Source organism: Pelagibacterium halotolerans, from assembly GCF_044811015.1.
Classification (GTDB): domain Bacteria; phylum Pseudomonadota; class Alphaproteobacteria; order Rhizobiales; family Devosiaceae; genus Pelagibacterium; species Pelagibacterium halotolerans_A.
In genome coordinates, this window is record NZ_CP085243.1 from 1,881,560 (window position 1) to 1,995,458 (window position 113,899).

Here is a 113,899-nt window from a genome sequence, read left to right on the forward strand (position 1 = left end):
ATCGATCACCTGCCCCTCGGCCCGCCCCGTCTCGCGCGCCAGCAGCGCCGTCGCGGTCGCCGAGGCGCCGTAAATTCCGGCGATCATATCGGCCAATGCCAGCGGCGGCAGGATCGGCTCGCGGTCGGGAAAGCCTGTGCGATAGGCATATCCGCTCATCGCCTCGACAATCGTCCCGAACCCCGGCAGATGCGCGTACGGCCCCGTCTGCCCGAACCCCGAAACCCGCACAAGAATAAGCCCGGGATTGCGCGCGTGGAGCTTTTCAGGCGCCAGCCCCATCTTTTCGAGCGTACCGGGCCGGTAGTTCTCAATCAGCACGTCAGCGGTTTCAATGAGCGCCCAAAGTGCGTCCATCGCAGGTGGGTGCCGCAGGTCGAGGACAACCGAGCGCTTGTTGCGCCCATAGACCTTCCAGTAAAATGCCGCCCCGCCATCCTTCCACGCCCGCAAGGGATCGCCGGCGGGCGGCTCGACCTTGATGATGTCGGCGCCGAAATCCCCCAACTGCAGCGAAAGCATGTTGCCTGCCACGAGCCGCGACAGGTCGATGACCTTCACCCCCGAAAGCGGTCCCTTGGCCTCCGGATCGAACGCGCGCGGTGTCGTGGCCCCCGCCATCAGTGCAACCGCGCGCCGGTTCCGGCGTCGAAAACCAGCGCCTTATCGGCCTCGGGCCGCACGGCGATCGTGTCGCCCGGCGCGAACGGCGCATGGTTATGAACAACCATCGAGACCTCCTGCGCGCCGAGCCGGATCATGAGTTCCTGATCCTCACCAGTCGGCTCGACCAGCACGATTTCGGCGGGCATGCCCGTCTCATCGAGCGCGATGTGTTGCGGCCTGATGCCATAGGTCACCCGCGTGCCCTCGACCAGATCGACGGGCGCGGCAAGCGGCACCTGCGTGCCGTCCTGGAGCTTCACTTCGGCGGCCCCATTCCCGAGCACGGTTGCAGGCAAAAGGTTGATTTCGGGCGATCCGATGAATCCGGCTACAAACGTGTTGGCCGGATTTCCATAGACCTCCATGGGCGTCCCCAATTGTGCGATCTGCCCGTCATTGAGCACCACGATCCGATCCGCCAGCGTCATCGCCTCGGTCTGGTCGTGGGTGACGTAGATCATCGTCTTGCCCAGCCGCTGGTGGAGCTTCTTGATCTCCCCGCGCATTTTCACGCGCAGTTTCGCATCGAGGTTCGAAAGCGGCTCGTCGAAGAGAAACGCGGTCGGATTGCGCACGATGGCGCGCCCCATGGCAACACGCTGGCGCTGACCGCCCGAAAGCTCGCGCGGCAACCGGTCGAGGAGGTTTTCGAGCCCAAGGATCGTCGCGGCCTCGGTGACCCGCTTTTCGATCTCGGCCCTGGGCTGCCCGGCGAGCTTTAAGGCAAAGCTCATATTGTCGGCCACCTTCATATGCGGATAGAGCGCATAAGATTGAAACACCATGGCAAGATCGCGCTGCTTGGCGGGCATGGCGTTGACCACCTTGCCGCCGATGGCGACAGCCCCGGCGGTGATGTCCTCAAGCCCCGCGATCATCCGCAAAAGCGTCGATTTCCCGCAGCCCGAAGGCCCCACGAGCACGATGAATTCGCCCTCGCCGATATCGAGCGAGATATCGTTGAGAACCGGCACCTGGCCGTAGCGCTTAAAAACGCCATTGAGCGTGATCTGAGACATGGCGCTTTCTCCCTTAGAGCCCGTCAATACTCATGGATTGGATTTTGACTGGTTCCCCCTCTCCATCGTCATCCGCAGGCTTGACCCGCGGACCTGGCTGCATCCCCACGCGTGCTGTGCCGAGGACAGGCCGCAAGGTCGCCGGGTCAAGCCCGGCGATGACGAGGGGAGGGACAGGCAATCTGTGACCATCTCCGTTCGGCGTCATGAACGCTCCTCGATTTCGATAACCCCGACCGAAATCCGCCCGGGCGCGCCCATGCGAATGCCGCACTGGCCATAGGCAAAGCTGTCGTCGCGGGCTTCGAGCAGCGGCTTACCGTCGACCGCAAAGCGGATCGCATCGCCCTCGACAGTCGCTTCGAGCGCATAGCTGCGTCCATGCTCCACGGCAAAATCGGTCTCTGCCAGCACTGTCGTGCCGAAATCCTCCTTGAGGATCACCGCCTTGCCGTTCTCGAAACCAACCGCATAAAACCGCCCAGTACCCTGCGCGCGCAGGGTCAGAAGATGCGACGCCCCCGCTTCAGGGTGGATATCGGCATGCATGGTGAGGTCGCGGGCATAAAGATGCCCGGTCCAGATATCGGCGTCAGAAGCCGTCAGTCCGGTGATCCGTCCGTCTTCGAGCCTCCAGTACCCCCGGTTCCACGTGAACCGCGAGACGGCCTCCCACTCCTCGACTTCGTTGGCAGGATCGATCCGCGTACGCCCCGGCCCGGAAACCTCGAAATTGGCAAGGTGCAGCTTGCCGAGGAATTTCAGACGCCCGAAATATTCGATCCGCAAGCCGATCTCATCGACAGCCTCGCCATCCGCGTCGGGCACCACGAACGAAACCGACGTCCACGCCCCGGCCTCAGGCTGTGTCCAGGCGCCGACCTCCTCAATGGTCTTGCTCATCGTGCGCCGCACGTACGGCACGACCCGCAAATGCCCGTCGCCCTCCCAGGGCTCGAGACGGACATCGAAGGCGACCGTCTGCCCCGCAGCTACCAGCGGTGAGAACATCGGACGATAGCGCTCATCGTCGAAATCGGCCCGGCGGTAAAACGGCTTCCAGAAAACGTTGCCACTGTGCCCGCGTTCGAACCTGTCGATCAGGATTTCGAGCGCGCCTTTGGTCCCGCCCACCGTTTCGATATCCGACCACCCCAGCTCAAGCTGATTGGTCCCCGCCGTCCGGAACCCGTGCGTCGATCCGGGCAGCGCAAAGTCGAACCGCACGCCGCGTCGGGTCATATCGAGCACCCATTCGGCGGGCGCCTCACGGCCATCGAGCTGCAGCGCCAACGTCGTCAGTTCGCGCGCGAAACTTGGGATATCGACGATGTTAAGCGCTCCGGTCACACCCGAGGTCACCAACATGTCGTTGATCGGCTTGCGGTACTTGTCCCAGCCATCAGTGACGCCCTGGAACGTCCCGATGACCGCCCCGGCATTGCCCGCATTGCAGTCGGTATCCCAGCCACACATGGTCGCGATCTCGACCGTCCGGCAGAGATCGCCTTCGCCATAAGCAATCGCGAGCGCCAGCACACCCGCATTGGGGATGATATGACAGACACCGGGATAACGGTCATACCCCCAGTCGCGGGCGAGCATATCCCGGCACGCGCGCCAATCCCCCGGCGCCGCCTTGCGCTGGGCCAGCACGGCATTGACGACGGCGGCATAAGTCGAATTCGCCGGAATGACCGCCAGCCCGGATTCGAACAGCGCATCGACCGATTTGGCCTCGAACGCCGCCGCGATCATCGCGGCAACGAACCGCGCTCCGTTGAGCCCCTCCCCATCATGCGCCACGCTCGCGGCCGTTGCCGACATTTCGGCGGCCCGCTGCGGATTGCCCGGATTCACCCAGCCCCAGCTATCGATGAAAATCTGCCCGCCAATCTGCTCGGCAATCGCCGCGCCGTTCTGCGCGATCGAACCAGAGCGCGGCGCCTCGATCCCCGCGCGCAGATTGAGATAGGCCGTGTGCTCTGTCGAACGCCCATACCCGCCCCACCAATACATGCCGTGGTCCTCCGCGGCGTAGTTGAGCCACGTCTTGGCGACTTCGCGAGGGGTGGGACGCAACTGATAATCCCGCATCGCGCGGATGAAATAGACCGGACCATTGGTGTCGTCGTCGGCGGCAAAATTGGTGAAATCGCGCAGGTAGCCCGTGATCTCACCATAGGTGTCGCGGATGCGCTCATAGGTCCAGATCGTCGGTTCGACGGGTGCGCCCAGGCGCACGCCAATGGCCTTGCCGAGAAAGCCGGAATAGATGCGGAACAGAATGTCGGAAGGTGAGAGCATGAAGGGTCCGATATGTCTTAAAGCTATTGCGCGGGCACGCTCGCGCCCGCAATCGTGGCGCGGTGCCCGTCGATGGCGGCACGGCGGCGGCGGTCGGCGTCGAAGATCGCCTCAACCGTCCGCGCAAACCGCTGCGCCTCATTGGCAAGATTGAATTTATTGACGCGGTCGAGCTGGTCGGCCTCGGCGGTGTCGATCACCGCGTCCCCGTGCATCGCCCCGAGGATCGCCCCGGCCATGACCCCGATCGAATCCGTATCGCGCCCCGAATTGACCCCGTCCTCGACCGCCTTGCGGAAATCGCCCTCGGCGGTGATGCAGAAGCCGAGCGCCAGCGGCAGCTCTTCGATCGATAAAAACCGCGACGGCTGATAGTTCGGCGTCGCCTTACCCGCCTTGGCCGCGGTATGGTCGAGATCGTCCCCGAGCGGCGAGAATTTCGCAATCCGCGCGTGGAAGGTTCCGACGATTTCGGGGTAATCCGCGCCCTTGTCGCGCAGCTTTTCCGCAGCCCCCGCAATCTCTTCAATCGCCTTGCGCGTGCCGTCCTTGGCGACCCCATGCGCAGCCGCCACGACCTGCGCCACGCTCGCACCAGGCACGAACGCCGCCGCGACCGCCGCTGCCAGCACGCCCGCCGCTTCGAGCCCGTAGCTCTGCTGGTGCCCGCTCGCAAAGGCAATCGCCTCGTCATAAGCGCCCTGCGGATCGCAGGCGTTCACCACGCCGACCGGCGCGATATACATCGCCGCCCCGCAATTGACCATATTGCCGATCCCACCCTGACGCGGATCGCAAGAGGCAAGCTGATGGCGCTGGAAAATCCACTTCTCGGGATAGAACAGCCGCTCAAGCAGGGGGCATTCGCGCTGGAGTTCGGGCACGTAACGCGGCACCCACGCGATCTGCCGGACCATCCCGTCCGCCATGTCCCATGCATCGAGGTGCCGCCCGGCCTCATTGTAGACCGCCATCAGGCACAGCGTCATGAGCGTGTCGTCGGTGACGATGCCATTGCCCCGCACTCGGCCCTTGCCCGCCGCGGGATCGCGACTGGTACGGTGCCACTTGTTGTCGAGCGAGGTCACGCGCCCATAGAGCGCTTCGATCTCGGTAGGCGAGAGCTTTTCGACGGGCGCCCCGATGGCGTCGCCGAAAGCGACGCCATGGAGAAGGCCCCGGACCCGCCCGGAAAAGGACGGGTCCGATTTTGCCGTTGCGGTCATGGAAGCACGGTCCTTGCGTAGTCGGTCATCCGCTGGCCGCCCGCGTCGTACCAGCCCTGGACGTACTGGTCCCACTGGTCCATCGACCATTCGCCGGAGACGAAACGGTAGACGCTGGTGCGATAGTAGTTCTCCGCAGCGTCGACGTCGGCGGCGTATTCGGCATGCCACACGAAGGCATTGTCGGGCGTGAAATAATGCGCGCCCTGTTCGAGCGATGCCTGTGCGACCGGCGAGAGCAGATCGACCGGCGGCGTCCAGGCACTCGGTTGCGCGATCATGAAGCGCGAATACCAGGTGCCCATCGCCTCGGTGATCTCGTAGCTGCCGCCGTCATTGGTATAGTGCTCGCCCTCGAAGCCCATGCGCTCGAAGGTCTGACCTTCGGGGCTCGCGAGGAAGTCCATCAGCGCGACAACCTCTTCCTTATTCTCGGACAGCGCCGAAAGTGCGAAGCCGCGCGACTCCTTGGAGACATCGACCGCCTCGAGCCCCTGGCCCACACCGGCGGGCGGATCGAGCAGCACGAGTTCCGCCCCGTCGTTTATCTGCCGCATCTTGGTGCGGTAGATGTCGACAACCGGTCCCGCCGTGCCCATCACGATGCCGACCTTACCGGTATAGAACTTGTCTTCCTTCACCTCCCAGTTCGAGGTGATGAATTCGGGGTCGAGCAGCCCTTCGGCAAAGAGCATCTGGTAGTATTCGAGCTTGTCGCGCTCCGCGTCCGAAACCCGCGCATTGATCCACTCGCCGTTTTCATCCTGCATCCAGGTCGTGGCGACGCCGAAGGCCTGGTTGAAGACCGCGTCGAGCTCTGCGGTATTGTCCGGCGCGATGATGCCGTAAGTGTCCTCCTCGCCATTGCCGTCATAGTCCGACGCCGCGAGCACGCGCATCATCTCGGTCCATTCTTCGAGCGTCTGCGGCCGTTCGAGCCCGGTTTGCTCGAGCCAGTCCTCACGCATCACCGGAGATTTCGTGCGCGCGGGGAAGACGTAGAGGAGGTAGGGGTAGTTATCGAGCCGGTCGCCATTATGCGGCCACAGCGCCTCCTGGAGATGCTCCGTCTCCTCGATCCACGGCCGCCAGTCTTCGAACAGCCCCTGATTGGCGAACTGCTCGTCCCCGCCCTGGAAGTATATGAGGTCCGGGATATCCCCCGACAGCAACATCAGCGCGAGCTTGTCCTGATATCCGGCGCTCGGCAAATCGACGATCTCGATGTCGATCTCCGTGCCCTGCGCCGCCATCGCCTCCTCGATGCGCTCAATATGGGCGACGTCCTGGGGGTTGGTGGTTAAAAGATCTTTGGCAACCACGCGAATGGTCACCGGCTGGGCCAGTGCGGCACCGGCCAGCCCCGCGCCGAGCGCGAGCGCAGCGACCGACGCCATGAGTGTTTTCGCAAGCATTTTGGTTAAACTCCTCCGTTTTCGTGCTTGGATTATCCTTTGAGAGCACCGCTCATGGTGCCCTTGGTGAAGAATTTGAGAATGAGCGGATAGACCGCCAGGATCGGCGCGATGGTGAGCATGATCATCCCGGCCTCGAGCGCCCGGACGTTGATCCGGCTGGCGCCTTCATAGGTGTTCATCGCCTGCACCCCGACCATCCCGGCCTTGTCGCCCTCGACGACGAACTGGCGCAGCACCACCTGCAGCGGCTGCATGGCCTGATCGTTGAGATAGATCATGGGCCGCAGGAAGTCGTTCCAGTGATAGACGAGGTAAAAGAGCGTGATCGTCGCGAGCGCCGGCCGCGTTAACGGCAGCACCACCCGCCAGAGCGTCTGGAAGGCGTTGGCGCCGTCGAGCTCGGCAGCCTCCAGAAGCTCGCCGGGCACTTCCTCGAAGAAGCGGATGAGGATGATCAGGTACCAGGCGTTGACCATCTTGAAGAGGATCACCGACCAGTAGGAATTCAACAGTCCCAGTTCGCGGATGACGAAATAATCGGGAATGAGCCCAGGCTCGAAAACGATCGTCACCAGCACGAAGACGATCAGCACCCGCCGCCCCGGCAGCCGTGGCCGCGACAGCGCCCAGGCCATCAGCGCGGTGAAGACGACGTTGAGAATCGTCCCCGAAACCGTGATAAAGATCGAGTTCACAAGTCCGCGCAGGACGTTGGGATGTGTAATCAGCAGGCGCCAGACGTCGAGCGAGAACCCGTCGGGCAGCACCGCAAGCCCGCTCATTCCCGGCACCTCGGCGGGGTCCGAGAGCGAAATCGCCAAAAGGTGCAGCACCGGCTGCACGGTCACCACCACCATCAGCAGCAGCGCCGAGACGATGATCGTCTGCTCGATCCGCTCGAACCGTGTCGTGTTGGCTCGCATCACCACACCCCCTTGCCGATCAGGCGCTTGGAGATGGTGTGGGCCGCGACGATCAGCGCCATGCCGATGACGCCCTTGAAGAGCCCCGCCGCGGTCGCGAGCGAGAACTGCCCGGACTGCAGCCCGATCCGGTAGACATAGGTGTCGATGATATCGATCTGATCGCGGATCGCATCGTTGGAGAGGTTGATGATCTGGTCGAACCCGGCGTTCATGAAGAGCCCGACATTGAGAATAAAGAGCGTCGCAATCGTCGGCGCGATCCCGGGTAGCGTCACGTGCCAGATCTTGTGCCAGCGATTGGCGCCGTCCATCTCCGCCGCGTCATAGAGCTGCGGGTCGATGGCCATGATGGCGGCGAAATACAAAAGCGAATCCCAGCCCGCCGACCGCCACATTTCCGAAAAGACGACGACCCAGCGGATCGCCCCGGAATCGGTCATGAAGCCGCGTGGCGCCAGCCCGAACCAACCTGTGATCTCATTGATCACCCCGCTCGAAGGCGAGAGCGCCGCGATGAAGATGCCCGCGATCACCACCCAGGAGAGGAAGTGCGGCAGGTAGATCGCCGACTGGATGAAGCGCCGCAGGTTCGAATTGCGCACCTCGTTGATCAGAAGCGCAACGAGAATCGGCACCGGGAAGACGAAGAGAATCTTCATCCCCGAGATGATCAGCGTATTGGCCAGAACCTGGTAGAAAACCGGCGATCCAAACAGCACACCGAAATGCTTGAACCCGACCCAGAGATTGTCCCCGAAGATGCGGAAGTCCTCGAAGGCCAACTTGGCGAGATAGATCGGGTAATAGTGAAAGACCAGGAAGTACACGACGCCCGGCGCCAGCATGATGTAGTAGGGCAGCCAGGTGCGGAATTTCACCCCGCGTTGCATCCGCCGCATCACGCGTTCGTCGAACTTACCCTCTCGCGCCGTTTTGGGAACGTTCCCAAAATCGGATGCAACAGCCGCCACGGATTTTTCGTCGAGGCTCATCGCTTACCCTCTCCCCACCGAAGCCAACCGCGCCGGCCCTGTGCCGACACGGTCCGCAAGCGATCCGCGCACTTCGAGCGTGCACGGCAACAGCACGCGTCGGTGCTCGACATCGCCCTCGATCGCTTCGACCAGCAGCTTCATCCCTTCCGCACCGATCCCGCGCGCGGGCTTGGCGACGGTCGTCAGCCCGGGATCCGAAAACGCCCCTGCAGGGATCCCGTCGAACCCGAGGATCGAAATGTCGTCAGGGCATTTGAGCCCTGCCTCGCGCACAGCGAGCAGCGCGCCAAGCGCCATCAGATCGTTGGCCGCAAAGACACAGCGCACCGCATCCTTGCCGCGCTCGAGCAGCCGCAACATCGCAGCGCGCCCGGACTCCACAGTATATTCGCCCTCCTCCATCAGAAGCGTTGAAGGGTCGACATCGTGCGCAATGCAGTGATCGTGCACCACACGCAAGAATCGTACCCGAGCCAATCGCGGTGACCCCACAAGCAGCGCCGGCCGGTGGTGGCCTAGCGCCGCCAAGTGATCGAGCCCCAGCGCAACGCCCTGCGCGATATCGCTCCCCACGCTCGAAAGCTCGGGAAACCGCTCGGCGCTCGACCCGATCAGGACGACCGGCAGCCCGAACCGGCCCAGCCCGTCCACATTGTCCGCCACCGGATTGACGATGGCACCGTCCACCCGCGCCTGACGCAACGCGCGCAGATGCGATGCTTCGCGCGCGGGGTCCCAGTCGGAACTGAACACCAGAAGCGACGCCCCGCTCCGCGCCGCCTCGTCCTGCGCGCCACGCGCCACCTCGGCCCAGAAGGGGTTCGCGATATCGGGAATAACGAGCCCAAGCATACCGGTGCGCCCCGAACGCAGCGAATGGGCCAGATGATTGCGCTCATAGCCCAGCGCCCGCACGGCACCCATCACGCGCTCGCGCGTTTTCTCTCCGATATGCGGCGACCCCGACAGCGCCCGCGCGACGGTGCTCTTGGAGACCCCCGCGGCTTCGGCAATATCGATAATCGTCGGCTGCCTGTTGCGACTCTTGGACATTCACCGGCGGACAACAAATGCCCGCACCCTCCCTTTTGAAATCTTGGGAACGTTACCATCACAATTTTGAGCCGTCAATGGAACACAAAATGAAGGAAGGCGCTTCAAGCATCAGCGAGTCGCGACACCACTCCGAGTGAGGCACCCCCACCTGCCGCGGGCACGCCCGCGCGGAGTGCTCACCAATCATGCGGATGCCGCCCTTCTCGCCACAATAGGCCCCTCTGCCCGTTTCCCAATCGAATTCCAGCCCGCACTACAGCAAACCGCCGCTCCCCCGCGCGCCTTAGCTCTTTTCAAAGCCATTATAAATCGCGCTCCGCATGGGGCGCTCACGGGATCGGACAGCCTCACCGACAAGAACATCCCGACCTTCGCGCGGAGAGCTGCCGTATTCCGCGGGGATCAATACCTGCTTAACGGTACGCTATATCGACCCAGACCAGCCGGTGATCCGATGTCCGCGCATCCTCGGGACCAAGCAGTTCGGCGAGCGGATCGTCGGATCTCGGCCAGAACACACCGGAGGCGGTCACGACAAGGTCGTCGGAGGGCAGTACATAGTCCACGCGCAGATTACCGGCATTGTCCTCACCATCGGCGAAATCCGCCGTATCGAGCCGGGGATCGCCCGTGTGCTCAGCGTTTATCCCACCATCCACTTGGGCGGCTTCGGCCCCGCCTTCGCTCGTCGGCATGGGGTCCTGCACCCGTTCAGCGCCCAACAACCGGGCGCCGACCGCCCGTATTCCGTCGCCATCGTTGGGATCGAGATTAAGGTCGCCAAGGATCACGAAAGACGCGCCGTCGGCCAGGCCACCGGCTTGTCCGGCATCGTCGTAGATATAGCCGGCCCCTGCGACATAATCGATCCAGAACCGCACCTCATCGGCGTTACGTGTGCCGTTGCGGTCTTCCGGGCCGTCGAAGACGGGCGGCGTGGGGTGGCTGGCGAGCAGGTGAACAGTCGTGCCACCGGCTTCGACCGGCACGTCCCAATGGCTCTTGGACGAGAGCCGGAACTTTTCGAGCGTCTCGCTATCGTAATAATCCGCAGGCGCGGGCGTATTGGGGTCGTCGGGCAACCGGGCGCCCGGCATGTCACGCCAGAGGAATGTCTGGAATGTCCGCACCTCATCCTGGGCAATCGGCAGCTTGGACACAATCAGCATCCCGTATTGCCCGGGAAAATGGCCGAAGCCGAAGGCGTCGCCAGGGCCTACGGGTACAGAATCGCGATCGAGATCGACACCGGTGGGAATGCCGGTATTCGAAGGGGCGCTGAAAATCGCTACCGGCTCCCAGGGCTCGGCGCCGTTCTGGCTTCGGCCGAGGAAATTCTCGATGAATAACCCCGCCGCCTCGCCGGTCTCGTCATAGTCGAACTCGTTGATCAGGATCACATCCGGGTCGACTCGCTGGATGATTTCAGCCACCCGCGAGGGCTGGACGACATTCGGATTGGCAAGTTCCGCCGCCAATTGCCCCCCTTCGGCGCGATTGAGCGAGGCGTTGAAGGTCGCGATGCGTATCGAGCCATCCGCAGGAGGCTCCTGCGCGATGAGGGGCGCTGCTAAGGCAAGAAGCGTACTGGCAATCAAGACCGGCAAACGTGCCATTTCCAATGCCTCCGTGGCTGGTCGTCCGAAGAGCAGCAGGTCGCACTCATGGCGGGAGAGTGGCTTGCCATGCCGCCACGCCGCCCGTACGCTCCGCGCCACCATCACCGCCTTCCGGACGCATTCCCCATGATTCCCGTATTCGACGGTCACAACGATGTCGCCTTGCGCCTTTTTCTTCAGGATAAGGGCGATCCGGTCGAGGAGTTCCTCAACGGCACCGAGCAGGGGCACATCGATCTGCCCAGGGCAAGGGCCGGTGGACTCGTCGGCGGCCTGTTCGCACTCTATGTGCCCTCGCCCGAAAGGCTCGATCTCGCCGCACTCTCAGGCGAAACCTACGACATCCCACTGCCCGCGCCCATGGACTGTGAAGCTGCGCAAACCGTTGTCGAGACTGAGCTTGCGCTGATCAAATCCGTTGCCCAGCGCTCGGACGGCGCCGTATCGATCTGTACCAGCACGACCGATATCCGCGCCGCCCGAGACCGGGGATCGCTAGCAGTCGTCGTACATCTCGAAGGCGCCGACGCTATCGATGCCGATCTTGCCTATCTCGAAACGCTCTACGACGCCGGCCTACGGTCGCTCGGCCCGGTCTGGAGCCGCCCCACGATCTTTGGGCACGGCGTGCCCTTACGGTTTCCTGGATCGCCCGACACTGGCCCGGGGCTCACCGATGCCGGAAAGCGCCTCATCAAGGCGTGCAACCGGCTTGGCATCATGATCGACCTTTCGCACCTTAACGAACAAGGCTTCTGGGACGTCGCCTCGCTTTCTGACGCACCGCTGGTCGCAACACACTCGAACGCCCACGCGATTTCGCCCGTGCCGCGTAACCTCACCGACCGTCAACTCGATGCGATCCGCGAGAGCGACGGAATTGTCGGGCTCAATTTCGCTACCGCTTTCCTGCGTCCGGACGGCCAGATGCGCGCGGACACCGACATCGGCCTGCTGATCCGTCATCTCGACTATCTCATCGAGCGTCTGGGAGATACCCGCGTTGCCATCGGGTCGGATTTCGATGGCGCGCTCATTCCCGAGGCGATTGGATCGGCACAGAAGCTGCCGGTGCTCTTCGATCTTCTTGCGCAGCATGGCTACGACGCCGCGCTTTTTGAAAAAATCGCTTTCGAAAACTGGATGAGAATCCTCTTGAGAGCCATCGATTGAAAAGGACTTACAGGGAATATCCAGGCGAGCCCTACCACGTCGGCTATATGCTGGCCTGCACCTTATGCAGCGCCGCATAGAGCCCGTCAGCGGCCATCAGTGCGTCATGCGTGCCTTCTTCCCCGATACCGTCTTGCGTCAAGACGAGGATCCTGTCGGCATTGCGCACCGTGGATAGCCGGTGCGCAATCACAATCGTCGTCCGCCCACGTGCTAACCCGAGCAATGCCTGCTGCACGGCCCGCTCACTTTCATTGTCGAGCGCGCTGGTGGCCTCGTCGAAGATCAGGACCGCGGGGTCCTTCAAGAACGCCCGGGCGATGGTCAGGCGCTGCTTCTGCCCGCCCGAGAGCTTGACGCCACGCTGACCGATATCGGTATCGTACCCCTTCGGCAGAGCCACGATGAAATCGTGCGCATTGGCCGATTTGGCCGCCGCTACGACCTCCTCATCGGTCGCGTCGGGACGACCATAGCGCAGGTTTTCCACCACCGTACCGCTGAACAGATAGACGTCCTGCTGTACGACCCCGATACCCCGGCGCAGCGAAGCGAGCATCATGTCCCGCACGTCACAGCTATCAATCGTGAGGGTGCCCGAGCGGATATCGTAAAAGCGCGGAATGAGCGCGCACAGCGTACTCTTGCCCACGCCGGAAGGCCCCACCAGTGCCACGAATTCGCCCGGCGCGATGTCGAGCGAGAGGTTGCGCAGCACATCGGGACCTTCGTCCTCATAGCGGAAGCTGACATCCTTGAAGCTGATGGCCCCATTCATATGAGATACATCGACGGCGCCGGGCCGATCCGCAATATCGGGCGCAACCTCCAGCAACTCCATCGCCCGCACAAAGCCGGTATAACCCTCCTGCCAGAGCCGTACGAAATTTGCGAGGCGCTGGACCGGATCGACCAACACAGCGACGCACAAAAGGAACGTCAGCATGTCGGCTACCGATAGACCTGCGGTGAGGATGCGCACGGCACCGACAACGATCACCAGAACCATGACGAGCTGCGCGAAGATTTCCGCGCCGACCGAGAAGTACGCCTCGCTCTTATATCCGTCGCGCCGGCTCGCGACGAAACGGGCATTCTCCTTTTCGAATCGCCTGGTCTCGAGCGACTCGTTGGCAAACGACTGGACCACACGGATGCCCGCGAGAGCATCCTCCACCCGCTCGTTGACGCTCGCGATTTGCTCCTTGCTTTTTTGCAAGGCGCGATTCATCCGCCCATTGAAATAGAGCGCATAGGCGACCGCGAACGGCGTGAGCACAGCGATCAACGCCGTCAGCACCGGATCGATGAACGCAAGCACCAGCATTGCGCCGATGAATTTGAGTGCCGCGATCGAGAGGTCCTCCGGCCCGTGGTGGAACAGCTCGCCCAGCCACAGGGAATCGTTGGTGATCCGGCTCATGAGCTGCCCAACCCTCTGGCGGTCGTAATAGCTGAAAGAGAGCTTCTGGCAGTGCTCGAAGAGCTCTTTGCGCACCGAGCCCTCGATCTTGGCGCCCATGACATGGCCCTGATAGTCGACGAAGAAGATCGCCAGCACCTGTACGGCCAGAATGGCAAGCATGATGCCGCCCATAATGAGAATCTGCCCGATGGCGTCCGGCGTCTCCTGCAGATCGAGCAATCGCGTGGTGACGTAGTTCGCACACACCGGTAGCGCTACCGCGGTTGCGGCGACCAGAAACGCGCAGGCCAGGTCCGCCGCCAGAAGCGGCAGGTGGGGTCGATAATAGGAGAGAAATTTCCGCGCACGCGCAACGCGCCGGTTCTGCGAAGCGCAGGAAGGGCCCTTGGCCCGTCGTTTGAAAAATCTGGCTAGGAAATGTTTACCTTGCGCACCATCGCGCGTCCTCGCCAATGAAAATGGAATGTACATGAAGCTTCATGTCCTTGTTGTCGATATCTCCTTTCTGATTGGACATGGCCGCTTTCATTTCGCTCTCCCTTGGCGGGTACACAATGTTGAGCTGGTATTATGACCGGCAATCGCGCCATGGACAACCGGGGGAGAACAGACGTTCAGCAGCATGGTGTCTTCGACACACTCCGGACCGGCGTTTTTTGGCAGATCATGGGACTGACAATGCCAAAGCGCGGGAAATTGAACAGATATTGTCCGCACTCAATGTTAAACTGCGTTTTCACAACTTGTTGACGGCTACTAGCAATTAACTCAAAATTAACGTTCCAAGAAAGCTCAAAAGTGGTGATAACCAAAGTGCTTTCGCGTCATCTTGGGCATTTGACCCTGCTTGCCATCGCTCTGGTTCTGATCGTCTCCGGGGGGGGTCTGGCACGACTTGAAGCGGCGCCGTATTTCTGGGGTGCCGGGTCTGGCAATGACCGGTTCGAACGGTTGAGAACCGATGAGGTTGCACTCCCGGTATCGATCCATGGTATGCGCGTGGCAACCGATGTGTGCCTGGGTGCCCTGAGTGGATTGCGTGTGACATTGCGGAAGCCCGAGCCACTCGCACAGGCCCGGGAAAGGTGCCTTTCCCTCATGACAGATATCGTCGCGGCAATGCCGACAGACAGCTATGCTTGGTATGCCGGCGCGTTCTTATATTTCCAGGCCGGCGATATCGACGCCGCCAACCGCTGGCTCGCCATGTCCCAACGCACGGGGCCGACCGAACAATGGATCGCCGAAGTGCGTGTCGCGCTCGCGGAGGAAAATTTCGAGCGGCTCGATGACGTCACGCGTGCGCTGCACCTGTCGGACCTTGGCCTGCTCGCAGCGTCGCAGCGTGGCGTCGCCTCGATCGCCTTGCGCTATGTCAACGACGAAGCGTTCAGAGAGCGCATAACCGCTGTTGTCGAAACACTCGACCCCGCGATCCAGCAGCGTTTCGTGCAGAACGTGCGGACCGTGGCGGCGGCGCTCTAGCGGAGGATCGGAGACATGTCGGCTTCCTCCTTCAATACCATCTCGATCCGCACCATGCCCCCGGCGGCGCGCAGCAGTTCAGGCACGGCTGGACGCGGTCAGACCAGGGCCAATATAGCGCTGTCGGTCGCGCTGGCTATTTTCCTGTTCCTCGTCCCCATCCCCCTTGGCGCCAACCGGCCATTCTTCTGGGCGACGAATGCCGTCATCGTCGGCGTTATCGCCCTCGTCTATGCCGTGGCAATGATCCGCTCAGGCGAGGGTTGGCGGATTTCCGTGCGCCAGCACGCGGGCATTGTCGTTCTTTGGACCGCGTTTTTGGGAGCTCTCATCGTCCAGATCCTGCCACTCGGAGATATCTGGAACAGCACACGCTTTATCACGCAGGACGGAGCGGAGATTTCGACAGCGACGATAAGCGTCGCACCGGGGCCGACGGTGCTCATGGCGTTGCGCATGCTGACATATGGGGTCTTCTTCTTCCTCGTCCTGCAAATTGCCGCAAATCGGGCGCGTGCGACCTCGATGGTCCGCGCGGTATTCATCATCGTTTGCGCTCATGCAGCCTACGGACTTCTTGCGGTCACCCAACTCGATGATCCGTTGTTGTTTTTCGAAAAATGGGCTTATGAGGGCTCCGCGACCGGCACGTTTGTGAACCGCAATTCCTATGCGACCTTTCTTGCGTTCGGGCTGGTCATCGGGCTCGTCTCGGCATTCCGCGCGCTCTTTGCCGGCAACGGACGGCGTGGCACCAATGAAAACCTCGTCGCCGTCGCACTCTATCTGACCGGTACGGCGATCATCGCGGCCGCGCTCGTGGCGACCCGCTCGCGCATGGGTCTTGCGGCCGGAGCGATCGGCTGCGCGCTCTGCGCGTTGGTGGTCGGGCTCAAGCTTTGGTCGCACCGGAAGGATGCCTTTTTCCTTGGCATCGGAATGACCCTGGGGCTCAGCGTTGCGGCCCTTTTTCTTTTCGGGTCCGGAACTCTTGAGCGGCTCGGAAGCGCCGAGCGGGATCTCGACGTCCGCGTTGCCCTTTACGATCAGGTTATCCGGATGATCGGCGAACGGCCCTGGCTCGGCTTCGGCGGAGGCACGTTCGAAGTCGCCTACCCGCTTTTCCATGCCTTGCCGGTAAGTCCGGACCGTGTCTGGGACCGCGCCCATTCCACCTATTTGAGCCTCTGGAGCGAAATGGGCGTGGTGTTCGGTTCCCTTCCGATGATCATCCTTCTCGTCATCGGATGGCGGTGCGCGCAATTCGTGCGGCGGCGCGAACACGACTGGTGGCTGCCGTTGATGGCTCTTGGCGCGCTTGTCGTCGGCGCGGTGCATTCGACCGTCGATTTCAGCCTGGAAATGCAGGCCAACACCTTCTTCCTCCTCGCAATCCTGGGGCTTGGCGTATCGCACTACAGGCGTCAGGGGGAGGACAGGTGATGCTGCACGCGCCGGACACCTATTCCGAGCGGCACGCCATGAACGGAGCGCCAATGGACGAACCCGGTATCGACCTCCGTGGCGTTCTCGCCTTGCTGCGCCGCCAGAAGCGTCTGATCATCGGAACGTTCGTCGTCGTCCTCGGGTTGGCCATCGTTGTCGTCCTTTCGCTCACGCCACGCTACTCTTCCTCGGCGCTGCTTTTCATCGACCCGTCGAACAAGAACCTGCTCGATCCCACCGCTACGACTGCGAACGGGTCCTCGGAGAGTTCGCGCGTCGACAGCGAAGTCGAGATCATCCGCTCCCAAGGCAATCTGCTTGCCGTCATCCAGGAGCATGGTCTCGTTTCCGATCCGGAGTTCGGGGTAAAGCTGGGGTTGCGCGACCGCATACTCTCCTTCCTGCGCATTGATAATCCTGACTTGCCGGCCGGCGATATCGCGCTGCGCGACGTCGTTGAGAATTTCGAGGACGCGTTGAGCGTACGGCGGCGCGGGATCACCTATCTCGTCGACGTCACCGTCGAGTCCGAGGATCCGGATCGCGCGGCCGAATTGGCCAACGCGCTGGCGGAGGCCTACATCACCCAGCAAGTGCGCACCAAGATCGAGTCTGTCTCGGCATCCCAGGCGGTGCTCGAAGCCCGTCTGGCCGAAGCGAGCAATGCCATCGTCCGGGCGGAAGAAGCGTTCGACGCCTTCGTTTCGCAAAATCTGGAGCGGCTCGCGGCGGAGGCCGGCAGTAGCGTCGAAAGCCTGCGCGCCGAACTCCTTTCGGTTTCGGCTGAACGCGAAGCAACCACGGTCCTGCTGCGCAACGTCAACCGCCATATGGACGCGGGCAACCTGCAAGCGACCGTTACCGCTCTTGAGAACGAGGCCCTTGCGGCGCTCGATGCGCAACGCCAGCAATTGTCTGCACTGCTCGCGGACGCAGACGCCGCTTCGCCGGCTGCAATCGATCTTCGTAATGAACTCGCCGCAATCGAGGCCGAGCTTGAACAAGGAGTAAGAACACAAATCGATACGCTTTCGAGTACCGCCGCAGAACTCGAAAGCTCCGAAAGCCGGTTGCGGGAAGAAATCCGCTCGGACCTGCTCGCAAGCGATTTGCCGATCGATATGCTCACGCGCCTCTACGAGCTTCAGCAGGCTGCCCAGCTTGCGCGGTCGCAATATCAAACGCTTTTGTCGCGGAGTTTCGAACTCGGCGTGCAGACGGATCTGCAGATCGCAGACAGCCGGATCATCTCCCGTGCACTGCCCGCGCGTACGCCGAGTTTTCCCAATACGAACCTGATGCTCGCGCTGGCGGCTCTTGGCGGACTGGGGCTCGGGGTCGGGCTGGGCTTCCTCTATGAGAACTACATCGGCGGGCTGACGTCAAAGGTCCAGGCCGAGGCGATCCTTCGGCTTCCGGTTCTTGCGGAAATACCGCGCCAAAAACAGCTCCCCGGGACCGATATGAAATCCGTTTCCGATGTCGTCGTTGCCGCGCCCCTGTCGCATTATTCCGAGGCGATCCGGAGGCTCCGCGCGGGCATCGACCGGCATTTGAGCGCCCGGAGCCGCGCCGCCAATCCGTCTCTCCAAGGCGCCCGGCAAGGTGCGGTCGTCATGGTCAGCTCCCCTCTTCCCGCCGAAGGAAAGACGACTGTCGCGTTGTCGCTCGCAAGGACATACGCGCTGTCGGGCAAAAAGACGATCATCATCGACTGTGATCTGAGAAAACCCGCCATACACCGGCAACTTGATATGGCGCCCGCGCACGGCCTGCGGGAATATCTCTCGGGAACCGTCGACCAGAATACGCTCGCCGGTGCCGTTTTCGAGGATGCGAAAACCGGCCTTAGCGTACTCACAGGCGCGCGATATCTCGAAGCGCCTGCGGACCAGCTCTTTCAGGGCAGAGCCTTTGAAGAGCTGATCAAGGCAGCGGCAGCAAGCTTCGATGTCATCGTCCTCGATGCCCCTCCCATCCTGCCGGTGGTCGATAGCGCTCACTTAGCGCAATATGCCGACCATCTCGTTCTCGTCGTCAAATGGGCCAGCACCGGTCAGACCGATGTACGGAACGCGGTCGACGTGCTTCGTGAATCCTGTAGACGCGACGCGGAAATGGCGGTCGTTCTGAACCAACAAGAACGCGGCCAATCGAGCTATGGCAGCCGCTATGCGAGTTACTACCAGGAACTCTGAAGGCCCGAGAGCCCAACCGAAAACTCGAACGGGCTCCGAGACGGGCTCGTAATTATCGCAGCTTCGTGAACGAAACAGCATACATTACGTACGTATAAACATTGACTAATTCATCATTTTTTCTTAGTTTAATTTATGCTTACCTTTTGGGGACGTGGACAAATGGGTATTCAGTCAAAATTCCTGGCCCTGTCCGTTGCAGCTTTAATCGGCTCTACTACAGCAGCGCAGGCGCAAGTTACTGCCATGCCTGATCTTTCCGGAATTGATGCGGGATGCTTGTCCGAGGCCGCGACGGTCGGGCTGTGCGAGGGAGCAACCGAGACCTACGCTTCTGCCGTCGTTGGTGCGCTACCGACTGACGAAGCGGATGGTGAGTTGGTGGATGCTGCGGTTTTCATCGCCCTGAGAGTGCTTGAAAGCGTGTGCAATCCGCCTAACCCTATCGAGGTTGCGGCACTCACCATTCTCGCGGACTCTATCAGCGATCCGGTATTGGCTCAGCAGGTTCTCGACCTTATCGATGCGGTCGCCACCTGTAACGAAATTCCGGTCGCGGCAATCGGCGTGCCGACCTTCGCGAGCGCGAACTAGGATCTCAGCGCCAAGTCGGCTTTGGCAAAGTAGCATCAACGCGCGGCCGCCCAAGAGGGTGGCCGCACCACTATCGGCCCTCCGAAATTAATCACATATTCGACATACGCTTCTTGGCGCTCAACTGCGTGTCTAGAATGTCATCGGTGGACCTAAAAAATTAGGCGCTCCTGGCATGCTAGAGAAAGTCCTCATGCGACCGTCCGTAATTACGATGGCCCGGTCGCGTGGGTCCATTTCCGTTCTCGATCAGGCTGTCATTAGTGGAACGAATTTCGTAACTACGGTCTTCATTGGCCGTTTGATGGGTGCAAGCGACCTCGGCATCTATATCCTCATCTTCACTGTTCTGACGTTTCTGATCGGCACCGCGGAATCTCTGATCGCCGCCCCGATGACGTCGCTGATCCACAAATATTCCGAGGCGCGCAAGCCGGAATATCTGGGCAATGTCTTCATACATCACGGCATCCTCGTCACGATTGTCACCATTTCGATTGTCGCCGCGAGCGCATACGCATATTTCAACGCCCCTGCACTCGCATTGCCGCTGGCTGCCGCTGCGCTCTGGATACCGGCGGTTCTGACCCGTGAGCTTGCACGGCGCTATTGGATGGCGACATTCAGGCCCGCATTCGCCTTGGGGCTTGATCTGGCGATCGCAGTGCTGCATGTGGCGTGGCTCGGGCTGCTTGCCGTGACCAGGTTCACATCCCTCGCCGCGATCCTTATCGGCGCGTTCGTCGCTCAGATTGTCGGGATCTGGGTTTGGTGGCGACGTGCGGGACCGGCATTGCGCCCGGCATTACCAGCATGGCGGGAGCACCTGAAAGTCCACCTTCGGCTTGGCTCGAGCAATTTGCTGGCGTTGGGCACGTTCATCGCGCAGCTCTATGCCGCGCCCTGGCTGCTCGCGCTATTGGCCACGCCGTCGCATATCGGCCAGTTTGCAGCGTGCCATACGCTTGTCATGCTCACAAACCCGCTTACACAGGGTCTGGCTAATGCCGTCATGCCGCAGGCTGCACTCCTTTCGAGCGAAGGGAACACAAGCGCACTTCGGCACTATACAGCGACGACGGCGCTCCGTTTGTCCCTCGTCGTTCTCCCGCTCGCCGTGCCATTGGCGCTTTTCGGCGGGCCTTTGCTAGCTCTGCTTTATGGAGAAGCGTTTGGCGGCCTCCAGGCCATCATCACGATCCTGGCTCTTGCCGCTGTGATCCGGTCGGCTGCGATGGCAGCTTACGTCTCGGTTTGGGCGGTCCATCGATCCGCATGGAACGCCCTGGCCAACGTGGCCGGATTGCTCATGACCGCCGTTGTGACCTTCATGCTCTTCGACGGGCTCGGACTGCTCGGCGCCGCAATCGCATTACTGGCCGGCGACCTCCTCGCAGCCCTCATCAGAACGGTTGCCTTCTGGCACGTCACAAGGGGTTGAGGCGGCATGCAGAGAGCCAAGCCAACCTGGACAGAAAGACCGCCCCGCTCCGCCGCGACGGGCGTCTTCGGCTGGTTCTTGTTCCTTTGGATGATCGCGACCTTCGGATCGTTCCGCACGCGCGATGTGGACGCTCTTGTCGGCCATAACGCAATCGACGCACAAGTCGCGTTCCAGATCGGATCATGGCTGATCTTCGGAGCCATTGCCGCGCTGCTCGCCATTCGCAGAAGGACGGCCTGGTGGCTTTTCGATGGCGGGCCCGCCTTTTGGTACGCTGGCTTCATGGTTTTCGCCGGTGTGAGCGTCGTCTATTCGATTTCCCCGGCCTTCAGCGCCTTTTATGTGTTCCAGATCGCCGTCTTCATCGTGCTGCTTGCCTCCGTCGGATTGTCGGCAAAACGGCTGCTTTACTGGATATCCGCCTACGCCGCGCTCAACTGGCTCCTTGTCGCTTTTGGCGAGGCCGGACTGACGTTCGGCATGGATTGGATCGTGGGCGCCGAGGAGATGTACATCCGGTACGGCGGCTCTCCGGGTGAAATCTGGCGACTCTCGACGGCCATCGGACACCCCAGCCAGCTTTCCGTGGTCGCTGCCATGGGCGCGGTTGCGGCATTCGCCAACGACCGGAACGACCGGACGCCAGGCCATTGGCTGCTGTTCGTGTTTCTGCTCGTGACCGTCCTCGCCACGGTCAGCCGGACGGCGATTGCGGGTATGGGCCTCGGGCTCGTGATCGTCATGATCCTCAAGGGGCGAACCCACCTCATGCTCCTGGCAGGCGGTGCCCTGGCGCTATCGGTGATCCTCATGCCCGCCGCCGTCGATGAAGCTGTGGACTATTTTCTGCGCGGCCAGTCGGTCGATACCTTCACGTCGCTCACCGGACGCGCCTCGATCTATGAACTCGCTCTGGAACGTGCGCAGGCGAGCTGGTGGGGGGAAGGGTTCCGTTCGCTGCGCGCCGATCCGCTTATGGGGCGTTACTGGGGAGAGGGCGTCGTCCATGCCCACAACCTTGTTCTGCAAGCGATGATCGAGACGGGCATTCCGGGCGCGATCATGGCGACGCTGTGCCTTCTCTCGCTCCTTTACTGGTCGCTGCGGCTCGCACTCCCAAGCAAGGCCCTGCGTATGCACGCCCGTGTCGCGCCGATCGGGATATGCGGCCCGATCCTCGCGTTCTCCGCGCTGGACTCGGGTTTTGTCGTTAATCTCGGCCCGTTCGTTGCGGCCTTCATCGCCCAGTTGTTGGTGGTCCGCAAGCAGGTCCGCGAAGCGCGGCTGCTCGGACAGTCACACGTTCAGGATGGTCAGGATGTCCAGGGTTACCGTTCTTCTGCCGGTCTATAACGGCCTGCCCTATCTCAGGGACGCCGTTACGTGTCTTCTGGACCAAACACTCGAGGATATCGAAATCCTCGCGCTCGACGACGGATCCACGGACGGTTCGCTCGCCTATCTCAACGCGATACAGGATCCACGCTTAAGGGTTGCGCCCTCGGGCAAGAACCTGGGATTGGGCGCCACCCTGCAGCGCGGCCTGGACCTGTGCAAAACACCTTTATTCGCCCGCATGGACGCTGACGATCTATGCCATCGGGATCGGTTGCGGCTTCAATACGAATTCCTGGCCGGTAGTCCCGGCATTGCCATGGTGGGATGCCAGTTCCACTATTTCGGGCAGTCGGGCCGAAAAGCGATTTCGCCCCGGCTCCCGCTGGCGCATCCCGATATCCGGACAGGACTGCAAAACGGCCAGTTGTCGATCATCCACGGCGCGATCATGGCGCGAACCGAAACGATGCGGGCCGCTGGCGGTTATCGGGTACGCGGCATGGGCGAGGACTGGGACATGTTCCTAAGGTTCAGCGAGATCGGCCGCATGGCGAATCTCGATCAGGACCTCTACGGCTACCGCTATCATGCGGGCAACGTTTCGCTAAAGCACCTCGAACAACAAGAGATCGGCATCGCCTACGCGCGGGACTGCGCACACCGCCGGCAGGTGGGCGAAAGCGAAGTCAGCTACGCGGCGTTTCTCGACATGATCCGGACCCGGCCGATTTGGAAACGTCTTGCCGACAAGTTCGATGTCATGGCCCTGCGGCAATACAGAATAGCTATTGCAGAGCTTGCCGAGGGCCGCAGGATTTCAGGACATCTGAACCTGTTGGCGGGGGCCGCGTTGTCGCCGGGACGCGCCGTATCCCGGCTCGTGCGCGACCGCTCGCGCGCCCGCGGCGATGCGATAGACGGGGAGAAGGAAACCAGATGAAGATCGCCATGATCGGGTTGCGCGGACTGCCCGCGAACTATAGCGGCATCGAGCTGGCCGTCGAGGAGATCGGGACGCGGCTGGCCAAGGCCGGTCACGACGTCACGATCTACTGCATGGGGCGCCGTCCTGCGGAAACCTACAAGGGCATGCGATTGGTCTACATCCCGACCGTTCGCGGCAAGAACACCGAGATGGTGATCTATTCGATGCTCGCCAGCCTGCATGCGCTCTGGCGGCGGTACGACGTCGTCCACCTCCACGCACTTGGCCCGGGCGTCATGTCCGCACTTTTCAGACTGTTCCGGCGGCCGGTCGTCGTAACGTGCCACGGGCTCGACTATCTGCGCGAAAAATGGGGATTTCTGGCGCGCAGCTACATCAGGTTCGGCGAGAAGATGTCGGTGCGCTACGCCAATTCCGTTATCTGCGTATCCCAATCCATGCGATCGGATCTGGAAAAGCGCTATCGGAAATCTCTCGATTACATTCCCAACGGCGCGACGGTGAACGACGCTCCGGGCGACGATCATCTGCGAGAGGCGCTCGGGCTGGCGCCCAAAGGCTATTTCATTTTCGTCGGCAGGCTGGTGGAATGCAAACGCGTCGATGTCTTGGTCAAAGCCTTCCGTCAGCTCGAAACCGACATGAAGCTGGTCATAGTCGGCGGCGGGAGTGACGAGGCGACGGCAAGACTCTCCGGCTTGGCAGCCGGTGACGACAGGATCGTTTTCACCGGACCGGTTTATGGCGATGCCCTCAACGACCTTTTCGGAAATGCGGCCTTTTTCGTCTTGCCTTCGGTTCTCGAAGGCCTGCCGGTCGCCCTGATCGAAGCCCTTGGCCACAACCTGCCGGTCATCGTCAGTGACCTGCCCGAAAATCTCGAGGTCATCGCGGATGATACCGGGCACTATCGCGGCTTGATCTGCGAACGGGACAGCGTAACCAGCCTGCGCGATACGCTGGCGACGGCGATCCTTCACCGCGTGTCGCTGACCGAGCAGTATGCCGACAATGGAGATTTCGTCATAGGGAAGTACGGCTGGGACAGCATAGCCAGCCAGACGGCCAAGTGCTACGCGCGCGCAGCGCGGAAATGAATGGAAGGCGGCCCCCTTTATTCGGGAGCCGCGCGGTTTACCGGAGAGACTGTACTGCCGCGCTATACGTCTGCGGCGTGACCTGGGCTGCGGTGAAGATACCCTCGACGGTGAGCGCGGGCACGGCGGGCAACGTCTCGGGCACCTCCAGAATGTCCCTGAAATATGCCACCGTGGCCTCGAGTCCCTGCTCCAACGGCACTTTGGGTGCCCAACCGAGAAAAGCCTTGGCGGCTCCGATATCGGGCTTGCGTTGTCTGGGGTCGTCTACGGGCAGCGGACGCCTGACAGGCTTCCTGCCGGAGCGCGTGATCCTGGTGACGGCAATTGCCAGTTCCTTGATGGTGAACTCCGACGGATTGCCGAGGTTTATGGGACCGGTAATCGAGTCTTCGGTGCCCATCAACCGGACGAGTCCGTCAACCAGATCGTCGACATAGCAGAACGAGCGCGTTTGCTCGCCATCGCCATAGAGCGTCAGCGCTTCTCCCTGCAGAGCCTGCACGACGAAATTGGAGACGACGCGCCCATCCGCGACGTTCATGCGCGGACCGTAGGTATTGAAAATGCGGGCAACCTTGATCGGCATCCCGTATTTGCGGCGATAGTCGAAAAAGAGCGTCTCCGCGCAGCGCTTGCCTTCATCGTAACAAGCCCGCGGACCGATTGGGTTGACGTTGCCCCAATAGGTCTCGGACTGCGGATGCTGATAGGGGTCCCCGTAAACCTCCGAGGTCGAGGCCTGCAGAATGGGCGCCTTCAGCCGCCGGGCCAACCCCAGCATATTCATGGCACCGATGACGCTCGTTTTCGTCGTCTGCACCGGGTCGAATTGATAGTGAACCGGCGAAGCCGGGCAAGCCAGATTGTATATCTCGTCGACCTCGACATAGAGCGGCACCGTGATGTCGTGCCGCATCATTTCAAATCGGGGGTGCCCGAAAAGATGCGCAATATTGGCCCTGCTGCCAGTGAAGAAGTTATCGACACACAGCACCTCGTGCCCATCGCGCAAAAGCCGGTCGCAAAGATGCGACCCAATAAAACCCGCCCCACCTGTGACCAGGATGCGCTTTATATTGTATCCCTCTTTCATGGCACTCAACTCCACTTTCTCGCTTCCGCGAATGACTCACTTACTTTAATCGCCAGTCCCACGCCGCATTTCCTGGAAAATCGTGCGCGCGATAATCTTGAGGTCGAGCAGAACGGAGAAGTTCTGAATGTAGGCGACGTCATGATCAATTCGCGCGCGGGCGGGCGCCTCGTTAACGGTCGCACCGCGCAACCCCGATACTTGCGCCCAGCCCGACAAACCGGGCTTCATCGCAAGCCGAAGATCGTAATAGGGAACAAGATCCCGATAGAGCTTACCGGCGGCCAGCATTCCGACCGGGTGTGGCCTTGGCCCGATAAGGGACATATCGCCACGCAGCACATTGAGAAGTTGGGGCAGTTCGTCGATGTTTTTCCGGCGCAACACGGCGCCAAGCGGCGTAACCCGCGGATCGCTCGTAACGGTCTGGGCGACACCCGACCTGTCACAGGCATCGATATACATCGTGCGGAACTTGTAGATGGTGAAGTGCCGGCCGTTTCGGCCTTCGCGCACCTGGCGGAAAACAGCTGGCCCCTTGCTGGTTGCGCGAATAGCAATGGTAATGCCGAGCAGGAACGGTCCAAGCACACAAAGAGCGAGTCCGGCGAGGCAGATATCAAGCAACCGCTTGATCGCAAATTGGACGATCCGCATCCCGGTTAAGGCCGGTTCCATCGGCTGATCGCCGATATATATTATCGGCAATCCCGATTCCGACAATTGCGCCAGTCGGGCATGCTTTCTTAGGGCTGTTTCCGAAGTGGCGCCGGAGGTCTTATGGATACTAGTCAGCGGCACCGCAGGTAAACTTGACCTGCGGACCGCTGTTGCGTCCCCCGACACGGTTTTTCTCCCGCGATGTTATTTCAATTTGATTAGCAAGCTCCTTTAACAACTCACTAACCATACTAATTTAAATACCACAAATTGACGAACTTGCATATCAAAATAACTTGAGCAACTAATCATATAACTATTACATCAACTTTGACTTCGCCTATTAACCTGACCGGCTATCTCCTATTTTTATGAGGGAACGACTTCATAACCGTGCTCAATGAACACATCGGTTAATCACGAAAACGCGATGATAGCGTGCGCAGAGGGGGGGCTGTCGATCTCGTGCGACAAGGGGGCGAATTGACCATGCGCTAGACGCACGAGATGGCCATGCTCGGCTCACTCAAATAGGCATGCCGGACTTAGGATTGCCTGGCCGCAAGGGTATGCGCAATCAGGGCGACACCCAAACCGAGGTTGAATGCGATAAGCGCGCATACCAAGGTGACCAACGGGACGCCGATCAAAGACGCGGTCAGAAGGGACGCGCCAAGCAGAACGGCACCGGCCGCCAGCAAAGCGGCACCTCCGGCGAATACCTGAAGAAAACCCGATATGAACAGGCTTGCAAACATCAGCATCGCCCTAGGCTTGGCACCTGAACGCCTGGCGCGTACGCAACAGAGCAAGTTCCGGCCGCATTGACACCCTCGGGGGTTGGTACAACAGCGATCAACTCACGACCGTCCACCGGCGAGGATTGCTTGTCGACATGGCGATGAGGTCATGAGTGACTTCGTTCCAGGCCAAAATCTCGTTCGTCAGATTGTCGAGAACGAGATCACCCTGCGCTGTGCGAACAACCACGACCGCATGACCGATGCCATCTTTGGTGTAACCGATCGCCAGACGCAGTGCACCGGCAGGCACCCCCATCTCGATCAGCCGGTTCCATTTATTCATCGCGTAGTCTTTGCAATCGCCAACGCGCGCGCCCAGCTCCCAAATCTGGCTTTCGCGGACACGCGGCCGAATGGCACCGTTGACCTCGCGATTCACGCGCTCCAACAATTCGAATAAATCGGACGTGAGACTGACCTCGATATTGGCTGCCGCCGTACAACGGGGCGGTGTTCGCAAACAAAATATCTGGAAACCCATCGGCGCCGCAAAGGCCCCACCTGTCGATACTCGGCCTAGCGGACCGAAATCGCCTTGCCCGCGCCCCAGAACAATCGCTTGTGCGGGCAAGGCTGCCGTCAGCACTGACAGAGCACACGCCACCGAAACGATTTTGGATACAATCCGCATTGCTGCCTCCACGCCAAATCGTCGGGAACGACTATGCGTGCCAATTCCTTTAAATTTTCTGAGGGTTTCAGTACTATTTTAGATAAACGCGCCCTCGCCCGATCATCGGCAATCCACAGAAAACAGAATAGCCAGTCGATGGAACGCTCTTTCTAGGAGCAATTTCGGCGAGATTGTGAAATCCGAAGCTCATTTCCTGCTAAAACTTTCCCCTGCGCACATGAACTTGGCGCGCATTTAAATTTGAGGGATAGAATCAACTATAGCCCATCGGCTCGAAGCGAAACTGGATCGCTATCGAACGGGAAAAGCCGTAACCGCCACGGACGGATACCCATGATGCCATTGTGCGAAAGGTTGGAAAGGAAATGGCGCGCTCGGGAAGATTCGAACTCCCGACCCCCAGATTCGTAGTCTGGTGCTCTATCCAGCTGAGCTACGAGCGCGTGCTGCCGATATGGAAAAATCGCATCAGGAGGTCAACCCCCGATCGGCAGGCGCAACGCTTATAACGGCTTGTTCGCTATTGCAAGCCTTGGTCACACAATCTTTGCGATGAAATTTCATGCGAGTTAGAGCCCAACCGAAAACCCGGACGGGTCGGCTTGGCGCTTATCCCATGGATTTCAGAGGGAGCTCGATGACGAAGGCGGTACCTCGTTCCACGTCGGCGAGCGCGATGGTCCCGCCATTGGCCTCGACCAGTTCGCGGGCGATGGCCAACCCCAGGCCGGTACCTCCGGAGCGTGCCGACCCCTTGAACGCCACGAAGAGATTTTCTTTCGCTCGCGGGGGAAGCCCGGGCCCGTTGTCTGCAAGGGTCAGCCTGAGCGTCGCTTCGCTACGCTCGGCGGAGAAACTGACCATTGGCGCGGCTATCGCATCCCCCGCGGCCTCCAGCGCCTCGCGGGCGTTTTTGAAGATGTTGATGAAGGCGCGTGCAAAGTGATCGGGGTCGACCGTCACCACGAGATTATCAGGGACGCGATTGTCAAACGCGATATACGGATGCGCGGCAAGCCCTGCGGCAACGCTTGCCTCGGCGCCCAGCGCCCGTAGATCGACGGGCACCGGCTTGGGCGCACGCGATTGCTGGCGGCCATAGTCGAGCACGCTCTGGGCGAATTCGATGGCCTTGTCGAGCGTGTTGACGAGGCGCGGGGCGAGCCTTTGCACCTTGGGATCGTCGAGCGTCGCGACCTGATCGGAAAGCAATTGCGCGGACGTGAGCATATTGCGAAGGTCGTGATTGATCTTGGAAACTGCGAGGCCGAGGTCGGCCAGGTGCCGGCGCTGACGCAGCATGGTGAACAGCTCTTCCTGGGTCTGGGAGAATTCGCGCTCAAGCACGCCGATCTCGTCCTTGCGATTCTCGTCAGGTACGATGATCAACGTTCCATTTTCAGGGTTCTGTCCGAAGGCCAGGACGGCGCCTGTCAGCCTCCTGATCGGGCCGATGAGGAGCCATTCGGCAAAGACGTAAATGACGAAGGCCGTGACCCCCGCAATGATCAACGAAAGCGCGGCGATATTGCTCGCGTAGTCGATCATGTCCGCCCGCAGTGGACTCTCGGGCATGATCACCTCGACCACCACATCCCCGGCCCCCGGCGGCACGCCCACGATGCGCAGCGTGCGTCCACCTCCGAAAATCAGCGTATCGACGGCGTCGGCGATCAGCTTGAACGGATTGCGGTCGCGCATATCGGCGGTGTGGGCCACCGCCGGCATCGTCGCGGCGTCGAGCGAAATCAGATCCGATTGCCCCTCGCGCCTGTAGACGATGGCGAGCGCGCCAGCCGATTGCAGGACCGGCTCGGTGATTTCGAGCGGCAGGTCCATCACGTCTGGCACGGCATCGAAAACCCGCACCGCGACGCCACCGACACGCAGCCGGTCGTCGAGCCAGCCGGCCCGGAAATTGGCGAGTGAGGGGAAAAAGACCGCGATTTCGACAAGCAGGATGACGCCGGTAATCACGGCGATCAGCTTGAACGACAGTCCCCAGAAATGCCCTGCACGAACGCGATCGGTCATATGCAATCCATAGGGCGTGTCATCAGTTATGGATAGAGGTTTGACGGGTCATAGTCCGAGCAACTTTCGTGGAAAATACCGCGCCGTGGACCAACGTCCACAAGCGGGATTTTTCGCGACAAGGGGCCGGACTATAACCCGCCCGGAGGGTTTTGCATAAATCGCCCACTGCCGGCGCGTTTCCCCTAGCGAAGGGAGGGCCCCTGCGCCGCGGGAAAACACTTGGCATTGAACGATTTATGCAAAATCAAACCCCTATCCATAACTGATGACACGCCCTAAGCATTCGACCGACACTATAAACCTGAAATCGCCAATGCAGTTACCGCACAAGGCCCAGCAGATTTGCCATCCGTCGTCGCCAGATCGGTTCAGGATAGATCTCGGCATAGGTCTCTACCAGAGCAGAAACGATTTCAGCGAGCGCCGGATGCGGGATGACAAGACGCTGGAGATCGTAAGGCGTCAGCCGCCTGGCAATCGCCAGTGCGAAAAGCGTGATCAGTTCGCCTGCCTGCGGCCCCACGATCCCGGCGCCGAGAATGTGGCCGGCTTCGTGAACGATGAGTTTGACGTGCCCTTCGATTTCTCCCAACGCGCGAGCACGATCTATGGCGGCAAAAGGAAAGCGGGTGACGGTGAACCGCGTCTTGTGCCGTTGCCGCGCGTCGGCTTCGGTCAGCCCGACCTGCGCGATTTCCGGGTCGGTATATACGACATGGGGGATCGCCGGCTTCCGTCGTGCGGCGAACATGCCATCAAGGGCATGGGAAACCGTCCGGTGCGCCCGGTGCCGGACGGCGTGCACCGAATAAGTATCGCCGGCGGCTGCGCCAATTGCAAAGATGCGGCGGTTGGACGTACGCCCGAAGGCGTTGAGCGCGAGTTGCCCGGCGCTCGCCCGTATGCCGGCCTTATCGAGGCCAAGCGCCGCAATATTGGGGCGCCGGCCCGTGGCGACGAGCAAATGCGTCCCGCCAATGTCCCGCTCTTCCGCCCCGGTTTTGACCGTGAGGGCGATGTCGCCCTCATTCCCGCGAACCGAAACCACCCCGGTATTGGGCATCACGTCGAGCCCTTCGGCCATAAGCCGGCGCAGGACGATGGAGCGCAGTTCGACGTCGCAATCTCCCAGAGGATCGAGATTGTCGATCAGCGTCACCGGAACACCGAGCCGGAGATAGGATTGCGCGAGTGCCAGTCCGGTCTCTCCGCCGCCAAGCACAACCAGGTGGCCAGGCCTGCGGGTGAGATCGGAAATCGTTTCGGGCGTGTGGAACGGAACCGCGTCGAACCCCGGAATATCGGGGACAAAAGGTCGGGACCCCGTCGCAATGATGAAACGGCGGGCGCGAACAAGGGTTTCGCCGGCCTTGAGGGTGCGCCGGTCGACGAACCTGCCGGTTTCGTGGAGAACCATGATCCCGTCGGCCGAGAGATGTTCCGCGCTTGCCTCGGGCGCAGCCGCCGCGATCACCGCATTGATGTGCGCGTTGAGCCTTGCGAAGTTGATACGTGGCTCCTCGGCCCCGATCCCCAGGTCACGGGCGGTACGCATCTGATGCGCCCGTTTCGCCGCCGCAGCTGTCGCATGCGCCGCGAGACTGCCCCAGTTGAGCGCGATGCCGCCTAACGCGTTCTCTTCTATGAGCACGACGCCGGCGCCCCGCGCCCGCGCCTCCTTGGCCGCGGCCAGCCCACCCGGCCCGCCGCCGATGATGCACAGATCGGTCCTGATCGTTTCGGCCAAGAATTGTCCCCGCTTCATATGCCCGGTTTCCCCGCTTTTAGCGCCGCGAACGCATGCTGACCAGTATGGGCGATATCGCGACCGGGATTGATTGACTTTAGCCCCCCTTTTTCTTATAAGCCGCGCAACCTTGCCTGCGGCCAGGTCCGTTTTCGGGCCATGGCGCGGGCATTCGACATTCGGATCATCTTTTGTCTTTTAAGAGGATCGCGCGCGGCGCGCGCGGTAGAATAAGCAATGAAGCGTACTTTTCAGCCGAGCAATCTCGTGCGCAAGCGCCGTCACGGTTTCCGGGCCCGTATGGCCACCAAGAACGGCCGTAAGATCCTCAACCGCCGCCGCGCGCAGGGCCGCAAGCGGCTCTCTGCGTAAGCGAAGCCGTCCGGTTCCCATGCCGGAGGCACCGGCATCTCCGCTCAGGCGCCTGAAAAAGAGGGCGCAATTTATCAGAGCCGCGCGGGGCAAGAAGATTGCCGGGCGCGGCTTTGTGTTGCAGGCGGTTGCGGTTGCCGAGCCAGGCGCCGGCGTGGGATATACGGTGACGAAAAAAAACGGCAATGCGCCAGAGCGCAACCGGATCAAGCGGCGGCTCCGTGCTGCCGTCGATGTATGTCATGACCGCTTCAAAAGCGGATACGACTATGTCTTGATCGGCCGGCGCGAGAGCTTAAATGAACCCTTTGCCGCGCTTGTCGAACGCCTTTGTACTTCGATCGAACGCGTAAACGCCCCGGCCCAGCGGACCCGAAAACACCATGAATGAAAACAATCGCAACATGATCCTGGCTGTCGTCCTGAGCATGATCGTGCTCTTTGGATGGCAGATTTTCATAGCCGGGCCGCAGCTCGAGCAGGCGCAGCAGCAGGCCGAACTGGCCGCCCAGCAGCAGGCCGCCGAGCAAAGCGCGGACGTGGCCGCACCGCAAGCAGGCTCGGCGGGCGAAGCCCCTTCGGGATCCTCCGACATCGCGAGCTTCGAAAGCCGCGACGCGGCGATTGCGGCTTCGGAACGGGTCAATATCCAGACCGAGTCGCTGACTGGCTCGATCAATCTGACCGGCGCGCGTATCGACGACCTGCGTCTGATGAAGTACCGGGAAACCACCGATCCCGACAGCCCGCGTATCACGCTCCTTTCCCCGGCCGGTTCGCCTGAACCCTACTATCTTGAGCAGGGTTTGATCGCGCCCGCGAACACCGATATCGCGCTGCCGGGTGCCGATACGGTCTGGCGGGTCGAAGAGGGCGATGTGCTTACCGACCAGACACCGGTGACTCTCGTTTGGGACAATGGTGAGGGCCTCACCTTCCGCCGCACGATCTCGGTCGACGAGAACTATATGTTCTCCATCGAGCAAAGCATTACCAATACGTCCGGTAGCGACGTACACCTTTACCCCTATTCCCGCGTCGCACGGCTTTATACGCCCTATACGCAGAACTTCTTCATTCTCCATGAGGGCCCGATCGGCGTTCTGGGCGATGGCAATCTCATCGAGATGACCTACCAGAACCTTCGTGACGAAGGCTCGCGGGACGTTACCACGGATGACGGCTGGCTGGGTTTCACCGATAAATACTGGGCTACTGCGATCATTCCCGATCAGGATTTTGGGGTCAACGCACGCTTCTTCCATTCCACCCGCGCCAATGGCGGCGACGATTACCGCGCGAATTTCGTTTCGCAGAACGCACTCGCCATACCGGCTGGCGGCACGGTCGACTATACGAGCCAGGCCTTTGCCGGCGCGAAGGTCGAATCGATCCTCGAATCCTATCAGGAAGGCTACGGCATCCGTCAGTTCGACCTGTTGATCGACTGGGGCTGGTTCCATTTCATCACCAAGCCCATGTTCTACCTCATCCGGTTCCTGCACCAGATTCTGGGCAATTTCGGCCTCGCGATCCTGGCGGTTACCGTCATCGTCAAGGCGGTCTTCTTCCCGCTGGCCAACAAGAGCTACGCGTCGATGGCCAACATGCGGCGGGTCCAACCCAAGCTCAAGGAGATCCAGGAGAAGTATAAGGACGACCGCACTGCTCAACAGCAGGCGATGATGGAACTGTACAAGACCGAGAAGATCAATCCGATCGCGGGGTGTTGGCCGATTCTTATCCAGATTCCGGTCTTCTTCTCGCTCTACAAGGTGCTCTTCGTCACCATCGAAATGCGCCACGCGCCGTTCTTTGGCTGGATTCAGGATCTTGCGGCGCCCGATCCGACGCATATCTTCACCCTCTTCGGCCTTCTGCCGTACGACCCGACAGTTATCCCGGTTATCGGCCCCTTCCTTGCGATCGGCATCTGGCCGGTCATCATGGGCGTCACCATGTGGGTCCAGATGCGCCTGAACCCGCCCCCGACCGATCCGACGCAGGCGGCGATCTTTGCCTGGATGCCGGTCATCTTCACTTTCATGCTGGGCACCTTCCCCGCTGGCCTCGTCATCTACTGGGCGTGGAACAACTTCCTCTCGATCGTGCAGCAATGGGTGATCATGAAGCGGCACGGGGTCGAGGTCGACCTGTTCGGCAACATCTTGGCGAGCTTCAAACGCAAGAAGCCCAATGCCGCCGAATAAGCCCGAAAGGAACCCAAAAGGGCCGGTCCGCCGGCCCTTTTTCTTTGAGCCCGACCCAAAACCCGGCGGTTGAGGGCTGACGGGTTTTCGGTCGGGCTCCCAGGTTTCACGGTTCCCCTTGCAGGGATGAATGCACAAGGTTAGGCAGTTTCGCCGATACTCAATCAGGACCATCCATGACCGAGCAGCCCGACGACACCACGAGATTGCTCTTTGCCCGCCCGTGGGAATTTCTCAAGGGCTGCGTGCGCGTCAGTGACCTCCCCGCCGACCACACGGTCGAAGTGGCCTTTGCCGGTCGCTCGAATGTGGGCAAGTCCTCGCTCATCAACGCGCTTGTCGGCCAGCGCGCGCTGGCGCGCACTTCGAACACGCCGGGGCGCACGCAAGAGCTCAACCTCTTCGCGCCACAGGCAGGCGGCATCAGGCTCGTGGACATGCCCGGCTATGGTTTCGCCAAAGCGCCCAAGCCGGCGGTCGAGAAGTGGAACAAGCTCATCCACCAATTCCTGCGTGGCCGCCCGAACCTGCGGCGCGTCTATGTGCTGGTCGATGCCCGGCACGGCCCCAAGGCCAATGACGCGACGGTGATGAACGAACTCGACAAGGCCGCCGTGAGCTATCAGGTCGTGCTGACGAAAACCGACAAGCTGCCGGAAAAGGGCGTCGCCGCGGTTATCGAGGCGACGCAGAAATTCATTGCCAAACGCCCCGCCGCGCACCCGGAGATCATCGTCACCTCGAGCGAAAAGGGCCTCGGCATCGATACCCTGCGTAATGAGATCGCACGGATCCGCGAGGGGTTTTAGGCTCAATGCCGTTCACATAAACAATTTGCCCGATTGCCTGCCCCGAATGGCGCTCCCCTCACCGTCGTCATCCGCGGGCTTGACCCGCTGACCTGACGGCATCGCTACAAGCACTGCTTGAAAGCGAGGCCGCCGGGTCAAGCCCGGCGATGACGAGGCGTGAGGCAAGCGCGCGGGGCAACCCGATACTGAGGCTAAGCTTTCAAAAACCGGCTGATCGCCCGCGTCAGAAGCGGGCTATCGGATGGCTTTGCGAAGGATGCCATGGCCTTTTCAATCACCGCGTCCTCCGCCAGCCCCTTGCGAAGCTTGACGAGTTCAAGCGCATACTCGTCGGAAAATTCGGGATGCGGCTGGAAGGTGAGCGTTGTGCCGTTGGTGTAGTGCAGCCCTGCATTGGGCGTGAAGTCCGACGATAGCACCACCTTGGCGCCCTCGGGTGGCGTGATCACCTGATCCTGATGCGAGCAGGCCACCGAAAGGCTGGCGCGCGGCGCGTCGAGAAACGGCGGACGGCAGCCGATTTCGTAGGTATGCCGGCCCAGTCCCCAGCCCTTCTCGGATTTGCGGACCTCTCCGCCCAGCGCGTCTGCAATCACCTGATGGCCAAAGCATATACCCACCATCTTGGTGCGCGCCGCGTGAGCTGTGCGAATAAAATCGCGCAAGGGATCGAGCCAGAAAACGTCGTCGTAAACGCCGAAGGACGAACCGGTGATGAGGATAGCGTCAAGGCTTCCAGGATCGGGCAGGTCCGCACCAGTATCGAGTTCCACCGTCTCATAGGCGAATTTCGCGCCGTCGTGTTCGAACATCTCCCGGAACATCTCGGGGTAGGAAGGATATTGGTCGGTCAGCGGCGCGGGCACGCCACCGGTCCGGATAATCGTCAGTTTCATTTTCGCGCGAGACTCGCTGCTTGGTCGCAAACGCGCGGACTTATGCTCTCAGGTCCGAAAGAAAGCAACAGGCCCGGTGTTATACATTCGTGGCACCAGCCACAAAATTGAGCGCCACGCCGTTTATGCAATGCCGCTTGCCGGTGGGCTCGGGCCCATCGTCAAAAATATGCCCCAAATGCCCGCCGCAGCGGCGGCAATGGCATTCAGTGCGCACCATGCCAAGCGATGTATCGGTCGAGGTGCCGATCGCGTCGGGCAATGCCTCCCAGAAGCTCGGCCAGCCCGTGCCGCTGTCATATTTGACCTCGGAGGAATAAAGCGGCAGATCGCACCCGGCGCAGTGATAGAGGCCAGCCTCGTAATTCTTGTTGAGTGGCGAGGTGAAGGGCCGCTCGGTTCCGTGCTGGCGCAGCACGTAGAACTGCTCCTCGGTCAGCCGGTCCCGCCATTCATCTTCGGACAACATGATCTCGAATTCTCCCTCCGCACCCTCTGCAACCGCGAAGCGTTGAGAAAGCCCGAAAAGCGTCAGCCCGGCGGCTGCGGATGTGCCCAATAGCATCGAACGTCGGGAAATCATCACAGGTCCTCCTGATGCGCGCCATAATTTCAGAGCCATGCGCGCAACTTCAAATCAAGAGCGCGTTATCACGGGGGCTATGCATTCAATGAATTCTTGCGCTAGAACGCGGTCATAAGAGAGGAACCGCCCCGCCCATGACCGATGCCCACGAAAACGCCTACGACGCCGAGATCCTGGCGAAGGCGCTGCCGTTCATGCAGCGCTACGAGAACAAGACCGTCGTCATCAAATATGGCGGCCACGCTATGGGCGATCCCGCACTGGGCAAGGCCTTCGCCCGCGATGTCGCACTTTTGAAGCAGTCGGGCGTCAACCCGATTGTAGTTCACGGTGGTGGACCACAGATCGGGGAAATGCTCAAGAAGCTCGATATCGAATCCAAGTTCGAAAACGGGCTGCGCGTCACCGACAAGCGGACGGTCGAGATCGTCGAAATGGTCCTCGCCGGCTCGATCAACAAAGAGATCGTGGCCATGATCAACGCCGAAGGCGAATGGGCGATCGGGTTGTGCGGGAAGGACGGCAATATGGTCTTTGCCGAGAAGGCCAAAAAGACCGTCATCGACCCCACCTCCAATATCGAACGCATCCTCGACCTCGGCTTCGTTGGCGAACCCGTCGAGATCGACCGGACGCTTCTCGATCTACTCGCGCGCTCGGAGATGATCCCCGTCATCGCCCCCGTCGCGCCGGGCCGCGATGGCGCGACCTACAACATCAACGCGGACACTTTCGCCGGCGCCATCGCCGGTGCGGTCTTTGCCAAACGGCTCTTATTCCTCACCGACGTGCCCGGCGTCCTCGACAAATCCGGCACCCTCATTCCAGAGCTTTCCGTGCGCGAGGCCAAGCAGCTTATCGCCGATGGTACGATTTCGGGCGGTATGATCCCCAAGGTGGAAACCTGCATCGAAGCGCTCGACCGGGGCGTCGAGGGTGTCGTCATCGTCAACGGCAAGACGCCGCACTCTGTGCTTCTGGAGCTCTTTACCGAGCACGGCGCGGGCACGCTGATCGTGCGGTGATCACTTCGACGTTCCCGGTCATTTACCGTTCACCGAATTGGGGCATAATGGGGTAATGAACAAAATAACCCCGACTACCCGCTCGCTCGACCACGTCACCGACTGGATCTTCGATCTCGACAACACGCTCTATCCGCGCGAATGCAACCTTTTCGCGCAGATCGATACGCGCATCACCCACTACGTCATGGGCGTCACCAAGCTCGAATTCGCCGCAGCGCGGGACCTGCAAAAGGCCTACTATCGCGACCACGGGACGACGCTCAACGGGCTGATGGCTCTACATGACGTCGATCCCGATGACTATCTCGCTTCCGTCCACGCGATCGACTATTCCCCGGTCGAATCCCATCCCGAACTGGTCGCGGCCATCGCCTCGCTGCCGGGCCGGAAATTCATCTTCACCAATGCCGATGCAGGGCATGCGACCTCCGTGCTTGAACGGCTGGGGGCGGGCGATATCTTCGAAGGTATTTTTGACATACGGCTCGCGCAATTCGATCCGAAGCCCCTACCTGTCGCCTATGAGCGCTTCCTCGATGCCCACGGTGTCGATCCGGCGCGTGCCGTTATGTTCGATGACCTCGAAAAGAACCTCAAAGTGCCGCACGACAACGGCATGGTAACCGTGCAGGTCGTCGCCGCCAAAGATTTCGCCCACGAGCAAGTCGATAGCTGGGAACTGGGGCGCGGCGACGGCCAACCGCATGTCCACCACATCACTGACGACCTCGTGGCATTCTTGAAGCGATACGGTTAACCAATAACCCCGGCAGCAAGACCCAGTCGTGCGTATTTTCGCCCGATTTTTCATCATCGTGTAACCGGTGGCGGGCATAGCTCGCCTGTGCCCCGGATCGAAACCGGTGCTATAACGTTTACCGCCCGAAATCGGGCCAACCGATCCGCTCGTGCGGACCAGACACAAGGGGACGAAAGCATGCTCAATCGGGTTTCGCATCTGGCGCTTACCGGCGCCGTTATCGGGCTCACCGCGACACCTGCCTTAGCGCTCGAGGCCACGGACTTCGCCGACAAGCTCGTCGAGGTCAGCCGGCTGATGGGGGCCTCCATGACCTACGGCTCGGCCACGGCCGAAGGCAACACCATCACCGTGTCCGATTTCACCATTGCAGTGCCGGGTGAAGATCCCGCCGAAATCCCTGGCGAGATCGTTTTTGAAGGCGTCGTGGAGACCGCCGATGGCGGGTACACAGCGGAACGCGCATCGATCGCGGATATCGAATATACTGACGACGAGGAGGGGATCACCCTGACCTTCGTCGACATCCTCGCCGAAGGCATTACCCTGCCGGCCGAGATCGATGTAAATACGATGATCGATGTTAGCATGAACCTCTATGACCGCGTCTCTGCCGGCCCGCTAACAGTCTCCCAGGATGGAAGCGAGGTGTTCGTCGTCGAGTCCATGCAAGCCTGGATCGAGGACCCCGCGGCCGACGGGAGCATTACGTCCGCCTACGAGGTGACCGGCGTCCGCGCGAACCTGAATGAAATTGAAGAGGCGGAAGCCCAGGAAGTGATCGAAGCGTTCGGCGTCGAGCAATTCGGCGCCTCGCTTTCGGGCAAGGGCACCTGGTGGCCGGATACCGGCCGGGCCGAAATCACCGACGCCTCTTTCGTTCTCGACAATCTGGGGTCGTTCTCGGTGAATTTCGCCATCGAGGGGTATACGCGCGAGCTTTACCGGGAAATGGCAAAGATCAACCTCAAGATGGCTGAAATGAGCGAGGCTGGCGAAGAACTCGCCCCCGATCAAATGATGCGTTTGCAGGAATCGATGCTCGCCGAGTTCGATACCCTCAAGCTCGAGAACGCCTCGATCCGCTATGATGATGCCTCCCTCTTCATGAAGGCGCTCGATTTCGCCGCGGCCGAACAGGGGCTCGATGGCGCAACCTTTGCACAAGGGCTCAAGTTCACGGTCCCGATGATGCTCGTGGACCTGGACAATGCCGCATTCTCTGAAATGGTGACAAGCGCGGCCAACGCCTTCATCGATGACCCACGGAACCTCGAGATCGCCGCTGAGCCGGCTCAGCCTGTGGGCATAGAGGAGTTCATGGGCGTCGAGGACGATCCGCTCCTCCTGATCGACCTTCTGAACCTTCAGGTCCGCGCCAACCAGTAAGGCGCCCGAGACAACCGGGCCGAACCGGCACGCAACAAACCGGGGGCGCATGTCCATGCGCCCCTTAGGCCCTAAGCTTCCACCGCTATCTCCGGCAGATTGTAAGTCTTACGCACGATTTCCCAGGCCTCCTCGGCCGTATCGACGACGGTGAAAAGCTTCACATCGTCGGGCGAAACCGTGCCCTCTTCCACGAGCACATCGAGATTGATCACCCGGCTCCAGAAGTCCTTGCCGAACAAAAGCAGCGGAATGCGCTCCATGCGTCCGGTCTGGATCAGCGTCAGGGTCTCGAAAAACTCATCGAGCGTGCCGAACCCACCCGGGAAGATCGCGACCACCCTGGCGCGGACAAGGAAATGGATCTTGCGCGTCGCGAAATAGTGGAAGTTGAACGAGAACTGCGGCGTCACGTAGACGTTGGGCGCCTGTTCGTGCGGCAGGACGATATTGAGCCCGATCGACGGCGCCCCGACATCGGTCGCCCCGCGATTGCCCGCTTCCATCACGCCCGGCCCACCGCCGGTTACCACGACATACTCCGAATATCCCGTAGCCTTGGCTGTCATCGAGGCAAGCTGCGCGAAGCGACGGGCTTCGGTATAGTAAACCGAGTTCTCCTCGAGATTCTTCTTCGCCGTCTCGGTCTTGGCGGCCCAGGCGGGCTTGCCCGGCTCAGGAATACGCGCGCCACCGAACAGCACGACGGTTGAGTTGATGCCCGCGTCGCGCAGCCGGGACTCGATCTTGGTGTATTCGAGCTGGAACCGGATGCCGCGCAAATCCTCGGAGGTCAGGAACTCGTCGTCGGCAAACGCGAGCCGGTATGCGGAGGACTGCGTCTGCGGGGTTTGCGGCGAATGGCGGACGACTTCTATGTCGTCCTTGGAGGACCTCAGCGATGAATGGCGTTTCCGGCCCATATCGGCTCCTTGATTCCCGTCATTGTCGGTCATTCTGGCATAGGCGGTGTGTATGGATGAGGGCAAGAGCAATTGCACTGCCCCGCGCAACATCCGGGGTTCCGTGTGTCACCCCCTTGAGCTATGGTCCGCGCGCAAATTACGACCAAGAAGAGGCTTCCCCAATGTCCGACGCGCAGCTTGCCCAAACCATCGATACCGCATTCGAGAACCGCGACGCGATCAGCTATACCACCAAAGGCGAAGTGCGCGATGCGGTCAACGAGGCGCTGGCGCTTTTGGATTCGGGCAAGGCGCGCGTGGCCGAAAAAGGAGCTGACGGAACCTGGCAGGTCAACGAATGGCTCAAAAAGGCCGTCCTGCTTTCCTTCCGCCTCAATGATATGGCGCCCATCCCCGGTGGGCCCGGTGGCGCGAACTGGTGGGACAAAGTGCCTTCGAAATTCGCCGGCTGGAGCGAAAACCGTTTCCGCGAAGCGGGCTTCCGCGCGGTGCCCGGCTCTTTCGTGCGCCATTCGGCCCATATCGGGAAAAACGTCGTCCTGATGCCCTCCTTCGTCAACCTCGGCGCCTATGTCGATGACGGCGCCATGGTCGACACCTGGACAACCGTCGGCTCATGCGCGCAGATCGGCAAGAACGTACACCTTTCGGGCGGCGTCGGCATTGGCGGCGTGCTCGAGCCCCTGCAGGCCGGCCCGGTAATCATCGAGGACCACTGCTTCATCGGCGCGCGCTCGGAGATAGTCGAGGGCGTCGTCGTACGCGAGGGCTCGGTCATCTCGATGGGCGTCTTCATCGGCAAGTCGACCAAGATCGTCGACCGCAACACCGGCGAAATCTTCATCGGCGAGGTGCCGCCCTATTCCGTCGTCGTCTCGGGCAGCCTGCCGGGCAAGCCCTTCCCCGACGGCACGCCTGGGCCCAACCTCTACTGCGCCGTCATCGTCAAACGCGTCGACGCGCAGACGCGGTCCAAAACCTCGATCAACGATCTTTTGCGCGACTAGATGGGCTCGATCGCCAAAACGCTCCTCGCAAACCTCGTCCGCTGCCCCTCGGTCACACCCGAGACGGCGGGTGTGCTCGACGTGCTCGAAAATTTCCTGACCCCGCTCGGCTTTGAGGTCACGCGCCTCACCTTTGAGGGCGCCGGCTCCTATCCGGTCGAAAACCTTTTTGCCACCCGCAAAAGTGCCGAACCCGGCCCGCATCTGCTCTTTGCAGGGCATACCGATGTCGTGCCGCCCGGCGATCGTGCCGCGTGGTCGCACGATCCATTTGCCGCCGATATTGCCGATGGTGTTCTCTGGGGCCGTGGGGCGACGGACATGAAAAGCGGCGTCGCTGCCTTCTGTGCCGCGCTCGCTGAGACCGGAGCGCCCGAAAAGGGCCAGATCTCCCTCGCCATCACCAATGACGAGGAAGCCGACGCGGTCAACGGCACGGACAAGCTCATGGCATGGGCGAGAGCACAAGGGCACCGGTTCGATTTCGCCATCGTCGGCGAACCGTCCTCCGCCGAAACGCTCGGGGATTCGATCAAGATCGGGCGGCGCGGGTCGTTTTCGGGCGAGATCGTCGTCACCGGCAAGCAGGGGCACGTCGCCTATCCGGAAAAGGCCGCCAATCCCCTGCCGGTCCTCTGCGCGGCAGCGCTGGCGCTCGATGCGGACTGGGACGCAGGCACCGAACACTTCCAGCCCACCAATCTCGAAATCACCTCAATCGATACGGGCAATCCGACCTCCAACGTCATCCCCGCGCGCTCGACGCTTCGGTTCAACGTCCGGTTCAACGACACCTGGAATGCGGAAACCCTCGCCGCCGAGATCGAACGCAGGCTCGAAACCGTCGATGCAAGGGGCTGCGATATCGCCTTTGTGCCCAAAGGCCGCGTCTCGAAATGCTTTTTGTCGGCCCCGGTTGGCCATGTGGCGCTCATGTGCGCTATCATGAAGGACGAATTGGGGATCGAACCGAAGCTCGCGACTGGCGGCGGCACCTCGGATGCGCGATTCATTGCCGATTATTGCCCCGTCGTCGAATGCGGGCTCGTGGGGGCGACCATGCATCAGATCGATGAGCGGGTGCCGCTTGCGGATGTCGAACGCCTGTCGGCGCTTTATGGGCGTTTCATTGCACGGTTCTTGTCGGGGGAGAGGGGATGAACTTCATCGAAACGCTCACCAATGCCACATCGGGTTGGTCGAAAATCCTCGCCGGCAAACCGGACTGGAAGGACCACTTCACCTTCGATGCCGCCGCACTCAACCGCGGCTTTGTCCTTTATTTCACAGCCGTCCTGTTTGCGATTATCTGCCTTACCTTACGCTACGGCATGCCGGTGCCTGTTGTGATGCTCATTCTGATGGCTGGCTATATCCTGCCGGTTCTCGCCTTCATCTTCTCGGCGAGCCTGGGCAAGAGGGCGGTGAAATTCGAGGCGCCGATTGTGGAAATCTATGTGCCGGGGCTGTATATGCTCGCCTTGATGGCAGCAATCGGCGGCCTCACGCTGCTGATCGGCGTCCCGCTCTGGGGCGTCATTGTGACGCTGACGGCGTTTTTCCTCCTCCGCCTGGCGCGGGTTGCCGCCGGGGTCGATTTCGCGCCGGCATTGGCCTTCGCGTTTTTGAACTTCCTTGCGGGCCTGCCTCTCGCGCTCTACATGATGAGCGGCGGCTTCGCCGTTTTCGCCTAGAGCGTTTTCAGTAAAAGTCGATAGACTTTTTCGGTTCGAAAACGCGATAAAACAAAGAGTTAGAGCTTTCGTTCCGAAATAGTCGGAACGAAACTGCCCTAGAATGACAAGAACCGGAGCGATGCGGTGAGCGCCCAGAACCCTACACTTGTCCAGGAAGCCATCAGCGCCGCAGACGGCTGCTGGCGGCTGGCGCTTGGGCGGCCCGAAGCTCCGAGCTATTTCTCGACCGATCTGGCCGGGCTGGTCTCGAGCTTCATCGCGCTCATCGTATCGGTCGCCATCGGCCTGCTTGCGACCACGTTCAGCGTGCCTGAACTCTCCGGTGTCACGAGCTTCGGCTTTCTTTTCTCCGATGTGCTGCTCTACGCCATACTGACGGGCGCTTCCTGGGTCGTTCTGAGATATCTCGACAAGGCGGACCGGTTCGTCGCCTTTCTCACCGTCAGCAACTGGCTGAGCGCCTTCTTCGGTATCGCATTCCAGATTCTGGCAGTCATCGGCGTGCCGAGCGAAGCCATCCTGCTCGTTGCGCTCATTGCCGGGCTCGCCACCTATATCAACAATGCGCGCCTGGTCGTCGGCCTGCGGGCCGGCGGCATAGCGATCCTGATGATCGGTCAGATCATCGGGGTGATGATCGGTCTTGGAATTGCCGGCGCCATCCTCGGCCCGGCGCTTCAATAATCCACGGCGATGAGATAAAGCCCCACTGAGGGCGCCATTGCCCCGCAGCGGGCCCGGTCGCGAGCTTCGAGCGCGGCGCGCATGTCCTCGGCCGCCCATTTGCCCTCACCGACGAGCTTAAGCGACCCCACCAGCGAGCGGACCTGATGGTGCAGAAAGGACCGCGCCGAGGCCCGGACGACGACCATCTCGCCCTCGCGGCTGACATCGAGCCGGTCGAGCGTACGGATGGGCGAATTGGCCTGGCATTGCGCCGAGCGAAAGGTCGAAAAATCGTGCCTGCCGAGAAGCGGTTGTGCCGCCGCATGCATCGCGTCGGCATCGAGCGGCACGGCAACGTGCCAGACCCGGCGCGCATCGAGCGCCGGACGCGCCCTGCGGTTGAGGATGCGGTATTCGTAATGCCGTGCCGTTGCGGAAAACCTGGCCTCGAAATCTCCCCCCACCTCTTCGCATGATAAAATGACGATCGGGTGCGGCTTGAGATGGAAATTCAAGGCTTCGGATATGCGGAACGGATCCCATTCGCGTTGGAGATCGAAATGGGCCACCTGCCCCAATGCATGGACGCCGGCATCCGTGCGCCCGGCCGTCTGGGTCCGGACGTCTTCACCCGAAAACCCGAGAATCGCAATCTCCAACGCCTCCTGCACCGACAAGGCATCCGCCTGCCGCTGCCACCCGACGAAGGGCGTTCCGTCATATTCGATGGTGAGCTTGTAGCGGGGCATGGTCAGCCGACGATCTGGTCAGCAAGGTCGCCCGTCCCCCGCAGAAAGGCCTCGGCGTCCATTGCGCCCTTGCCCTCGCGCTGGACCTGGGTGAGCCGCACCGCGCCCTCGCCACATGCAATCGTCAGCCCGTCGAGCACCGTGCCCGGCGCGCCGCGCCCCTCGGCCAGCGTCGAGCGCAGAGCCTTCACCCGCACCGGTTTCCCGCCGCGTTCGAACGCGAACCACGCGCCGGGAAAAGGCGAAAGCCCGCGGATGTGGTTGTGGACCTCCTGAGCGGGCCGGGAAAAATCGATCCGGGCTTCGGCCTTTTCGATCTTCTTTGCATAGGTCACACCCGCCTCCGGCTGCGGCGTAAATTCAAGCGCGTCGCGTTCGAGCGCCGCCAAGGCCCGGCCCATGAGGTCCGCGCCGCGCCGCATCATCTCGTCGTGCAACTCGCCAGCGGTCATGTCCGGGCCGATGGGGATTTCCTCGACAAGCCCAACAGGCCCCGTATCCAGCCCCTCTTCCATCTTCATGACGCTCGCCGCCGTCCGCGTATCGCCTGCCATCACCGCACGTTGGATCGGCGCCGCGCCGCGCCAGCGCGGCAAGAGCGAGCCGTGCAGATTGAGGCAACCTTTTTCAGGCGCCGCGAGCAGTTCGGGAGGCAGCAAGAGGCCATAAGCGACGACCACCGCGACATCGGCGCCCAACGCCGCAAAGGTATCGCGATCTTCCTGCTCCTTGAAATTCTTCGGGGTAAAGACCGGAATGCCGAATTCCTCGGCGGCCAGGTGCACAGGCGATTTCCGCAAATCCTGCCCGCGTCCGGCCGGACGCGGCGCGCGCGTATAAACCGCCAGCACCTCATGCCCGCGCATGACGATTTCGGTCAGCGTCGGGACGGCGAAGTCGGGCGTCCCCATGAACACGACTCGCAAGGCGTACTCCCTTCTTGGCGGAGTGCCCGCCGGTCAGCTTGCGCGCTTGGCGGCCTTCTGGAACTTCTTGATGACCCGGTCGCGCTTCAGGCGCGAGAGGTAGTCGATATAAAGCACGCCGTCGAGGTGATCGATCTCGTGCTGCATGCAGATGGCAAGCCGCCCTTTGGCTTCGCGAGTCACCTCTTCGCCTTCGGGCGTGAAGTATTGGACCGTGATCTCGGCGGGACGCTCGACGTCATAGACGATGTCGGGGATCGACAGGCAGCCCTCTTCGCTCACCGTGGTTTCATCGCTCATGGCGATAATCTCGGGATTGACCATGGCGATCTTGCCCGAATCCGGGTTCTCCTCATCAGCCAGATCGATCACCGCGACGCGCTTCATATACCCGATCTGCGGCCCCGCAAGGCCGATGCCGGGGGCGTCGTACATGGTCTCGAACATATCCTCAACCGTCTTTTTGAGGTCCGCGTCGAAACTCTCGACGGGCTCGGCCACTTTGCGCAGCAAGGGATCGGGCAGGATGAGGATTGGGCGAATGGTCATAAACGTCTCGGTTTCGATAGAGCGCTTTCAGGAAAAGTAGAAACCACTTTTCCGGTTCGAAAGCGCGACCACATAAAATCTGGTGCTTTCGATAGAGCAGTTGGCCCTTTGCGGTCAAGCAAACCCGATATGGGCGTCCGCGAATCAGATAACAAGAACATTATGGAAACGGTGCTGTTCGAGCTGGGCGGAATGCCCATCACATTGACTCAAGCCCTGGCCGCAGGGCTGGCCCTCACGGTCGTGCTCCTGATCGTCTCGATCGCCGTGCAGATGCGCAGCGCGCGGGCACGGGAAGACGCCTTGCTCGAAGACGCCAAGCGCGCGAGCGAAATGGAGCGCCATCTCGCCGATCTCATGCGCGTGCAATCGGAAATGACGGGTCGCATGCAGACCATGAGCGAGATCTTCGGCACCCGCACCTCCGATCTCGCCCGCGCCTTGACCGAACGCATCGACGCCTCGAGCCACCGCGTCAACCAGTCGATGACGGAGACGCGCACCAAGACCGAGGAGACCCTCACCAAGCTCAACGAGCGGCTCGCAGTGATCGACAGAGCGCAGACCAACATCGCCCAACTTTCCGGTGAAATCGTTTCGCTCCAATCGATCCTTTCGAACAAGCAACAACGCGGTGCCTTCGGGCAGGGTCGCATGGAGGCGATCATAGCCGACGGTCTGGCATCCAACGCCTATTCGTTCCAGGCGACGCTTTCAAACGGCTCGCGGCCCGATGCGCTCATCCATATGCCCAACGATGCCCCATCGCTCGCGATCGATGCGAAATTCCCTCTCGAGGGCTGGCAACGGATCAACGAGGCGGAAGGCGCCGACGCCACGCGTCAGGCGATGACCACCTTCCGCAACGATCTTGGCGTGCATATCAAGGCGATCTCGGAAAAATATCTGATCGCAGGGGAAACCCAGGACACGGCCTTCATGTTCGTGCCGTCCGAATCGATCTTCGCGGACCTGCATGAGCGGTTCGAGGACATCGTCCAGCGCGCGGCCCGTGCGCGGGTGGTGATCGTCTCACCCTCGCTCCTGATGCTTTCGATCCAGGTCGTCCAGGCGCTCCTGCGGGACGTGCGCATGCGTGAGCAGGCGCACATCATCCAGAAAGAGGTCTCAATGCTGCTGGCCGATGTGGGGCGGCTGACCGAGCGGGTGCAGAAGCTCCAGACGCACTTCACCCAGGCCAATGCCGACATCGACCAGATCCTCACCTCGACGGGCAAGATCTCCAAGCGTGGAGAGCGGATCGAGGCCCTTGAATTCGAGGACAAGCCAAGGCTGACCGAATAGCCGGGCTAAAAGCTTGTGCGCGCCTTGAGCGCCTGGCTCAGCGTACCTTCGTCGAGATAGTCGAGTTCGCCGCCGACCGGCACGCCATGCGCGAGCCGTGTAATCTTGATGTCCGACCCGGCAAGCCTGTCGGTGATGTAGTGAGCTGTTGTCTGCCCCTCGACCGTAGCGTTCACCCCGATGACGATTTCCTTGTACTCCGGCGCGCGCGCGATTAGCGCGTCGATGGAAATGTCGTCCGGCCCCACACCATCGAGCGGGGAGAGCACGCCGCCGAGCACGTGATAGCGCACCGGTCCGATGCCTGCCCGTTCGAGCGCCCAGAGATCTGCGACATCCTCGACCACAATCAACAACCCGCTTTCGGCACGGCGGGGGTCCGAGCAGATCGTGCAGGGTGAGATCGTATCCACATTACCGCAGGTCTCGCAGACCTTGACAGCCTCAACCGCACGGTCGAGCGCGGCGGCGAGCGGGATCATCAGCTGCTCTTTTTTCTTGATAAGATGCAGCACGGCGCGCCGCCCCGAGCGCGGCCCGAGCCCCGGCAGCCGCGAAAGCAACTGAATGAGCTGTTCGATTTCCGGCCCACCGGACGGGTTTGCCATCGCCTAGTACCTCTGCGCAGGGGATTTGACAGGTTTACGCGGGTGTCGGTGGCGCACCGGCCGGGTCACGAGCACGATTTCCCTTCTCCCCTTGAGGGAGAAGGTGGCCGCGAAGCGGTCGGATGAGGGGTGCCTGCGGCGTTGCGAACAGCACAAAAGCCGAGCTTTGCTGCCGCGCACACCCCTCATCCGACCCTCGCTTCGCGAGGCCCACCTTCTCCCTCAAGCGGAGAAGGGAAGCCGTGCGGACGGAAAAGCCGTGCCTCAAACAGGCGCGCCAACTTGTCAAAATCACTGCGACGGGACACTAGAAAGGGAACTTCATGCCCGGCGGGATGGGCAGGCCGGCGGTCATTTCGCTCATCTTGGACTGCATAAAGTCCTCGCCTTTACGCCGCGCATCCGCGTGTGCAGCGACAATCAGATCCTCGAGGATTTCCGCCTCCTCAGGCTTGAGGAGTGAGGGATCGAGCTTCACACCGCGCAAGTCGCCCTTGGCCGTCATTGCGACCGTCACCATGCCGCCACCGGAGGAGCCTTCAACGATGGTCGAGGCTGCCTCTTCCTGCATTTCCTGCGCGCGTTGCTGGAATTCCTGGGCCTTTTTCATCATGCCCATAATGTCTTTCATTCGTCGTCCTCCGTTTCGAGACCCTCGATCGCCTCTGGGTCTTCGAGCGCCTCGTTTTCGGGCGCGGCCTCGCGGGTTTTAATGTTGACCAGCCGGGCACCGGGAAAGGTCTCCATCACGGCCTTGACCATCGGATCTTCAAGCGCCTCGTCGCGGGCGTTGCGCTGGTCGGCTTCGCGCACCTCACGCAGGGTGGGCGTATCGATTTCCTTGGTCGAGACCGTGACGAGCCAAGGGCGCCCGGTCCAATCCTTCAAGCGCGCCGAGAGCACCGACACAATCGAGGGATTCGCCGTCGGCGTCAGCGCGACCTCGATCCGGCCCGCCTCGAAGCTGACCGGCTTCATATCGGATTCGAGCGCGTGCTTGAGCAATATATCGCGCTTTTCACCCGCAAGTGCCACCAGTTCGGTGTAGCTTTGCGGCATGGGTTGCGCGGCCTGCGCCCGCGGCTCGTTTTGCGGCTGCGGCCTAGGCATGGGCGCCGTCGCACGGGCGCTGAAGCCGCCGCCGGTGGGGGCGGGGGCCGAAGGTGCCGCCGCGGTTTCCTGGGGTTGGCCGGTGAGCTTTTCGATCAGTTCGTCGGGGCTTGGGAGATCGGCGGCATAGATAAGCCGGATCAGCACCATTTCAGCGGCCTGCAAACCGTTGCCGGATTGCGCAATCTCGTTGAGCCCGCCCGAGAGGATCTGCCAGGTACGGGTCAGGATGCGCAGGCCCAGCCGGTTGGCCAGATCGGCGCCGCGCGTTTTCTCGTCGGGGGTCAACACCGGATCGTCGGCAGCCGAGGGGACGATCTTGATCCGCGTCACCAAATGTGTGAACTCGGCGAGATCGGCGATGATCGTCGAAGGGTCGGCACCCGAATCGTAAAGATTGCGCAGTCCGTCGAGCGCTGCGGCGACGTCCCCTCGCATCACGTTTTCAAACAGGTCGATCGTCTGGGCACGGTCGGCAAGCCCGAGCATCATCCGCACCGCCTCGGCGGTGATCCGTCCGTCGCCGTGAGCTATGGCCTGATCGACGAGCGAAAGACAATCGCGCGCCGAGCCCTCGCCGGCGCGCACCATCATCGCAAGCGCTTCTGGTTCGAACGGCACGCCCTCTTTTTCGAGCAGACCGGTCAGATATCCCGTCATCACCTCGGGCGTGATTCGCCGCAGGTCGAAGCGCTGGCAGCGCGAGAGGATGGTGACCGGAACTTTGCGGATTTCGGTCGTTGCGAAGATGAACTTCACATAGGGAGGCGGTTCTTCAAGCGTCTTCAGCAGCCCGTTGAAGGCCGAGGTCGAGAGCATGTGCACTTCGTCGATGATGAACACCTTATAAGGCGCGCTCATCGGCGGCGTGCGGGTCATCGCGTTGATTTCACGGATAGAATCGATGCCGGTATTGGACGCGGCGTCCATTTCCATCACGTCGACATGCGTGCCCGAAATGATCTCGGCACAGTGCAGACCTTCCTTCTGAAGATCGAGCGTGGGGTGCGGGCCGGTCTCGTCGGCGTAGTTGAACGCACGCGCCAGAATCCGCGCCGTCGTGGTCTTGCCTACGCCGCGAACGCCCGTGAGGATAAAAGCATGGTGGATGCGGCCGGACTTGAACGCGTTCGAGAGCGTCCGGACCATCGCATCCTGGCCGATCAAGCTTTCGAAACTGCCCGGCCGGTACTTGCGGGCCAGAACCTGATAGGGAGTCTTTTGCGGGTCGGAGGTCGCCATATCTTCCTGTCGCGTGCCCATCGCTGCGTGAGGACGGGGCGCCGGGTCTGGTTTCGGCTCTTGGAGCCCGTTTACGCGTTGGCGCCAAATAGCAGGAGGCTGACGACGACCCGTGCCGTACTCGTTAGGGCTGCTTCCTTCCGGACCTGACCCGGTTGGCGAGCGGTTCGTCCGCCACCAACCTCCCGATCCCTATGTGTTACATCGGCGCGCCGAATGCAAGTGCCCCGCTTTATCCAAATTGACGGGCGGTCAGCCTGCCGATTTGGATGAAGGTAACGGGCCACGGCAAAATGAGGGCCCTACTTCGAATCCGGCGCGTTCTCCGCAACAGGATAAACCCCCAGGATCTTGAAGTGATCCGAGAAAAAACCGAGCTCCTCGAGCGCGAACGCCACGTTCCGGTCTTCCGGATGCCCTTCGATGTCGGCATAGAACTGGGTGGCGGTGAACGAGCCGTCGACCATATAGCTTTCGAGCTTGGTCATGTTGACCCCGTTGGTCGCAAACCCGCCCATGGCCTTATAGAGCGCTGCGGGCACGTTGCGGACGCGGAAGACGAAAGTGGTCTTTACCTTGGTGCCGTTGGGCGTCGCATATTTGGGCTCGCGCGCCATGATGAGGAAGCGCGTCGTGTTATGCGCGGCGTCTTCGATATTTTCCGCCAGAACCTCAAGCCCGTAGATTTCGGCGGCGAGATGCGAAGCGATGGCGGCCAGCGTCTTGTCGCCCTTTTGCGCGACCTCGCGTGCCGATCCGGCCGTATCGACGGCGTTGATCGTGCGCAATTTGTGCTCCGCAATGAACTTGCGGCACTGCCCGAGCGCGACCGAAAGGCTCTGCACTGCCTTGATGTCCTCGAGCGTCGCTCCGCGGACACCGAGCAGGTTCATGCGTACCGGCAGATAGTACTCACCAATGATATGCAGCCCGCTTTCGGGCAGGATGTGGTGGATATCGGTGATCCGGCCATAGAGCGAATTTTCCACCGGGACGACGGCATAGTCCGCCTCCCCCTTCTGCACCGCGCCGATGGTTTCCTCGAAGGTCACGCAGGGCATCGGTTCGTCGTTGGGAAAAAAGCCATGCGCCGCCGCATGACTGAAAGCTCCCATCTCGCCCTGAAACGCTATCTTGTGACCCATTGTCCGGTATCCACTGTCGGTAGTTGATTGTAAGCGCGCCACTAATGGCCCCGACCCCGGCCCAAGTCAATCTTGGCGGCGTGCGGGGAGAGGCGATGCTTGCGGCAATTGTCGCACCTTTGCCGATGCTGGTTGCGCGCGCCGAAACTTCTATTATAAGGTCCGCGCGCGGGCTTGGCGGGCGAATCCGGAACTTTGGCGCGACCCTACTGACCGGGTCATGGATCGGATGCCCAACTTCCGCCTAGTGCCTTGCCTCACCTTGAATGACGGGTCGACCCGTCATTCAAGGTGAGGACAACAAGGCCACGCCAAGGAAAATCCTGGTGGGCTGTATCGTCATTTTTGACGATACAGCCCACCAGGCTCAAGAGAATTTGCACGGCCGGCGCCGGCGAGGGAAACGGTACGGAGAGACCGAGACTATGAATTCATTCGAACTCAACAAGATCTTCGGCGCCATTCTTGGCACGCTCGTTTTTGTCATGGGCGTTGGCTTTCTTGCCGAGGCCATTTACGCACCGATCGAGAATCGGGGCGCGACCTATGAATTGCCGCTGCCCGAGGGTACTGGCGAGCAGGCCGCCGAGGCCGAGCCCCAGGCCGTTTCGATCGCCGAGCGGCTGCAGACTGCCAGCGCGGATACGGGGGCGAACCTCATCAACCGCTGCCAGTCCTGCCACGATTATTCCGCGTCCAACGAAAACCGTACAGGTCCGGGACTGTGGAATATCGTCGGTCGTCCCATCGCCAACCATGAAGGCTTTGCCTATTCGGACGCGCTCGCTTCGCTGGGCGAAGCCGGCGATAGCTGGACCTATGAGAACCTCGACGCGTTCATCGAGTCCCCGCGTAATTTCGCGCCGGGCACCAAGATGACGTTCGCGGGTCTTTCAAACCCCGAGGATCGCGCCAATCTCATCGCCTTCCTGCGCGAGCAGGCGGATAATCCCGAGCCGCTGCCCGAAGCGCCCGCCGAACCGGCTGGCGAGGATCAGGCCGAGCCCGCAGACGCGATCGAGAATGGCGAGCCCACGCTCGAGCCCGTCCCGGTCGAAGACACGGTGGAAGCCGCCGAAGAGGCCGCACAGGAAGCGGAAGCCAATGAAGCTGCAGCCGGAGACGAGCCGGCGGCACACTGACAGCGCTTTTGAATTTCCGTATCATAGCCGTGCCGGTCTCCGGCGCGGCTTTTTTGTTTCAACTTTGGAGGATTGTCCCATGGCGCTTCTCGTACACCTGCCCGGCCTTGACGCGTCGCCCTGGGTGGAAGGGTTCCGCCGTGCGCTCGATGGATATCCGGTCTATGGCGATGACGATATTGTGCCGCGTTCGGAGGTCCGCTACCTCTTCGCCTGGAAGCCGGCCCCCGACGCCTTTGAAGGGCTCGACAATCTCAAGGCGATCTTTTCGCTCGGCGCCGGGGTCGATGCGCTTTTGCGCCACCCCAACCTGCCCGATGTACCCATAGTCCGGTTCGTCGACGCGGACATGACGCAATCGATGAGCGACTACGTCATCGCGCAGGTGACGATGCATCACAGGCTCATCTCGCGCTACCAGGCCCACCAGCGGGCAAAGGTCTGGACCCAGCTGTATCCTCCGCCGGCGACGGATATCGCCGTGGGCATCATGGGGCTGGGCGTTCTGGGCGAGGATGCCGCGCGCAAGATCAAGATGCTCGGCTTCACGGTCAACGGCTGGAGCCGCACCCCCAAATCGATCGGAGGGGTCGTGAGCTTTGCCGGAGCGGAGAGCGTCCCCGATTTCCTCGCGGCGACCGACATCCTCGTCAACCTTCTGCCGCTCACCGAGGAAACCCGTGGCATCCTCAACACCAAGACCTTCAAGGGCCTGCGCCGCGGCAAGCTGCCGGGCGGACCGGTCGTCGTCAACGCGGCCCGAGGCGGGCATCAGGTCGAGGCCGACATCGTCGCGGCGCTCGAAGACGGCACGCTGGGCGCGGCCAGCCTCGACGTCTTCGAGATCGAACCACTACCCAAAACGAGCCCGCTCTGGACGCTTCCGAATTGCTACATCACCCCACACATCGCGGCGGTCTCGAACGAGGCCAATGGGGTAAGGTACTTTTCCGAAATGCTCACGGCGCACGAGCGCGGCGAGCCGCTGGCGAATCTGGTGGATAGGGGGCGGGGGTATTAAAGCTCCAGCATCCAGTACTGCCCATTGAGGTCGTGCCCGAACGAATGGTGCGGCTCCTCGCGTTGGAGTTCAAAGCCCGCTGCCTGATAGATCCGGCGCGCAGAGGCGAGGCAGTCCTGTGTCCATAAAATGACACGGCGATAGCCTGACTCGCGCGAAAAGGTCACCGCTGCGTCCACCAGCAGCCGTCCCAGCTTGCGGCCCCGGAAATATGGTTCGACATAGAGCATGCGCAACTGTGCTGTGCCCGCTTCACGTGCCGGAAGGATGAACACGGAACCCGCGACCTGGCCGCCAATCTCGGCGATCCAGAGATATTTGGGTGGAGTTTCGGGCGCCTCAGCGTATTCGGCATAAATCCGCGCAATCAGCGCTTCGAATTCGGCGTTCCAGCCATATTCGTGATTGTAAAGTGCGGCTTGGCGCTCGATCAGATGGCCAAGCTCGCCAATCCGTGGCGGGCGCAGCACAAGCGCGCCGGAAGTATCGGTGGGCGCAAGGATTTCTCGAATGGTGCGCATGCTGGCCAGGAGCCTCGCCCGGCGTGTGGCGTCGAGAGGCCCGATCAGAGCTTCAGTAGCTTCATCGCTCAGCCGGTTGAGCTCGGCGCAGGCGGTCTCGCCCGAAGCGGTCAGCGTCAGTCTGTTGGAGCGCCGGTCGCCATCGTCGGGAATGATCGAGAGATGCCCCTGGTCCGACAGCCGCCAGATCAGGCGGCTTAATTGTCCGCGATCCATATCCAGCGCTTCAGCGAGCGTCCTCGCGGTCGTCGCGCCATGGTGCCCGATCTCATGGATCAGCCGCGCCTCAACCAGCGAAAACTGGCTTTTGTGCATGCCCTCTTCGAGAAGGCCAATGACCTTGGTGTAAAACCGATTGAAGGCGCGAAAGGCGGCTATGTCATCCTCGGCGACGGGCATGATGGTCTCCCACTCGAAATATCGTTGATATAGTCAACAATATACACGCAGGAGTCAACAATGTTACACGCCATAGCGCCCCTTGAGCACGCCATAAAGCGCCCGCACCCCCTGGTCCGTGCCACCGAACGGACGGCCCGGCCTTGCCTCGGGTGCCCAGGCGAAGATATCGAGATGCGCCCAGTTCGTCTCAGGAGCAACGAAGCGGTTGAGGAACAGCGCTGCGGTAATCGACCCGGCCAGCCCCCCCGACGAGATGTGATTGACGTCTGCCACCTTGGACGACAGCAGCTTGTCGTACGGCCCCCAGAGCGGCATGTGCCAAAGCGGATCGTCGATCGCCATGCCGGTCTCGACAAGCGCCTGCGCAAACGCTTCGTCACGCGCATAAAGCGGGGGCAATTCCGGGCCGAGTGCGACGCGGGCGGCGCCGGTCAGCGTCGCCATGTCGATCATGAGATCGGGTTTGTCCTCATCGCCCAGCGCCAGCGCATCGGCGAGGATCAGACGCCCCTCGGCGTCGGTATTGCCGATCTCGACGGTGATCCCCTTGCGCGAGGGCAGGACGTCCCCCGGCCGGAACGCCGCGCCGGAAATGGCGTTCTCGACAACCGGAATCAGAACGCGCAACCGGACCTTGAGCTTTGCATCGACGATGGCGTGCGCAAGCCCCAGGACGTTGGCTGAGCCGCCCATATCCTTTTTCATCAGTGCCATGGAATTGCCCGGCTTGATGTTGAGCCCGCCGGTATCGAAGGTGACGCCCTTGCCCACGAGCGTCACTTTCGGGTCGCCCTCCTGCCCCCAGGACAGGTCGAGCAAGCGCGGTGCCTCCGCGCTCGCGCGCCCGACCGCATGAATCATTGGGAAATTTTCGGCAAGCAGATCGTCCCCGGCGACAACCCGAACGTTCATCCCACGCGCCTCGGCGAAATCGCGAATCACCGCTTCATAGCGGTCCGGCCCCAAATCGTTGGCGGGTGTGTTGACGAGGTCGCGGGCAAGAAACGCCGCTTGCGTCAGCCGGTCGACCTCGGCGGCATCGGCACCATCGGGCAGAACCAGCTCCGGCGCGGCATCGGCGTGTCTGTAACGCGTGAACCGATAGGCCCCAAGCCGGAAACCGAGCGCGCCGAGCGTCGGATCGCCATAGGCGCCTTCGAGCCGGTACGCACCGGGCTTGAGCGCGGCTGCCGCGAGCCCCAGGACCAGCGGCGAGCGCTGGCTTTCGTCTCCCACACCGAAAGCATAAGCCGAAATGCCGTTCTCCCCGGGCAATGCGAGGAGCTTTCCCTCCTGCCCATCAAAACCGTTCGCCTCGGCCCATATGCGATGCGCCTCGGAAAGCGGCGCCTCGCGGAGCATACCCTTTGGGATGCAGACGAGCGGGGTCGGATCGGTCATTGGGAGAATCTCCGGAACACTTGAGGCAGGAGCCCAAGATGTAGCGGCTTGGCCCGGTTCCGGCAATCGCGCAAGGAGCCGCTTTCACGGCAATCGGGTGAAGGATATGGGCCTGTTTTGCCCCCGTCATCACCCGGCTTGTCCGGGTGATGACGGGGGAGGAAATCGGAATAGGGCGTTTCCATCCTTCACCCGATGCCCCGGCGCCCCTTAACCGCCCGTTAGGGTTAATGATTTACGTTCCCTTAAGGGCAAAATGGGTGGAAATTCGCCCGAGCAGACGTCAACGGAGTTCCCTTCATGGCCATTGGCCTCGCGCGCATCGCCTCAGTGAGCCGTTCGGCCCTTCTTGCCTCGGTGGCGCTGGTTGCGCTTTCGGCCTGCGCGACCAATCGCACCACCGCGGTCAACGCAGACTATTCCAGCCTGTCCGGCCCCCAGATCCAGACCACTGTCGCCGAGCTCGCCAACAGCTACCGCAGCAACCCGCGCGATGCCACGCTCGGCATTCACTATGCCGCCGCACTCCGCGCCGCCGGCCAGACGACGCCGGCGGTTCAGGTTATGGAATATCTGATGGGCCAGACCCGTGGCGGCCCCGCCGTCAGCCTTGCCTATGCCAAGGCCCTTGCCGCGGACGGGCGGTTCGAGCAAGCGCTTTCGGTGCTCAACAACACGATCGATCCGGTCGCGCCCGATTGGGAGGCGCTCTCGGTCAAAGGCGCGATCCTCGATCAGATGGGCCAGCACGAAGCGGCACGGGCGGCCTATTCCCAGGCGCTCCTGCTCGCTCCGGACCGGCCGGCACTCCATGCCAATATGGGGCTCTCCTATTCGATGACGGGCGATCTGCGGCAAGCCGAGCAGCACCTGCGCCAGGCCGTAGCGCTACCCAGCGCTTCAACACGTGTACGGCAGAATCTCGCTTTGGTTCTCGGCTTGCAAGGCCGCTTCGACGAAGCGCGCGCGATCTATGCGCAGGAGCTGCCCTCCGATGAGGTCGAGGCCAACATGGCCTATATCCGCGCCATGCTCACCCAGCAAAACCGCTGGGATGAAATTCGGGGGGATACGTAGTCCGGCTGTGCGGACGAAATGCCTAATTCACACGGTGTTCGTAGCGCACCGGGCGGTCACACGCACGGGTTCCCTTCTCCCCTTGAGGGAGAAGGGAACCCGTGCGGACGGCAAGCCCGTGCCTCTATAAGACGCGCCAACCTGTCGAAGCTACTGTGCCGAGATGCTACATCGTCAGCGCCGTAATGATCGCGGGCGCCATGATGATGATAAACAGCACGGGCAAGAAGAACAGGATCAGCGGCACGGTCATTTTAGGCGGCAGCGCAGCGGCTTTTTTTTCGGCCTCCATCATACGCGCCTCGCGGCTTTCCTCCGCCATCACGCGCAACGCCTGACCAATCGACGTGCCGTAACGGTCCGCCTGGATGAGTGCCGTCATCACGGAGCGCACAGGATCGAGCCCCGTCCGGCGGCCGAGATTTTCAAACGCCCGTGTGCGGTCTTCGAGAAACGAGAGTTCGGCTGTCGTCAGTGCCATTTCCTCGGCAAGCTCGGGGCTTTGCAGCCCGATTTCCTTCGACACGCGCTTCAGCGCATGTTCGATCGACATTCCCGACTCCACGCACAAAAGCACGAGGTCGAGCGCATCCGGCCAGGCCCGCTTGATCGATTGCTGGCGTTTCTGCGTCTGGTTCTTGAGCAATAGGATCGGCAGATAGGCGCCCAATAGCCCGACACCGACGGAATAGGTCACATTGAGATAAAGCGGACGTCCGCCAGGCGCGAGGATCAGGAGATAGACCGCTGCGATCGCGAACAGCACGAGCGGGGTCACAAAGCGGATGAACAGATGCCGCGTCAGCGCAGCCTGTCCACGCTGGCCGGCTTGAGCGAGTTTGTCGACGGTGCTTTCGTCCACGAATGCCTTTTGCAACGAAAAGCGGTCGACGATATCCCGCATATAGGATTTGGTTTCGGCGCCACGAATACCGCGCACGGGCCCACCGCCCTCTGCCTTGGCGTTGGCTTGGCTGCGCAAGCGCGACATTTCGCGGGCGCGCATCTGCTCGCGTTCGAGCGCAACCTTCTTGATCCGGTCTTTGCGCTCCGCCCGTTCGGCGAGCTGGGCACCGAACGTGAAGACAATGGCCGCGGCCGAAATCGCCGCAAAAGCGGCAATCAGGAAGTCCGAGCTGGCGATTTGATCGAGAATTGGCACGGGTAACTTCCTAGTACTCGAACTGAACCATGCGGTACATGACGAAGATACCCATAACGAGCATGCACACGGCTCCACCGAGCGCGATCTGCCCGCCGCTGGTCGTCCAGAGCGGCGTTAGGTAGGTCGGGCTCACGACCGAAATGGCACCGATCACGAAGAGCGGCAGCGCGCCGATGATCATCGCCGAGGCCTTGGCCTCCGAGCTCATCGCCTTGATCTTGCCCTTCATCTTCTTGCGGTCGCGCAGCACCCTGGCGAGGTTGCTGAGGGCCTCCGAAAGATTGCCGCCCGCCTGCTGCTGCACGGTGATCACGACGACGAAGAAGTTGACCTCCGGCAGCGGCACCCGGTCGAACAGGACCTCGACGGCTTCCGTCATCGATTTGCCGACCGATTGCTGGTCGAGCACGCGCATGAATTCCGATTTCACGGGCTCCTTGACTTCCTTGGCCACGAGCCGGATGGAATCGTTGAGCGGCAAGCCCGATTTGACGCCGCGTACGATCGCCTCAACCGCGTTCGGCAATTCATCGAGATACGCCGCCTGATAGCGCTTGCGGCGCCGCGACAGATACATGTTGGGGAGCACGTAGGCGCCGGCCACCGCGAAAACCGCCGCAAAAACGACCGGCACTTGCAAAAAGAAGAAGACGACAAACAGCACCCCACCGAAGATGATGCAGTTGCGCGTCCAGACGCGCGAATCGGTTTTGATCCCGGCTTGAAACAGCCGGTTTTTCAGCGTCTTTTTCTTGCGCTTGGCGTTGAGTGCGTCAGTCTGGGATTTGAGCGCGTCCTGTACGGTCCGCCTGCGGCTTTCGCGGGTTTTCTGCGCGCTCGCCACCTGCCGGTTGACCTGGGGGTCGCGCTGCATGGCTTTCATGCGCTTGGTGGCACGGTCGCCGCCCGAAAGCGCGGGGACGAAGGCGAACCCCAGCGCCCCGACGCAAACCACCACCAGAATTCCCAGGATCAATGGCGACATTACTAGGGCCTGTTAACACTATGAATAGGGGTTAGACGGGTCATAGTCCGAGAACCCTTCGTGGAAAATGCGCCGCCACAGGCTGGCGCCTGCACGGCGGATTTTTCGCGACAAGGGGCCGGACCATGACCTGCTCGAAACACTTGCCATTGAACGATTTATGCAAAATCAATCCCCTATCCATAGTGTTACCAGGCCCTAGATCATCTCGTTGTGCTCGACATTGGCACGCTCAAGCGCATCGACCAGCGCTGCCTCCTCATTGAAGTAACGCGCCTTCTCGGTGAAGTTCGGCTTCGTAATGCCGGTCGAGCGGTGCCGTCCCATCAGGTTGCCGTGCGCGTCCTCACCCAGGATGTCGTAGAGGAAGATGTCCTGGGTGACGATCACGTCACCTTCCATCCCCAGAACCTCGGAAATATGGGTGATCCGGCGCGAGCCGTCGCGCAGGCGCGCGGCCTGGACGATGACGTCGATCGAGGAGACGATCATTTCGCGGATGGTACGCGAGGGCAGCGCGAAGCCGCCCATGGTGATCATCGATTCAAGACGCGAGAGCGCCTCGCGCGGAGAGTTGGCATGGAGCGTGCCCATCGAGCCGTCGTGGCCGGTGTTCATGGCCTGGAGAAGGTCGAAGGACTCCGGGCCACGCACTTCGCCGACGATGATGCGTTCGGGCCGCATACGCAGGCAGTTCCGCACCAGCTCGCGCATGGTGATCTCGCCTTCGCCCTCGAGGTTGGGCGGGCGCGTTTCCAGCCGGACCACATGGGGCTGCTGGAGCTGCAGTTCGGCGGAGTCCTCGCAGGTGATCACGCGCTCGTCGCGGTCGATGAATGCGGTCAGGCAGTTCAGTAGCGTCGTCTTGCCCGAACCCGTGCCGCCCGAGATCAGCACATTCGCCCTGACGCGCCCCAGAATCCGCAAAACCTCGGCGCCCTCGGGCGAGATCGAACCGTATTTGACGAGCTGGTTGAGGGTCAGCTTGTCCTTCTTGAACTTACGAATGGTGAGCGCGGGGCCGTCGATCGAGAGCGGCGGCGCGATGACGTTCACGCGGGAGCCGTCGGGCAGGCGCGCGTCGCATATGGGTGAGGATTCGTCGACCCGGCGGCCAACCTGGCTCACAATGCGCTGGCACACATTCATAAGATGGGAATCGTCGCGGAAGCGCACATTGGTGAGCCGGACGCGGCCGTCAACCTCGATATAGCACTTCTGGGAACCGTTGATCATGATATCGGCAATGTCGTCGCGCGCCAGCAAGGGCTCGAGCGGGCCATAGCCCAGAACGTCGTTACAGATATCCTCGAGCAGGTCTTCCTGCTCGGAGATCGACATCACGAAGTTCTTGAGCGCGATGATTTCGGCGACGATATCGCGGATTTCCTCGCGCGCGGCGTCCTGATCCATCGCCGCGAGCTGCGAAAGGTCGATCGAGTCGATCAGCGCGTTGAAGATCGAAGATTTGGTCTGGAAGTAGGTCTTGTCGCGCGCCGCGTCACCGGCATTGCCGACGTCGACGATTTCCTGCTGCCCAGGACGGGCCGGTTTCGGAGCCTCGGCAGCGGGGACCGTGCGCGGCGGCGCCTGATGTTCGGGCACCTTGTCGCGATCGGGGCTGGGCGGAACCGCGCTGCGGGGCGCGGGTGCTGCCTGAGTATTGCCGCCGAAACTGGTACGCTTGCCGAACATGAAAGACTTTCCTTACGAAGCGCGCTTGAGCTTCTTGAAGAGGTCGGGCAACCGCAGGACGCCGGATTTTCCGCCCGCTCCTCCCTGCGTGCGCCCGGTCACCTGCTGGGAAATGCCCTTGAACACCTCGTTGAGCTTATGGCCTGCCGAGACTTCGGCGATCATCTGCCCGTTATTGGCCGCCGTGCCGAAGAGGCCGGGTTCGAACGAGACTTCACCAGCGAGGCGGCATTCGATGGATGCGGCGAATTCAGCCGCCGGGATCTCGGGCCGCTTGGGGATACCGGCCTTGTTGATCACGAGGATCGGATCGACCTCTGCAGGCCGCGCCGCCTTGATCGTATCGGCGATATTCTTGGCATTGCGCAGATTGGCGAGATCCGGCTCCGCGACGATCACGACCTCGTCGATGGCGCTCAGGGTATGGCGCACCCAGTCGGTCCACATATGCGGAATGTCGATCACGACCATCGGCACGTGCTTCTGGCTGAGTTCGATGATCTGCTCGAAGCTGCGCTCGGAAAGGTCGTATGTGCGGTCGAGCACGGCTGGCGCGGCGAGCAGGCTGATATGATTTGCGGCCTTGCTCATCAGCCGGTCGAGCATCACCGCGTCCATCTTGTCGTTGGCATAGACCGCATCCGCGATCCCCTGCGGCGGATCCTGGTTGAAATCGAGCGCGGCGGTGCCGAAGGCGAGGTCGAGATCGAGGATCAGCACGTCCTGGCGGAACTGGCGCGCCATGGCCCAGGCCGTGTTATGCGCGATGGTCGAGGCGCCCGCACCGCCCTTGGCGGAGAAAAAGCCGATGGTCCGGCCGATCGGCGCCGCATCCGCGCCGGCAAACAGGTCGGAGATCGCGCTGATGAGCACCGGTGTCGTTGTGGGCATCACGAGATATTCGGAAACGCCCGCGCGGATCAGTTCGCGATAGAGCACCACGTCGTTGACGTGCCCGATGACGATGACGCGGGTCGAGGGATCGCATACTTCGGCGAGCCGGCCCAGCGCGTTGAGGATCTGATCAGCACCGAGCGAGGTTTCAACGATGACAAGGTTCGGGGTGGGATTGGTCTTGTAGGTCTCCACCGCGCCGTCGAGACCGCCATTGTGCGTGGTGAGGGCCACCTTGGACATACGCCGGTCGCCGGCGGCGCTCTCGATCACCTGCGCGGTCTGGGAATGCTCGCAGAACGCCTGGATGGTGATGCGGGGTACGAGCCGCGCACCGCTGGGCGCATCGCCCTGCCCTGTCATCGGTGTGGTTTCGCCGTCGAAATCGCTCATCTCGCTCCCCCTTAATCGAGCACGAAGCCCACAGAGCCGCGGAACTCGCCGCCGCCCTGTCCGCCCGAAACGCCATAGAGACTCTCCATGCGCCCCAGGAACATCGCCTCGGCGTCCGAAGACGACGGATAGTCGTCTGTCGGCAGCGGCTGCGGGGCATAGGCCGAGGTCGGCTGCGCAATCGTCGGGGTGACAAGGATAACGAGCTCTGTCTGCTCGGTATTGTACTCATACGACCGGAACAGGGCGCCCAGGATGGGAATATTGCCCAGGCCTGGCACCGTGGAGAGTTGGCGGCGCATGCGTTCGTCGATCAGCCCCGCAATCGCGAGCGTCTGGTTGGTGTGCAGTTCCACCGATGTCGATGCGCTGCGCGAGTTGAGCGTATTGTCCAACTGGGGCTCGGAGACCTCGGTGTTGATGACAAGCCCGATCGCGCCGCCAGATTTGACGGTGGGGGTGAAATCGAGCGTGATCCCGTAGGGCCGGAAAAAGACCTCCCACTCCCCATCGGCGGTGAGACGTTCGACGGGCAGTTCACCGCCGACGTGGAAGCTCGCTTCCTGCCCCGACATTGCCGTCAGCACGGGCTCGGCAAGAAGGCGCACGGCGTTCTGGGCTTCGAGCGCTTCCATCGTGACGTCGATATCGAGATTGGGAAGGGACAAACCGAGCGTATAATCGCCCGTTTCGGTGCCGCCCACCGGCAGCCCCGTGGTCCCGAGCGAATTGGCGTTCGCCGTCAGCGTGGCCGCGAGATTGATGCCGAACTGCTTTGCCACATCGCGCTTGATTTCCGCGACCGTCACCTTGAGCGCCACCTGCTGGCCGCCCGCAACGTCGATGACACTCGTCACATTGCCTTCACCACCGGCATATTGCGCGGCGATCTCGATGGCCTTTTCGAGATCCGCCCCCGAATTGACATTGCCCGAAAGCACCACCGAATTGGTACCGGCCCCCGAATTGGCAACGGATTCGACGGAAACCCGCGCCCCGGGGATAAGCCGGTTGATCGTCGCCGCGAGGCCGGCCGGATCCTCGCCGACCGAGATTTCGATCACCGCGATGCCCGCTCCAGCGGGATCGAGGAAGAAGATATTGGTCTCGCCAGGCGCCATGCCCTGAATGATCGCGCGCGAGCGCGTTCGCATGATCGCGTTGGCAACACCGGGCTGCGATACGATCACCTCGCCGGCTTCGACCGGCAGGTCGACGATGATGGATTTGTTGACGCCAACCTCGATATATTGCGTGCGCCCGATCTCATTGCTCGCGATGCGCAGATGCGGCGATGTCGCCATCGCCGGAACGGAGACCAGCACTGCGCAGAACACCGCCAGTGCCGCAAGCGCTCTGGGGATCGTACGGGGCTTTGCGGACGGAAGGCTGAGAAACGTCGTCATCGGATACGGCCCGCCTATTCTGGATCGACCTGGGGTCCGCCGTCTCCGGTTTCGGGAGCGGCGGGTTCCGAGGAAGTGATGGTTTCGAGGAATGCGTCGGATAACGGCCAGCGCTCGCTATCGGAGGCGACCGTATCCGTCTGTGCGGTCTGGGCTGGCTGATTGACGGCGGTCGAGACCACCGACTGCTCGTTGCCATAACGGATCAGCCTGATCGCCTGGGCCTGGCCCGATCCGAGCCCTGCGAGGCCCGCATTGGGATCGTCAAAATCGGCCACCGAGCGCAACACCAGTGCCAGCCGTCCCGCCGAGCTGGCGTTAAGGAGCACTTCGGCTTCGCGCGGCGTCAGTTCGAGCGTCGCGATATCGTCCTTGGCGAAGCGCTGGCTGGCGGGAGCGTCGGGATCTTCGCCGCCGCCGGTTTCGCCGAGTTCGCCCAGCCGGGCGCCAATGGACAGCACGCGGATATTGTTGAGGATGGTTTCCGAATGGCTCGACCCAGAGCGCGTCAGCACCACGTCGACCCGGTCGTTCGGGGTGATATACCCGCCCGAAGCCGACTCCGGGGTTACCGGCACCGCGACCGCGCGCATGCCTTCGGAAATGACAGCGGAAAGGTACCCCTGGTCGGAATTGACCAGCTTCGCCTCGCGGATGGGCTCGCCGGGGAAAATCTCGAAACGCGCGACGGCGCCCGTCATCAGCTGCGGCGCGTCGGGCACGGCGGCGTGCGTGATATAATCGGCGCGCACGGCCCCTTCCGGCCAATCCTGCCACATGACATCGTCGGGCGTGATGCGCTGGCCAAGCCCGATGGCGTTGCGCGCGACGAGAACCTGCGCGCGCGCCTCCTCGCGAACCTGCGTCACCTCGACGGTCTGCGGCTCGGGCTCGCCACCTCCACGGGTCGCGAGGAAGGCCGCAAGCCCCCCGGCCACGAGGGCGACAACAATCAGCAGGATACGCGCCGGTTTCATGTCCAAACTCCGATTACGCGCCGCGCTGCAACGGCTCACGCGCCACGGTTCGCGAACGAGGGAAACGCCTCCGTCCTTTACGGTCACGACCGGCCCGACGGGAAAACCACGTAAGGGCTGATCGCGCAGCCGGCACTATGGTCGCCAAAGGGTCAAAACTTGGTTAACCGGAGCTTTTTTCTGGAGGTTAATTAAGCGTTTAAAGTTGTATACGTTGGAAACGGGACGTACTGCACGCGTTGCATTGCATAGCGATTTTGACAGGTTGGCACCAACGTCCTCCGCCACTCCGTCGCAGGGCATTCGGGCGAATGCTACCGGTGTTGTGCGCTCCGCCTCGCCCCTCTCTCCGTCATCAGCAATTCCAATTGATGGTGCTGCACAGTGATTTTAACAGGTTGTACCTCCTATCCCCCACCTCCGCCGTCATCCTCGCGCTTGACGCGAGGACCCGCAGGCTTGAAGCGGCCTGCGCAGGAGTTGGGCGCTTTGAGCTTGCGTGGTGCGCCCGACGTCTGCTCGGTGCGCGGTGGCGTTGCGGGTCCTCGCGTCAAGCGCGAGGATGATGACGGAGGGGGCGGGGCATGGTGCGGAGGCCGATTTGGGGGGGCAAACCGGGCTCAATTAGAATTGCTGATGACGGTGTGTGTGTGGAGTGTGGGGGAGGCCGCGCAACCTGTCACAGCGACCGCACAGAACCACCTGGATCAGGCGGTGAGCAGAGAAAAGATCGCCGTTTGCGGATAAACGACGAGACCGCCGATGGCCAGCGCAATACCATAGGGAATGCCCGTAATCCGGTTATGCAACCGTGCGATCCACGCCACTTCAGACAGCCCCTGCGGCAAGGCAAAGCGGCGCATGACGACCATCACAATGGCCAGCACACCGCCTGCAATCGCGGTCACGAACAGGTAAGGCAGCGCTGCGCCGGTGCCTAACCAGAGCGCGGTCGCCGCTGCAAATTTCGCATCGCCCCCACCGATCCATCCGGCTGCGAACATGCCGAAGGTGACGGCAAGAAAGCCCAAACCGACGAGCACGTGCACGCCGATAGCGCCAAGGGGCAACCCGGCGAGCAGCGCAACGGCGAAGAAGCTACCGGCGCAGGTGAGGACCAGCCAGTTGGGAATGCGCATGGTGAGCAGGTCGGAGATGGCTGCTGCGACCATAAAGGCGGGGAAGATGAGAAGCGCTATAGCAAACAACACGAGCGAGGCAACCTTGTTCGACCGACCGTCTTAATCCTGGTTGATTTCCAGTTCGGTAAACTGTTCTGCTACGCCACCGAAGAGACCCTCGATAGGGTTGCCGAGCGCTAAGACGGAAGCAACAACGACAATTGAAAGCAAGGCAGCGATCAGCGCGTATTCGACTGCCGTGGCTCCGGATGCATTTACCAGCAACCCTGCCGATGTCTGCTGCGGCACTGCAACATCGGATTGCCTCGTCTCACGCTCGCGCCAAGACATCATGTGCACCCCTTATTCGATATGCGGCGCCCTCGACCACAGCCCAATATAAGGCGCTACAAGAAATATACAGTTTATCAGTATTTCGAGTTCGTAAAAGAACAATAAAAAAAGGGGGCATATGCCCCCTTTTTCTGAATCTTTATGCTAACTTTAGCCGTTGTCATCGCTGGCGTTGGCGGCAACCGCGTCATCATAGGCACCCTGGGCACCCGACATCTGGCCACCGATGCTGTTAAACGTGCTTTCGATCTGCGGGCCAAGCAGAGCGATCGCCGCAATTACGACAACGGCCATCAGGGCCGCAATAAGTCCGTATTCGATTGCCGTGGCGCCGGATTCGTCCTTGGCAAATTTCGCGAAGAGATTCATGTCTAGCTCCTTGTTCTGCGTCCTCTTAGTGACGACATCCGTCCGACGCGTCACACATCGAACTTGGCGCGAAGCTAGTCTTCAGCCGTTGAAAATAAGTTAATCTACGGACGTGCAAGCCCGGACTTGCGACTTGTATTTGTTATACTTTTCAAATGGTAACCGGGATACATAAACCATTAAGTATCCGTCCGGTTACGAGAGGGCGGCTTGGCCGTGGAGAAGCGGTCCTTTTCCAGGGCCGCGCTGACCGCCTCTTGCCCCAAGCTTGCGCAGCAGGCCCCTGCGTCAGGCGCGAGGATGATGGCGGGGTAGGGCAATCGCTTGAAGTAATGTTCTGTCTGCCCGGATGGAGGTAAGCTCCCGCGCCTCCAACACCCCTCGCTGCCCCCGACTTGATCGGGGCCCCATCAGCGTTTGAGCGCCCGAATTGGGTGTGCGATGCAAAGCGTTGCCCGGAACCGGGTGCGTACCGGATGGTGCGACTGTGAGGATCCCGTTGCCCGTCCAATGCACCCGATGCCCTCACCATTCGGCACGGCAAGGGTCGGTGGCATGACCGTGCATCGCGCGACGATCCCGGATCGATAAGGCGCTGATGGGCCCCCGATCAAGTCGGGGGCGGCGAGGTGGTGGTGGAGAGGTTGGCTTCATCCGATTGCCCTAGGGAAAGATGGGAGGCGAGAGCCGTACCGGCAGGCCGCTATGTTCGCCGTAGCACATTGGAAAAACAGCGAAACTGCAAAACTTATCCCCGCCCCACAAACGTCAAGTATGATGCTTCTCACGGACCCGCTTCTGATGGGCGCAGGCGCAACGAACGTTTGGGCGGGACCGGTCCGGGTCCGATGGGAGTCGTCCCAGCGGAGGCCCAAACGTCACCGTGGCCAGCCACAGCGATCCTGTGGTCACCGGGGAAACCTGGCGGGGATTGGCCCCAGCCCGAGCGGACGCCAAGCCAAAAATCCCGGTCGTATGCGGCGAGGCGTGCCTCGCATCTATAATCAGTATGAGGCGCGTCTCGCCGCATACCGTCCACGCTATTTGAACCTGATGGCAGATTGCCGGAGGGCGCTTTGGGCTGAGTATTTGCCAAATATAAACCATTCCCCGCCATTCTCGGGTAACCATAGCTTTAGTCGATTGGGATAATTGCCATGCCGGGTTTCGTTCGCAGCGCGTTTCTTGCTGCCGGTCTTTTCGGTCTCGCCGTTTTACACACGGGCGGAGGTCTCGCGGCCGAGGACGGCGTCGTGGTCAACGTCAATACCAATATGGCCCGTGTCCTGCGCATCAACGCGCCCGCGGCCACGGTGATCATCGGCAACCCGGCGGTGGCGGACGTCACCATTCAGGATCCCCAGACGCTGGTGCTGACCGGCAAGAGCTACGGGCGGACCAACCTCATCATCCTTGACGCTGCCGGCGAACCCATCGCCGACACCATTGTGGAGGTCACCCAGTTGCAGGCCGACACGCTCACGGTCTTCCAGGGCGCCCAGCGCACCTCGCTCGCCTGCGCGCCCGATTGCCAGCCCACCATCGCGCTCGGAGACGATCCGGCCTACACCTCGACGGTCATCGGCGGCAGCCAGATGGTGACATCGGCGGCGAGGTCGCATTAACCTTCGATTCACGCATCTATCCATTTTGCGCAAAGTCTGTCCGATTCAATAACCTCGAATTAGGTGTCTTGCCCGTAAGTGTACGCCAGTATTGATGCGTAGGCACAGTTACGGACACTTGGATGCGGACTTGGACACGCACGCTGAACCGCCTATTCCGCCGTTTCGGCGCCGCCCGGAGCGGGGCGACCGCCGTTGAGTTCGCCATTCTCGGGCCGATCTTCTTCGCGCTGATCGGCGCCACGATGGAAACCGCCGTGGTGTATTTCGCCGGCCAGGCGCTCGATTCCGCCATCCATGAGTCCTCACGCCGCGTGCGGACTGGCGAAGCCGTGTCCATGGATGCCGACACGTTCCGAACCGAAGTGTGCGACCGGCTTTACGGCATGTTCGACTGCGATGCGATCCACCTCACGGTGACTCCGATCGACGATTTCGCCGACTATTCCGCATCCAATCCGATGGACCCCGAATCCGGCGAGATGAACGGTGCGGAAGTCTTCGATACCGGCGACGGCGGGTCGGTCATGAAGGTCGAGGCCTATTACAAATGGCCCACCATCCTCAATATTCCCGGGCTGATGGTCGGGCTCACGCCCGACGGCAAGCGCCTCTTGTCGGCAACCCGCGTCTTCCGCAACGAGCCCTTCTGATGAGCATGCGCACCAACGCTCTCCCCTCCCTCGTCACCCGCTTCGCCAGGACCGGCAGCGGCATCGCGGCGGTGGAGTTTGCCCTGATCGTACCGATCATGCTGCTGCTTTATCTGGGAGCAGTCGATCTCACCCAGGGACTTATGGCCGACCGCAAGCTCACGCATCTCGCCGGCACGCTCGGCGATCTGGTGGCGCAGGACAACCTCGATGAAATTACCGGCGATGATATCGAAGGCTATTTCGCTGCCAGCGCGGCCTTGATGCGGCCCTATGACGGCAATGCGACACCGATGCGCATTTCGATCGTTGCCGTGGACGATTCCGGTGACGCCGACGTCACCGAAAGCGTGGCGGTGAACGGCATGACGCCTCTGGAAACCGGTACGCAGATCACGCTGCCCGAGGACATCGCCAATCTGGCATCCGGCCGATGCGCGGTCATCGCGGAGGGCTGGTATGCCTATAGTCCCATGTTCAGCTATGTCTTCCAGTCCGACGTTCCGCTCTATCAGCGCTCAATCCACATTCCGCGCATGGACACCGAGGGTTGCGAAGCGGACGGATTGCCGGACCTGGATCCTGTTGACGATGTCGTAACCGGCGTATGTGCCGGGTTCAGCGGCAACGCTCATCAAGGTGCCAATTGCGAGAATAACAATAACAGTTGGGGCACCGGAAACGGCCAGGGCGGCGGCATTACCAACAGTGGCGGCCCGAACAATGGTGGCGACAATTCCGGAAGCGGCGCGGAAGAAACAGGCAGCGGCGGAGAAACCAGCACCACGGACACCGGCAGCGCCGACACCAGCAACGTAGGCAACGGCGGCTGGTGGGATTGGTGGAGCGGATGGGCCGGCTGGAGTTGGGGCGGCTGGGGCTGGGGTTAGGACACTCTCAAGAATACCTGCATCGCCTCCCGCGCAGCGCGCTCTGCCCTTGCATTGCCCGGGCCGGTCTGCCAATAGGGCGGCAACCCCTGCCCCTTATTTCCCGGAGTGCTGCCGATGTCCGAACCGCTCATCCCCGTCTTCGACCTCGGCGGCGTCTTCGTCGACTGGAACCCGCTATATCTCTTCCGCAAGCTCTTCGAGACCGAAGAAGAAGCGGTATGGTTCCACCAGAACATCTGCACGCTCGACTGGAATCTCGAGTTCGACGCGGGCGATGTTTACTCCGAAGGTGTGGCCAAGCTCATCACACGGTTTCCCCGCTACTGGCGCGAGATCCAAGCCTATGACCTGAGGTGGAAAGAAACCATCGGCGGGCTTATCCAGGGCACGATCGACATCCACGACGAACTCGTCGCCGCGGAGATTCCCACCTTCGCGATCACCAATTTCTCCTGGGAGAAGTGGGTCTCGGTGCTGCCCGACTGGCCGTTCCTTGAAAAGTTCGACGGGGTCGTGGTTTCGGGCCTCGAACGCATGGTCAAGCCCGATATCCGCATCTACCGGCTCTTCTGCGAGCGCTACGGCCTTGCCCCGGATTCCTGCGTCTTCATCGACGACAACGAGGCCAACATCATCGCTGCGCGCAAATTCGGCATGGAAGCGATCCACTTCACCTCGCCCCAGGCGCTGCGCGCGGAACTGATCAGTTACGGCCTGCCCCTTAAAGGCTGATGCCTACCGCGTCCCGTACATCCGGTCGCCGGCGTCCCCAAGCCCCGGCACGATATAGCCGTGATCGTTGAGTTTTTCATCGAGGCTCGCAGTGAAGATCGGTACGTCCGGATGCGCCTTGGTAAACCGTTCGACACCTTCGGGGGCCGCGAGCAGGCACAGGAAACGGATATCGTTCGCGCCCCGGTCCTTGAGCTTCTGCACCGCTGCTATCGCTGAATTGGCGGTCGCAAGCATCGGGTCGACGACGATCACCAGCCGGTCGGCAGCGTCGGACGGGGCCTTGAAGTAATATTCGACAGCCTCGAGCGTCTCAGGATCGCGATAAAGCCCGATATGGGCGACCCGCGCGGATGGCACGAGGTCGAGCATCCCGGTCAGAAGCCCCTCGCCCGCTCTCAGGATAGACGCGAAGACGAGCTTCTTGCCCTTGAGCGTCGGTGCCTTTGTGGGGCCTACCGGGGTTTCGATATCGATCATCTCGGTTTCGAGGTCGCGTGTCACCTCGTAGCACAGGAGGTGGGCAATCTCCTGCAAGAGCCGCCGGAAGCTCGCCGTCGAGGTGTCCTTGCACCGCATGATCGTCAGTTTGTGCTGGACGAGAGGATGATCGACGACGGTCAAGTTCTTCATGTGGCGGCTCGCTTGTGTCCTGTTCTTGCTATAACGCGCTCGTGCCGTGCGGGCCGGGTGGCAACCCCAGCCAACGGGCGGCGGTTTCGCCAATATCGGACAGAACCGGACGCAAGCCAATGCTCCCGGCTTCCATGCCGGGGGAAAACAACAAAATTGGCACCTGCTCGCGCGTGTGGTCGGTGCCCCGCCAAGTCGGATCGTTGCCATGATCGGCGGTTAGGACCAGAAGATCCCCCTCACGCATTTTCGCTATCAACTCAGGCAACCGCGCATCGAACTGTTCGAGCGCTGCCGCATAACCGCCCGGATCGCGCCGGTGGCCGTATTCGGTGTCGAAATCGACGAAATTTGTGAAGATCAGATCGCCGTCGCGCGCCATCTCCATGGCGCCGAGCGTCTGGTCGAAATGATCCATGTTCGATGCGCCCTTGAGCTTGTGGGTCACCCCGCGCCCGGCATAGATGTCCGAAATCTTGCCAATGGCAAAGACCTGCCGCCCGGCTTCCTTGGCACGGTCGAGAAGCGTGGGTTCAGGCGGGTCGATGGCGAAATCCCGCCGGTTCCCGGTGCGCTTGAAGGTTTCTGCCGTTTCGCCAACGAACGGCCGTGCGATCACGCGCCCGATCTTCATGGGCGCGGTGTATTTGAAAACCAGCTTGCAGAGATCGTAGAGCTTTTCGAGCCCGAAATGCTCCTCATGGGCGGCAATCTGGAAGACCGAATCCACCGAGGTGTAGCAGATCGGCTTACCAGTCCGAATGCTCTCCTCGCCGAACTCTTCGATGATCGCGGTCCCTGAAGCATGGCAATTGCCTAGAATGCCAGGCAGCCCCGCCTCGGCAATAATCGTGTCCGTCAATTCCTTCGGAAAGGCCGGCTGTGTGTCGGGGAAATATCCCCACTCGAACGGCACCGGCACGCCAGCGATCTCCCAATGGCCCGATGGCGTGTCCTTGCCAATGGACACCTCCCGCCCGACGCCCCAGCGCCCGCCCTTCGGCGTATCGGTCAACCCCGGCGGAGTGGTACCGCCCGAGGAGAGAGTCGCGGCAGCACCGAGCCCCATGGCGTCCATATTGGGCAGGCTCAGCAACCCCGACCGCACGCCCGGCACGTCGCCACGCCCAGCCGCGCAGGCCTCCGCGATATGCAAAAGCGTATTGGAGCCTTCGTCCCCAAAATTAGCGGCATCGGGGGCGCCCCCGATGCCGAAGCTGTCGAGAACGCAGAGAATGGCACGCGGCATCAGGCGGCTCCTTGTGGGTCGATCTGGCTATAAATGACAGGATTGCCGGGCACGTCCCCATCCGTCGCGTATGCGGCCTTGAGCCGGCTTTCGGCCTCTTCGGCCGCAGCGTCGTCCTGCGCGTGGATGCGCGCAATCGGCGCATCGGGCCCGACGCGCTGGCCGATCCCGGCCAACCGGTCGAAGCCCACCGCATAGTCGATCTTGTCGGTTGGGTTGCGCCGCCCGCCGCCCAGAACGACGACGGCCATGCCCACCGCCTTGGTATCGACAGCGCTCACTGTGCCTTCGGTATCTGCAAAGACATCGCGGACAATTGCGGCTTTGCGTGCATGCGTGCGATGATGCGCATCGAGATCGGCCGGCCCGCCCAGCGCGGCAACCATCCTGAAGAAGATTTCCGCGGCCCTGCCGGATTCGAGCGCCACCTTGGCGCGCAGATAGCCGTCGTCGTGTTCGAGCGCCATGCCGCCGAGCACAAGCCCCGCCCCGCACAGGTTGAGCGTCACCTCCAGAAGGCGCGGATCGCGATGCGCACCCGTCAGAAAATCGATGGCGTTCTTGACTTCGAGCCAGTTACCCGCTGCGCTCGCGAGCGGCTCGTTCATATCGGTGATGAGCGCGCCGGTCTTCATCCCCGCGCCGTTGGCGACCCCGACAAGGCTTTGCGCCAGTGCCGTCGACCCATCGAGCGTCTGCATGAAGGCGCCCGAGCCGGTCTTGACATCGAGGATCAGCGCATCGAGCCCGGCAGCGAGCTTTTTCGAAAGGATCGAGGCCGTGATCAGCGAGATGTTCTCGACCGTCGCGGTAACATCGCGGATCGCGTAGAGCCGCCGGTCGGCGGGCGCAAGGTCGTCGGTCTGCCCGATAATCGCGCAGCCGACGTCTTTCACAACCCTGCGGAAGGTGTCGCTGTCGGGGTTGGTATTGTAGCCGGGGATCGCGTCGAACTTGTCGAGCGTCCCGCCGGTGTGCCCCAGCCCGCGCCCGGAGATCATCGGCACATAGACCCCGCACGCGGCGAGGATCGGCGCGAGCATCAATGAAACGTTGTCGCCGACCCCACCCGTCGAGTGCTTGTCGATGGCTGGCCCGTCGAGATCCGACCAGTCGAGCACTTTGCCGCTGTCGCGCATGGCGAGGGTCAGCGCTACCCGCTCGGGCACGCTCATATTGCGAAAAAACACGGCCATCGCGAACGCCGCCGCCTGCGCGTCGGAAACGGCGCCCGACGTGATTCCGCCGATGAACGCGGCGATCTCGTCCTTTTCGAGCGCATGGCCATCGCGCTTCTTGGCGATGATTTCCTGGGGGAGTGCAGTCATGACTAGGCTCGCTTTATTGGCAAGAGGCGGACTTTCGCGCGTGAGAGGTAGATGGTCACGAGGGCACCGCGTTCGATTTCGGAAGAGAACCGGGGAATGGCTTCCACAACACGCTCGCCGCTGACTTCAGGCATGGTGTCGCCATCCCTCAGTTGCACAACGCTCGGCCCAGCGTCTGCGTTTAATGCCAGCATCTCGCCAAAATCGGAGTCGCGCGTCAGAACGATAGCCCCCTTTGTGCGAGCGAACGACATGATCTCGCTGTCCAGTGCCGTCGCGGGCCCAACATCGCGCCAGTATTCTGCCTGATGAACAGCCTCGGACAGAATCGCAATCCAGTCGCGAGACCAGTTCATATCGATGAGAAATCGCATCAACTCGCCAGATCGAAGTCCGGTTCATCGATACGCCGTTGCGCATAATGCACGGCTTGCTCGATGTCTTCACGCTCCAGGTCCGGAAATTCGGCCAGAATGCGCTCAATGCTATAGCCGTTGGCGAGATGATCGAGGATCATGCCGACCGTCAGACGCATGCCGCGAATAGTCGGGCGCGCGCCCACCAGTCCCGGAACATGGGTAATACGATCAAACTTGCTCATCTCAGGCGTCCCTGTGTCTTGGGTATTTGCACGATAGCACAGCTATGCCCCATACGGCACCCAGACGTTCTTGATCTGCGTCGCCCGTGCCAGCAGGTAATCCCCGCCCAGCGTGTCGCCATCGGTCCAGTCGAACGCCTTTCCGCGCGTCGTCCAGGTCTGCTTGACGTTGCCCGCGCTGGCGGCCTCGACCATCGTGCAGGTTGCCTCCGACCCGGCAACCCACATGCCATCGATCCCGTCATGCTCGGCAAGCACTTTTGCAAGTGCTGGCGCATCGCCCGTGACGATATTGATGACCCCGCCAGGCACGTCCGAGGTTTCGATGACCTGATAGAGATCCGTCACCGCCAGCGGATGGGGTTCGGAGGGGACGAGCACGACGGTATTGCCCATCGCCACCGCCGGCGCCAACAGTGACACCCCACCCAGAAGCGGCGCTTCCGCCGGCGCTATGATCCCCATGGCCCCGATGGGCTCGACCATCGCCACGGCCATCATCCGAGCCGGTGGATTGTGCACCGCGCCGTCATATTTGTCGGCCCAGCCGGCAAAGGCGAAGAGCCGCTCGATTGAAAGCTCGACCTCGCGCTTGGCCGCATTGGCACTGGCGCCAGTCATCTGCCGGATGCGGTCGGCGAACTCGGCCTTGCGGTAGTCGAGGTTCTCGCCGAGATAGTAGAGAATCTGTGCACGGTTGTGGGCCGTCGCCTTTGCCCAACCAAGCGCGTTGCGCGCCGCTTCCACCGCGTTGCGGATATCCTTGCGGTTGCCGTCCGGCACCTCTCCGATGGCTTTGCCATCCGGCGCAAGGATCGTCCGGGCATAGCCGGAATCCCCACGCGCCTGCTTGCCGCCGATATAGAGCTTCGCCGTGCGGTCCAGCGCCGAGAGCCCCGCCCCCGTCATCTCCTCGGGCAGCTTGATCTCGGGCGCGGGCTTCAGGCCCTTTTCCCAGGCGGGCTTCAAATAAGCCGCCATGCCCTCCCTGCCGCCCTCACGGCCAAAGCCGCTTTCGCGGTAGCCGCCGAAACCGACTGCCGCGTCGAACTGGTTGGTCGAGTTGACCCAAACGACGCCCGCCTTGATCTGCGGCGCGATATCGAGCGCAAGGTTGACGTTCTCCGTCCAGAGGCTCGAAGCGAGCCCATAGCGCGTATTGTTGGCGAGCGCGACCGCCTCCTCGGGCGTCCGGAAGCTCATCGCGACAAGGACGGGCCCGAAAATCTCCTCGCTCATGAGCGTGTGAGCGGGCGAAATGCCGGTCACCAGCGTCGGGGCGACATAGCAGCCGGTTTCCGGCAGCGGACCATCGGGGGAATAAAATTCGCCCCCCTCCTTGGCGCCTTTCTTCAGAAGGTCCAGCACGCGCTCGACCTGCACGGGCGCAACCAACGCGCCGATATCGACGGACTTATCTAGCGGATCGCCCACGCGGAGCGTTTTCATCCGCGCCTTCACCTTGGCGATGAATTTTTCCTCGATGCTCTCCTGCACCAGAAGCCGCGATCCCGCGCAGCAGACTTGGCCCTGGTTGAACCAGATCGCGTCCACCAGACCCTCGACCGCGCTGTCGAGATCGGCGTCCTCGAAGACGATGAAGGGCGATTTCCCGCCCAGCTCCAGCGATAGCCCCTTGCCTGAGCCCGCCGTCGCGCGGCGAATGATCTTGCCCACCTCGGTCGAGCCGGTAAAAGCGATCTTGTCGATATCAGGATGATTGACGATCACCTCGCCGGTTTCCCCGGCGCCGGTCACGATATTGACCACCCCCTTGGGCAGCCCGATCTTCTCGCATACTTCGGCAAAAAGCAGTGCGGTCAGCGAGGTGAACTCGGCGGGTTTCAGAACCACGGTATTACCCGCCGCGAGCGCCGGCGCGATTTTCCAGGCGAGCATCAGGAGCGGGAAATTCCACGGAATGATCTGCCCGCAGACGCCATAGGGCACGTGATCGGGAAACGCCTTGTCGATGTGCTGCGCCCAGCCCGCATGATGGTAGAAGTGTCGCGCGACGAGCGGAATGTCGAGGTCGCGCGTTTCCCGTATCGGCTTGCCGTTGTCGAGCGTTTCGAGGACAGCGAACAGACGGCTGTCCTTCTGGATCTGCCGCGCGATGGCGTAGAGATATTTCGCGCGTTCGAAGCCCGAAAGCTGTGACCAACCCGGAAATGCCGCGCGCGCGGCCTTCACCGCCTTATCGATCTCGGCCTTGCCGGCGTTCGAAATCTGCGCCAGCTCCGCGCCATTGGCGGGATTGGCCGACGCGAAGGTGTTGGACGGCTTTGTGAACGCGCCGTCGATAAAATGCCCGAACTTGCGCTTGTGCCGCTCGAGCCAGTCGGTCGCCGGTGCCGCGCTTTCGGGGGCCGGGCCGTAGTCGAGCGTTTCGAAGATTTCCGCCACGTTAGCCATTCTCTCTTCTCCCTGCCTCAAGCCGGTACGGCGAGGCATTCTAGAATCCCCCCACCCCTACCCCCAGGGGAGGGGGCTGGAGGCGGGGCAAACCTTACGCCATTGCCATCCGGTAATCGGCGGCGTAATGCCCGCTCACCCCATGCTCCAGCTGCCGCTCGATATCTGTCAGCAATGACGATGCCCCGAACCGGAACAAATGCGGCTCAAGCCATTTGCGTCCGAGTTCTTCCTTCATCAGCGCCATATAGGTGAGCGCGTCCTTGGCCTTGGAAATTCCGCCGGCGGGCTTGTAGCCGACCTCGATACCGGTCTCTTCATGGAACCATCGGATCATCCTGATCATCGCCAGCGAAGTCGCTAGCGTCGCGTTGGTCTTTTCCTTGCCCGTCGAGGTCTTGATGAAATCAGCGCCCGCAAGCATACACACGAGCGAAGCCTTCGCCACGTTGGTCAGCGTCGCCAACTCCCCGGTCCCGAGGATCGTCTTGATATGCGCGTCGCCGCAGGCCTCGCGCATGGCCCGGACCTGATCGTAAAGCCCCTGCCAATCCCCGCGCAGCACCATGCCGCGCTCGATGACGATGTCGATTTCACGCGCGCCGTCGGCGACCGAGGCCCGGATTTCCCCCAGCCGCGTTTCGAGCGGCGTCAGCCCGTGCGGAAAGCCTGTCGACACTGCGGCAACCGGAATGTTCGTCCCCTCCAGCGCCTTCACCGCCGTCGCGACGAAGGCGTGATAGACGCACACCGCCGCCGGTGTGATTCCCATTTTCTCCGCGCCCATCGCTTCGAGGATATCGGGCCGGATCGGGTTGCGTGCCTTGGCGCACAGCCGCTCCACACGCCCCGGCGTGTCGTCGGAATTGAGCGTCGTTAGATCCATCAGCGAGACGGCCTTCAAGAGCCAGGCGAGCTGATACTCCTTCTTCACCGTCCGCCGCGTCCCGATGGTGGCCGCCCGCCGTTCGAGCGCCGAGCGGTTCATGCGGACGCGGCCGACCCAGTCAAGGTCGAGCGGAAAGCCCGGATTGCGCTTGTGGTGCGCCTCGGGGTGCGCGCTATCGACGATCTTGAGACTCATATCTCCTCCACCAGCGCCGGAATGAGGCGCTTGAGTTTGTCCGCCCCCAGTTTGGCCATCTCTTTGGTCTGGGTGTGGGAGATTTCCTCCCCCTTCTGCAGCCCTGCGCCCATGTTGGTGATCGACGAGCAGGCCCAGACTTTCAGCCCTAAAAACCGCCCCAGGATCACCTCGGGCGCGGTCGACATGCCGACGGCATTGGCGCCCAGCCGGATCGCCATCTGGATTTCGGCGGGCGTTTCGAAACTGGGGCCAGAATACCACAGGTAAACGCCGTCCTTGAGCCCGATATCCATGCGCTGCCCGATTTCATGGGTCTTGGCGCGCAGCGCCGGATCGTACGCATCGACCATGTTGACGAAGCGCGCGTCGGTTGCTTCGCCGATCAGGGGGTTCATCCCTGCATAGTTGATGTGATCGGACAAAAGCATCAGATCGCCCGGCCTCACCTCGGGGTCGAGCGAACCCGCCGAGTTGGTCAGCATCAGCGTCTTGGCGCCCAGCTCCGCCATTGTTTCGAGCGCGGGCCGCATGGCGGCGGCGTTGCCGTGCTCGTAATAATGCTGACGTCCGGTCAGAACCGCGATGCGCTTGCCGCCGAGGACGCCGATGATCAGATCCTTGCCGTGGCCCGAAACGCCGCCTGAAGGAAAACCCTTCAAATCCTCGAACGGGATCGTCACCTTGTCGGCGAGCAGATCCCCGATATCCGAAAGCCCGGAACCGAGCACCAACGCGGCCTCGATCGTTTCCTTGCCGGCAAGTTTGCGGATCGTCTTTGTTGCTTTTGTCATATCAATCCTATCTTGAAAAAGGCGGCGAACCGGCACCAGCGCCCTAGGGCCTATTTACAGGCCCTGGCCTACCGGCCCAGATGATTGGGCCCGAAAGAGTGCGGCAACAGTTCGCCCAGCGTCGTATAAAGCGGCTCGCCGTCGACGCCGTGACAGACAATCGGCGTTTCGGGCGCAGCAAACTCCCGAATGCGCTGGCGGCACCCACCGCAGGGGGTTACAGGCAGCGTTCCCGGCCCGGTTACATAAACCCGTTCGATCCTCCTGCCGCCGCCCGCGCGCATGGCGGCGATTGCCGAAGGCTCAGCGCAATTGCCGATGGGATAGGCCGCATTCTCGATATTGCATCCGGCGTAGATATTGCCGTCATCCGCGAGGATCGCAGCACCCACCTGGAAGTTGGAATAGGGCGCATAGGCCCTCGCGCGCACGGCCTCGGCCGCCTCGAAAAGGCGTTCGTCGATCGCCGCACGCGCAGCCATATTACCGCTCCTTCACATAGGGCACGCCACCGGCCTTCGGCCCCACGGCCTTGCCGATGAAGCCCGCCAGCAGCACGACGGTCAGGATGTAGGGCAGCGCCTGAACGGCCTGCACCGGCACCTGCCCGACGAGCGGCAGTTCCACGTTCTGCATGCGGATCTGCAATGCATCGAGGAAACCGAAGAGCAAGCACGTGAACATCACCGGCACGGGGCGCCATTTCGAGAAGATGAGCGCCGCGAGCGCGACATAGCCCTTGCCCGCTGTCATCTCATTGCCAAAGCCCGCGCCCTGGGCGATCGAGAAATAGGCCCCCGAAAGTCCGGCGAGAATGCCGGTAATGAAGATCGCCTGATAACGCTGCAGCGTTACGGAAATCCCCGCTGTATCAACCGCCTTGGGGTTCTCGCCCACGGCTCTGAGCCTCAGCCCGAACCGCGTGCGGTAGAGCACATAGGCCGTGATCGGCACCGCGAGGAAGGCGACGTAGACGAGGATGTAGTGGCCCGAAAGGATATTCGAATAAAGCGCGCCGATGACAGGCACGTCCGCCAGTTCGCGGGCGAACGGCAATTCGATGGGCGTAAAGCGCGCGTCGCCCGTCAATTGCGGGGTACGCCCGCCCTGGCGGAACCAGGTCTGCCCGAGGAAGGTCGTCATACCGATCGCGAGCATGGTCACCGCCACGCCGGCGATCATCTGGTTGCCTTTGAGCGTGATCGAGGCGAAACCCTGTAGCATGGTCGTAAGGATCGAAACGATCACGCCCGCCAAAAGCCCCAGCCACACATTGCCGGTCACCGCGGCGACCGAAGCGGCGGCAAAGGCCGAGGCCAGCATCTTGCCTTCGAGACCGATATCGAAGATGCCCGAGCGTTCCGAATAAAGCCCGGCGAGCGCGGCCAGAAGCAGCGGCGTTGCGAGCCGCATCGTTGCGTTGGCCATCGAGAGAATAAGGTCGATATCCATTAGGACCCTCCATCATGACTAGGCGCGTCATGAGACGGCCAGACGGAGTTCGTGGCTAGGCGCGACGCTGCAGGCGGTGCTTTCCACCGCCAAAGCGGCGGAACGACGTCCACGGGCTTCGTCTGGCCGCCCTCCGGGTCGATTTTCGCCTCGGATCCGGTGCGTTGCCGCGCTTGCCCGATGCACCGCATCGCGCTGCGCGCGGCGCCTGCCATATCCGGGCGAAAATTCGATCTCATGATGCACCTAGTCATAATGGAGGGTCCTAGCTCTCCGAATCCACGGTTGCGCGGGCCGTCGCCTCGGCCTTTTGTTCGAGCGACAAGAGCACGAAGCCGCGTTCGAGCGCGGGGCGGAACAACCCCTCCATGGCTCCGGTGAAAAGGATAATCAGCGCCTGGATCACTTCGATCATCTCGCGGGTCACCGCCGGGATGACGAATTGCAGTTCCTGCCCGCCCTGATAGAGCGCGCCGAACAGGATCGCCGCGAGCCCGATGCCGATGGGATGGTTGCGGCCGATCAGCGCCACGGCGATCCCCACGAACCCCGCATCGGCGACGAAGTCGAGCACCAGGCGGTGCTGCACACCCATCACCTCATTGATCGCAATCATGCCCGCGCAAGCGCCCGAAAGCGTCATGGCGATCATGATCAGCCGCGAGTTCGACATGCCGGCATATCTGGACGCTACCGGGTTCTGCCCCAGCGCCCTGAGTTGATAGCCGAGCTTGGTGTGCCAGATGAAGATATAGGCGAGCACCAGGAAGGCGATGGCGACGACGATGGTCAGGTTGACAGGCGAATAGCCGAAAAAGGGGATGAACTCGCGCAGTTGCGGTACGCGGCCCATCGCGTCGAGTGTTTCGGACTCGGGGGCCATGGTGGTCGCCGGCTTCAGCACCCGGTTGAGCATATAGACCATCAGCGCGGCGGCGATGAAATTGAACATGATGGTGGTGATCACCACATGGCTGCCGCGCTTGGCCTGGAGATAGCCCGGGATCAGCGCCCAGAACCCGCCGACGACCCCCGCCGCGATCATCGCCAGTGGCATGACGATCAACCAGTGCGTCTGATCGAGCAAGAGTCCCACGGAGATCGCACCCAGGCCCGCGACATAGGCCTGCCCGTTCCCACCGATATTGAAGAGCCCCGCATGTGCGGCAATCGCGAAGGCCAGCCCCGCGAAGACGAAATTGGTGGCGTAATAAAGCGTGTAACCCACACCATCGCCATAGCCGAAGGCGCCGTAGAGGATGACCTGCACGGCCTCGAGCGGGTTCTCGCCGATCATCAAGACGACGAGCCCCGAGATCAGGAACGCCATCGCAAGATTGATCGCAGGCAGGAGGACGATGTCGGCCCATCGGGGCAGGTGACGCTTCATTGGGCCGCCTCCTTCTCGTTGACGCCGGCCATCATCATGCCCAGTTCGCCCTCATTGGCAGTTTCGGGGTCTGCCTCGCCAACGATCTGCCCGTCGAACATCACGAGGATGCGGTCCGAAAGCGAGCGGATTTCGTCGAGTTCGACCGAAACCAGAAGCACGGCCTTACCCGCGTCGCGCATTTTGATGATCTGCTTATGGATGAATTCGATCGCGCCGATATCCACGCCACGCGTGGGCTGTCCGACGACAAGGACTTCGAGCTCGCGGTCCATCTCGCGGGCGAGCACGATCTTCTGCTGATTGCCGCCGGAGAAATTGGCGGTCCTCAATCGGATATTGTCCGGGCGAATGTCGAACATCTCGACCCGCTTTTGCGCTTCTTTCTGCGCAGCGGCGATATCGAGGATCATACCTTTGCCGTAGTCGGAATAGGTCTCATAGCCGAGGATAGAATTTTCCCACTCCTCAAAGGTGGTAATGAGCCCCATACGGTGACGGTCCTCGGGCACATGCGCCAGCCCGGCGCGCCGGGCACGCGCGGCGCCATCGTCGCCCTTGATGTCCATGGGTTTGCCCTTGATCTTGACGACCCCCCCACTCGGATCGGCGATCCCCGAGATGGCTTCGAGAAGCTCGGACTGGCCGTTACCGGCCACCCCCGCAATGCCGACGATCTCGCCAGCCCGCACCGAAAAGCTCACATTCTTGACGCGCTGCACGCCCATCCGATCGGTGACAGAAAGGTTCTCGACCTCGAGGACGACGTCACCGGGCTTGGCCGGCTCCTTATCCACGCGCAAGAGCACGCGGCGGCCGACCATCAGCTCGGCGAGTTCTTCGGGGTTGGTTTCGCTGGTCTTCAGCGTCTTCACCATCTCGCCGCCGCGCATGACCGACACCTCGTCGGTGATCGCCATGATCTCGCGCAGCTTGTGGGTGATGAGGATAACCGTCTTGCCCTCCGCGCGCAGCGTTTCGAGCACGCGGAAGAGGTGGTCGGCCTCCGCCGGCGTCAGAACGCCGGTGGGTTCGTCGAGGATCAGCGTGTCGGCACCGCGGAAAAGCGCCTTCAGGATTTCCACGCGCTGCTGTTGGCCGACTGAAATGTTTTCGATCAGCGCGTCGGGGTCCACTTCGAGGCTGTATTCCTGCCCCAGCCGGACAAGCTGCGAGCGCGCATGCGCGAGCGTCCTGCTTAGAAGCGGGCTGTCTTCAGCGCCCAGCACGACGTTTTCGAGCACCGTCATGTTGTCGACCAGCATGAAGTGCTGGTGCACCATGCCGATGCCCAGGGCCAGCGCGTGGCGGCTGTCGGTGATCGCGTGGGCCTCGCCATTGACGCGGATCGTGCCGCTATCGGCGGTGTAGAACCCATAAAGGATCGACATCAGGGTCGATTTGCCCGCACCGTTCTCCCCCACGATACCGTGGATGGTGCCGCGCCTGACCTTGAGGTCGATGTTCTTGTTCGCGTGGACAGGGCCGAAGCTCTTGTTGATCTTTTCCAGCTCGATCGCCCAGCTATCGGGCGAAGCAGCGGCCGGATCCGGCCGCTGCGCGTTCGTTGGGTGCTCGCTCATGAAAGGGGCTTAGAGCGGGCAGGCGTTGTCGCTGTAGTAGTCGTGCACCTCGATGTCGCCATCGATGATGCCCTGCTTGAGCGCTTCCACCTCAGCCTGCATCTCGTCAGTGATCAGGTCCGCATTGTATTCGTCGAGCGCATAGCCGACGCCTTCGTCGGCAAGCCCGAGATCGATCCGGCCGGGCTGGAAGGTGTCGTCGCTGCCCGCCTCGGTAAAGGCGGTTTGCACAGCGACATCGACGCGCTTGAGCATCGAGGTGAGGACCGAACCGGGGTGCAGGTAGTTCTGGTTGGAGTCCACACCGATAGAATAGACGTCGCTATCAGCAGCCGTTTGCAGAACACCGAGGCCGGAACCGCCCGCGGCGGCGAAAATCACGTCGGCACCGTTGTCGATCGCAGCCCGCGTCAATTCACCAGCCGTAACCGGATCGTTCCATGCGGCGGGCGTCGTGCCGGTGTAGTTCTCGATGAGCCGGACATCCGGGTTCACCTCGCGCGCGCCATAGGCATAGCCGCAATAGAAGCGGTGGATGAGCGGCACGTCCATACCACCGACAAAGGCAACCGTGCCCGTTTCGCTCTTCATGGCCGCCAGCGCACCGACGAGGAACGAGCCCGTATGTTCGTCGAACATGATCGACTGTACGTTGGGCTGATCGACGACAGTATCGATCACGACGAAGTTGGTGTCGGGGAATTCCGGAGCCACGGCATCGAGCGCGGAGGCCCAGGAGAAACCGGCCATGACGATCGGGTTGGCACCCTGCTGAGCGAAGCGGCGCAGGGCCTGCTCGCGCTGGGCGTCGTTCTGCAGCTCGAAATCGAGATAGTTGCCACCGGTTTCCGCAGCCCAGGCTTCCGCGCCATTATAGGCGGCCTCGTTGAACGACTTATCGAACTTGCCGCCAAGGTCGTAAATGATCGCAGGATCGGCAAGGGCCGCGCCCGCCATCAGCGTGGTCAGGGCGACGCCACCAGCGAGTGCGGCAAGGCCTTTGCGAAGAGTTTTATTGATTGACATGAAGATGCTCCCTGTTCTCGGGCTTGGGACACGCGCCCGGAAATTCGGCGCGCGCGCTTTCCGCGCACGATGATGGGAATACAACCGTGCAAATGGCTAGTCTGCAAGTACGAATTTCAGTTTTTTGACCATTTGGGCAAAAAATTTCCGCGCCGATGGCAAATATGGCGAACGGCTACCGGAATTCAGAGCCCGACCCGTCCGAATTTTGGGTTGGGCTCTCAGGTATCGAGCAGCGTTTCGCCCGTAGCCTTGAGGCGGGCGATATCCTTGAGCGGCGGCGCGCCGAAGAGACGCGCATATTCGCGGCTGAATTGCGAGGGACTATCATAGCCCACTTCATGCCCTGCTGCCGCGGCATCATAGCCCCTTGTCAAAATCAGCCTGCGCGCGTGCTGCAGACGAAGTCGCTTCTGATACTGAAGGGGGCTCATGGCCGTCACCTGCTTGAAGTGCTGGAAGAAGGATGAGGCGCTCATGCCGGCAGCGTCGGCGAGATCTTCCATGCGCACGGCTTCCGCGAATCGCTCGCGCAGCATTTCGACGGCGCGGCCGACCTGCTCGAGCCGGCTCTCCGCGATCGCGATCTGGCGCAATTGTGCGGCCTGCTCGCCCGAAAGCAGCCGATAGATAATCTCACGCTCGATCAGAGGCGCGAGATAGGCGATGTCCTGGGGTGCGCGCGCGAGGCGGGCAAGTCGCGTCATCGCGTCGAAGAGATCGGGCGTAGTGCGCGAGAGCCCGAGGCATTTGCAGGCCGGGTTCGCAACCTGCGGCGCAATCCGCGATTCGAGCAGGACAGAACCGATCACGGCAGGATCGAGGTCGAGCTTGACGCACAAATAAGGCTTCTCCGGCGTCGCGGCGACGACCTGGCCGATAACGGGCACGTCGAGCGAGACGACGAGGTGGCGGCTCGCGTCGTTGTTGAAAACTTTCTCGCCAACCACCACCTGTTTGGTGCCTTGCACGATCATGCACAGCGCCGGCTTGTGCACCGCGTGCAGCGGTTCGGTGGGATGGCTCTTGCGAACAAAGCTTAGCCGAGGGACGGGCGTTGCATGAACACCATCGTGCTCGGAGAATTTGACAATTTCGTCAACCAAAACCAGCCGCGCCGCCTCGGCTTCCGCATTGAGATCGCTCTGGACTTCCGGCATATTTGTTAGCTTTCTCGCAAAAATAACCTGCCCAAACCTCTAGCGCACTCGTGCCGTGCACGCACGTCTTTTTCTTATAGTTTGGAGAATCGTGCAATCAATCGGGCGGATCGATCTACCGCATTTCGCTCTGGCTGGGGCATTGTGCACTGGCCGGAGCGAGGTGGACCGCTCCGATGTTCCCGAAAGGAGGCCGTGCGATGACCCGACTGAACCGCCGCATTTACGGCGCTGCCCTGCCCGCGCCCGAAGTCCGGACGAACGGATCCCGGCTCATTGCGTGGCTTGCCCGCGTTTTGGGCGCAAGGCCGCGGCGCCAGAGAACCCTCAATGGTTAGCGTCCGCCGCAACGGGCGGCGACGCTTCGTGCGCGTCGCCTACGGCCTGGCGCTGGCCGCATCGCTTGTCACAATCGCGATTCCAATCGTCTGGTAAAGACAAGGCTACACTCCCGGTCCGCCTATGGGTGGGCCGTTCGCAACCGGGGCCTTGGCCCAAGGACAAGGAGCGTGAACCATGGTCGAATTCGATCCCGTCGGTCTTTGGATGACCGAAGACAAATTCGTGCGTCACCGGCTCTTGCCGGATGGCCGCTACGTCGAAGCCCGAGGCCTGCAGGAAGGTGCCTATACCGGACGCTACAAGGTCAGAGGCAATCGCATCGAATATGAAGACGAGACCGGCTTTACCGCCGATGGTGAATTCCGCCGCGGGGTCTTGCACCACGCCGGAATGATCCTCTTCCGCGAAGCCGATCTTTAACCTGTAACGGGCTCAGCTGGCGCTGGGCCCGCTTTCCGTTTCGGGCGGGAGCGGCGTCACCTCGGCGCCCATGGCCTCCCCGAAGCGCTCGAAGAACCCGTCGATCACCCTCTGCGCCGAATTGCCCACGAGCTTTTTGCCGAGCTGCATGATCCGCCCGGACGCGCCGCCTGTGGCGACGAAGACGAGGCGGGTTTCGCCAGCGCGGCCCACCGGGTCCGCCCCAATGTCGGATAGCACGATATCGGCGGACGCTTCTGCCATCCCCAGCACGCCTCCGCGCCCGCGCCCGGTGAGCGTATAGCTTTGTGCGGGCACGACATTGGACAGAACCAGATCGCCGGTAAAGACCGGCTTGACCACCCCAAGATTGACGCCGATCTCGGCTTCGAGACTGGCGGCATCAACCCAGTCGATCCGCCGGCAGCCGGGGATGCAGGCTTTGAGCACAGCGGTATCGTTGAGCGCTTCCCAGACCGCGAGCCGGGGAGCGGCAACGATATAGCGGCCACCGAATTCCATTCTCTGCCCTTTGTTCCCGAGGCCGGTTTGTTGCGGCTTTTTGGCACCATTGGTGCTAAAAACAACCGCCTGATGCGCCTAAACAATTGTCACTGACGGCGCTTTGGAGGAATCATGGCACCGTTAGCGGCGGAGTATCAACAGGGAATGCGCACCATGGCAACCGATCTCACCGAAACCCAAACGGCGCCTGCGGCGGACAATTCGCCCTTGCAGTATCTCGACCGCGCCGTCGGCGCAATCCGGGACATGGGCCTGTGGCCCGAAAACGGCAGCCAGGAAGCTCCGATCACGGGGCTTCTCGCCGAGATCACCGCGCTCGACGACACCAAGGTCGTGCTGATCGGCCGCGTTCTGACCCAGGCCAGCGCCTTCAACGAGGTGGTGCGCAGCCAGGTTGCCGCGATGAATGTCGGCGAGCGCTACGAAGACATCACCAACCAGTTCAATTCGATCCGCGACGACGCGAAATCCATGGTCGACCAGCTCGACGACGGCAAGCTCGATATCCTCGAGCGCGCCTCGAACGTCTGGATGAAGGTCACGCGCGGCGATATCGCGACGCGGTTCGAGAAAATCCGCGATACCTATCTCGACGTCTCGAAAGACACCAAGGATCAGATCGACCGCGAAACCACGATCCTTGAAGCCTATCGCGACTTCCGCGGCGCGCTCAAGCAGGCCGAGGTGATGGCGCTTGAAGTGCTCGAAATCGCCGAACGCAAGCTCGAAGAGAAAAAAGCCGATCTCAAGACCGCCTCCGATGCACTGGAAGCCTTCACCGAAGGCACACCGGCAGACCGTGCGCGGCTGGAGATGGCGCGCGACGAAAAGGTCCGCGCGCTCCAGAACGAGGAGCGGCGTTACCAGATCGCCAAGGACCTCTCGGACAATCTCACGATTTCCTATTCCACCTCCGAAGTCATCATGGCGCGGCTGATGCAGACGACCAACGCCAAGGAACGCGTCTATCAGCAGTCGGTCTCGTTCTTTTCGACCAACGAGACCGTCCTGACCGCGCTTTCGGCCTCCTTCACCGGTCTTTTCGGCCTGCACGAATCCACCGAAACGCTCAACGCGATGAAGGAAGGGATGAGCAAGAGCCTCGAGACCCTCGCCGATATCGGCGGCAAGGTGCAGGAAGAGGCTTTGAAGGCCGGCTATGGCCCGACCATTCGCGCGGACGCGGTCAAGACGCTGGTCGACAGCGTCGTCAATTTCCAGGAGCGCTCGCGCGAGATCATCGCCGAGATGCGCGAAGCCTCGACAAAAAACTCTGCCGAAATCCGCGATGCGGTCGAGGATGGCAAGAAGCGTCTGGCGCGCCTCGCCGCCGAAGGCAACGCGTTGTCGGCAGGGAATTGACGCGCCTGGTCGTAATGGTGGGTATCCGATGAGTACGCGGCAGGAGGCCCCTCTCGACGAGGTCATGCTGGCGATGGATGTCGTCGACACCTTGCGGCACGAGCGCAATCTCGTCGCCCGCGAGCTCAATGCGTCCAACCGCGAGGCGCAGCTCGTCGAGCGCCTGCGGGCGCTCTACCACGACCAGGGCATCGAGGTGCCCGATCATATCCTTGTCGAGGGCGTCAAGGCGCTCGACGAAGCGCGCTTCACCTATACGCCGCCACCGGAAAGCTGGCAGACGCGGCTTGCACGGCTCTACATCTCGCGTGGGCGCTGGGGCAAACCGGCGCTTGCGATTGCTGCTGCGCTCGTTATCGGGCTTGCGGGATATTTTTTCGCCTACCGGCCCTATATGGAAGCCCAGCGCGAAGCCGCCCGGATCGAACTGGCCGAAACCCTGCCGGCGCGGATCGATGCGATCTATGACGCGATTTATACGGACACCAAGGTGCAGGCCGCGCTTGAGGAAGCCGAACCCTGGGTCGTGCGCGGCAAGGCGGCGGCGGCAAACGGCGATCGCGAAGGCGCGCTCGCCGCTATCGCGGAGCTTGAGGCAATCCACCAGCGACTTCTCGCCGAATTCTCCCTGCGCATCGTCGACCGCGAGGGCGAAAACACCGGCATCTGGCGCTTTCCGGAGGAAAATTCCGACGCGACGAACTTTTATATCGTCGTCGAAGCCATTGGCCTCGACGACCAGCCCGTCGAGATGCCGATCCGGAATGAGGAGACCGGAGAAACCGAGATCGTTAGCACCTGGGCCGTTCGGGTCCCCGAGACAACCTATAATGCAATCCGCGACGACCGGCTGGACGACGGCATCATCCAGCGCAACGTTCTCGGGCTCAAGCGGTATGGCTTTCTCGATATCGAATACTCGATGCCGGTGCTCGATGGAGCGATAACGCAATGGTAGGCTTGAGCGGACCCAACGCGCTGAAGGCGCTCGACGATGCGCTTAAGGACATCCGGCGCGAGGAGGACCAAATCACGCGCCGGATTTCGCGCGCGACCGAGCGCATGGGCAAGCTGCGCGAGACCGAGCTCGCGCAATTGCGTGCGCTCGCCGAAGTCCGCCTCACAGAAGAAACCCGGGCCGATCTCGCGGGCCGCATGACCCGCGCGGAAGAACAGGCGCACGAGATGCTGCGCGCTCATGGCGAGGCCATGGAAGAGCTGCAAGACCAGCTCGCCGAGCAGGACAAGACCCTCGACGCCCTCACACATGAGCGCAGTGAGGTGCTTGCCGAGCTTTCGGCCAAGCGCGAGGAGATCGAAGCCCTCAAGAAGGCGCTATCGGTCGAGCTTTCCGCGGAGGCGCAATACAGGCGCGCCGTCGAAGCCGAGGACGAGTTGGAGGCGACCGCCGAGAACGCGCTGGAAAAGGCCGCCCAGGCCGAAGCCGATCGCGAGGAGAAGGGCCAGCCCTACCGGAACGATCCACTCTTCATGTATCTTTGGGACCGCGGCTATGCGACGCCGCAATACCGGACCCGAGGCCTCACGCGCGCGCTCGATGCCTGGGTGGCAAAGCTTGTCGGCTACGCCGACGCGCGCGCCAATTACTTCATGCTCAACGAAATCCCCGAACGCCTCAGGGCACACGCTGAACGGCTCAGAACCGAGGCCGCCGAGGCCGCGCAAAAGCGTGAAGCGCTCGAAGACGCGGCGATCGACGCAGCAGGCGGGAAAGAAACGCGGAATGCGGTCGCCACGCTCGAAGGCCGGCTCGAGGAGATCGACACGGCCATCATAGCCGCCGAGGACGCACGCGAAACGCTCACCGCCCAGCATAAGAAGCTCGCCGAAGGCGGCGATCCGAAATACGAGCAGGCCGTGGGCCTTCTGGCCCAGGCGATCAGCGGCATGGACGTTGCCCAATTGCTCGCCGATGCCCGCCAGACCGGAACACCGCGCGACGATGCCATTGTTGCCAAGCTCGAGGATACGCGCCGCCGCATCGCCGACGACGAGGCCGAGCTGCGCGAGGACCGCGCGCGCCTCAAGACATTGGAAACGCGGCGGCGCGAGCTCGAGGATATCGCGTTCGAATTCAAGAAGTCCCGCTATGACGACCCGCGCTCGCGCTTTGGGGAAGACAGGCTGGTGGGCGACCTGCTCAACGAATTTCTGCGCGGTGCGATCTCTGCATCCGCCTATTGGGGTCACTGGCGCAATTCGCAGGACTGGGCGGGCGGCTCGGGGCCCATCGTGCCACCGGCGCGCAGCCGCAAGCGCAAGCACAAAAGCGGGTTCACTATTCCGCCAGGCGGGTTCAGCCCGCGCCCGCGCTCAGGAGGCCCCTGGGGGACCGGCGGATCGTCGGGCGGCTTCAGCCGTCCACGCTCAGGCGGCTTCGGCGGCGGCGGGTTCAAGACCGGTGGCGGCTTTGGCGGCGGCGGTTTCAAGACCGGCGGTGGGTTTTAGCCGGGTTTTTTTATGGAAGAAACGATGATCGCGGGGCTCATCGGCCTTGTCATGGTATTGGTGTCCGTCGTTCTGCATTATGAACTGCTCAGCTATACCGCACGCCTTCTGCGCCGCGTCCGCCTCAAAAATCGTGTCCGCGTCACGATCGGCGTCCTCGGCGTTCTGATCGCGCATCTGGCATCGATCGTATTGTTCGCTTTTTTGTACTTCCTCATCAACGTAAGCCCCTGGCTGGGGTCTCTCGGCGGCGCGTTTGAGGGCTTACCTCGGGACTATCTCTATTTCTCCCTTACGAGCTTCACGACGCTGGGCGTGGGGGACGTCACAGCAACGGGCGACCTTCGCCTCATCTCCGGCTTGCAAGCTCTTCTGGGGTTCGTCCTGATCGGTTGGTCGGCCTCCTTTACATTCGTGGTGATGCAGCGCACCTGGGAAGAGGCGGATTAAGCTCGCGTACGGCGCCCCTTGCGAATCAAATAAGTCTATGCTTATCTGTCGATCATGATGGAACAGGACATTTTCCGCGCACTCGGCGATCCCACACGTTTCGTGATTTTCCAGAGGCTGGCCGAAGGCAGCCGCAACGCGACGGAGTTGCGCGAGGGGATGCCGATCAGCCAGCCGGCGATGAGCCAACACCTCGCCGTTTTGCGCCAGGCGGGACTCGTACGCGAGGAACGCAAAGGACGTTTCGTCAATTACCACGTCGATCCCCAGGGGCTCGACGCGATCGGACGCTGGCTCGAAAAATACCGGGCCTACTGGCCGGCCCGGATCGAAGATCTCAAAACCGTGCTCAAGGATATGGACCCATGAACACCGAGGACGCCGCAATGCCCGATGGCCCAAGGCTGGTGTTCGAAACCCCGCTCGACGCGCCGCCCGCTGCTGTCTGGCGTGCACTCACCGATCCGGTATTGCGTAACCGCTGGCTTCCGGACGCCGACCTGGCCGAAGCGGAGCCCGTCCATGCCGAACCGGAAACCGAAGTGCGCTATCGCGTCCTCGATGCGGATGCGCCTACCGCGCGCAACATCGTCGCTTTCATCATGGCGCCGGGCGAAAACGGCGGCACTGTTTTGAGGATCGTCCACGCCCGCGAGGCAACCCTCGTTGCGCTGCCGCGCGCAGTCAACGGCAATATGACCACGATGCGCGCCGCCTAGCGCCACGCGCATCCAGAGCCCACATAAGGACTATGAAAGGAGGTCGCCCATGCGCGACACGATGCAACTCGTCCCCACGGTGGTCGAACAATCGAGCCGGGGCGAACGCGCCTTCGACATTTATTCGCGCCTGCTGCGCGAGCGGATCGTCTTCGTCAACGGCGAGGTCAACGACCATATGGCCTCGGTCGTGAGCGCGCAGCTCTTGTTTCTCGAAGCGGAGAATTCCAAGCGCCCCATCGAGATGTACATCAACTCCTATGGCGGGGTGATCACTTCGGGGCTGGCGATTTACGACACCATGCGGCTCGTTCGCCCGCCGGTCCATACCCTGTGCATGGGAACCGCACGCTCGATGGGATCGTTCCTTCTCATGGCCGGCGAAGCCGGTCACCGCGCGGCATTGCCCAACGCCTCTATCCACGTGCATCAACCGCTCGGCGGTTATCAGGGGCAGGCTTCGGACATCGCGATCCATGCCGAAGAGATGCAAAAGACCAAGCACCGGATCACGCAACTTTACGCCGAGCATTGCGGACGCACCTATGAAGAGGTCGAAAAGGCGCTGGATCGCGACAAATTCATGTCGGCCGAAGAAGCCAGGGAATGGGGGCTCATCGACATCGTGATGAGCGAGCGCCCAACTGCCACCGAATAATCGCGCCGCGTCCAGAGACTTGCGGCAGTGCCTCTTGCGGACCATATTCGAAAGGAGTTTATGGGAGGCGCTTTTGGCGGAAAAAACCCCGACCCGGCGTGAGGAAAAGACGCCGCAGGCCGAAGAGCGTAGCGCGAAAAGCGAGATCGCCGATTTCGTCAAGCAAGTCGGCGCGATGACGGCTGAAAAGGGGGCATCGGGTCCGGACCGTGGCCGATTGCTCTTTGCGCTCGATGCGACGATGAGCCGCCAGCCGACATGGGACCTTGCCTGCCAACTTCAGGCGGAGATGTTCGAAACTGTCGCCAAGACCGGCGGGCTCGACGTCCAACTCATCTATTTCCGCGGGTTTGGCGAGTGCCGTTCATCCAAATGGGTGCGCGATGCCCGCGCGCTCGCGGACCTGATGACCGGCATCGACTGCCGGGGCGGACATACGCAGATTTCCAAGGTCCTTTCGCACGCGCGCAACGAGCACAAGAAGGAAAAGATCAACGCAGTCGTCTATGTGGGCGACGCGATGGAGGAAGATATCGACAAGCTCGCCCAGAAAGCGGGCGAGTTGGGGCTTTTGCACTGTCCCATCTTCCTGTTCCAGGAGGGCCATGACCGTACGGCGGAAACTGCCTTCCGCGAGTTCGCGCGGCTCACCAAGGGTGCCTATGCGCACTTCGATTCCTCCGCGCCGGACGAACTCGCCGCCCTCCTGCGGGCCGTCGCCGCCTATGCCAGCGGTGGGCGCGAGGCCTTGAAGCTCCAAAAAAGCGCCGGAGCACAAAAACTGCTCGAGCAATTGCGATGATATGGCTTGTCGCCGCCCTCGCGATCGCGCTTGGGCTTTTGTACCTTTATTCGCTCTACACCCAGAATCGCATGCGTGAGCTTGTGCGTGCCTTGCGCTGGGCGGTCGGGGGCGTCCTGCTTGCCATCGGCGCGCTCTTTGGCTTGCGGGGCAATGTTTTCGTGGCTGGCTTGCTGGGCGCGGCGGGCGTCGGCGTTTTGGCGCGTGGACGGTTGGGCCCGATCGATTTCGGCGCTGGCCGTGCGAGCCCGAACAACGCCTCAAGCGTGAAAAGCCGGTATTTCGCCATGCGGCTCGACCATGATACGGGCGCGGTCACCGGCGAGGTGCGCGAGGGGCTTTTTGGGGGCCGTGACCTCGCGGACCTCTCGGCAGAGGAATGCTGGGCGCTTTACGATGAAGTCGACGGCGATCCGGATTCCGTTGCGCTGTTCGAAAGCTGGCTCGATGCCAACCGCGCGGGGTGGCGGGAATATTTCGCCGAGCACTTCGGCATGGATAGCACGCGCGCGCAGGACGATGCCGAACCGCATTCGGGCAGCGGCCTGTCGGGCGTTGAGGAAGCCTATGAAATCCTGGGACTCTCTCCCGGCGCCACACCTGCGGAAATTCGTTCTGCACACCGGACGCTGATGAAAAAGGTCCATCCGGACGCCGGTGGCTCAGCCTTCCTCGCCGCCAGGATCAACGAGGCCAAAGACGTGCTTTTGAAACACGCGGACAAGAACGCGTAGGCTTGCGGCACAGGCTCAGCGCCAACCCACCTCGCTTTCCGGAGGGATTTCCCCAAGCTCGGTTGTATACCGGAGCATAGTTGATAGACTTGGCCATGTTAGAGCCCAACCGAAAACTCGGTGGCCGAGGACTGGCGAGGGATTTTTGTTCAGGAAAAGTGGGAAATCGGAGGCAATATCAGCCATATTGGCTTCGATTTCCCACTTTTCCTGAACAAACAAGACCCGCCAGGCCGACCCGTCCGAGTTTTCGGTTGGGCTCTTAGGCTGGCCTGCCCTGGGGAACGTAGGCCAATCCATGGAAAAGCGGAAAGTGGGGGGCTCATGTTCAGCCGATTCATCATCAACCCACCGGTCTTTTTCGGCGCTGTGATCATTATCGCTATTTTTCTTTTGATCGGCGTCGTCTTTCCCGGTCAGGCCGGAGATATATTTTCCGGGCTGCAGAGCAATATTCTCGACACCTTCGGCTGGCTCTATCTGCTTGCCGTCGGCATTTTTCTCGTCTCCGTGCTCCTTTTCACATTGGGGCGGTTCGGACGGCTGAAGCTGGGCCCCGATGATTCCGAGCCCGATTTTAAATTCCTCTCATGGATCGCGATGCTCTTTGCCGCCGGCATGGGGATCGGGCTGATGTTCTTCGCGGTCGGGGAACCGATGACCCACTACCTCGCTCCGCCCACCGCAGAGCCGGGAACTGTCGCGGCGACGCGTGAGGCCATGACGGTGACCTTCTTCCACTGGGGCATCCACGCCTGGGCCATCTATGCCGTCGTCGGGCTGTCCCTCGCCTATTTCGGCTATCGCTACAACTTGCCGCTCACCATCCGCTCCGGGCTCTATCCTCTACTCAAGGACAAGATCAATGGCCCCATCGGCCACGCGGTCGATATCTTCGCGATCGTGGGCACGATGTTCGGCATCGCAACCTCGCTTGGGCTGGGGGTTACCCAGATCAATGCCGGGCTCAACTACCTCATCGGCTTACCCATGGGCCCACTGGTTCAAATCCCGCTCATCGCGGTGATTACGCTGTTTGCGACGATCTCGGTGGTGACCGGGCTCGACAAGGGTATCCGCATCCTATCGGAGACCAATCTGGTCATCGCGGTTCTCTTGATGATCTTCGTCCTCTTCATGGGCCCTACGGCAGACCTCTTCCGTGATTTCGTCCAGAATATCGGGCTATACCTCGATACGCTGCTCCTGCGGACCTTCAACATCTACGCCTATGAACCCACACCCTGGGTTGACTCCTGGACGCTCTTTTACTGGGCTTGGTGGATTTCCTGGTCGCCCTTTGTCGGTATGTTCATCGCCCGGATTTCCCGTGGGCGGACTGTACGGGAATTCGTTATGGCGGTTCTGTTCATCCCCGCCGGGTTCACCTTCTTCTGGATGACCGTCTTCGGGAATACGGCGATCTTCGTCGATACCGGCGTCGCGGCGGGCGAATTGGGTGTGGCGGTCGCCAATGACGTCTCGGTGGGGCTCTTCCAGTTCTTCACCTATCTGCCGCTGACAGCCGTCACCTCTACACTCGCGATCCTTCTGGTGGCGATCTTCTTCATCACCTCCTCGGACTCCGGCTCGCTCGTGGTCGATACCATCGCGGCGGGCGGGGAAACTGAAACGACGACGGTGCAACGGGTCTTCTGGTGTTCGCTCGAAGGGATCGTCGCCGCCGTCCTGCTGCTCGCGGGCGGGCTTGGGGCGTTGCAATCGGCGACGATTGCGAGCGCGTTGCCGTTCACCTTCGTGATGCTGGCGCTCATCTGGGCGCTCTATGTGGGGATGAAAGCCGATCTCGCCCAGCTCGAGGCGCATGAGGCCGTGCCGCTCGCTGCACCGGCGCAGCCGGCCTCCGGGCTCACCTGGCAACGGCGGGTGGCGCTGATGCTCCACGCGCCAACCGAAGCGGAAATTACCGCCTTCATCGACAAGGAGGTCAAGCCCGCGCTCGAACAGGTCGCCAAGGAACTCACCGATGGTGGACGTCAGGCCTTCGTCGAGACAGAAGGAAACGGAGCCGTCGCGCTTAAGTCACCGGCCGAGGGCGTCCGCGATTTTGTCTACGGTGTCGTTCCGGCATCCCAGAAGCTCGCGGCGTTCACGGCGTTCGAAGCCTCGCGGCCGGGAACGCGGCACGAGGCGCATACTTATTTCTCCGGCGGCAGCCGTGGTTACGACGTCATGGGCATGACCCGCGATCAGCTCATCCACGATGTGCTGATTCAGTTCGAGCGCTACCTGCTGCTCACCCAGTCCCCGGCCTCCCAGCTCGTCTCGACAGCACCCGAGCATGAGGCCGAAGTCGCCAAGGAAACCACATAACGAAAAGGGCCCGGCGATGTGCCGGACCCTTTTTCCATCCAAAATCGGCTTACGCGAACACGCTCGCGCCGCGATCGGCTGCCCCTACGAGCTGCCGGAACCCGGCGAAAAGCTCGCGGCCCATGCCGTAATGCTCGTGCTCGAGATTTTCCGTCGCCGGCGTGCGCGCAAGGAAGGTGTGCTCGTCGCCCAGATAGGTGAGCGTGCCTTCATTGGCATCGAGCCGCAACATGTCACCGTCGCGGATTTTCGCGATCGGCCCGCCATCTGCGGCTTCGGGGGTCATATGGATCGCCGCGGGCACCTTGCCCGAGGCCCCCGACATACGCCCGTCAGTGACCAGCGCAACCTTGATCCCGCGATCCTGTAAAATCCCCAGCGTCGGCGTGAGTTTATGCAACTCGGGCATACCGACGGCCTTGGGGCCCTGGAAGCGGATGACCGCGATGAAATCCTCGGTCAGCTCCCCGGCCTTGAACGCGTCCTGCAAGCCCTGCTGGGTGTGAAATACCTTCGCCGGCGCTTCGACGACCCGGTTCTCGGGCTTGACGGCGGAAACCTTGATTACCGATTTGCCCAGATTGCCCGAAAGCAATTGCAGCCCGCCGGTCTTGGAGAACGGTTCGGACGCCGTGGTCAGAACCTTGGGGTTGCCGCTTTCGGCGGGCGCGGGCTCGAAGGTCAGCTCCTCGCCAATAAAGCGCGGTTCTTTGGTATAGGCCTCGAGCCCCTTGCCCCAGACGGTGGTCACGTCGTCGTGCAGATATCCCGCATCGAGCAGTTCGCGGATCAAAAAGCCCATGCCGCCGGCGGCGTGGAAATGGTTTACGTCCGCAAGCCCGTTGGGATAGACCCGCGCCAGAAGCGGAACGTGGTCCGAGAGCGCCGACATATCCTCCCAGGTGATCCTCAGCCCGGCGGCGTTCGCCATGGCGACGAGGTGCATGGTGTGATTGGTCGATCCGCCAGTCGCGAGCAGCCCCACCAGCCCATTGACGATCGCCTTTTCGTCGATGACGTGACCGGCGGGCGTGTATTCATTGCCCTGCGCGGTGATCGACAGCGCGCGCTTGGTCGCGGCCTTGGTCAGCGCATCGCGCAAAGGCGTGCCGGGATTGACAAAGCTCGCGCCGGGCAGGTGCAGACCCATGATCTCCATGAGCATCTGGTTGGAATTGGCCGTCCCGTAGAACGTGCAGGTTCCTGGCCCATGATAGGACTTGCTTTCGGCCTCCAGGAGCGCGTCGCGGCCGACTTTGCCCTCCATATAAAGCTGGCGCACATGCGCTTTTTCGTCGTTCGGGAGCCCCGTCGTCATCGGCCCGGCGGGGATGAACACAGCCGGCAGGTGCCCGAAGGTCAACGACGCGATGACGAGCCCCGGAACGATCTTGTCGCAAATCCCCAAAAACACCGCCGCATCGAACATGTTGTGCGAAAGCCCCACCGCCGCGGCCATCGCGATCACGTCGCGGGAAAAGAGCGACAGGTCCATCCCCGTCTGGCCCTGGGTCACCCCGTCGCACATGGCCGGAACGCCGCCGGCCACCTGCGCCACGGCGCCGATCTCGCGTGCGGCGGCCTTGATGATCCCCGGATAGGTCTCATAGGGCTGATGAGCCGAGAGCATGTCGTTATAGGCTGTGATGATCCCGAGATTGAGCGCCGTTTCGCCCGACAGCGCGGCCTTGTCCGTCGGCCCGCAGGCGGCGAACCCATGCGCGAGGTTGCCGCAGGAAAGCGTCGAGCGGTAGACGCCCTGCTTGCGCGCCTTGTCGAGCCGGTCAAGATAGTCGCGGCGTGAAAGCTCGGAGCGGGCCGCGATGCGGTCCGTCACATCCTTGATCGCCGATTTCACACTCATGTTCGGGCCTCCTTGGTGAGCGATATCCGGGCCCCAGGGCCTGTCATCGATTGTAGATAGGGGTTTGACGGGCCCTAAGGACACCAGAAAAGAGAAACGGGGACGACCGACTGCGAGAGCACGGCGCGCACCGGCATATCCTCGACCGGGCCGGTTTCGAGCGCCTTGTCGAAGACCTGCGCTTTCTCATCCCCCTCAATATGGAGATAGAGCGCGCGCGTTGCCAGAAGCCGGGGCAGGGTAAAGGTCACCCGCGCCTCGCCGGCTCCGGGTGCGCGGATGGCGATGGCCGGCCCCTCACCGGTCAGCGCATCGGAAAGCGTGTCTCCGCCGGGAAAGAACGACGCCGTGTGCCCGTCGGAACCCATGCCGAGGATGATCGCATCGAAGGGCGCCGGCAATTCCGCCAGCGCGGCATTGGTTCTCTCGATGCCCGCCGCATCGGGCTCTGCTCCGCCCGAATAAAGCGGAACGAAGGTTGCGGCCTTCGCCGGCCCCTGAAGCAGGTATTCCTTCACCAGCCGCGCGTTGGAACGGTCCGAGGTTTCGTCCACCCAGCGCTCGTCGACCAGGGTCACGACCACGTTCTCCCAGTCGACATCCTCGCGGCGCGAAAGCGCCTCGAAGAACCGCTTGGGGGTCGATCCGCCCGACACCGCCAGTGTTGCCTTGCCATGGGCGTCGATCCCGGCATTGAGGTTCTCGGCAATGGCGTCGGCGAGCGCCTCGGCGAGTTTCTCCTTCGTCGCAAAGACGTGGCGTTCGATGCTCATTGTCCGCTCCTCACTTGGTTTTGCCTGGGGGTTACTCCACGCCTTCATGCCAGGTGCGCCCATCGCGTTCGATGAGTGCCACCGAGCCGGTCGGGCCCCAGGTGCCCGCGGTATAGGACTGCGGCGCGTCCGTTGCATCATCCCAGGCTTCCCGGATCGGGTCGATCCAGCGCCAGGCCGCCTCGAGCTCGTCCCGGCGCATAAAAAGCGTCTGGTTGCCGCGGATGACGTCGAGCAGCAGCCGCTCATAGGCCTCGGGCGTCCTCTCGTGGAACGTCTCGGCGAACGAGAGGTTCAGCGGCACTTCGCGCAGGCGCATACCGCCGGGGCCGGGATCCTTGATCATCATCAGCATCTTGACCCCTTCGTCAGGCTGAAGCCGGATGATAAGCTTGTTTGGCCGAGGAGCACCCTCCGCATGGTCGAAGATCGAATGCGGAATCTGGCGGAACTGGATGACGATCTCGGAAACCCGCGTCGAAAGCCGCTTGCCGGTGCGCAGGTAGAACGGCACGCCAGCCCAGCGCCAGTTCTCGACTTCGGCTTTGATAGCCACGAAGGTCTCGGTTTTCGAACCCTTCTTGTCGTCGGGCAATTCCTCCTGGTACCCAGGCACCGAGTTGCCGTCGACCGCGCCGCCGCGATACTGGCCGCGCACGGTCATTTTCGCCACCGCATCGCCTGTGATCGGCTTTAGCGACCGGAGCACCTTGAGCTTTTCGTCGCGCAGCGCATTGGCGTCGTCCGATGCCGGCGGTTCCATGGCGACGAGGCACAAAAGCTGCATCAGATGGTTCTGCACCATATCGCGCAACGCACCGGATTCGTCGTAATAGCCGCGCGCGCCTGCGCCCACTTCCTCGGCCACGGTGATTTGCACGTGATCGATATGAGCGGCGTCCCAGATGGGCTCGAACAGGATGTTGCCGAACCGGAGCGCCAGAAGGTTCTGGACGGTTTCCTTCCCCAGATAATGGTCGATGCGGTAAACCTGATCCTCCGCGAAGACCTCCGAGATCGAATCGTTGATCTCCATCGAGGATTCGAGATCGTGCCCCAGCGGCTTTTCGAGCACCACGCGGGCGTCGCGGCGCCAGTACCCCTTCTGGTCGAGATAGTCGCAGATCGGCCCGAAAAGCGACGGGGCGACCGCCAGGTAAAAGGCACGTACGACCTCGGGTTCGGACCGGAGGCTGGCTTCAAGCTCGGCCCAGCCGTTCTTGTCGGTCACGTCGTTGGCGATATAGGAGAAACAGGAAATGAAGCGGTCGACGACCTTCTTGTCCTGGTATTCCTTCTCGACGAACTCGACGACGGCCTCGCGCGCGGTTTTCTGGAAATCGGCATCCGAAAGCGCCGTGCGCGACACGCCAATGATGCGCGAACGCTCGTCGAACTGGCCGTCGTAAAAGCGATGGAACAGGGCCGGGATCAGCTTGCGCCGGGTCAGATCCCCGGTGGCGCCGAAAACGACATAGTCAAAAGGCTGAACTGGGATGATACGGGACGACACGCAAGCCCTCCGTGTGCGTAAACGAAACTTAAGCGCCGAAGTTCTGGCGAGCCAGAATGACGGCACCGTGTAGGGGTTCGGCGCGGGGCAGGCTGACATAGTCGCCGTAGCGGATGCTCAGCAGAGGCATCAGCGCCTCACCGAAACCGCCCACGACAGCAAGTTTTTTTGCACCACACGCTTTGAAGTAAGCCACATAACGATCGATATAGCCAAGCTCGATCTCGATCATCTTCTCGGCGACCGGGTCGCCCTTTTCGAAATAATCCATGAGCATCGGCATCAATGCCCCGTAATCGGCGGGCTGGCGCTTGTCGAAGCTCCAGGCCATGACCGCGTCGAGCGTCGGACCGAGCGTATCGATCACCTTTTCAGTGAGGGGCGAACCTTCGACCAGCCCGTCCGTCGCCTCGACCGCATAGCGCACGAGTTCCCGGCCCAAAATCGCGCCGGACATCTGGTCGCCGACATGGAACCCCCAGCCGCCGACTTGGTAACGGTTGCCTTCGACCAGCGCGAGACCGGCCGAACCGGTCCCCACGATGATCACAGCACCATCTTCACCCTCGTGAGCGCCAGCGCGGGCGATATCGATGTCATCATAGACCCGGACCTTGGCGAACGGCCAGTCGCGGGCCTCGAAGGCATCGCGCGCGGTCGGCAGCCGGCCGCCGGCCATCCCGAAGCAAGCCACGGTCTGAGCGGTCTCGGCAAAATCGAGTCCGGCCTTTTCGAAGGCCTCCCGGGTACCGGCCATGATCGACTCGTAAGCGGGGTCGCCGCCCTCGAGTTGCAGATTGGAGCGCCCGTTGCGGGCTTCAGCGAGAGTCTTGAAATCGAGATCGGTCAGCCGTACGCGGCAATTGGTGCCGCCGCCGTCAACGCCGAGATAGTATTTGGTCAAAGTCGGACGCTCCGTTCTTTCGAGCACAGGGCCTAAGACAAAAGTCGTAGACGGTCAAATCGGAAATTGGCGATGACGCGGCCCGATGGGCGGGGCGAATATGGCATGATAAGGTTCAGATCCTAAATATATCATCCGGTTGGTGACCGCTGCGGAGGGTTTTTGCGTGAATGACCACATCCTGATTCTAGGGGGCGCCCGTTCGGGCAAAACCGCACTGGCCGAGGAAATTGCCACGCGTGCGGCCAAGAAACCGGCCTATCTGGCCACCGCGGAGACCCTCGACGATGAAATGGCCGAACGTGTAGCCGCACATCAGCGCATGCGTGAGGGGCGGTTCGACACCATTGAAGAGCCCATGGAGATCGCTGAAGCCATCTTCGCCGCCGCCCAGGAACATGACGTGATTCTGGTCGATTGCCTGACGCTCTGGATCACCAATCTTTTGAGCATGGAGCGTGACGTCGCCGAGGAGGTGGAAACCCTCGTTGATACACTCGATACGATTGAAGACACCAGGGTGATTATCGTTTCGAACGAAGTCGGTCTCGGCATCGTCCCCGACAACGCATTGGCCCGCACCTTCCGCGACCTCACCGGCTCCGCCCACCAACGCCTCGCGGAAATCTGCCACCACGTTTATTTGGTGGTTGCGGGGATTCCAGTGGTGGTGAAGGGCGATGCACCGTGGAAGGATGCGAATTAGAGGGCAATCCGCTCATATTGGATCGCTGCACATCCCATCCTTACCCCCCTACCCGTCATCACCCGATTTATTCGGGTGATCCAGCAGCGCGCTGTCCAGCGCGCGGGCGACTCTGCATCCGTTTGCGCTGGGCGCAGGGGCTGCTCTGGATCACCCGGACAACTTGTCCCCGCGCATGCGGGGAGCCGGATGACGACGGGGGAGGAGGAGGCCCAATGATTCAGTCAGGTCGAAAAATACTTTAGTTGGAAAATCCGGCCTCAAACCACCCAAACCACCACCGCACACGCCACTGTCGCTCCCAGCAGCACATCAAGTAGCCGCCGGTAGAGCGTGAGCGCCCTATCGATATCGTCTGCATCCAATTCCCGGCGGCCGTCCCCCATCGCCGGCAGATCGAGCACCTCACCCTTATAGGCCCGCGGACCACCCAACCCAAACCCCAGCGCGCCCGCCAGCGCAGCCTCCGGCCAGCCCGCATTGGGCGATGCGTGCCTGATCGAATCCCGCCGTGCCGTCCGCAGCGCTCCGCCCGGGACGGCACCCGGAATCCAGCGCGCGGCGAGCGCAATCAGCAGGGCTGTCAGGCGCGCCGGAATAAAGTTGGCGACATCGTCCAGCTTCGCCGCCGCCCAGCCGAAGGCGCGGTAACGGTCGGATGTGTGCCCGATCATGGAATCGGCGGTATTGATCGCCTTATAGACGGCAATCCCTGGCAGTCCGAACAGCACGAGATAAAAGAGGGGCGCCACCACCCCGTCCGATGCGTTTTCAGCAAGCGTTTCAATCGCCGCGCGGGAAATTTCGGCCTCATCGAGCCCAGCCGTATCGCGCCCCACGATATGGGAAACCGCCTCACGCGCAGCTTCGATTGGCCCCTCCCGCAATGCCGCCGCGACCCGCGCAACGGCTTCCCCAAGACTCTTCTGCGCCAGAAACGAAGACGCAACAGCCGCCTCGAACACCCACCCACCCGGCAACGCCGAGAAAAGTCGTGCCACGGGCTGGGTCACGACCAGCACCAGCGCCAGAAACGCCCCGAGGCACACCGCGCCGACGAGCCGTCCGGTTTCGAACGATGTCTCATCGGGCTTGTTGAACGTCTCGTCGCCCTTGCCGATCACCCAGCCCATCCAGACCACGGGATGGCTCAAAATCCGGTAGACCCGATCCGGATACCCCCAGACCCGTTCGATGATCAGTGCGAGGACGGCAGCCCATACACTCATGACGCCACCGGCCGTGCGAGCGCGAAAAGCGCATCGAGATCGAGATGGGCTTCGAGATGGTCCGCGAGCGCATCGAGCGTCGTATCCACCCCCGCGTCATAATCGAGCAGCGGATCCGCCGCGATCCCGAGCCGGGCGAGGAAATCGCGCCGAAAATCGTCAGCGGCGAAAAGTCCGTGCAGATATGTGCCCATGACGCGCCCGTCGGCACTGCGCGCGCCTTCCGGTACGCCCGCCACGAACCCGAACGGTCTTTGCGTATCGTCGCCGCGCGTCACACCCATATGCATATGATAGCCCGAAAGCGGCAGCCCGGACACGGCATCGCGCGCAGCCTCGACCCGTAATTGCTTGTGGGGGTCGATAACGGTCTCGACATCGAGATGCCCGAGCCCCGCACTTTCGCCCCGCGCGCCCTCGATCCCCGCTGGATCGGCCACGGTGCGCCCGAGCATTTGATACCCGCCGCATATTCCCAGCACGTGCCCACCGGCCCGGATATGCGCAGCGATATCGACATCCCACCCGTGGGCCCGTACGAAGTCCAGATCAGCCCGCGTCGCCTTAGAGCCGGGAATGACGACGAGCTTCGCCGCCCGCGGGATCGCCTCTCCTGGCGTCACCAACACCACCCGCACCCCTGGCTCCGCCCGTAGCGGGTCGAGATCGTCGAAATTGGCGATCCGCCCCAGCCGGAGCACCGCGATCACCGTCTCGCCCCCCGCCTGCTGCGGCGCATCGAGCGCCAGCACGTCCTCAGCGGGCAGCCGTCCCGCATCGGAGAAATGGGGCACGGGCCCCAGGCACGGCACGCCGGTCTTCTCGGCAATCAGCCGCCTGCCATCATCAAAGAGCGATGGATCGCCATGAAACTTATTGATAAGCGTCGCCGCGAGCAGCGCCCTATCCTCGGGATCAACCACCGCAAATGTCCCCACGACCGACGCAATCACCCCGCCCCGGTGGATATCCCCCACCAGCACCACGGGCACGCCCGCCGCTCGCGCAAAGCCGAAATTGGCGAGGTCGTTCTCGCGCAGATTGATCTCCGACGCGCTCCCCGCGCCCTCCACAAGCACGAAGTCGTTCTCCGCCGCCAATTCGGAAAACGCCGCGAGCACATCCGGCATCAAGTGTTCGCGAAACGCGAAATACTCCCGCGCGCTCATCGACGCGACACGCCGCCCCCGCACCACGATTTGCGATCCCGTCTCCCGTTCGGGCTTCAGGAGCACCGGGTTCATCGCCGTCACCGGGGCCTTTCGCGCCGCGCGCGCCTGCAGCGCCTGCGCCCGCCCGATCTCCCCGCCATCGGCGGTGACGGCAGCGTTATTCGACATGTTCTGCGGCTTGAACGGCGCAACACGAAACCCGCGATTGGCGAGCGCCCGGCACAGCCCCGCAACGATCAGCGACTTGCCGACATCGGATCCGGTCCCCATCACCATCAGCGCGCGGGCGGTCATGAGGCAGCCGCCCCCGAAATCACATGCGCGTAGGACCCCATAACGCGCCCATCCCGCGCGCCCATCGCTCCCAGCGACTCACCCGCCGCATCCGTCGCCTCGAACAGCGGTGGCAAATTGGCGGGCGCGGCGCTCGAATAGTGGAACTCATGCCCGGTGAGCCGCGCAGGCCAGGGCAGTGGCGAGTCATGTGTCAAAACCCGATACCCGAGCACCCGCCGGGGCTTGTCGATCCGCGACGTCACCGGCAAAAGCCCAGCCATCCTGTGCGTCACGCCCTCCCTGTCGACCAGCATATCCCCAAGCACCATGAACCCACCGCACTCGCCGTAAATCAGCGCCCCGCGATCCCGCGCCGCCGCGAGCCCGGCCCGAAACCCCTCCGCTTCCGCCAACGCCGCGCCGTGCAGTTCGGGATACCCGCCGGGCAAAAACACCGCATCGGCATCCCCCGCCGGCGCCTCGTCCTCAAGCGGCGAAAAGAACGAGAGCTGCGCGCCCGCCGCGTGCCAGCCACTCAGCATATGCGGATAAACAAAGGCAAACGCCGCATCGCGCGCGACCGCGATATGCTGCCCCAGGGGTGGCAGATCGGACAGCGGCGGAGCGGGCGCCACCTCGCGCACGATGGCCAGTAGCAGATCGGCATTGATATGCGTCTCCATCACTGCCCCGGCGCGCGCCACAAAGCCGTCCACACCATCGACATCGCCCGGCAGCACCAGCCCCAGATGCCGCGCCGGCAGTTCGAGATCGCCCCGTTTGGGTATGGCCCCCAGGCAGGCAATACCGGTCTCCCGCAACGCCCCGCGTAGCATGGCCTCGTGCTTCTCGGAGGCCACGCGGTTGAGGATCGCTCCGGCAACCTCCACATCCGTGCGCCACGTCGCAAACCCGTGCAAGAGCGCCGCCACTGATTGCGCCTGGCTCTGGCAATCGACCACCAGCACCACCGGCAGATCCAGCGCCGCGGCAAGATCCGCCGTCGATCCTCCCCCACTCACCGCGCCGTCGAACAGCCCCATCACGCCCTCGATCAGGACGAGGTCATGGTCCTCCCCATGCCGGGCCGCCAGGTCCCGCGCCCGGTCCCCACCCATCGCCCAGACGTCGAGATTGACCGCGGGCGAACCCGCCGCGCGTGCCAGAAACGCCGGATCGATATAATCCGGCCCCGCCTTCGCTGGCGCCACCTTGAGCCCCCGCCGCGTGAGCATCCGCGCAAGCCCGAGTGTCACTGCCGTCTTGCCCGAGCCCGAGCGCGGCGCGGCGATGACCAGCCCTTTAGCCAAGAGCGTTCTCCCGCAGCCCACCGGTGTACCAATCGAGCGCCGCGCGATACCGCGAGACCGGCCCGAGCACGACCACTGCTGGCGTGGAAATGTCCCGCGACGCCACCAGCGCTCCGGCCTCCCCCAGCGTCGTCTCGGTCACCGTCTGCTCCGCCGTCGCCGCGTTCGAAACGACCGCCACCCGGTCGTCCGCCGCCCGCCCCGCAGCAATCAACTTGTCCGCGATCGAGCCCAGATGCTTGAGTGCCATATACATCACGATCACCGGCGCCGCCGTCGCGACCGCGCCCCAATCCACCGCCTGGGGCACGCCTCCTGTGTTGTCGTGGCCGGTCAAGAAAATCACCGCCTGATTGGTGTCCCGGTGCGTCACAGGAATCCCCGCATAGGCGAGCCCGCCCACTCCGGCAGTGATCCCCGGCACGATCCGGAACGGAACCCCGGCCTTGGCGAGTGTCTCGCTTTCCTCCCCGCCGCGCCCGAACATCATGGGGTCGCCGCCCTTAAGCCGCAGCACCTTGCGCCCCGCCCTGGCCTTTTCGATAAGCGTCAGGGAAATGTCCGCCTGTTTCGCCGAAGGCTTCCCCCCGCGTTTGCCTGCATAGATCGTCTCGGCCTTCGGGTTCGCCATCTCAAGCAGGCCCTTGCCCACGAGCGCGTCATAGACGATCACATCCGCCTCCCCGAGCGCATAATAGCCCAAGAGCGAAATCAGCCCCGGCGCGCCGGGCCCCGCGCCGACGAGCCAGACCGAGCCGGACGCGAATTCGGGAAACCCCGCCGCATCGAGCCGCGCGAAATGCCCCTTATGTGTCGCACGGCGTTTGAACCAGCCCAGCACGCGCGTCTCCTTGGATGGAATCTCTTCTCGGGCTCATATAGAACCCAGCCATGACTCAGAGCAACGATCCGGCGAAGACAAAGCGCATCCTCATCCTCGGCGGCACCGCCGAGGCACGCGCGCTCGCGAATGCGCTCACGGCGCGCGGCGAGGATGTCACAACCTCGCTCGCCGGGCGCACCTCGTCGCCGGCGCTGCCCAAGGGCAAGATCCGCTCCGGGGGTTTCGGCGGCGCGGACGGCCTCGCGCGCTATATGCGGGATGCCGCCATCACCCACATGATCGACGCCACCCATCCCTTCGCCGCCCGCATCTCGGCCAACGCCGTTGCCGCCGCGCAGGCAGCGCGCATCCCCCTCCTGCGTCTCGAGCGCCCCGCATGGACGGCGCCTGAGGGTGCCGATTGGATCGCCGTGCCCGATATGGCCGCCGCAGCGGCTTCTCTTCCCGAGGGCGCCCGCGCCTTCCTCACCATCGGCAGGCAGGACCTTGCCGCCTTCCATGACGTCCGGGACGGCACCATCGTCGCCCGAGTTATCGAGCCACCCGAAGCCGTCCCGTCCGGCTGGACCATTATCGCAGAACGCGGCCCCTTCACGCTCGCGAACGAACGCGCTGTGCTCAAAGCCCACGCGATCACCCATCTCGTCACAAAGAATTCCGGCGGCCCGCACATGGCGGCCAAGCTCGACGCGGCGCGGGAATTGGGCGTTGCAGTCGTTATGATCGCCCGCCCAGTGCTTCCGGACGCGGAGACTGTAGCGACGGTCGAAGCGGCGTTCGATTGGGTTTCCACCGTCTCGCCCTCACGCGTAGTGTAAGCGCAGCGCGAACCGGCCGACTTTTAAATCGGGCTCTCAAACACCCTTGCCGAACTGTCTCGGATCGACCGGCATATCCGCCCGCCCCACGGCACAGGTCACGTGCTCGGACTTCCGCTTGGGGACCAGCAGCGCCCCGGCCTTGAGCGCCACCGCCTCACACACACCCGGCACGCCAATCGCCTCTTCCACCGCGTCGGAAGGCGAATGCAGCCGTGCCTTCTCGCGCCCAATCTCGCGTTTGGTAAAAACCCGCAACGGCACATCGAAATGCAGCGCGGCGGCCCTGAGCGCTTCGGCATCGCCATGGCTCTCGATGGTTGCGAACGCCGCAAGCGCGTGGGGCGACAATCCCTCGGAGCCCAGCACCTGTTCGATGAGCTCGATCACCTCGGCGCTTTCGGCGCGCGACGTGCACCCGAGTCCAACGACCAGCGTCTTGGGATGCACCAGCAGCCCCGGCCCCGCCGCCGCCCGTTCGGTCACCCGCAGCAAAAGGCTCCCTTCCGGATCGACAGGGTACCCCGCCAGCGAAAGCCAACCCGACGGCCCTTCGACATTGAGCTTTTCGCCCTTCAAAAGCGCCGCCATCAGCGGACGCACCGCTTCGGGATTGCCCACGGCATAACCCGGCGGCGGATCGTCGAGCGAGAAATCGTAAAGCGTATCGGAAAACGAGGTCACCGCTGCCGTCCCCCTGAACCCCTCAGCGACCCAGCGCGCCAGCGCATTGGCGCCCCGGTGACTGCCCAGAAGCGGCACGGCGATCTTGCCGTCGGCGGAAACCGCGAGCACGGGCGGCTCGGAGACCTTGTCTCCCAGATCGGTCCCCAGAAGCCGGATCAGGATGCCCGCCGCGCAGACCCCGACAATCGGCGCCCGCTCGGCATAGGCCTTCTTCACCAGCGGGGCAGCATCGTCACGCCCCGTCCCGCACAGATGCACAGGCGAGCCGAGCAATTGGGCGATATGGCGGGCAATCCGGTCGCCCTTGGGACCTATGGAAAAAACGAGCGGGGTCTTCACGCGGCAAACGTTCTAACTTGAGTGAGGCACACAGGTTTGCCCGCTTAGCACGAAGGGCGCGGGGCGACAATCGTGCGGTTTTCCGGCTACGTCCTAGCCAACCCGCTTGACGCTATCGCGCGGCACGAGGTGCACCGGCAATTCCACCACCGGATGGGAATCGATATTGCGCCTCTCGATAATATCGAGCAGCAGGCTCATCGCCTGACGGCCCATCTCTTCCTTGGGTTGATGGATCGTGGTGAGGGCAGGCACATAGGTTTCCGCGAGAATGATATCGTCGAAACCGATAACCGATGCCGCGTCGGGCACATGCAGCCCGTATTTCGAAAGCTGCGAGATGAACCCCATCGCCGCTTCGTCATTACCGACGAAGATCGCGGTGGGTCTGTCCTTGAGCGAAAGCCAGCTTTGCGCCGCCGCGCGTCCACCGATCGAGGAGAACCCGCCCTCGAAGAAATATTCCTTGCGTAGCGGGATGCCCGCTTCGGTCAGCGCGCGCTTGAGCCCGTTGGCGCGGGCGCGGCGCACGGGGGTACGATGCGGCCCATAGGCATGGGCGATCTTTCTGTGCCCCATCTCGATCAGGTGACGTCCGGCGAGATAGCCGGCGCGCTCATTGTCGATCAGCACATTGGGAATCTTGAGGTAGCCGCGTTCTTCGGAAAGCCCCACGATGGGTGGCGTGCCTGAATAGATCTTGGTCAGAAGATCGAGATCGCTTTCGGCGATCTCGTACCCCGACAGGATAATGACGCCATCGACCTTGGCGGTGCGCAGATGCGCGAAAATAACGTCATGGGTGCCGCCCGGGGTGGGGTTCGTGATCGTGATCGAATAATTCGACGCCTCGGCGCGGCGCTGGATGCCGCGAAAGAGCTCCGAATAATAGATGTTGCCAATATCGTGGGCGACCACGAGCACCGAATTGGAGCGCTGCTTTTTGAAGTTCTTGGCCGTCTCGCTCTGGACGTAATGCAACGCCTCGATCGCGGCCTCGACCTTGCGCCGCGTTTTTTCGGTTACCGATTCGGGGGAATTGATGGCGCGTGAAACCGTCGCCGTCGAAACGCCGGCCTGCCGCGCGACGTCGCCGATCGAAGCCCTTTTCACCCTGATCCTCGCTCCCAAACCGGTCAGTAAACATGCAATTTAGGATAAAGCGGAGGAAAACGGAACCAGTAACGCGCGTCACTGGAATTGAGGGGTTGCCAGCCACCCTCCCACCGTCATCACCCTCCCATACCCCCACCGCCGTCATCACCCGGCTTGTTCGGGTGATCCAGCGGCGCGCCGTCCGGCGCGCGGAAGACTCTTCACAACGCCGCGCTTGGCGCAGACGCTGCTCTGGAGAGCCCGGATAAGCCGGGTGATGACGGCGGAGAGGGCTGGCAACCCTTCAATTTCAGTGACACGGGACACCAGGAGAGAGACCGTCAGACCGGCTCGTCCGACTCGAAGGGCCGCGCAAGCGAATTTCCGGCTGGACTTTGCGCGCGGAGCCTATAGCCGGACTGTTCCTGGAAGGTCTTCCATCTCTTGATCAGAACCGCGCGGCGTCCCGGATATCTGTCCGGCATCCCTTCGAGGGCCTGCACCCGGTCAGTTCTGAAATGGCGGTAGTCCTGCCGTGTTTCACACCAGGAGACGATGATGCGCACCTCGTCCATATAGGCCATGAACAGCGGCCAAATGATCCGTTTGGACGATTGCGCGTTCTTGTCCTCATAAACGATCGACAGCTTTCGCCGCTCTCGAATTGCGCGGCGCAGTTCACCACCGTCGAAGCGTTCCGGGATTTTGGGCCTGAACGAAACAGGCCGTAGGCCGGCATCGAGAATGAGGGGCCGCAACTCGGCAGGAATTGCGTCAGATAACTTGGCAACGAGATCCCTCGCACCCCGGGCAAGAGATATGTCTCCATGCGCGGCGACCCAGGCGGCTCCGAGAGCGGCCGCCTCCAATTCATCCGCGGTCAGCATGAGCGGCGGCATGTCGTAGCCGTCTTCCAGTACGTATCCCGTCCCGGCTTCGCCTTTCACGGGCACCCGCTGTGCCGTGAGTTCGGCCATATCGCGGTATAGCGTTCGCAAAGAGACCTCGAGTTCGTCGGCAAGGTCACGTCCCGTTACGGGCCGCCGGCGCGATCTCAGGATTTGTATGATCTGGAACAGACGATCCGTACGGCGCAATTTCTTCTCCCGCTGACAGACTGCTGCCATAACGGTGTCAGCATGGCAACGCTATCGGAGGACAAATGCCCAAGGTCAGGAGAAAATCATGACAAGGACCGGCGGATGCGCCTGCGGAGCAATCCGATTTGAAGTTACCGAGCCTTTCATCGGCATCGGAAGTTGCCACTGCACCGATTGCCAGAAGGCATCGGGCGGCGGGCCGAACTACGTGGCCCTGACCCCGAGGAACGCCCTCGACGTTGTGGCGGGAGAGGTGAAGCTCTTCCATCGGAAGGGCGACAGTGGAGCGGTCGTCGCACGCGCGTTCTGCGGCGAATGCGGTACGCCCTTGTGGAGTATCCCTGCCCACGAACCGTTCATCCCCATCAAGCTCGGGGCGCTCGATGACACGGCGGATTTGATGCCACAGATGCAGATCTACGTCGATTCCGCGCCGAGCTGGCACGCAATCGACGAAAGTCTGCCGGCATTTCCGAAAATGCCGCCGCAAGCGCCGTAGAAAGGGCAGTGGCAAATAGGGCTTTATCCTCCCTTGCGCCCGCCACAATCGCGGGGCAATTTCCGGCATCATGAGTCGCTTTTTCGCCTTGGCTGGTTTCGCTGCCCTTTGTGCCCTGCCCGCGTTTGCCGCGGACTGGGGGCGCTATACCAATCCGCGTTTTGGCGCGGGCGTCGATATTCCTCCCGGCTATTCAGCCGAGGGGCCGGCCGATGTCGATGGCGACGGCAGGCTCTTCCGTGCCGAAAATGGCCGCGCGCATATTCTCGTCTGGGGCGGCCCGGTTGCCGGCGGCGATTTTTCAAATGAAATGCGCGAGCGCATTGCGCATGACGAAGCCGAGGGCTGGGCCATCACCTACCGATCGGAGACGCCCGACTGGGCGGCCTGGGGTGGCGCACGGGGCGGGCATATCTTCTATGCCAAATCGATTGCGACCTGCGACGGGCAACAGACCGCCAATGTGCGGCTGACCTACCCCGCGATAGATGTCCCGGACTTCGATTCCATCGCCAACCGGCTGGGCCGATCGCTGGCGCAGGACGGTAGCTGCTACTGATCGCCGGGCGTTTCTGCGCGCCGGGGGAGTTATCTCCCCTGACCGCATTGCCTTTAAGATTTAAAGGAAAAGGGCCTTCCGGTTTGGAAGGCCCCTTTGTGTATGCTCAGGAGGACAGGCACGTGGCGAGGTTGGAAGCCAGGTCGCGCATCAGTTCGGGGTAGAGGCCCGGCCCGTCGGTGAGATCCGCGCCCAGCGGATCGAGCACGCCAACCTTCGCGCCGGTTGCTTCGGCGATGGTTTCGACCACGGCGGGCGAAAATTGCGGTTCGGTAAAGACGCAGGTCGCGCCGGTCTCGTTCAGCGTCTCTTCGATCTCCGCGAGCCGTCCCGCGCCGGGCGCGATCTCCGGGTTGACCGTGAAGCTGCCCGTCGCCTCGATGCCGAAGCGCGCGCCGAAATAGTGGTAGGCATCATGAAAGACGAAGTAGGGCGTGCCCCTGAACGGTGCCAGGGTCGCGGAAATCTCGTCTTCGAGAGCGGAAAGCTCCTGGGAGAGCGCAAGTCCGTTCGTATTGTAGGTTTCCGCGTTTTCCGGATCGACGGCGATCAGCGCATCAGCAATCGCGGCGACCATCAGGCGAGCATTCTGCGGGTCGAGCCAGATGTGCGCGTCAACACCGCCATGCTCATCATGCTCGTCATGGGCATGCTCCTCGTGGTCGTGCCCGTCCTCGTCATGGCCGTGCTCGTCCCCGGCGTCATCGTGATGGTCATCGTGGTCATCGTTGCCGTCGTGATGATCATCGATTGTTTCATTGTCGTGATCGTGATCATGACCTTCAAAAAGCCCGCCCTCGCGGGTTTCAAGAACTGTAAGTCCTTCAATTTCCATCATTTCCACCGCAGTTGCATCGCCTGCAAGCGTTTCGAGCGGCCCCGGCAGGAACGCTTCGAGCCCTTCGCCCACCCAGAAGACCAGATCGGCATCCTCAAGCTCTGCGGCGTCGGATGGCTTGAGGGAAAACCCATGAGGGCTTGCCGCGCCGTCGACCAGCAGCGCCGGTTCGCCCACCCCCTCCATGACGGCGGCGACAAGCGAATGGATCGGCTTGACCGAGGCAACGACGTTAGGCGCGGCGACAGCAGGGCTCGTCACAAGAGCGATAAAGGCAGGGGTAATAAGGGGGGCGGCGCGCTTGAACATGGGGAATCCTTGCACAATAATGTTATGACATAACGTTTGATAACGTAACTCTATAACGCTATGTATTGAGTGACGCAACCACCCAGTTGACACTTTATCGGCCGAGGCTTTGCAACCGGTGCACGGGATAAAAGAGATTTCATCACAATTGGTTAGGCTCGATAATGTCGGCGTCCGCCGCGACGGTCGATGGCTTGTGCGCGGCGTCGGTCTCTCGTTGGCGCGCGGTGAAATCGTCACGCTGATCGGTCCGAACGGGTCGGGCAAGTCGACCACGGTCAAGACCGCGCTCGGCATCATAGCGCCCGATGAAGGCAGCGTATGGAAAGCACCTGGGCTCAAGGTCGGCTATGTGCCCCAGAAGATTGCGCTCGACCGCTCATTGCCAATGACAGTCAACCGTCTGATGCAATTGACGCAACGCCAACCGGCCAAGGCGATCGCGGATGTGCTCGCGCGTGTCGGTATCTCCCATCTCGGCGAGGCGGCCGTGCAAGCACTCTCGGGTGGGGAATTCCAGCGTGCGCTGATTGCGCGGGCATTGATCGGTAAACCTGACCTTCTCGTTCTCGACGAGCCGGTACAAGGCGTTGATTTTTCAGGGGAAGTAGCACTTTACGACCTCATCGGCCAAATCCGAGACGAGACCGGCTGCGGCGTTCTCCTGATCTCGCACGATCTGCACGTGGTGATGGCGCGCACCGATACGGTTATCTGCCTCAACGGCCACGTCTGCTGCTCGGGCACGCCCGACGCGGTAGCCGCGAGCGGGGAATATGCCGCACTTTTCGGCCCGCGCGCGGCCGAAACGCTGGCCGTTTACCGGCACCACCACGACCACACACACCTGCCCGATGGGACGGTACGCGACGCGGCCGGCCATCTGCATTTCGACCATCATCACCACAGCCCGCACTGCGATCACGACCACACCGATGCCACGGAGACGCGCGACCATGCTTGAGAGTTTTTTCACCCGCGCACTCATTGCCGGTGTCGGACTTGCCGCCGTCACCGGGCCGTTGGGCAGTTTCATCGTCTGGCGGCGCATGGCCTATTTCGGGGATACCATGGCGCATTCTGCCATTCTCGGTGTTGCGCTGGCACTGTTTTTCTCGATTTCACCGGTGGCCGGCGTCTTCGTAATCGCGATCGTCGTGGCGCTGATTCTCGCGTTTCTGCAGCGGCGCGGCACGCTTTCCGCGGACTCGCTCCTTGGGCTTTTAAGCCACTCCGCGCTTGCTTTAGGGCTCGTCATGGTCTCGCTCATGCCCCATGTCCGGGTCGACCTCATGGGGCTCCTGTTCGGCGACATACTGGCGGTATCGGTTGCCGACCTTGCGATCATTTATGGCGGCGGCATTGCGGT

General features: G+C 62.0%; 108 protein-coding genes, 1 tRNA gene, 1 other RNA gene and 1 pseudogene (2 of these 111 cut by a window edge). 46 read left to right on the top strand and 65 right to left on the bottom strand.

Going from position 1 to position 113,899, the window contains the following annotated elements:
• From LG281_RS09225 to LG281_RS09265, 9 genes are all read right to left on the bottom strand, one after another.
• On the bottom strand, positions 1-621 hold the 5' portion of the coding sequence (locus tag LG281_RS09225) for a CaiB/BaiF CoA transferase family protein (RefSeq protein WP_404406548.1). Its footprint begins 597 nt before the window's first position; 621 of the gene's 1,218 nt are visible here — the first part of the coding sequence; its start codon is at positions 619-621; its stop codon lies beyond the left edge, outside the window.
• The gene (locus tag LG281_RS09230; RefSeq protein ID WP_404406550.1) at positions 621-1,685 is read right to left on the bottom strand and encodes an ABC transporter ATP-binding protein; all 1,065 of its coding nucleotides are present in this window, start codon (positions 1,683-1,685) and stop codon (positions 621-623) included. The genes LG281_RS09225 and LG281_RS09230 overlap by 1 nt, the downstream gene beginning before the upstream one ends.
• A 204-nt stretch (positions 1,686-1,889) precedes the next feature.
• On the bottom strand, positions 1,890-3,992 hold the full coding sequence (locus LG281_RS09235) for an ADP-ribosylglycohydrolase family protein (RefSeq protein ID WP_404406552.1): 2,103 nt from the start codon (positions 3,990-3,992) through the stop codon (positions 1,890-1,892).
• Positions 3,993-4,015: 23 nt separating this feature from the next.
• Complete coding sequence (locus LG281_RS09240) at positions 4,016-5,218, bottom strand: ADP-ribosylglycohydrolase family protein (protein ID WP_404406554.1); 1,203 nt, start codon at positions 5,216-5,218, stop codon at positions 4,016-4,018.
• The gene (locus tag LG281_RS09245) at positions 5,215-6,633 is read right to left on the bottom strand and encodes an extracellular solute-binding protein (protein ID WP_404406556.1); all 1,419 of its coding nucleotides are present in this window, start codon (positions 6,631-6,633) and stop codon (positions 5,215-5,217) included. Before LG281_RS09245 ends, LG281_RS09240 begins: the two co-directional genes overlap by 4 nt.
• A 32-nt stretch (positions 6,634-6,665) precedes the next feature.
• Positions 6,666-7,559, bottom strand: coding sequence for a carbohydrate ABC transporter permease (locus LG281_RS09250; RefSeq protein WP_404406558.1), 894 nt, complete (start codon positions 7,557-7,559; stop codon positions 6,666-6,668).
• Positions 7,559-8,554 (bottom strand): ABC transporter permease, encoded by a 996-nt coding sequence (locus LG281_RS09255; RefSeq protein WP_404406560.1) that lies wholly within the window; start codon positions 8,552-8,554, stop codon positions 7,559-7,561. Before LG281_RS09255 ends, LG281_RS09250 begins: the two co-directional genes overlap by 1 nt.
• Positions 8,555-8,557: 3 nt before the next feature.
• On the bottom strand, positions 8,558-9,610 hold the full coding sequence (locus LG281_RS09260; protein WP_404406562.1) for a LacI family DNA-binding transcriptional regulator: 1,053 nt from the start codon (positions 9,608-9,610) through the stop codon (positions 8,558-8,560).
• Between the two features lie 416 nt (positions 9,611-10,026).
• Entirely contained in the window at positions 10,027-11,229 is a 1,203-nt protein-coding gene (locus tag LG281_RS09265) for an endonuclease/exonuclease/phosphatase family protein (protein ID WP_404406564.1), read from the bottom strand.
• A 129-nt stretch (positions 11,230-11,358) separates the two neighbouring features.
• Between LG281_RS09265 and LG281_RS09270 the strand changes: the two genes are divergently transcribed.
• Positions 11,359-12,405, top strand: a complete 1,047-nt coding sequence (locus LG281_RS09270) for a dipeptidase (protein ID WP_404406566.1) — start codon at positions 11,359-11,361, stop codon at positions 12,403-12,405.
• Positions 12,406-12,448: 43 nt separating this feature from the next.
• Here the strand turns inward: LG281_RS09270 and LG281_RS09275 are convergent, their stop codons facing one another.
• Positions 12,449-14,143, bottom strand: coding sequence for an ABC transporter ATP-binding protein (locus LG281_RS09275; protein ID WP_404406689.1), 1,695 nt, complete (start codon positions 14,141-14,143; stop codon positions 12,449-12,451).
• A 486-nt stretch (positions 14,144-14,629) separates the two neighbouring features.
• On the opposite strand from LG281_RS09275, the gene LG281_RS09280 reads away from it, so the two are divergent.
• From LG281_RS09280 to LG281_RS09315, 8 genes are all read left to right on the top strand, one after another.
• The gene (locus LG281_RS09280; RefSeq protein ID WP_404406568.1) at positions 14,630-15,316 is read left to right on the top strand and encodes a hypothetical protein; all 687 of its coding nucleotides are present in this window, start codon (positions 14,630-14,632) and stop codon (positions 15,314-15,316) included.
• Between the two features lie 15 nt (positions 15,317-15,331).
• Complete coding sequence (locus LG281_RS09285; protein WP_404406570.1) at positions 15,332-16,759, top strand: O-antigen ligase family protein; 1,428 nt, start codon at positions 15,332-15,334, stop codon at positions 16,757-16,759.
• Entirely contained in the window at positions 16,759-18,960 is a 2,202-nt protein-coding gene (locus tag LG281_RS09290) for a GumC family protein (RefSeq protein WP_404399957.1), read from the top strand. The genes LG281_RS09285 and LG281_RS09290 overlap by 1 nt, the downstream gene beginning before the upstream one ends.
• A gap of 246 nt (positions 18,961-19,206) precedes the next feature.
• Positions 19,207-19,554 carry a hypothetical protein gene (locus LG281_RS09295; RefSeq protein ID WP_404399959.1) on the top strand — a complete coding sequence of 116 codons (348 nt, stop codon included), beginning with the start codon at positions 19,207-19,209 and terminating at the stop codon, positions 19,552-19,554.
• Positions 19,555-19,747: 193 nt separating this feature from the next.
• Positions 19,748-20,995 (top strand): lipopolysaccharide biosynthesis protein, encoded by a 1,248-nt coding sequence (locus tag LG281_RS09300; protein WP_404399961.1) that lies wholly within the window; start codon positions 19,748-19,750, stop codon positions 20,993-20,995.
• A gap of 6 nt (positions 20,996-21,001) precedes the next feature.
• Positions 21,002-22,351 carry an O-antigen ligase family protein gene (locus tag LG281_RS09305; RefSeq protein WP_404399963.1) on the top strand — a complete coding sequence of 450 codons (1,350 nt, stop codon included), beginning with the start codon at positions 21,002-21,004 and terminating at the stop codon, positions 22,349-22,351.
• Complete coding sequence (locus tag LG281_RS09310) at positions 22,317-23,276, top strand: glycosyltransferase (protein WP_404399965.1); 960 nt, start codon at positions 22,317-22,319, stop codon at positions 23,274-23,276. The genes LG281_RS09305 and LG281_RS09310 overlap by 35 nt, the downstream gene beginning before the upstream one ends.
• Positions 23,273-24,379, top strand: coding sequence for a glycosyltransferase family 4 protein (locus tag LG281_RS09315; RefSeq protein ID WP_404399967.1), 1,107 nt, complete (start codon positions 23,273-23,275; stop codon positions 24,377-24,379). Before LG281_RS09310 ends, LG281_RS09315 begins: the two co-directional genes overlap by 4 nt.
• A gap of 37 nt (positions 24,380-24,416) precedes the next feature.
• Here the strand turns inward: LG281_RS09315 and LG281_RS09320 are convergent, their stop codons facing one another.
• The 6 genes from LG281_RS09320 to LG281_RS09345 all read right to left on the bottom strand — a co-directional run bounded on the left by LG281_RS09320 (position 24,417) and on the right by LG281_RS09345 (position 31,374).
• A complete protein-coding gene (locus LG281_RS09320; RefSeq protein ID WP_404399969.1) occupies positions 24,417-25,475 on the bottom strand; it encodes a UDP-glucuronic acid decarboxylase family protein in 1,059 nt (352 codons plus the stop codon).
• 45 nt (positions 25,476-25,520) lie between these two features.
• Positions 25,521-26,321 carry a sugar transferase gene (locus LG281_RS09325; RefSeq protein WP_404399971.1) on the bottom strand — a complete coding sequence of 267 codons (801 nt, stop codon included), beginning with the start codon at positions 26,319-26,321 and terminating at the stop codon, positions 25,521-25,523.
• 669 nt (positions 26,322-26,990) lie between these two features.
• Positions 26,991-27,569, bottom strand: a complete 579-nt coding sequence (locus tag LG281_RS09330) for a transglutaminase-like cysteine peptidase (protein WP_404399973.1) — start codon at positions 27,567-27,569, stop codon at positions 26,991-26,993.
• A 369-nt stretch (positions 27,570-27,938) separates the two neighbouring features.
• Positions 27,939-28,015: transfer RNA gene (locus LG281_RS09335), tRNA-Arg, on the bottom strand.
• Positions 28,016-28,181: 166 nt separating this feature from the next.
• Positions 28,182-29,606 carry an ATP-binding protein gene (locus LG281_RS09340; RefSeq protein ID WP_404399975.1) on the bottom strand — a complete coding sequence of 475 codons (1,425 nt, stop codon included), beginning with the start codon at positions 29,604-29,606 and terminating at the stop codon, positions 28,182-28,184.
• Between the two features lie 322 nt (positions 29,607-29,928).
• Entirely contained in the window at positions 29,929-31,374 is a 1,446-nt protein-coding gene (locus tag LG281_RS09345; RefSeq protein ID WP_404399977.1) for a dihydrolipoyl dehydrogenase family protein, read from the bottom strand.
• 219 nt (positions 31,375-31,593) lie between these two features.
• Between LG281_RS09345 and rpmH the strand changes: the two genes are divergently transcribed.
• From rpmH to yihA, 4 genes are all read left to right on the top strand, one after another.
• Positions 31,594-31,728, top strand: a complete 135-nt coding sequence (gene rpmH / locus LG281_RS09350; protein ID WP_127073147.1) for a 50S ribosomal protein L34 — start codon at positions 31,594-31,596, stop codon at positions 31,726-31,728.
• 19 nt (positions 31,729-31,747) lie between these two features.
• Positions 31,748-32,119, top strand: a complete 372-nt coding sequence (gene rnpA / locus LG281_RS09355) for a ribonuclease P protein component (protein ID WP_404399979.1) — start codon at positions 31,748-31,750, stop codon at positions 32,117-32,119.
• The gene (gene yidC, locus LG281_RS09360; RefSeq protein WP_404399981.1) at positions 32,112-33,938 is read left to right on the top strand and encodes a membrane protein insertase YidC; all 1,827 of its coding nucleotides are present in this window, start codon (positions 32,112-32,114) and stop codon (positions 33,936-33,938) included. Before rnpA ends, yidC begins: the two co-directional genes overlap by 8 nt.
• A 176-nt stretch (positions 33,939-34,114) precedes the next feature.
• Complete coding sequence (gene yihA, locus LG281_RS09365; RefSeq protein WP_404399983.1) at positions 34,115-34,747, top strand: ribosome biogenesis GTP-binding protein YihA/YsxC; 633 nt, start codon at positions 34,115-34,117, stop codon at positions 34,745-34,747.
• Between the two features lie 194 nt (positions 34,748-34,941).
• Here the strand turns inward: yihA and LG281_RS09370 are convergent, their stop codons facing one another.
• Both LG281_RS09370 and msrB read right to left on the bottom strand, forming a co-directional pair.
• A complete protein-coding gene (locus LG281_RS09370) occupies positions 34,942-35,646 on the bottom strand; it encodes a type 1 glutamine amidotransferase (protein WP_404399985.1) in 705 nt (234 codons plus the stop codon).
• Positions 35,647-35,725: 79 nt separating this feature from the next.
• Positions 35,726-36,229 carry a peptide-methionine (R)-S-oxide reductase MsrB gene (gene msrB, locus LG281_RS09375; RefSeq protein ID WP_404399987.1) on the bottom strand — a complete coding sequence of 168 codons (504 nt, stop codon included), beginning with the start codon at positions 36,227-36,229 and terminating at the stop codon, positions 35,726-35,728.
• 137 nt (positions 36,230-36,366) lie between these two features.
• Here msrB and argB point away from each other — a divergent pair, with 137 nt between their 5' ends.
• From argB to LG281_RS09390, 3 genes are all read left to right on the top strand, one after another.
• Positions 36,367-37,257: an acetylglutamate kinase gene (argB, locus tag LG281_RS09380; RefSeq protein ID WP_404399989.1), complete on the top strand. Its 891-nt coding sequence runs from the start codon at positions 36,367-36,369 to the stop codon at positions 37,255-37,257.
• Positions 37,258-37,312: 55 nt separating this feature from the next.
• Positions 37,313-38,017 carry a pyrimidine 5'-nucleotidase gene (locus tag LG281_RS09385; RefSeq protein WP_404399991.1) on the top strand — a complete coding sequence of 235 codons (705 nt, stop codon included), beginning with the start codon at positions 37,313-37,315 and terminating at the stop codon, positions 38,015-38,017.
• A gap of 180 nt (positions 38,018-38,197) precedes the next feature.
• Positions 38,198-39,409 (top strand): hypothetical protein, encoded by a 1,212-nt coding sequence (locus LG281_RS09390; RefSeq protein WP_404399993.1) that lies wholly within the window; start codon positions 38,198-38,200, stop codon positions 39,407-39,409.
• A gap of 71 nt (positions 39,410-39,480) precedes the next feature.
• On the opposite strand, the gene LG281_RS09395 is transcribed toward LG281_RS09390, so the two are convergent.
• Positions 39,481-40,332: an LOG family protein gene (locus LG281_RS09395; RefSeq protein ID WP_404399995.1), complete on the bottom strand. Its 852-nt coding sequence runs from the start codon at positions 40,330-40,332 to the stop codon at positions 39,481-39,483.
• A 164-nt stretch (positions 40,333-40,496) separates the two neighbouring features.
• On the opposite strand from LG281_RS09395, the gene dapD reads away from it, so the two are divergent.
• The 4 genes from dapD (at position 40,497) to LG281_RS09415 (ending at position 43,723) form a co-directional block, all read left to right on the top strand.
• Positions 40,497-41,342, top strand: coding sequence for a 2,3,4,5-tetrahydropyridine-2,6-dicarboxylate N-succinyltransferase (gene dapD / locus LG281_RS09400; protein WP_404399997.1), 846 nt, complete (start codon positions 40,497-40,499; stop codon positions 41,340-41,342).
• Entirely contained in the window at positions 41,343-42,503 is a 1,161-nt protein-coding gene (dapE, locus tag LG281_RS09405) for a succinyl-diaminopimelate desuccinylase (RefSeq protein WP_404400000.1), read from the top strand. It abuts the gene before it with no gap.
• Positions 42,500-43,036: a hypothetical protein gene (locus LG281_RS09410; RefSeq protein WP_404400002.1), complete on the top strand. Its 537-nt coding sequence runs from the start codon at positions 42,500-42,502 to the stop codon at positions 43,034-43,036. The genes dapE and LG281_RS09410 overlap by 4 nt, the downstream gene beginning before the upstream one ends.
• A gap of 126 nt (positions 43,037-43,162) precedes the next feature.
• Positions 43,163-43,723 carry a hypothetical protein gene (locus LG281_RS09415; RefSeq protein ID WP_404400004.1) on the top strand — a complete coding sequence of 187 codons (561 nt, stop codon included), beginning with the start codon at positions 43,163-43,165 and terminating at the stop codon, positions 43,721-43,723.
• On the opposite strand, the gene truA is transcribed toward LG281_RS09415, so the two are convergent.
• The 3 genes from truA to def are packed head-to-tail and all read right to left on the bottom strand — an operon-like array spanning position 43,717 to position 45,929.
• A complete protein-coding gene (gene truA / locus LG281_RS09420; RefSeq protein WP_404400006.1) occupies positions 43,717-44,454 on the bottom strand; it encodes a tRNA pseudouridine(38-40) synthase TruA in 738 nt (245 codons plus the stop codon). The genes LG281_RS09415 and truA overlap by 7 nt on opposite strands.
• Positions 44,455-44,456: 2 nt before the next feature.
• Complete coding sequence (fmt, locus tag LG281_RS09425) at positions 44,457-45,380, bottom strand: methionyl-tRNA formyltransferase (RefSeq protein ID WP_404400008.1); 924 nt, start codon at positions 45,378-45,380, stop codon at positions 44,457-44,459.
• A 33-nt stretch (positions 45,381-45,413) separates the two neighbouring features.
• Positions 45,414-45,929 carry a peptide deformylase gene (gene def / locus LG281_RS09430; protein WP_404400010.1) on the bottom strand — a complete coding sequence of 172 codons (516 nt, stop codon included), beginning with the start codon at positions 45,927-45,929 and terminating at the stop codon, positions 45,414-45,416.
• A gap of 129 nt (positions 45,930-46,058) precedes the next feature.
• Between def and LG281_RS09435 the strand changes: the two genes are divergently transcribed.
• A complete protein-coding gene (locus LG281_RS09435; RefSeq protein WP_404400012.1) occupies positions 46,059-47,234 on the top strand; it encodes a DNA recombination protein RmuC in 1,176 nt (391 codons plus the stop codon).
• 5 nt (positions 47,235-47,239) lie between these two features.
• On the opposite strand, the gene recR is transcribed toward LG281_RS09435, so the two are convergent.
• The 5 genes from recR to LG281_RS09460 all read right to left on the bottom strand — a co-directional run bounded on the left by recR (position 47,240) and on the right by LG281_RS09460 (position 51,339).
• On the bottom strand, positions 47,240-47,842 hold the full coding sequence (gene recR, locus LG281_RS09440) for a recombination mediator RecR (protein ID WP_404400014.1): 603 nt from the start codon (positions 47,840-47,842) through the stop codon (positions 47,240-47,242).
• Between the two features lie 307 nt (positions 47,843-48,149).
• Positions 48,150-48,473 carry a YbaB/EbfC family nucleoid-associated protein gene (locus tag LG281_RS09445; protein ID WP_404400016.1) on the bottom strand — a complete coding sequence of 108 codons (324 nt, stop codon included), beginning with the start codon at positions 48,471-48,473 and terminating at the stop codon, positions 48,150-48,152.
• Entirely contained in the window at positions 48,470-50,215 is a 1,746-nt protein-coding gene (locus LG281_RS09450; protein WP_404400018.1) for a DNA polymerase III subunit gamma/tau, read from the bottom strand. Before LG281_RS09450 ends, LG281_RS09445 begins: the two co-directional genes overlap by 4 nt.
• 70 nt (positions 50,216-50,285) lie before the next feature.
• An RNA gene (gene ffs / locus LG281_RS09455) (signal recognition particle sRNA small type) lies at positions 50,286-50,380 on the bottom strand.
• Between the two features lie 116 nt (positions 50,381-50,496).
• Positions 50,497-51,339: a prephenate dehydratase gene (locus LG281_RS09460; RefSeq protein WP_404400020.1), complete on the bottom strand. Its 843-nt coding sequence runs from the start codon at positions 51,337-51,339 to the stop codon at positions 50,497-50,499.
• Positions 51,340-51,764: 425 nt separating this feature from the next.
• Between LG281_RS09460 and LG281_RS09465 the strand changes: the two genes are divergently transcribed.
• Both LG281_RS09465 and LG281_RS09470 read left to right on the top strand, forming a co-directional pair.
• Positions 51,765-52,481, top strand: a complete 717-nt coding sequence (locus LG281_RS09465; RefSeq protein ID WP_404400022.1) for a c-type cytochrome — start codon at positions 51,765-51,767, stop codon at positions 52,479-52,481.
• Positions 52,482-52,560: 79 nt separating this feature from the next.
• Entirely contained in the window at positions 52,561-53,502 is a 942-nt protein-coding gene (locus LG281_RS09470) for a 2-hydroxyacid dehydrogenase (protein ID WP_404400024.1), read from the top strand.
• Here the strand turns inward: LG281_RS09470 and LG281_RS09475 are convergent.
• Together LG281_RS09475 and LG281_RS09480 are read right to left on the bottom strand one after the other, a co-directional pair.
• Complete coding sequence (locus LG281_RS09475; protein ID WP_404400026.1) at positions 53,499-54,422, bottom strand: GNAT family N-acetyltransferase; 924 nt, start codon at positions 54,420-54,422, stop codon at positions 53,499-53,501. The genes LG281_RS09470 and LG281_RS09475 overlap by 4 nt on opposite strands.
• A 63-nt stretch (positions 54,423-54,485) precedes the next feature.
• Entirely contained in the window at positions 54,486-55,826 is a 1,341-nt protein-coding gene (locus tag LG281_RS09480; protein WP_404400028.1) for a leucyl aminopeptidase family protein, read from the bottom strand.
• Between the two features lie 300 nt (positions 55,827-56,126).
• Between LG281_RS09480 and LG281_RS09485 the strand changes: the two genes are divergently transcribed.
• The gene (locus tag LG281_RS09485) at positions 56,127-56,903 is read left to right on the top strand and encodes a tetratricopeptide repeat protein (RefSeq protein WP_404400030.1); all 777 of its coding nucleotides are present in this window, start codon (positions 56,127-56,129) and stop codon (positions 56,901-56,903) included.
• A gap of 166 nt (positions 56,904-57,069) precedes the next feature.
• Here the strand turns inward: LG281_RS09485 and LG281_RS09490 are convergent, their stop codons facing one another.
• From LG281_RS09490 to LG281_RS09530, 9 genes are all read right to left on the bottom strand, one after another.
• Positions 57,070-58,065 (bottom strand): type II secretion system F family protein, encoded by a 996-nt coding sequence (locus tag LG281_RS09490; protein ID WP_404400032.1) that lies wholly within the window; start codon positions 58,063-58,065, stop codon positions 57,070-57,072.
• Between the two features lie 10 nt (positions 58,066-58,075).
• Complete coding sequence (locus LG281_RS09495; RefSeq protein ID WP_404400034.1) at positions 58,076-59,053, bottom strand: type II secretion system F family protein; 978 nt, start codon at positions 59,051-59,053, stop codon at positions 58,076-58,078.
• A gap of 198 nt (positions 59,054-59,251) precedes the next feature.
• Positions 59,252-60,748 (bottom strand): CpaF family protein, encoded by a 1,497-nt coding sequence (locus LG281_RS09500; RefSeq protein ID WP_404400036.1) that lies wholly within the window; start codon positions 60,746-60,748, stop codon positions 59,252-59,254.
• Between the two features lie 12 nt (positions 60,749-60,760).
• On the bottom strand, positions 60,761-62,035 hold the full coding sequence (locus LG281_RS09505) for a CpaE family protein (protein WP_404400038.1): 1,275 nt from the start codon (positions 62,033-62,035) through the stop codon (positions 60,761-60,763).
• Between the two features lie 11 nt (positions 62,036-62,046).
• Complete coding sequence (locus LG281_RS09510; protein ID WP_404400040.1) at positions 62,047-63,441, bottom strand: type II and III secretion system protein family protein; 1,395 nt, start codon at positions 63,439-63,441, stop codon at positions 62,047-62,049.
• A gap of 14 nt (positions 63,442-63,455) precedes the next feature.
• A complete protein-coding gene (gene cpaB, locus LG281_RS09515; protein ID WP_404400042.1) occupies positions 63,456-64,418 on the bottom strand; it encodes a Flp pilus assembly protein CpaB in 963 nt (320 codons plus the stop codon).
• 707 nt (positions 64,419-65,125) lie between these two features.
• Entirely contained in the window at positions 65,126-65,629 is a 504-nt protein-coding gene (locus LG281_RS09520) for a prepilin peptidase (protein WP_404400044.1), read from the bottom strand.
• Between the two features lie 30 nt (positions 65,630-65,659).
• Complete coding sequence (locus tag LG281_RS09525) at positions 65,660-65,893, bottom strand: Flp family type IVb pilin (RefSeq protein WP_404400046.1); 234 nt, start codon at positions 65,891-65,893, stop codon at positions 65,660-65,662.
• Positions 65,894-66,043: 150 nt separating this feature from the next.
• Positions 66,044-66,262, bottom strand: a complete 219-nt coding sequence (locus LG281_RS09530; RefSeq protein ID WP_404400048.1) for a Flp family type IVb pilin — start codon at positions 66,260-66,262, stop codon at positions 66,044-66,046.
• A 1,157-nt stretch (positions 66,263-67,419) separates the two neighbouring features.
• Here LG281_RS09530 and LG281_RS09535 point away from each other — a divergent pair.
• The 4 genes from LG281_RS09535 to LG281_RS09550 all read left to right on the top strand — a co-directional run bounded on the left by LG281_RS09535 (position 67,420) and on the right by LG281_RS09550 (position 70,165).
• Positions 67,420-67,887, top strand: a complete 468-nt coding sequence (locus LG281_RS09535) for a pilus assembly protein N-terminal domain-containing protein (protein ID WP_404400050.1) — start codon at positions 67,420-67,422, stop codon at positions 67,885-67,887.
• Positions 67,888-68,009: 122 nt separating this feature from the next.
• Positions 68,010-68,540, top strand: coding sequence for a TadE/TadG family type IV pilus assembly protein (locus LG281_RS09540; RefSeq protein ID WP_404400052.1), 531 nt, complete (start codon positions 68,010-68,012; stop codon positions 68,538-68,540).
• Positions 68,540-69,430 carry a TadE/TadG family type IV pilus assembly protein gene (locus LG281_RS09545; protein ID WP_404400054.1) on the top strand — a complete coding sequence of 297 codons (891 nt, stop codon included), beginning with the start codon at positions 68,540-68,542 and terminating at the stop codon, positions 69,428-69,430. The genes LG281_RS09540 and LG281_RS09545 overlap by 1 nt, the downstream gene beginning before the upstream one ends.
• A 117-nt stretch (positions 69,431-69,547) precedes the next feature.
• A complete protein-coding gene (locus LG281_RS09550) occupies positions 69,548-70,165 on the top strand; it encodes an HAD family hydrolase (protein ID WP_404400056.1) in 618 nt (205 codons plus the stop codon).
• 3 nt (positions 70,166-70,168) lie between these two features.
• On the opposite strand, the gene upp is transcribed toward LG281_RS09550, so the two are convergent.
• The 14 genes from upp to LG281_RS09620 form a co-directional block, all read right to left on the bottom strand.
• The gene (gene upp, locus LG281_RS09555) at positions 70,169-70,798 is read right to left on the bottom strand and encodes a uracil phosphoribosyltransferase (RefSeq protein ID WP_404400058.1); all 630 of its coding nucleotides are present in this window, start codon (positions 70,796-70,798) and stop codon (positions 70,169-70,171) included.
• A 28-nt stretch (positions 70,799-70,826) separates the two neighbouring features.
• Positions 70,827-72,047 carry a phosphopentomutase gene (locus tag LG281_RS09560; RefSeq protein WP_404400060.1) on the bottom strand — a complete coding sequence of 407 codons (1,221 nt, stop codon included), beginning with the start codon at positions 72,045-72,047 and terminating at the stop codon, positions 70,827-70,829.
• A complete protein-coding gene (gene deoA, locus LG281_RS09565; protein WP_404400062.1) occupies positions 72,047-73,375 on the bottom strand; it encodes a thymidine phosphorylase in 1,329 nt (442 codons plus the stop codon). The genes LG281_RS09560 and deoA overlap by 1 nt, the downstream gene beginning before the upstream one ends.
• Positions 73,376-73,377: 2 nt before the next feature.
• A complete protein-coding gene (locus tag LG281_RS09570; protein WP_404400064.1) occupies positions 73,378-73,749 on the bottom strand; it encodes a DUF5615 family PIN-like protein in 372 nt (123 codons plus the stop codon).
• Complete coding sequence (locus tag LG281_RS09575) at positions 73,749-73,976, bottom strand: DUF433 domain-containing protein (protein ID WP_404400066.1); 228 nt, start codon at positions 73,974-73,976, stop codon at positions 73,749-73,751. The genes LG281_RS09570 and LG281_RS09575 overlap by 1 nt, the downstream gene beginning before the upstream one ends.
• 42 nt (positions 73,977-74,018) lie before the next feature.
• Positions 74,019-76,391 (bottom strand): aldehyde dehydrogenase family protein, encoded by a 2,373-nt coding sequence (locus LG281_RS09580; protein WP_404400068.1) that lies wholly within the window; start codon positions 76,389-76,391, stop codon positions 74,019-74,021.
• Between the two features lie 94 nt (positions 76,392-76,485).
• Positions 76,486-77,475 (bottom strand): deoxyribose-phosphate aldolase, encoded by a 990-nt coding sequence (deoC, locus tag LG281_RS09585; protein WP_404400070.1) that lies wholly within the window; start codon positions 77,473-77,475, stop codon positions 76,486-76,488.
• Positions 77,472-78,269, bottom strand: coding sequence for a purine-nucleoside phosphorylase (locus LG281_RS09590; protein WP_404400072.1), 798 nt, complete (start codon positions 78,267-78,269; stop codon positions 77,472-77,474). The genes deoC and LG281_RS09590 overlap by 4 nt, the downstream gene beginning before the upstream one ends.
• A 68-nt stretch (positions 78,270-78,337) precedes the next feature.
• Positions 78,338-78,751, bottom strand: a complete 414-nt coding sequence (locus tag LG281_RS09595; RefSeq protein WP_404400074.1) for a cytidine deaminase — start codon at positions 78,749-78,751, stop codon at positions 78,338-78,340.
• A gap of 1 nt (position 78,752) precedes the next feature.
• Positions 78,753-79,721 (bottom strand): ABC transporter permease, encoded by a 969-nt coding sequence (locus tag LG281_RS09600; RefSeq protein ID WP_404400076.1) that lies wholly within the window; start codon positions 79,719-79,721, stop codon positions 78,753-78,755.
• A 265-nt stretch (positions 79,722-79,986) separates the two neighbouring features.
• Entirely contained in the window at positions 79,987-81,111 is a 1,125-nt protein-coding gene (locus tag LG281_RS09605) for an ABC transporter permease (RefSeq protein WP_404400078.1), read from the bottom strand.
• Positions 81,108-82,694: an ABC transporter ATP-binding protein gene (locus LG281_RS09610; protein ID WP_404400080.1), complete on the bottom strand. Its 1,587-nt coding sequence runs from the start codon at positions 82,692-82,694 to the stop codon at positions 81,108-81,110. The genes LG281_RS09605 and LG281_RS09610 overlap by 4 nt, the downstream gene beginning before the upstream one ends.
• 9 nt (positions 82,695-82,703) lie before the next feature.
• On the bottom strand, positions 82,704-83,720 hold the full coding sequence (locus LG281_RS09615; protein ID WP_404400082.1) for a BMP family protein: 1,017 nt from the start codon (positions 83,718-83,720) through the stop codon (positions 82,704-82,706).
• Positions 83,721-83,941: 221 nt separating this feature from the next.
• The gene (locus LG281_RS09620; protein ID WP_404400084.1) at positions 83,942-84,880 is read right to left on the bottom strand and encodes an AraC family transcriptional regulator; all 939 of its coding nucleotides are present in this window, start codon (positions 84,878-84,880) and stop codon (positions 83,942-83,944) included.
• A 200-nt stretch (positions 84,881-85,080) separates the two neighbouring features.
• On the opposite strand from LG281_RS09620, the gene LG281_RS09625 reads away from it, so the two are divergent.
• Both LG281_RS09625 and LG281_RS09630 read left to right on the top strand, forming a co-directional pair.
• Complete coding sequence (locus LG281_RS09625) at positions 85,081-85,218, top strand: hypothetical protein (RefSeq protein ID WP_404400086.1); 138 nt, start codon at positions 85,081-85,083, stop codon at positions 85,216-85,218.
• A gap of 196 nt (positions 85,219-85,414) precedes the next feature.
• Positions 85,415-85,642: pseudogene (locus LG281_RS09630) on the top strand (Atu4866 domain-containing protein); the annotation flags it as partial.
• Between the two features lie 12 nt (positions 85,643-85,654).
• Here LG281_RS09630 and LG281_RS09635 read toward each other — a convergent pair.
• Positions 85,655-86,164 (bottom strand): CoxG family protein, encoded by a 510-nt coding sequence (locus LG281_RS09635; RefSeq protein WP_404400088.1) that lies wholly within the window; start codon positions 86,162-86,164, stop codon positions 85,655-85,657.
• Between the two features lie 156 nt (positions 86,165-86,320).
• On the opposite strand from LG281_RS09635, the gene LG281_RS09640 reads away from it, so the two are divergent.
• The 10 genes from LG281_RS09640 (at position 86,321) to LG281_RS09685 (ending at position 95,695) form a co-directional block, all read left to right on the top strand.
• On the top strand, positions 86,321-87,529 hold the full coding sequence (locus LG281_RS09640) for a cell surface protein (protein WP_404400090.1): 1,209 nt from the start codon (positions 86,321-86,323) through the stop codon (positions 87,527-87,529).
• Positions 87,530-87,557: 28 nt separating this feature from the next.
• A complete protein-coding gene (locus LG281_RS09645) occupies positions 87,558-88,487 on the top strand; it encodes a DUF6384 family protein (RefSeq protein ID WP_404400092.1) in 930 nt (309 codons plus the stop codon).
• Entirely contained in the window at positions 88,481-89,998 is a 1,518-nt protein-coding gene (locus tag LG281_RS09650; protein WP_404400094.1) for a hypothetical protein, read from the top strand. The genes LG281_RS09645 and LG281_RS09650 overlap by 7 nt, the downstream gene beginning before the upstream one ends.
• A 12-nt stretch (positions 89,999-90,010) precedes the next feature.
• Positions 90,011-90,448, top strand: a complete 438-nt coding sequence (locus tag LG281_RS09655; protein WP_404400096.1) for an ion channel — start codon at positions 90,011-90,013, stop codon at positions 90,446-90,448.
• A gap of 54 nt (positions 90,449-90,502) precedes the next feature.
• On the top strand, positions 90,503-90,817 hold the full coding sequence (locus LG281_RS09660) for an ArsR/SmtB family transcription factor (RefSeq protein ID WP_404400098.1): 315 nt from the start codon (positions 90,503-90,505) through the stop codon (positions 90,815-90,817).
• Complete coding sequence (locus tag LG281_RS09665; protein WP_404400100.1) at positions 90,814-91,167, top strand: SRPBCC domain-containing protein; 354 nt, start codon at positions 90,814-90,816, stop codon at positions 91,165-91,167. Before LG281_RS09660 ends, LG281_RS09665 begins: the two co-directional genes overlap by 4 nt.
• Before the next feature lie 49 nt (positions 91,168-91,216).
• Positions 91,217-91,825: an ATP-dependent Clp protease proteolytic subunit gene (locus LG281_RS09670; RefSeq protein WP_404400102.1), complete on the top strand. Its 609-nt coding sequence runs from the start codon at positions 91,217-91,219 to the stop codon at positions 91,823-91,825.
• 73 nt (positions 91,826-91,898) lie between these two features.
• Entirely contained in the window at positions 91,899-92,627 is a 729-nt protein-coding gene (locus tag LG281_RS09675) for a class I SAM-dependent methyltransferase (protein ID WP_404400104.1), read from the top strand.
• Positions 92,624-93,361, top strand: a complete 738-nt coding sequence (locus tag LG281_RS09680) for a DnaJ domain-containing protein (protein ID WP_404400106.1) — start codon at positions 92,624-92,626, stop codon at positions 93,359-93,361. Before LG281_RS09675 ends, LG281_RS09680 begins: the two co-directional genes overlap by 4 nt.
• A gap of 324 nt (positions 93,362-93,685) precedes the next feature.
• Positions 93,686-95,695, top strand: a complete 2,010-nt coding sequence (locus LG281_RS09685) for a BCCT family transporter (RefSeq protein ID WP_404400108.1) — start codon at positions 93,686-93,688, stop codon at positions 95,693-95,695.
• Positions 95,696-95,744: 49 nt separating this feature from the next.
• On the opposite strand, the gene edd is transcribed toward LG281_RS09685, so the two are convergent.
• The 4 genes from edd to LG281_RS09705 form a co-directional block, all read right to left on the bottom strand.
• Positions 95,745-97,559: a phosphogluconate dehydratase gene (gene edd / locus LG281_RS09690; protein WP_404400110.1), complete on the bottom strand. Its 1,815-nt coding sequence runs from the start codon at positions 97,557-97,559 to the stop codon at positions 95,745-95,747.
• Between the two features lie 74 nt (positions 97,560-97,633).
• Positions 97,634-98,332, bottom strand: coding sequence for a 6-phosphogluconolactonase (pgl, locus tag LG281_RS09695; protein WP_404400112.1), 699 nt, complete (start codon positions 98,330-98,332; stop codon positions 97,634-97,636).
• Between the two features lie 31 nt (positions 98,333-98,363).
• Positions 98,364-99,845, bottom strand: a complete 1,482-nt coding sequence (gene zwf / locus LG281_RS09700; RefSeq protein WP_404400114.1) for a glucose-6-phosphate dehydrogenase — start codon at positions 99,843-99,845, stop codon at positions 98,364-98,366.
• A 28-nt stretch (positions 99,846-99,873) separates the two neighbouring features.
• Positions 99,874-100,749: a BadF/BadG/BcrA/BcrD ATPase family protein gene (locus LG281_RS09705; RefSeq protein WP_404400117.1), complete on the bottom strand. Its 876-nt coding sequence runs from the start codon at positions 100,747-100,749 to the stop codon at positions 99,874-99,876.
• Positions 100,750-100,915: 166 nt separating this feature from the next.
• On the opposite strand from LG281_RS09705, the gene cobU reads away from it, so the two are divergent.
• Complete coding sequence (cobU, locus tag LG281_RS09710; RefSeq protein ID WP_404400119.1) at positions 100,916-101,455, top strand: bifunctional adenosylcobinamide kinase/adenosylcobinamide-phosphate guanylyltransferase; 540 nt, start codon at positions 100,916-100,918, stop codon at positions 101,453-101,455.
• 260 nt (positions 101,456-101,715) lie between these two features.
• On the opposite strand, the gene cbiB is transcribed toward cobU, so the two are convergent.
• From cbiB to cobA, 4 genes are read right to left on the bottom strand one after another with little or no spacing between them, the layout of a single operon-like run.
• A complete protein-coding gene (gene cbiB, locus LG281_RS09715; RefSeq protein ID WP_404400121.1) occupies positions 101,716-102,684 on the bottom strand; it encodes an adenosylcobinamide-phosphate synthase CbiB in 969 nt (322 codons plus the stop codon).
• Positions 102,681-104,150: a cobyric acid synthase gene (locus LG281_RS09720; RefSeq protein WP_404400123.1), complete on the bottom strand. Its 1,470-nt coding sequence runs from the start codon at positions 104,148-104,150 to the stop codon at positions 102,681-102,683. Before LG281_RS09720 ends, cbiB begins: the two co-directional genes overlap by 4 nt.
• Positions 104,147-105,442, bottom strand: coding sequence for a cobyrinate a,c-diamide synthase (locus LG281_RS09725; protein ID WP_404400126.1), 1,296 nt, complete (start codon positions 105,440-105,442; stop codon positions 104,147-104,149). Before LG281_RS09725 ends, LG281_RS09720 begins: the two co-directional genes overlap by 4 nt.
• Complete coding sequence (gene cobA, locus LG281_RS09730) at positions 105,435-106,283, bottom strand: uroporphyrinogen-III C-methyltransferase (RefSeq protein ID WP_404400128.1); 849 nt, start codon at positions 106,281-106,283, stop codon at positions 105,435-105,437. Before cobA ends, LG281_RS09725 begins: the two co-directional genes overlap by 8 nt.
• Before the next feature lie 50 nt (positions 106,284-106,333).
• Here cobA and LG281_RS09735 point away from each other — a divergent pair, with 50 nt between their 5' ends.
• The gene (locus LG281_RS09735) at positions 106,334-107,104 is read left to right on the top strand and encodes a cobalt-precorrin-6A reductase (protein WP_404400130.1); all 771 of its coding nucleotides are present in this window, start codon (positions 106,334-106,336) and stop codon (positions 107,102-107,104) included.
• A 36-nt stretch (positions 107,105-107,140) separates the two neighbouring features.
• On the opposite strand, the gene LG281_RS09740 is transcribed toward LG281_RS09735, so the two are convergent.
• The 3 genes from LG281_RS09740 to LG281_RS09750 all read right to left on the bottom strand — a co-directional run bounded on the left by LG281_RS09740 (position 107,141) and on the right by LG281_RS09750 (position 110,322).
• Positions 107,141-108,130: a cobalamin biosynthesis protein gene (locus LG281_RS09740; protein ID WP_404400132.1), complete on the bottom strand. Its 990-nt coding sequence runs from the start codon at positions 108,128-108,130 to the stop codon at positions 107,141-107,143.
• 93 nt (positions 108,131-108,223) lie between these two features.
• A complete protein-coding gene (locus LG281_RS09745; RefSeq protein ID WP_404400134.1) occupies positions 108,224-109,243 on the bottom strand; it encodes a LacI family DNA-binding transcriptional regulator in 1,020 nt (339 codons plus the stop codon).
• 323 nt (positions 109,244-109,566) lie between these two features.
• Entirely contained in the window at positions 109,567-110,322 is a 756-nt protein-coding gene (locus LG281_RS09750) for a helix-turn-helix transcriptional regulator (protein WP_404400136.1), read from the bottom strand.
• 88 nt (positions 110,323-110,410) lie between these two features.
• Between LG281_RS09750 and LG281_RS09755 the strand changes: the two genes are divergently transcribed.
• Together LG281_RS09755 and LG281_RS09760 are read left to right on the top strand one after the other, a co-directional pair.
• Positions 110,411-110,824 (top strand): GFA family protein, encoded by a 414-nt coding sequence (locus LG281_RS09755; RefSeq protein ID WP_404400138.1) that lies wholly within the window; start codon positions 110,411-110,413, stop codon positions 110,822-110,824.
• Positions 110,825-110,894: 70 nt separating this feature from the next.
• Positions 110,895-111,383: a hypothetical protein gene (locus tag LG281_RS09760; protein ID WP_404400140.1), complete on the top strand. Its 489-nt coding sequence runs from the start codon at positions 110,895-110,897 to the stop codon at positions 111,381-111,383.
• 106 nt (positions 111,384-111,489) lie between these two features.
• Here LG281_RS09760 and znuA read toward each other — a convergent pair whose 3' ends face one another.
• Positions 111,490-112,530: a zinc ABC transporter substrate-binding protein ZnuA gene (gene znuA, locus LG281_RS09765; RefSeq protein ID WP_404400142.1), complete on the bottom strand. Its 1,041-nt coding sequence runs from the start codon at positions 112,528-112,530 to the stop codon at positions 111,490-111,492.
• Positions 112,531-112,678: 148 nt separating this feature from the next.
• On the opposite strand from znuA, the gene znuC reads away from it, so the two are divergent.
• Positions 112,679-113,494, top strand: coding sequence for a zinc ABC transporter ATP-binding protein ZnuC (gene znuC, locus LG281_RS09770; RefSeq protein WP_404400144.1), 816 nt, complete (start codon positions 112,679-112,681; stop codon positions 113,492-113,494).
• Positions 113,487-113,899: the 5' portion of a metal ABC transporter permease gene (locus tag LG281_RS09775; protein ID WP_404400146.1), read on the top strand. Its footprint extends 397 nt past the window's final position; 413 of the gene's 810 nt are visible here — the first part of the coding sequence; its start codon is at positions 113,487-113,489; its stop codon lies off the right edge, out of view. The genes znuC and LG281_RS09775 overlap by 8 nt, the downstream gene beginning before the upstream one ends.

What these genes read in the sequence shown, in the direction of transcription:
- LG281_RS09230 (WP_404406550.1), bottom strand. Translation starts at nt 1,685, where the DNA reads ATGTCTCAGATCACGCTCAATGGCGTTTTTAAGCGCTACGGCCAGGTG.
- LG281_RS09235 (WP_404406552.1), bottom strand. Translation starts at nt 3,992, where the DNA reads ATGCTCTCACCTTCCGACATTCTGTTCCGCATCTATTCCGGCTTTCTC.
- LG281_RS09240 (WP_404406554.1), bottom strand. Translation starts at nt 5,218, where the DNA reads ATGACCGCAACGGCAAAATCGGACCCGTCCTTTTCCGGGCGGGTCCGG.
- LG281_RS09245 (WP_404406556.1), bottom strand. Translation starts at nt 6,633, where the DNA reads ATGCTTGCGAAAACACTCATGGCGTCGGTCGCTGCGCTCGCGCTCGGC.
- LG281_RS09250 (WP_404406558.1), bottom strand. Translation starts at nt 7,559, where the DNA reads ATGCGAGCCAACACGACACGGTTCGAGCGGATCGAGCAGACGATCATC.
- LG281_RS09255 (WP_404406560.1), bottom strand. Translation starts at nt 8,554, where the DNA reads ATGAGCCTCGACGAAAAATCCGTGGCGGCTGTTGCATCCGATTTTGGG.
- LG281_RS09260 (WP_404406562.1), bottom strand. Translation starts at nt 9,610, where the DNA reads ATGTCCAAGAGTCGCAACAGGCAGCCGACGATTATCGATATTGCCGAA.
- LG281_RS09265 (WP_404406564.1), bottom strand. Translation starts at nt 11,229, where the DNA reads ATGGCACGTTTGCCGGTCTTGATTGCCAGTACGCTTCTTGCCTTAGCA.
- LG281_RS09270 (WP_404406566.1), top strand. Translation starts at nt 11,359, where the DNA reads ATGATTCCCGTATTCGACGGTCACAACGATGTCGCCTTGCGCCTTTTT.
- LG281_RS09285 (WP_404406570.1), top strand. Translation starts at nt 15,332, where the DNA reads ATGTCGGCTTCCTCCTTCAATACCATCTCGATCCGCACCATGCCCCCG.
- LG281_RS09290 (WP_404399957.1), top strand. Translation starts at nt 16,759, where the DNA reads ATGCTGCACGCGCCGGACACCTATTCCGAGCGGCACGCCATGAACGGA.
- LG281_RS09295 (WP_404399959.1), top strand. Translation starts at nt 19,207, where the DNA reads ATGCCTGATCTTTCCGGAATTGATGCGGGATGCTTGTCCGAGGCCGCG.
- LG281_RS09300 (WP_404399961.1), top strand. Translation starts at nt 19,748, where the DNA reads ATGCGACCGTCCGTAATTACGATGGCCCGGTCGCGTGGGTCCATTTCC.
- LG281_RS09305 (WP_404399963.1), top strand. Translation starts at nt 21,002, where the DNA reads ATGCAGAGAGCCAAGCCAACCTGGACAGAAAGACCGCCCCGCTCCGCC.
- LG281_RS09310 (WP_404399965.1), top strand. Translation starts at nt 22,317, where the DNA reads ATGTCCAGGGTTACCGTTCTTCTGCCGGTCTATAACGGCCTGCCCTAT.
- LG281_RS09315 (WP_404399967.1), top strand. Translation starts at nt 23,273, where the DNA reads ATGAAGATCGCCATGATCGGGTTGCGCGGACTGCCCGCGAACTATAGC.
- LG281_RS09320 (WP_404399969.1), bottom strand. Translation starts at nt 25,475, where the DNA reads ATGAAAGAGGGATACAATATAAAGCGCATCCTGGTCACAGGTGGGGCG.
- LG281_RS09330 (WP_404399973.1), bottom strand. Translation starts at nt 27,569, where the DNA reads ATGCGGATTGTATCCAAAATCGTTTCGGTGGCGTGTGCTCTGTCAGTG.
- LG281_RS09340 (WP_404399975.1), bottom strand. Translation starts at nt 29,606, where the DNA reads ATGACCGATCGCGTTCGTGCAGGGCATTTCTGGGGACTGTCGTTCAAG.
- LG281_RS09345 (WP_404399977.1), bottom strand. Translation starts at nt 31,374, where the DNA reads ATGAAGCGGGGACAATTCTTGGCCGAAACGATCAGGACCGATCTGTGC.
- rpmH (WP_127073147.1), top strand. Translation starts at nt 31,594, where the DNA reads ATGAAGCGTACTTTTCAGCCGAGCAATCTCGTGCGCAAGCGCCGTCAC.
- rnpA (WP_404399979.1), top strand. Translation starts at nt 31,748, where the DNA reads ATGCCGGAGGCACCGGCATCTCCGCTCAGGCGCCTGAAAAAGAGGGCG.
- yidC (WP_404399981.1), top strand. Translation starts at nt 32,112, where the DNA reads ATGAATGAAAACAATCGCAACATGATCCTGGCTGTCGTCCTGAGCATG.
- yihA (WP_404399983.1), top strand. Translation starts at nt 34,115, where the DNA reads ATGACCGAGCAGCCCGACGACACCACGAGATTGCTCTTTGCCCGCCCG.
- LG281_RS09370 (WP_404399985.1), bottom strand. Translation starts at nt 35,646, where the DNA reads ATGAAACTGACGATTATCCGGACCGGTGGCGTGCCCGCGCCGCTGACC.
- msrB (WP_404399987.1), bottom strand. Translation starts at nt 36,229, where the DNA reads ATGATTTCCCGACGTTCGATGCTATTGGGCACATCCGCAGCCGCCGGG.
- argB (WP_404399989.1), top strand. Translation starts at nt 36,367, where the DNA reads ATGACCGATGCCCACGAAAACGCCTACGACGCCGAGATCCTGGCGAAG.
- LG281_RS09385 (WP_404399991.1), top strand. Translation starts at nt 37,313, where the DNA reads ATGAACAAAATAACCCCGACTACCCGCTCGCTCGACCACGTCACCGAC.
- LG281_RS09390 (WP_404399993.1), top strand. Translation starts at nt 38,198, where the DNA reads ATGCTCAATCGGGTTTCGCATCTGGCGCTTACCGGCGCCGTTATCGGG.
- LG281_RS09395 (WP_404399995.1), bottom strand. Translation starts at nt 40,332, where the DNA reads ATGGGCCGGAAACGCCATTCATCGCTGAGGTCCTCCAAGGACGACATA.
- dapD (WP_404399997.1), top strand. Translation starts at nt 40,497, where the DNA reads ATGTCCGACGCGCAGCTTGCCCAAACCATCGATACCGCATTCGAGAAC.
- dapE (WP_404400000.1), top strand. Translation starts at nt 41,343, where the DNA reads ATGGGCTCGATCGCCAAAACGCTCCTCGCAAACCTCGTCCGCTGCCCC.
- LG281_RS09410 (WP_404400002.1), top strand. Translation starts at nt 42,500, where the DNA reads ATGAACTTCATCGAAACGCTCACCAATGCCACATCGGGTTGGTCGAAA.
- truA (WP_404400006.1), bottom strand. Translation starts at nt 44,454, where the DNA reads ATGCCCCGCTACAAGCTCACCATCGAATATGACGGAACGCCCTTCGTC.
- def (WP_404400010.1), bottom strand. Translation starts at nt 45,929, where the DNA reads ATGACCATTCGCCCAATCCTCATCCTGCCCGATCCCTTGCTGCGCAAA.
- LG281_RS09435 (WP_404400012.1), top strand. Translation starts at nt 46,059, where the DNA reads ATGGGCGTCCGCGAATCAGATAACAAGAACATTATGGAAACGGTGCTG.
- recR (WP_404400014.1), bottom strand. Translation starts at nt 47,842, where the DNA reads ATGGCAAACCCGTCCGGTGGGCCGGAAATCGAACAGCTCATTCAGTTG.
- LG281_RS09445 (WP_404400016.1), bottom strand. Translation starts at nt 48,473, where the DNA reads ATGAAAGACATTATGGGCATGATGAAAAAGGCCCAGGAATTCCAGCAA.
- LG281_RS09450 (WP_404400018.1), bottom strand. Translation starts at nt 50,215, where the DNA reads ATGGGCACGCGACAGGAAGATATGGCGACCTCCGACCCGCAAAAGACT.
- LG281_RS09460 (WP_404400020.1), bottom strand. Translation starts at nt 51,339, where the DNA reads ATGGGTCACAAGATAGCGTTTCAGGGCGAGATGGGAGCTTTCAGTCAT.
- LG281_RS09465 (WP_404400022.1), top strand. Translation starts at nt 51,765, where the DNA reads ATGAATTCATTCGAACTCAACAAGATCTTCGGCGCCATTCTTGGCACG.
- LG281_RS09470 (WP_404400024.1), top strand. Translation starts at nt 52,561, where the DNA reads ATGGCGCTTCTCGTACACCTGCCCGGCCTTGACGCGTCGCCCTGGGTG.
- LG281_RS09475 (WP_404400026.1), bottom strand. Translation starts at nt 54,422, where the DNA reads ATGCCCGTCGCCGAGGATGACATAGCCGCCTTTCGCGCCTTCAATCGG.
- LG281_RS09480 (WP_404400028.1), bottom strand. Translation starts at nt 55,826, where the DNA reads ATGACCGATCCGACCCCGCTCGTCTGCATCCCAAAGGGTATGCTCCGC.
- LG281_RS09485 (WP_404400030.1), top strand. Translation starts at nt 56,127, where the DNA reads ATGGCCATTGGCCTCGCGCGCATCGCCTCAGTGAGCCGTTCGGCCCTT.
- LG281_RS09495 (WP_404400034.1), bottom strand. Translation starts at nt 59,053, where the DNA reads ATGTCGCCATTGATCCTGGGAATTCTGGTGGTGGTTTGCGTCGGGGCG.
- LG281_RS09500 (WP_404400036.1), bottom strand. Translation starts at nt 60,748, where the DNA reads ATGTTCGGCAAGCGTACCAGTTTCGGCGGCAATACTCAGGCAGCACCC.
- LG281_RS09505 (WP_404400038.1), bottom strand. Translation starts at nt 62,035, where the DNA reads ATGAGCGATTTCGACGGCGAAACCACACCGATGACAGGGCAGGGCGAT.
- LG281_RS09510 (WP_404400040.1), bottom strand. Translation starts at nt 63,441, where the DNA reads ATGACGACGTTTCTCAGCCTTCCGTCCGCAAAGCCCCGTACGATCCCC.
- cpaB (WP_404400042.1), bottom strand. Translation starts at nt 64,418, where the DNA reads ATGAAACCGGCGCGTATCCTGCTGATTGTTGTCGCCCTCGTGGCCGGG.
- LG281_RS09525 (WP_404400046.1), bottom strand. Translation starts at nt 65,893, where the DNA reads ATGATGTCTTGGCGCGAGCGTGAGACGAGGCAATCCGATGTTGCAGTG.
- LG281_RS09530 (WP_404400048.1), bottom strand. Translation starts at nt 66,262, where the DNA reads ATGAATCTCTTCGCGAAATTTGCCAAGGACGAATCCGGCGCCACGGCA.
- LG281_RS09535 (WP_404400050.1), top strand. Translation starts at nt 67,420, where the DNA reads ATGCCGGGTTTCGTTCGCAGCGCGTTTCTTGCTGCCGGTCTTTTCGGT.
- LG281_RS09540 (WP_404400052.1), top strand. Translation starts at nt 68,010, where the DNA reads ATGCGGACTTGGACACGCACGCTGAACCGCCTATTCCGCCGTTTCGGC.
- LG281_RS09545 (WP_404400054.1), top strand. Translation starts at nt 68,540, where the DNA reads ATGAGCATGCGCACCAACGCTCTCCCCTCCCTCGTCACCCGCTTCGCC.
- LG281_RS09550 (WP_404400056.1), top strand. Translation starts at nt 69,548, where the DNA reads ATGTCCGAACCGCTCATCCCCGTCTTCGACCTCGGCGGCGTCTTCGTC.
- upp (WP_404400058.1), bottom strand. Translation starts at nt 70,798, where the DNA reads ATGAAGAACTTGACCGTCGTCGATCATCCTCTCGTCCAGCACAAACTG.
- LG281_RS09560 (WP_404400060.1), bottom strand. Translation starts at nt 72,047, where the DNA reads ATGCCGCGTGCCATTCTCTGCGTTCTCGACAGCTTCGGCATCGGGGGC.
- deoA (WP_404400062.1), bottom strand. Translation starts at nt 73,375, where the DNA reads ATGACTGCACTCCCCCAGGAAATCATCGCCAAGAAGCGCGATGGCCAT.
- LG281_RS09570 (WP_404400064.1), bottom strand. Translation starts at nt 73,749, where the DNA reads ATGCGATTTCTCATCGATATGAACTGGTCTCGCGACTGGATTGCGATT.
- LG281_RS09575 (WP_404400066.1), bottom strand. Translation starts at nt 73,976, where the DNA reads ATGAGCAAGTTTGATCGTATTACCCATGTTCCGGGACTGGTGGGCGCG.
- LG281_RS09580 (WP_404400068.1), bottom strand. Translation starts at nt 76,391, where the DNA reads ATGGCTAACGTGGCGGAAATCTTCGAAACGCTCGACTACGGCCCGGCC.
- deoC (WP_404400070.1), bottom strand. Translation starts at nt 77,475, where the DNA reads ATGAGTCTCAAGATCGTCGATAGCGCGCACCCCGAGGCGCACCACAAG.
- LG281_RS09590 (WP_404400072.1), bottom strand. Translation starts at nt 78,269, where the DNA reads ATGACAAAAGCAACAAAGACGATCCGCAAACTTGCCGGCAAGGAAACG.
- LG281_RS09595 (WP_404400074.1), bottom strand. Translation starts at nt 78,751, where the DNA reads ATGGCTGCGCGTGCGGCGATCGACGAACGCCTTTTCGAGGCGGCCGAG.
- LG281_RS09600 (WP_404400076.1), bottom strand. Translation starts at nt 79,721, where the DNA reads ATGGATATCGACCTTATTCTCTCGATGGCCAACGCAACGATGCGGCTC.
- LG281_RS09605 (WP_404400078.1), bottom strand. Translation starts at nt 81,111, where the DNA reads ATGAAGCGTCACCTGCCCCGATGGGCCGACATCGTCCTCCTGCCTGCG.
- LG281_RS09610 (WP_404400080.1), bottom strand. Translation starts at nt 82,694, where the DNA reads ATGAGCGAGCACCCAACGAACGCGCAGCGGCCGGATCCGGCCGCTGCT.
- LG281_RS09615 (WP_404400082.1), bottom strand. Translation starts at nt 83,720, where the DNA reads ATGTCAATCAATAAAACTCTTCGCAAAGGCCTTGCCGCACTCGCTGGT.
- LG281_RS09620 (WP_404400084.1), bottom strand. Translation starts at nt 84,880, where the DNA reads ATGCCGGAAGTCCAGAGCGATCTCAATGCGGAAGCCGAGGCGGCGCGG.
- LG281_RS09625 (WP_404400086.1), top strand. Translation starts at nt 85,081, where the DNA reads ATGACCCGACTGAACCGCCGCATTTACGGCGCTGCCCTGCCCGCGCCC.
- LG281_RS09635 (WP_404400088.1), bottom strand. Translation starts at nt 86,164, where the DNA reads ATGGAATTCGGTGGCCGCTATATCGTTGCCGCTCCCCGGCTCGCGGTC.
- LG281_RS09640 (WP_404400090.1), top strand. Translation starts at nt 86,321, where the DNA reads ATGGCAACCGATCTCACCGAAACCCAAACGGCGCCTGCGGCGGACAAT.
- LG281_RS09645 (WP_404400092.1), top strand. Translation starts at nt 87,558, where the DNA reads ATGAGTACGCGGCAGGAGGCCCCTCTCGACGAGGTCATGCTGGCGATG.
- LG281_RS09650 (WP_404400094.1), top strand. Translation starts at nt 88,481, where the DNA reads ATGGTAGGCTTGAGCGGACCCAACGCGCTGAAGGCGCTCGACGATGCG.
- LG281_RS09655 (WP_404400096.1), top strand. Translation starts at nt 90,011, where the DNA reads ATGGAAGAAACGATGATCGCGGGGCTCATCGGCCTTGTCATGGTATTG.
- LG281_RS09660 (WP_404400098.1), top strand. Translation starts at nt 90,503, where the DNA reads ATGATGGAACAGGACATTTTCCGCGCACTCGGCGATCCCACACGTTTC.
- LG281_RS09665 (WP_404400100.1), top strand. Translation starts at nt 90,814, where the DNA reads ATGAACACCGAGGACGCCGCAATGCCCGATGGCCCAAGGCTGGTGTTC.
- LG281_RS09670 (WP_404400102.1), top strand. Translation starts at nt 91,217, where the DNA reads ATGCGCGACACGATGCAACTCGTCCCCACGGTGGTCGAACAATCGAGC.
- LG281_RS09680 (WP_404400106.1), top strand. Translation starts at nt 92,624, where the DNA reads ATGATATGGCTTGTCGCCGCCCTCGCGATCGCGCTTGGGCTTTTGTAC.
- LG281_RS09685 (WP_404400108.1), top strand. Translation starts at nt 93,686, where the DNA reads ATGTTCAGCCGATTCATCATCAACCCACCGGTCTTTTTCGGCGCTGTG.
- edd (WP_404400110.1), bottom strand. Translation starts at nt 97,559, where the DNA reads ATGAGTGTGAAATCGGCGATCAAGGATGTGACGGACCGCATCGCGGCC.
- pgl (WP_404400112.1), bottom strand. Translation starts at nt 98,332, where the DNA reads ATGAGCATCGAACGCCACGTCTTTGCGACGAAGGAGAAACTCGCCGAG.
- cbiB (WP_404400121.1), bottom strand. Translation starts at nt 102,684, where the DNA reads ATGAGTGTATGGGCTGCCGTCCTCGCACTGATCATCGAACGGGTCTGG.
- LG281_RS09720 (WP_404400123.1), bottom strand. Translation starts at nt 104,150, where the DNA reads ATGACCGCCCGCGCGCTGATGGTGATGGGGACCGGATCCGATGTCGGC.
- LG281_RS09735 (WP_404400130.1), top strand. Translation starts at nt 106,334, where the DNA reads ATGACTCAGAGCAACGATCCGGCGAAGACAAAGCGCATCCTCATCCTC.
- LG281_RS09755 (WP_404400138.1), top strand. Translation starts at nt 110,411, where the DNA reads ATGACAAGGACCGGCGGATGCGCCTGCGGAGCAATCCGATTTGAAGTT.
- LG281_RS09760 (WP_404400140.1), top strand. Translation starts at nt 110,895, where the DNA reads ATGAGTCGCTTTTTCGCCTTGGCTGGTTTCGCTGCCCTTTGTGCCCTG.
- znuA (WP_404400142.1), bottom strand. Translation starts at nt 112,530, where the DNA reads ATGTTCAAGCGCGCCGCCCCCCTTATTACCCCTGCCTTTATCGCTCTT.